Origin of the sequence: Psychrobacter immobilis (genome assembly GCF_904846185.1) — a bacterium.
GTDB classification, from domain to species: Bacteria; Pseudomonadota; Gammaproteobacteria; order Pseudomonadales; family Moraxellaceae; genus Psychrobacter; species Psychrobacter immobilis_B.
Genome location: NZ_CAJGZQ010000002.1, coordinates 1 through 115,343, shown reverse-complemented (window position 1 = coordinate 115,343; position 115,343 = coordinate 1). Strand labels below are relative to the sequence as shown.

The following is a 115,343-nucleotide window of genomic DNA, read 5'->3' as shown; positions in this document are numbered from 1 at the left end:
CAGCTCATTACCTACAGATCATTTATTAAACTGAAATAGTCTCAGCACCGCCCATAAACGGACGCAATACTTCTGGAATGGTGATACTACCATCAGCATTTTGATGGTTTTCCATGACTGCCAATAGTGTACGACCCACTGCCAAGCCTGAACCATTTAGCGTGTGTGCCAAACTGGTTTGCTTACCATCTTTGACACGTGTGCCCATACGGCGCGCTTGGAAGTCACCACAGTTAGAGCAGCTTGAGATTTCACGATAGGTGTCTTGGCTCGGTAACCAGACTTCGATGTCATAAGTCTTTTGCGCGGCAAAGCCCATATCGCCAGTACATAGTTGCACCGTGCGGTATGGTAGGTTCAATTGCTGCAAGATGTATTCGGCCTGCCCTGTCATTGCCTCTAGTAACTCATCAGACTGCTCAGCCGTGGCAATATTGACCATTTCAACTTTTTCAAACTGATGCTGACGGATTAGACCACGAGTATCACGACCATGAGAGCCCGCTTCACTACGGAAACAAGGCGTGTGCGCAGTAAACTTAAGTGGCAGCTCGCTAATATCTAAACGCTCGCCGCGTACCAAGTTGGTCATTGGCACTTCGGCCGTAGGAATGAGATAAAAGTCCATGTCTTCATTGTTTGTGTGATTTTTGAGCTTGAATAAATCATCTTCAAACTTAGGCAGCTGTCCTGTACCTTTGAGACTGTCTGAATTCACAATATAAGGCACGTACGTTTCAAGATAGCCGTACTTCATAGTATGGGTATTGAGCATAAATTGAATCAGTGCGCGATGCATTTGCGCCAACTGTCCTTTTAGTACATTAAAGCGGCTGCCAGTCAGCTTAGTCGCGGCTTCAAAGTCGAGCATACCAAGTGTCTCGCCAATATAAGTGTGATCTTGAATTTCAAAATCAAACGTACGAGGCGTGCCCCACTTGCGCACTTCTACGTTATCATCTTCTGACGTACCCACTGGCACATCGGCTGCTGGAATATTTGGAATTTGCATAGCAGCTTTGTTGATACGCTCTTGTAGAGTGCGCAGCTCGTCTTCGGCTGTTTTAATCTCACCACTGACATTCTGCATCTCAGCCAATAGCTCACTGGCATCTTCGCCTGATTTTTTCAAAGCACCCACTTGCTTAGCACCCGCATTACGGCTCGACTGCAACTCTTCGGTTTTGATCTGCAAAGATTTACGTTCTGACTCAACCGTTTGCCAAAAATCTATGTCAAGTGCATAACCACGAGTGGCCAGTTGCTGTTGTAAATCGCTTAAATCGCCGCGTAAGAGTTTTGGATCAATCATAATAGTTGCCTGTAACGCTAGAAGTGAGGAAGAGGTTCGAAAGTGTTATTTTTAAAGATACTGTTTTTAAAGGTGCTGATTTTATCAAAATAAGTGATAGCCGCTATAATACCAAGACACAGCAGATTTGACCATGTTTTGACCGCTGCTGATTGAATTTTCATTTATTACTTTCATTATCCGTAGCCAGTTATATTTGCTTTAAATGCATCTCTCAAAGTTCAGCTTACCTCAATAAGCCTCGCCCATCTTTATTAAAACCATTAATATCACCTCTATCAACGAACAGAGCGGCTTATATGTTTCATTTAGGGGTACTTTTCGGTAAGATAAGCGCATACCTTTTATTCGACTTCTAGCCAAGTACGACGTAGCTGCTACGTTTTGTCGATTTAAACCCAACACTTTCAATACAAGTATTTGAGAAACCTTTATGGCCTTGTACCCCTATACGCTACAACCTGTCGCCTTAAACCTAACTGAGGCAGAATTTCACCAAGCACAATACGAGCTATTTGCTAGTGCCAGCCCTTCTTTCGGTCTAAAAAGTATCAAAATGAAAGAATGGATCATTATGGCGGTAACCGTGGTACTAGCGATCGCAGGGTTGGTTTTTGTGACAGGCTACTCAACCATTATCTTTTGGCTGATGCTAGTTTCAGTCGTCATTTATTTACTGGTTCGTACCCTTGGCTTTAAATGGTATGTGAAAAGAGAGTTTGACAAGCAAGTGGCCGATCAAGAAATGCCGGATGAGATGCGTCAGATGAAATTGGGCGTACAAAAGCATGGCCTCGTCATGGCGATGCCAGTGAATCAGCCTGACACATTTAATAACAACCAAATGCGCGGCATGCAAATGCGAGCAGGCACGACCCAGCAAGCCGTCATTCCATGGTCAGCTGTCAAAAGCTGGGATGAGACGGACGACTATATCTTTATGATGTTTGAGATGAAAGGTCAACAAGGCAGCCAAATTGTGCCAAAGCGCTTAGAAGCACAGAAGTTTCCAATCGATACGGTACGTCAGCATTTGCAAGAAGTTATCCCCGTTAAAGGTTTAAACCCTGAAAACTTACAACCGCCAGCATAAAATAGTAGAAGACTTCTTTATCGCTTATTATATGAGCGATAAAGAAATAATCAATAAAAAATACTTTTTACAAAACCAATCATAATTATAAATTTATTGAAATTAACTTATTGATGGCGCTCTGCTATTATAATAGTCATCAGAAGAAAGGTGGTAATTGCTCTAAATTACATGAATGTATAGTTATGATTTTAGTTTAAGCTGACGCCATTCTATATGGCAGTTTTATCATACTATTTTCTAAGATTGTTACTTTTTAAAGCTGAAAAGCGTTAATATATTAAAGAGCATAGTAATGCAGCACACGAGTTGCTACACTTCTCATCTTCTTCATTTAATGTTTTATCTCAACACTCAAACTATAAGGATAATATTATGAGTAACGCTACTAATCAAATCGGTCTAGAAAAAGCTGACATGAGCGAAGTCATTGCAAAACTAAACAATTTATTATCAACTTATCACGTCTTTTATTTAAACGTCCGTGGCTATCACTGGAATGTAAAAGGCGAGCATTTTTTCACCTTGCATCCAAAATTTGAAGAACTGTATACCGCGCTACAATTACAAATTGATGAAATCGCTGAACGTATCTTAACGTTGGGCGGCACACCGCTGCATGCTTATAGCGATTTTACTCAACATACTAGCATTCAAGAAGATAAAAATATCAAAGATGGCAATGCTTGTGTGAAAGGTGTGGTAACTGGTTTACAAGCTTTGATTACAGAGCAGCGTAAAGTATCTGCTCTAGCAGCAGACAGCGAAGATCAAGGGACAGCTGACCTCGTAGATGCCTATGTACAAGAGCAAGAAAAGCTTATCTGGATGTATAACGCCTTTTTGGGTTAATCATTGCTAATGAAACAGTACATCACTAGGGCGTGTCCTCATTTTAAAAATGGTGATAAAAATGAGATAAATTGCAGTTAACCAAGGAAGATAGCGCTGTTAATATCGAGATATTGATAAGCTATTTGACGATGTTTAACAAAATTTAGCCATTTTTAGCCCATTTAGAGAGTAATTGATTGAATTGAGGGCACGCCCTAAAATCTAGATCATAAAAAAGCACCTACTTTAGGTGCTTTTTTTGTGCTTGCTGTTGCTAATGAAACCTTACTTTTGCATCCATTGACGCATTTTTTCGCGCTCAGCAGGCGTGGCTTGTAACCAAATTTGCATAAATTGATCTAAGGTATTAGCAGATGAATTAACGCTAGTGGTTTGCTTAGTAGTCGCTATCGTACCCGTATTCACACTTGGTTGATCTAATGCGGCAATCGCACGCTGATTCTGTAGCTCTGCATCACCTGCTCCGCCAAACACACCGCCGAACGCCTTGCCTAAACCTGACAACAAGCCACCTTGATTACCAGCGATACCTTGCTGACTTGCAACCACAGTATTGTTTTTCTCTACTGCCAGTATCGGACGTTTGGCATACTCTTTAGCTGCTGCATACTCTTCTGGCTGATTCGGCATGGTCAGACGATAGGTTTGATTGTCCGCCAATTCTGCCGTCACGCTCACATTACCCGAACGTAAATAGTCATGCTCATCACGGCGCAAGTCATATAAGCGATCATACTTCGCAGTAATCGCATGTTGACCCGGCTGAAGCGTGAACTTTTTAGTCAATGGTTGAAAAGCGCTCTGCTGCACTTCTTGCCCATTGATAGCCGTGACTTTGATATGGTCATCAACCAGTAGCGTTACTTCAGCATGCGACAGCATAGAGACAGAGCCTGCACCAATAAGCAACGTGCTGATGGTCAGTTTTTTTAGCAAAGAAGCATTGGATTTCATAAGTGATTCCATTAATAGTGAAAACGTTTTGGCAATAGTAAAAGCGCTTTGGATAAAAGACTTTAGTTGTTAATGCTAAAAATCAAGTGGCATCGTATGTTGATCTTGTTCCGCTGAATCGTTATCTACTTGTGTCTCTTGCGCAATATCAGCAAGCTCTGCTGCTAGTGTCTGCTCATCAATGGTACGCAATGCGTCAGTGATGACTGCTTTGGATATATTGCTACGCCCAAGGTTCGAAAACATCGGCTGAATATAATTGAGTACTTCCATCATCGCACCGATGCGATGTGGTCCTTCAGTAAGCAAATAATCAATAATTCGATCATCAAACTGCCAACCACGCCGACGCAAGATAGATTGTAATAACGCCTGACGATCAGCTAAGTCATGACCATTGGGTACTTTAAACGTAGGTGCTTGTGCCAAACGAGTCAGCAAATCCCTCAATTGAAAGGGCAAATCACCAGCAGGCTTATTGGCTGCAAACAACAATTGACGCTGACCTTCACGACTGCGATTAATCAAATGAAATAAGGCTTCTTGCCATTGACTGCTTTGCTCCAGCACCTCTAAATCATCGATCGCGATTAGATCGAAGTTTTCTAGAGAGGAGAGGACGTGCACATCGGTATGAATCAACTCATTGAGTGACAAACAAATCGCTGACTTGTCCATCTCAATAAATGACTCACAGATAGCAGATAATAAGTGCGACTTGCCCGTAGCAGGACTGCCAAATAGGTACAGCTGACCGATCAGGCCGACATGTAGTTGCCGCACTGCATCAATAATCGACATCCAACCAGGACCGGCAAAGTCACTTAGACTTGCATCATGCTTAATGTCCAGATTGAGACTTAGCTGTGCTTCTGCCATGAATCATCAACTCGTTTTGCGTAATGCAATAAATAAAAGGATAAATTATTAATAACTGTCTTTGAGATGCTCTTATACTACCTGATATAAACTTGCTGCGTTAGCATCTCGTTGTTTTAATCGAGAGTATATCTGAGAATTACCTAATCAAAAGTCATCTTGTTAACGACCAACTGGTTAACGGCTGATACTGTCAATACTGCGCCTATATATAACATATTTGCAAAATGACTGACAAGTCTTTTACCTATTAAGCCTTATCCATCGCTGTTTATCTCTCACACCATTTACTATTAATTCCCCATGACTCTATCAATTTAACGATAAAATACTTACCTCTTCTCAAACAAAGCCAATTGCTTACGACCTTTATAAAAATCTGTCGAACGATAGTAGATGTATAAATGGCGAAACAGTACATTAAGCACGGCAGACACTGGCAAAGCAATTAGCATACCAACAAAACCCAATAAGCTTGCGCCTGCCAATACGGCAAAAATCACCCAAAGCGGCGATAGACCTATCTTATCACCCAATAGTAACGGCTGTAGAATATAACCTTCTGCGGCTTGCCCAACTAAAAACGCTCCGACGATCAGCGACAAATACGTCCAATTTAGCCCAAACTGGAACAGGCAGGCGATAATGGCAGCGATAAAACCAATGCCAAAACCCAAATAAGGAACAAAGCTAGCAATACCGGCAACCATACCAATAATAAGCCCAAGCTCAAGCCCAATAAGCTGTAATTGCACTGCATAAATAGCACCCAATAAGACCATCACCAATAGCTGACCTTTGATAAATGCCATCAATGCAAGGTCACACTCTCGAGCAATCTGAATGACCTTTTGGCTATACGCAGCGGGAATCGCCAGCTTCCATGTTTGCAGACGCTGATCCCAATTGAACAAAAAATAAAAGGTTAAAATCGGTACTAGCACAATGAGTCCAGCATTATTGATGAAGTTCATGCTCGACACCAATATTTGGTTCATCATGGTACTGGCATCTTCAAACTTATAATTGGTCTGCATGTATTCAACCAATGTCTCAGAAAACCCTTTAGACTCCAACTCTGGCAGATTGATACGACTGTTGTTAACGAACCATTCACGTACGACTTCATTATACCAAGTTAAGACCTTAGGCAGATACTCCCACGCCGCTTGCAACTGATGCCACAAAGTCGGTATTAACCACCAAAGCAGTAGCACCATTCCTAAAGTGATGGTGGAATAGACAATGATAATCGCCACCCAGCGTTTGATATACTTCGATAAGCGTTTGACCAGCGGATTGAACAAATAAGCCAGTACGAAAGCAAAGACAAACGGTATAATGACTGGCATCATCAAATACAGTAACAATATACCCACCACCATCGCAACGACAATAAATAAGCGCCGAAAAAAAGGATCTATTGGTTGGTTCATCATGACAAGGAATCCTATGATAGGCTGATTTAAGATGGAGGTATAATTGAAAGAAATGATACGTCTTATCGTACAACAACGGCGTAATAGCGAACTGTTATCGACAATAAATTTAGCGTTCCATTATCGCAGAGTACAGCAAAAAATCCGTCATTTTTTGTTTCTTAACTTTTTATTTACTACTTAAAGTCAGTCTTCGTGAAATATCCGCCAAATATCCGCAAGTTGCTTTGCGAGTAAGGGTCATTTTTGGGTATAATGCGCGCACTATATTCAGAATTAACACGACCAACTCGATTTTCTACTGACAGACCTTCATTCCCTATAAAATTTGTGAGATGACCATGAGTAACAAGCCTTCTTTAAGCTACAAAGATGCTGGTGTTGATATTGATGCTGGCGATGCGTTGGTACAACGTATTAAATCAGTGGCAAAAGCCACCTCTCGTCCTGAAGTTGTGGGCGGACTTGGCGGCTTTGGAGCGCTTTGTCGTATACCAACTGGTTACACCTCACCGTTATTAGTTTCAGGTACTGATGGTGTGGGCACCAAACTTAAACTGGCGTTACAGCTAAACCGTCACGACACGATCGGTATCGACTTGGTCGCCATGTGCGTCAACGATTTATTGGTTTGCGGTGCAGAGCCATTATTTTTCTTAGATTACTATGCGACTGGCAAGCTTGATATTGATGTAGCAGCGACTGTGGTCACTGGTATTGGTGAAGGCTGTAAGTTATCAAACTGTGCCCTGATCGGCGGCGAAACCGCTGAGATGCCAGGTATGTATCAAGACGACGATTATGACTTGGCAGGCTTTTGTGTCGGTGTGGTCGAAGAAGCAGAAGTCATCACTGGCGAAAACGTCGCGGAAGGCGATGTATTGATCGCTCTTGCCTCAAGTGGTGCACACTCAAACGGTTATTCATTGGTGCGTAAAGTCATCGAAGTCAGCGGCATTGATGTGACTACTAGCGATGAGCAATTAGACGGTCAGCCTATCCAAGACGCGTTAATGGCCCCTACTCGCATCTATGTTAAAGCGATTAAAGCGCTACAAGATACTCTTGGTAGCTCAGCGCTGCATGCAATGTCACACATCACCGGTGGCGGCTTAACCGATAATTTACCACGTGTATTACCAGAGAATTTAGCTGCTAGTATTGATACGGCTAGCTGGCAGTTCTCAGAGCTATTCACTTGGTTACAAACCCAAGGAAATATTGAACAAAGCGAGATGTACCGCACCTTTAACTGCGGCGTTGGTTTTGTCATTGTCGTGCCTAAAGATAAAGCAGATGAGGCTATTCAAACTTTGAACGATGCTGGTGAAAAAGCTTGGCAATTAGGTGAAATGGTTAGTCGTGAAGCGGACGCAGTGGTGTACCGTTAATGTTAGACAGTCAAAAGAAAATTGATAATAACCCTTTACGGATTGCTGTACTGGTCTCTGGTAGTGGTAGCAACTTGCAAGTACTGATAGATGCGATGCAAGCTGGCGCACTGCCAATTGAGATTGTTGGCGTCATAAGCAACCGTGAAGATGCTTATGCCATCACCCGTGCAAAAGACGCTGACATTCCTGTGGCAGTATTGTCACATGTTGCTAGCGGCAAACGCATGGGCATCATGACCTTTGAGAGTCATGCCAGCAGCCAACTAGCATCATGGCAACCAGATGTCATTGTGTTAGCTGGTTTTATGCGTGTCTTGAGTGCAGATTTTATCGATAATGCACCAGCGCCGATGATTAATCTGCACCCCTCTTTACTACCTGTCTATAAAGGCCTTGATACCCATCAGCGTGCGATACAAGCAGGTGAGCGACATCATGGCTGTAGTATTCATGTCGTCACTGCCGAGCTTGACGCGGGGGCTGTTTTGACCCAAGCGCTGTTAGAGATACATCAAAGAGACACTGCCGATAGCTTGCAAGCACGCGTGCAAAAGCTTGAGCATCAATTGCTCCCTTGGACGATTTTATTATTGGCCAAAGGCGCACTTTCGCTAGACCATGCTCAAGCATCCAATCAACAAAGTATGTCTTTACCAACGCTACCGTTAAAACTATATTTGAACGACTGAGTAAATAGCGACAGTCACAAATTATCAGGCACCAACTATCAAACTTAAACTCTTCGCATAAAAAAGCCCAGTCACTCAATGAATGACTGGGCTTTCTAATAGCTACCTTTAAAATCTTCTAAAGCATATTAATCCCGAAGACGTCAGCTATTATTGACTTTTATGGACATGTAACCCTTTAATATTTACAAATTCTTTGATACCAAAACCGCCATGCTCGCGACCATGACCTGAGTTTTTCACTCCACCAAATGGCAACGCTGGATTTGCAAGACCGTAACCATTGATGTAAACCATGCCCGTATCAAACTCTTCACGCGCTAGGCGAATGGCTTTGTCTTCGTCTTTAGAGAAGATAGCACCGCCCAAACCGTAGCGACTGTCATTGGCAATGCGTAATGCATCATCTTGGTCTTTGGCTCGTATTAATGAGGCGACAGGACCAAATAATTCGTCATCATAGGCAGGTTGTCCTTTTTCGACATTCTCCAAGATAGTTGCTGGATAAAAACTGCCTTTACCTTCTGGCAATTGACCACCAACAGCAATCGTTGCGCCTTTTGCCACACTGTCTTCTACTTGCTCATGCAATTTTTCTTGTAAATCTTTGCGGGCTAATGGACCAAGATCAGAGGCATCATCCATCGGATCGCCAGATTTAGCGTCTGCAAACTTTTTGACAATGCGTTCACGGAAATCATCGTATAAGCTATCAACAACGATAAAGCGCTTAGCGGCGACACAAGTTTCACCATTATTAATGAGACGCGCTTGGGTACAAGTTTCTACCGCTAACTCTACATCAGCATCTTCTAAGACAATAAAGGCATCGTTTGAGCCTAATTCTAGCACCACCTTTTTAATGGCTTTTGCTGCTTGCTGACCCACAATGCTACCAGCGCCGTCGCTACCTGTCAGTGTGACACCGCGCACTTTGTCATGACCGATTAATGCTTCTGATTGGTCGTGATCGATTAAAATCGTACGGAACAAATCGTTTGGTAACTCTGATTCATGGAAGATTTTTTCGATTAACAAGCCTGAACCAGTCACGTTTGATGCGTGCTTGAGTAAAATACTATTACCTGCCATCAGATTTGCGATGGTATAACGGAATACTTGGTAAGCAGGAAAGTTCCATGGCTGCATGCCATAAATGACACCGATAGGCTGATAAGTCACAATACCTTTCTTCAAGCCTTCAATATCACGTTCATCGTCAGCAAGTGCAGCCACTCCTTTTTCTGCGGTATAGTCGCAAATCGCCTTACACAAATCTATTTCTTGCAAACTCTGACTATAGAGCTTACCACGCTCCTCAGTCATGAGTTCAGACAACTCTTCTTTGTACTTGAGCAATGTCTCACCGATAGAATTGATAACTTTTGCACGCGCCTCATGGCTGGTTTTACGCCACTCAGTAAATGCTTGGTGCGAGGATTCAACAATATTGTTCACCTCGTCATTACTCATATAATCGTATTCTTTGATCGCTTCACCCGTTGCTGGGTTTATAGTAGTAATATCTGCCATGATTATTATCCTTATTTATTAAACTATTTTATTGGTTTGAAAATTGATCGCTTCAACATCTGAAATCTTAGAAACACATAAACCTTAGAAATACATAAAGCAAGAGTGGTCATTTTTATAAACGTATCTGGTTAAATTGGACAACTTCATCAACGCTCTTATGAAATCCGATACTGTCGTATAACTTAACAATAGGCTATGTATTTGTGTTTTTTCTTAAGTGGGATTTATCATAGCAAAATGTACAACGAGTAGTTTTACAAGTTATAAAGAAGTGTTCGTAAGATGTTAAGAATGTGACTGACCGATTTATTAGGTCAAAATCTTGGACGAGATTTTTCAGTAAAATTACGCCAATAAAAAAACCAGCGCTTGGGCTGGTTTAATAAATAAGCAATTGATAACCAAAAATAAATGGCTTAAAACAAATGATTCATCACAGGAATTTCTTGGGGTGGATTCTCTTCTTCGTCAACAATTTGACGAGCCACATGCATGATAAGCTGACGCAACCATCGATGGGCGGGATGATGCTGCAGCAAAGGCGACCACGCCATCGTTAGCTCAAATTCAGGGATAAAAAATGGTGGCTCGACCATCATGATACTGTCGTTATTAGCTTGCATTTTTGCTACACGCGTAGGCAAAGTTGCAACCAAATCTTTATTGGCTGCGAGCATGGCTGGCATTTGATAGTGGCGGGTAAAAACACTGATTTGACGTTTTTGACCTAAACGTTGCAGTGCTTGATCAATTGAACCTAGGCCACCAGATTTTTCTGGATTGACACCAAATCCCACACCCATACCCGTTTTAGAGACCCAAACGTGCTGCGCCTTAAGATAATTTTTTAGATTAAAGCGATGCGCATAGGGACTGTCAGAGGACAATAGGCAGCTAAAGGTATCACGCCAGACCAAAACTTGGTGGAAACTTTGCGGAATTTCATTAAAGCGGTTGATCGCCAAATCCACTCGCCCCTGCTCCATATCACGATATGAGACGTCCGATGGCGTTAAGAAATCTAAGATGACATTTGGTGCCTCTGAGCGCAATGCTTTGACCAATTTTGGTACCAATGTCGCTTCAGCATAGTCTGAGGTCATGATACGAAAAACGCGCGAGGTACTATAAGGACGAAATTCTGTGCGTGGCTCTAATACTTGTGTCAAATCCGCCAGTATTTCACGGATACGAGGTTGCAACTCCAAAGCGCGTTCAGTCGGCGTCATGCCTTCGGATGAGCGTACCAGCAATGGATCATTAAATAGCTTACGTAGCCGGCGCAAAATATTACTCATCGCAGGTTGGGTAATGCCAAGCTGCTCAGCTGCACGAGTGACGTTTTTTTCTCGTAACAACACATCTAGATGTACCAATAAATTTAAATCTACCCGCTGCAAATTCATATATGTCTCTTTACCTTAAAATAAATACCACTACAAACGCGGCGTTTTTTGCCCTGTTATTTAGTATAAATCATCTATAACAGCATGAAATAAGGACAATTTTATATTAATTATTTTGATATACGCTTATTATAACTGAAATCATTCATCATAAGTCATTGTTTTATATGTACTATCATAAAATTAAATACCCAAGATAATAATCATAAACTAGATAAATCAAGGCAACCTAGCTATAGTGGCTAGCAAGCGCTTAATCAGTCCTTGTTTAATGTTAGGCAGTCGCCGTGCGTTTTGATGGATTGACTACCACAGGTATTTTATCGCATTTTCATGCGGAAATACGGACATAACCTTTATTACGCAAACTTAATTTTTTGCTCTCATTTGTTTTTAAGCTTGAATTAGTAGTTGGCACTTTTTAGGGCAATAAGCACTTTAACAGTCAAAAAAGGCTTATAAAAAAGCGCATTCAACCTAAAACGAAAGACCCAATAATAAAAGCTGACCAATTCGACAGGTTTTATTTGCTTTTATCATAATTTTCTTATAGTTTAGTAGAGATTGCTAACGCACAAGGTTTATATTTTAGATTTTTACTTCTGCCAGCATCTTTCTACATATATCAAAATTACCTCAATACTTGTAATTTTCTAAGTTACTAATTTTCACCACCCCAAGGAGACATAGATGTCAACTGCATATAAATCAGCGATCGACTTAGTACGTGAATTAAAGCAAAAGCACGGTAACTGGCAGAATATCAGCGAAACCGATGCGGCACGTATGATGTCACAAAACCGTTTTAAAACGGGCTTAGATATCGCCAAATATACTGCAAAAATCATGCGTCAAGACATGGAAGACTATGACAATGATACGTCTCAGTACACGCAGTCTTTAGGTGCATGGCATGGTTTTGTGGCACAACAAACTATGTACGCTAAGAAAAAATATTTTGGTACTACGTCTAAAACTTACATCTACCTATCAGGTTGGATGGTTGCAGCCCTTCGCTCTGAGTTTGGTCCTCTTCCTGACCAATCTATGCATGAAAAAACCTCTGTACCTAAGCTAATCGAAGAAATCTACACCTTCTTACGTCAAGCTGATGCTAAAGTATTGAACGACTACTTCCGTGAGCTAAACGCTGCAGAAGAAGCGGGTCAAGATACCTCAGCCATCCTAGAAAAAATCGAAAACTTTGATTCACATGTTGTGCCAATCATTGCTGACATCGATGCAGGTTTCGGTAACGAAGAAGCCACTTACTTGCTAACTAAGCAAATGATTGAAGCTGGTGCTTGTGCTATTCAGGTTGAAAACCAAGTATCTGACGCGAAGCAATGTGGTCACCAAGCGGGTAAAGTCACTGTACCGCATGAAGACTATATCGCAAAAATCAACGCTATTCGTTATGCATTCTTAGAGCTTGGTGTTGAAGACGGCGTTATCGTTGCTCGTACTGACTCTGAAGGCGCGTCACTAACGCAAAAAATTCCAGTATCAAATGAGCCAGGCGACCTTGCTTCTCAGTACATCGATTTTATCGAGATGGAAGAAGTCACGCTAGAAAACGCCAAAGAGAATGACAGCTTGCTTAAGCATAACGGCAAATTAGTACGTCCAGTTCGTCTTCAAAATGGTCTATATCAGTTCCGTGAAGAAACGAACATCGACCGTGTCGTACTTGACTGTGTAACGGCTCTAGAAAATGGCGCTGATCTACTATGGATCGAGACACCGACTCCAGACGTCGCACACATCAAAATGATGGTTGATCGTATTAAAGAGCAACAGCCAAAAGCCAAGCTTGTATACAACAACAGCCCATCATTCAACTGGACACTGAACTTCCGTAAGCAAATCATCGCTCAGTGGGAAGAAGAAGGCAAAGACCTATCTGCCTACAATAAAGATGACTTGATGAGTGCTGATTACGATGGTACTGAACTTGATACCGCAGCTGACGAAGCGGCTAGAAACTTCCAACGTGATGCGTCACGTGAAGCAGGTGTATTCCATCACTTAATCACGCTACCTACTTATCACACCACTGCGCTTAGCGTGCATGAGCTTGCTAAAGGCTACTTCGGTGAAGATGGTATGCTTGCTTATGCTGCTGGCGTACAACGTAAAGAAATCCGTGAAGGCATCGCTTGTGTTAAGCACCAAGCAATGGCTGGTTCTGACCTTGGTGATGATCACAAAGAGATTTTCTCTGGTGAAAATGCCCTTAAAGCTGGCGGCGGCAAGAACACGATGAACCAGTTCTAATCACCGACCACTTATAAGTACATCTCGTAAGTACCAGTTATAAAGAAAGCCGTCCTATCTTATAGGGCGGCTTTTTTATGTCTGCTTATTTGCACTATAGCATTATAAGATTTTAAGCATTGCGAGCTTGTTAATTTTCAATTTGAGTGGTTATTATCCTTACTGTCAGCCTCTTTCATATTGTTAATGTTATCCTCTACCTGACTGCTCTGTATACCGACTGAATCGTGACTTTTTGGATTTTCACCCATCAGCTCACGCTTCATATTTTTTATACAGGGATCATGTTTAAAAAATCTACGATAGATTGCTTTTATCATTCTATAAATTAGATAAAAAATACCGCCAAGTACAAGCAGCCACCACAGTTGTATCAATCCAAGCGCTACTGATCTAAGTATCTCCCAGCCATCTTTAAATGCTTGACTCACTTGACTACTAAAACTTGGCTGCTCAGCATCTAATAGCACATCCAGATTTTGTGTGGTTTCTTTATAACTGATATCTGGCTGCATAAAGGTCAGGTTAATGGTGCTATATTGAACTTTATCAGCAATAGCCAGTTGCTCAAGCTTGGCAAGCTCTTGCTGACGACGTGCCGCATAAGTCGCGGTAATAGCATCAACATTGCTACCTTGGTCTTTATCATTTTTACTACTCAGGCGTTCTTGGCTAAGCTCGCTTGCCATATCACTATTTAGCTGGCTCGCTAGCTGTTCACGATAAATATCTAATGTCACATCTTGAGCACTAAACTGCTGCCCATTTAAAAATGCGACTTGCTGTTGTAATTGCGCTAGGAACTTACTGACATTGGCGCGAGGGATACGAACCGTCATGTCAGCTTGACGAGTGTAGGTTGTAATAGTGATATTTTTATTGCCTTGTACAAAGGTTCGACTATCACGTGGATGATTGCTAATATTGCTAAGTGCCACATAACCAGCCTGTTGCCGTGTCAAACTCTCAATAGCATCACTAGTTTTGACGACATCTTCAACCTTAAAATCAGCACTGGCAGTTATCAATAGCGCTTTGCCCGCAATTTTAATGTCTGCTGCCTGACTACCAAGGGTCTGTTCACTAGTGCTCGATAGGTTTGCAACCTCTAAGCCATTGGATGCGTTATCGACTGCCGCATCGGACATGATGCCACCCATCTCACTATTAACAACCTCCTCCGTTGCAGACTGAACCGACTCCATATCAGCGCTACTCTCTGCATATTCAGAAGAGCTATCGCAGCCGCCTATCAATAACACAGACCCAAGCATTATTGGTAGACATAAAACTGATGGAAACAAGGCTTTAGGCAGTAATATTGAATGAGACTGCTGAGTGTCATACTTCTTTTGAGTGCATTGCGTCATTATTTTATAATCCGGCATTTTATGAGATATGGTAAACATATTGGATAAAAATATTTTAGCTTTTATTATAAAGCCAACCACCTTTATCCTACTTTTGTTTAATAATTAACGTTAATTATAATGATTACTTACTAAAAGTATATCTCTAATATTGGCTCAAATTATTTATAGAAAAAATTTTGCTTGTTATTCGCCGATAGCTTTCATACGATGGTAGTCATTCAAATTTATTAAAATAATCGGGAGCCATCATGCAAGAGATAGAGCTAAAGTTTTTGGTACCAGAGTCGCGACTGAAAGGTTTGATGCGCCAAGCACGAGTCAAGTCTTCTGAGATGACACAGCTGGCTGCCCATTATTATGATACCCCAGACCAACAGCTTGCAGAGGCAGGCATTGGCTTGCGTATCCGTAAAGAAGGCGATGCTTGGGTACAGACCATCAAAGCGGGCGGCGATGGCATTGCAGCACGCTTAGAGCATAATACGGTACTGGATAATGAACAAGTACAAGCGATGCTCGATAATAATACGCTCATGCCTGATTTAACTATTTATAAAAACACCTCTGTCGCCCCTGCCCTGGCTGAATTTAAGCTAAAAAAACTGGCTAAAAATCTCACACGGTTATATGTGACCGATGTAGAGCGTACCACACGATTGCTAGTGGATGATAATGGCGGTGATAGTGATGCAAATAACCATGTCGAGATGGCGTACGACTATGGAGAGATTATTCACGGTAACGATGATACTCAGCGCGATGCTATTCAAGAGATTGAGTTTGAGCTAATATCAGGAGATATCGATTTTTTATTTGCAACCGCCAAAACTTGGTGTAAGCGCTACAAGCTTTGTTTGTCTACGGTAACCAAGGCTGAGCGCGGTGGTTTACTCATCACAGAACAGCAGCATAGTCCAGCTGTCCACGCTGACCTTGATCAGCTAAATATCGATAAGAAAATCAGTATGCCTGCCTTTGTGCGCGCAGCGGTACATAACTGTCTGTTGCAAATACTGCCCAATAGCAGCGCCATCGTCGCTGGCAGCGAAGAGGACGACCATGCATTACAACTATACATTGGTATTGTCCGCTTGCAAGCTGCCCTACAAGCATTTGCCAGCTATTCTGATGAAATCAATCCAGACTGGCTGCCAATACTAAAACAAACAGCCACATTATTGGATGAATATCGAGAGCTTGCCCATCTTGCCTCACATATAGAGCCTAACTTACAGCAGCATGGTGCACCTACTGTCAATTGGGCAACAGATATGGATGCGCTGAAGATTACTCCGAAAGATGCCGTCAGTGCCAACGATTTTCAGCTGACCTTACTTGAGCTGATCGCCTTTACCATGAGCGACCCAAGCCTTGAACCGCAAGCTGATCAACTCGCCGTCGATAAACTGGCAAAAACCTTATCCAAACAGCAGGCAAAGCTTGGCAAGGCAGTACAAGAGCTACAGAGTAAAAAAGACGTTGGCTCAGATAACATTAATATAGAAAGCAATGATTTAAAAGATGATGATTTACAAAGTGTTGACTTAGACGATAATGACTTAGAAAACGTAGATTCAAAAAGTGATGATATAGAAAATATTGATCTAGACGATAATAATGCAGAGCATGAGGTGCATAAACAGTTAACCCCCTTACTTTATATCAGTGAGTTTGCTGCGCCATTATTAGATAAGAAAAAGTCAAAAAAGAAAAAAGCCAAGAAGGAAAGCAAACGCTGGCTAAAATACTTAGCAAAAGCACAAAAGACTTTGAATAAATATCATAATCATAAAATGTACCAACAGCGCTATCAATTAAAGTCGAAGACAGATAGCAGTGCATTGTATGGCGCTGGCTGGTTTGCAGCCATGCTAGTGAGAGACCTTAAGCGCACAGAAAAACGCTTGGCGAAAGTGACAGACAGCTCAGTATTTCGGTAAAAATGCTCTTATAGTCATTCGACTATAAAAGCATTACAGCGTTAGCCTCGCTTGAAGTATCACATATACATCTACGCTCGGTTGCCTTGTACTACTTTTAAATTGAATCGATTATAGCAGCATGAACCAAGCTTAAAATAAACTAAGCTTAAAATAAAAAAGACAACTCACTTTATATGGGCTGTCTTTTTTTAAGCGTTTTCTTTGAGGTGCTTTTTTTGATCGGATGCTTAAATTCAGCCATTTGAAAAACGTAATACTTCAACTGAGTTAAGCATATTTCAAAGATTACTATCCGCTTTCTACATCTAGCGTGTTTGTAAGCTTAAGTATTTTATAAGCTCAAGTGTTTTATAAACCTAGCACTTTCATACGCTCACTAACTGGCTGATACGTTTTCTCGCCAGCAGGCTCAACAATGTTGCCAAATGGCATTTGTGCCACCAATTTCCAACTATCTGGGATAGCAAAAGCCTTAGCTGCGTCTTCATCCACAAGCGGATTGTAGTGCTGTAGGTTGGCACCAACATTTAAAGTACGTAGCTCTGTCCACATCGCATACTGATGCATGGCTGAGGTTTGCTGAGCCCAAACTGGAAATCTATCTGCATATAGCGCAAACTGTTCTTGCAGTGACTCAGTCACGTTTTTATCTTCATAAAACAGCACCGTACCCGCCGCCGCACGGAAGCCATCTAGCTTTTGCTTAGTCCCAGAAAAGTCGCCATCGCCGACGGCTGCACGCAGCTTTTCTTCAGCGATGTCCCATAATTTCTGGTGTTCGGCACCAAACAGTACGACCAATCGCGAAGATTGTGAATTAAAAGCAGAAGGGGTATGCAATAAAACACGTTCTGCCATATTGACAATTGCTTGTGGCTCTACTGGCAGCTCATTACCCAATGCATATATTGAACGGCGCTCATCAAAAGCTTGTTGTAAAGTGACTAAACTTTCTTTAGACATCGATATTATCCTTATAATTATCATAAAACATAGGTTAAACGAGCCATGTTTGGCATGACAAGTCGATCATTCATAAGCAAGCTATTATATCAATATACTAAATAATATCTAGACTCTATAAAGTTTTATTTATCAATTACTCTATGAAGTTATTCTATTTTACTTAAGATGTAAGAAAATAATTTACCACGTAATTGTTAATAAATAGTCGTTAATTAGCAACAATCGTCACCGATATGCCCTCTGCAATTTGGTCGAACAATTCAATAATATCCTCATTACGCATACGTATACAGCCATGCGAGAGTGGCACACCCATCGGTTCACTGTCTGGCGTACCATGAATATAAATATAACGCTGATAAGTATCGCAGCCACCTTGACTATTCCTGCCTTTATTAAAGCCCTCTTCCACACCACTTAGCCAAAGAATACGGCTTAATATCCAATCGCGTTCAGGATGTCGTTCACCAAGCTCAGCACTATATCTCTCGCCCGTAGGGACGCGTCCGATGAACACGGCATTTATGGGTTCATTTGCGCCAATTTTTTTGGCGATAAAGTGTTTGCCAAGAGGTGTGCAGCCGCTATCTTGTTGACTGCCAATGCCATTTTTAGCAGTAGACACCGTATATTGAGTAATTTCTTTATCGTGTTGGTAGAGCGTTAATGTTTGCTTAGCAATATTGACCACCAACTGCACATCAGAACTTTCGTTAAATTGTTCGTTATAGCTTTCGTTATTTTTCATAGAATGTTTCCAACGGTCATTTACCCAATACATATCATTATTGACCGTGTGATAAGTAAGTGGATTGATTTTTTCTATTATTAAGGGATTGTATCAAGGCTTTTGGCACCGTAATATAGGGGCACACTTTTTGATGCTAGCAGATTATGACGACTATTTCACCGACACGTGTGTCGATGTATGATTTTCTCTATCAAGATACCAAGCCAATGGTATCTTTATTGGCAGATGCCGCCAAGCTTTCATTACCACAAGCTCGATTGGCAATGGATGCCAGCTTACAAGCCATTATCAGTGCCTTGCTTGCTTACCAGCAGCATAACGACGGACAAGCTGTAAGCAAAAAGCTATTTAGTCGCGGCGCTGTTAAAGAGCTACGCCAATATAATTCGATGAATTTTTCGACCATGAATGCGACGTTATATCATCGCCATGAAGCAGCAGATGCGATATTTTATGATAATGCTCGCGTGATTAAAGCGAGTGACTATATTGCTCAGCAGATTGACGCAACAACGCAGCAAGTACAGATACTCCTCACGTCCTTATGCGTGATTGTCTTACGTGAACTGGCTATTTTAGCCGACTATAGCCAACTTGATAATGACGAGATGGATAAGTGGTTCGCTTTACAGCCACAGTTTTTATCAGCTGCTCGCTTTGCCATCAATGAGCCAACGTCTGTCTCTGTTAAATTGAATGAGGTAAATGAAGATAACAGTCTAGTCGCAGCATCAGAGGTCAATTTAGACTCGACAGTAAGAACAAAGGCAGCAGCCGAATCCGAAAACAATCCTAATACAGAACGTGCCTTATTAAGTACAGAGCAGCTCGCTGACACCCCACCAGCGTTCAATCCTTACTGGCATGAATTGACGACATTCAAGCCTGAACGTCATGAGCCTGTGCAAGATATGCAACTGGCAACTGGTAATTATTTAAAAGCCATTGGGCGCTCACCTGATAACCTGCAGCAAGGTCGCCATAACGACATGCTAGTCTTTACAGAAATGCAAGCCATTGCCCTGCCACACCAACGCTGGCTATTACAGCTCGCAAAAATCTCAGATATCTATCTCAGTCGTAATCGCCTACGTATTACCTCTGAACCTGCCAGCGCACCCAAACCGCCTTTGGTAAGCTTAGGTTTAATTGGTGGTAATAACGACAATACGCCGACCACCACCAGCGAAAAGCCCATTGAATACGAGGCATCCATACCCCTTTGGAAAAATCCGGTTATCCTGATTATTATTGCTGTGATCGGGGTGCTTGGCGGGCTTGCAGCGCTCAAGTATCAAAGCCAAAAATCTGACGGTGTGTTACTGGCGACAGAAGAAGTCATAGAACAAGATATTATCGAAGAACGTCAACAGCAGGATGTGGCTATTGTCATGGTTGACGATGATGAGTCTGATGATAAAGAAACAAAAGCGGCTCAATGATAAATAAAAGCTCTGAAGACAGAACTTCTTAATTAGCAAAAAATTATCGTACAAACCTTCAAAAAATCCACAAAAAAAGGCGCTATTCATATAGCGCCTTTTTTTATTCATGTATCTTATTCATGCTTTATCTAGCACAGTCTATTAAGACCGGCTTACTTTGATAAATCACGACCACGGCTAGCTTCAATCGCCAGACGTAGACCATTTAGACGGATGAAACCTTCTGCGTCTTTTTGATCGTAAGCACCCGCATCATCTTCAAAAGTCGCGATTTTTTCGTCAAACAACGAATCATCTGACTTACGACCAACAACGCTCACAGCACCTTTGTATAACTTCACACGTACTGTGCCATTGACATATTCTTGTGACTTGTCAATCAATGCTTGTAGCATCATACGCTCAGGACTGAACCAATAACCGTTATAAATCGTTTTGGCGTAGCGTGGCATCAGCTCATCTTTTAAATGCGCCGCTTCACGATCGAGTGTCAATGACTCAATACCGCGATGCGCTTTTAGCATAATGGTGCCCGCTGGCGTCTCATAGCAACCGCGTGATTTCATGCCAACATAACGGTTTTCAACGATATCCAAACGTCCAATACCATGCTGACCACCAATCTCATTTAGCTTAATCATGACTTCATACGGCTTAAGTGCTTCACCATCGATGGCAACGATGTCACCTTTTTCGTACTCTAATTCTAAGTATTGTGCTTCATCAGGTGCTTCTTCTGGGCTTACTGACCAGCGCCACATATCATCTTCTGCTTCGGCGTATGGGTCTTCTAAAATACCGCCTTCATAAGAGATGTGTAGTAAGTTGGCGTCCATTGAGTACGGAGATTTTTTCTTATTGCCCGCATAATCAATCGCAATGTTATGCTCTTTGGCATATTCCATCAAGCTCTCACGGCTAGACAAGTCCCACTCACGCCAAGGGGCAATGGTGACTACGTCAGGCGATAAAGCAACCGCGCCAAGCTCAAAACGGACTTGGTCATTCCCTTTACCAGTCGCGCCATGACTGATCGCATCGGCATTGTGTTCTTTAGCAATCTCAACCAAGCGCTTGGCGATTAACGGACGCGCGATAGAAGTTCCTAGCAGATACTCGCCTTCATAGATAGCGTTAGCGCGGAACATCGGGAATACATAATCACGGGCGAACTCTTCACGTAAGTCTTCGATATGGATATGTTTGATGCCCATATCTTCAGCTTTAGCGCGGGCTGGCTCAACTTCTTCGCCTTGACCGATATCAGCAGTAAAGGTAATCACTTCTGCATCATAGGTTTCTTGCAGCCATTTAGCGATGATGGAGGTATCAAGACCACCTGAATAGGCCAAGACGATTTTATTAATATTTTTTGGATCAAGTTGAGCCATGAAGAACTCCTATTGTGAGCATTTAGTGTTAGGAAAAGCGCTAATATTCAATCAAAAGATAAATTACTTGCTCAGTGTACATCATATTTACTATAGGCAAAAGTGCAACTGCCCCATGGCATAAGCTTTTGATTTAAATTTTGGGTCGATAGATTTCAATTATTCACATATAGTTGACAGTTGACTGCCGCAAATTAAAAAACAACCCATGTATTATGTACAGATATTTAGCCGCATATTTAGTCAAGTAGGCAAATCTGTTATGATAGCAGTACAGTATCCCTTCCTTTTATTTCCGTATATGACGATATAGAGCGCGACGACATTATGACTGATTCGATTAGAGAATTGACCATCCTTCAGCCAGACGATTGGCATATCCATTTGCGTGATGGCAAAGCATTGAGCACGACTGTATCGCACGCAGCAAACAGCTTTAACCGTGTCATATGTATGCCAAACTTAGTGCCTCCTGTTAAGAACACTGACGATGCGCGTGCCTATCGCGACCGTATCATGGCGCACTTAGTAGCCAGTGAGCTGAGTGCTGAGCGCAAAACTGCATTCGATCCACGTATGACTTTATATCTCACTGACAAAACCACTGCCCAAGATATCGAGATGGCAGCACAATCAGGTATCGTCCAAGCGGTCAAGCTTTATCCTGCTGGCGCGACTACCAATTCGGCTGATGGCGTCACCAATATTAACGCCTGTGTCGATGTTTTTGAAGCATTAGAAAAGCACAACCTACCACTATTGATACATGGCGAAGTGACGCAAGATCATGTGGATATCTTTGACCGTGAAAAGCGCTTTTTAGACGAAGTGTTGGCACAAATCATTGTCAAATTCCCTACATTAAAGATTGTCGTCGAGCATATCACCACTAGCGATGCCGCTGATTTTGTCTTAGCACAAGGCAATCACATTGCCGCCACTATCACCCCGCAGCATTTAATGTTTAACCGCAATCATCTATTGGTTGGCGGTATCAAGCCACACTTTTATTGCTTGCCTATTTTGAAGCGTGAAAGCCATCAAAGAGTATTATTAGATGTGGCAACCAGTGGCAATCCTAAGTTTTTCTTAGGCACGGATTCAGCCCCGCATGCGACGGATAAAAAAGAAGCCGCTTGTGGCTGTGCTGGTTGCTATAGTGCCGCAACTGCCTTGCCATTGTATGCCACCGCTTTCGATAGCGTGGGAAAAATAGACAAGTTAGAAGGCTTTGCCAGTCGTTTTGGGGCTCAGTTCTATGGACTGCCAGTCAATGAAAGCACGATTACGCTTGTCAATACACCTATGCAAGTGCCAGCAGCCTACCCTTACTTTGATGGCTCATCATTGACCCCGCTTATGGCAGGCGAGACACTGCCTTGGTCTATCAAAGCATAAAACGCACTAAGCAAAACCATCTGTATTCTATTTTAACTTGAGAAGTTTAACCCTATGATAAGAATGACATCTGCTAACCAGCAGTGTGATTTGTATCATAGGTTATTTATTTTTCATATAATGTCTTAATTCAATATAACAGTACGACTGATAAAAGCGATTTAACCAGATATGACCATTCCAAACGATGCCGCCTTACCTAACGAAAACCCATCAAACACTGTAGAAAATAGCCTTAAGATCGCGTCAAATAGTCACACAGAAGATACCGCAGCAGACGAGCTAGCACCCATGCGTCTAAAAGACCGATTTCGTAAGTTTCTGCCTGTCGTCGTTGATGTGGAAACTGCCGGCTTTAATGCGCAAACCGATGCTTTACTAGAGATTGCCTGCATTCCTGTACTACTGAATGAGCAAGGTGTGTTTTATCCTGGGGAAGCATTCAATGCTCATATCGAACCCTTTGAAGGCGCGAATCTTGAGCCAAGTGCCCTTGCCTTCACTGGCATTGATCCCAACAATCCAATGCGTAAAGCCATTGCTGAAGACGAAAAAACAGCACTACGCCGTATCTTTAAGGGGTTAAAAGAAGTACGCCGTACTGAGGACTGCCGCCAGTGCGTCTTAATCGGGCACAACGCCCATTTTGACTTAGCGTTTTTGAATGCGGCAGTGCTGCGTACTAACAACAAAAGTCACAACCCGTTTCATAACTTTTCAGTTTTTGACACAGTGACATTATCTGCGCTGGCATTTGGTCAGACAGTACTAGCACGGGCTTGTAAGGCAGCAGGGCTTGATTTTGATGGCAATGATGCACATTCTGCCCTATACGATACACAAAAGACCGCTGAGCTGTTTTGCCATATCCTAAACCATTATCCTATGCTGGCTAATGCGATGCATACTGAAGAAAATAAAGAGGATTCGACTGAGAGTAGTCACAAATAATCCATTTATCACATATCCTATATTGCCAACTACCCATAATAGTGCTATTTGTAATACTTGATGACTTTGACATCTTGGTTTTACAATCAATAGGGATATGATTGATATCACAATAAATCAGCAACTTGTCTAACCGTTGAATATCATATTGTGTAAAACAATTCAAAAACCAGACAACTTGCTGTAATTACTCACATTAGAACGTCTCGTTATATCCTATAGATGGTTTAAGTTGCCCACATTGTCGCGATAGCCAGTACGATTCATGCTATCGAGGCGTAATAGGAGGGACTCTATTATGGATCCACAGCTTAAGTTATGGGGAACCATCCTCGGTTATATGCTGCTCGCATTGACTATTAGTGCTTGCACTTCTCTATGGATTCGCTATCATTTAAAGCGTAATGACTTACATCCTCGCCGTGCGATCAAAAAAAGATACTTAATTTTAAAAAGAAGAAGAAAAAGGCTTGACAGCAAGCGCAGACGCTATTAGAATACGCACCACTTCAGCATAAAGGTGAAAGCAGCTGAGGTGTTGTGTTACTAGTCCCCATCGTCTAGAGGCCTAGGACACCGCCCTTTCACGGCGGTAACGGGGGTTCGAATCCCCCTGGGGACGCCACTATTTGGCGTCACTTATTAGCAAATTTGCTGCAAAGCATCTGATAAGACTAATAAACGTACCACCAAAAACCCCAATCACATACTATTGTGATTGGGGTTTTTTTATGCCTGTTTTTTATATCATGAGGCTCTTAATACCTTAGCACTCAGTTCGTCATCGCCAATTTACTTGATAAATGAAGCATAATTAATTTTATAGATAAGATTCTGTATTAAGTTCGCTCAAGATATTAAGGTATATTTACTAAGCGTCGCTATCCATGGTTTCTATACCTAACTTGATATTTTGTTTATTTATTGAATTTTTTATCATAAATTTAAGCAAAAAAAATCCAGTATTGAATACTGGATTTTTAAATCAAACAATCTATTTTTACAAAAACTACCAAATCTTATCTGATAGCATTAGCCACAACAATGTCATCACAATCATGATACCGAGTACCGTTTGAATCAAGAAGAATGCTTGATGCTGACCAACAACCTTACTTAACGTCACCCCTAACGTGCTGTACTTGATAGGTGGCGTGTCAATATTGCCAGTTCTTGCTTGTTCCTCATAATACCCTTGTAAGATATCTAAAAATTCGCGCCATGCGTTAGAGCCCCAATCATAGGGTTTAAATGGCATGAGTTTTTTCAGCTCAGGCTCTTTGGTCATCCAACGTTCAAGTGTAATGGAGCGTAGAGACCAGTTCGAAAAACGGCGTTCAGTAATTTCTGAAAAATCTAAGATTTTTAATTCTTTATGTCGATCGTCTAATAATAAGCGATTCTTTAGATTGGTTAAATCTTGTTCTGACCCTTCTGCACATTGAAAAAAGTAGCCATTGCCATAGCAAAGAATACCCGTAACATTATCGGCTTGGTTACGCTCAATCGCGACCTCTGAGATGTCGTTAAGCGTGCTGGGGCTTGAAAGACCAGTCGAAGTAATTTGGCTTATATATATAAGCTGGCAGAGATCTGTCGTCACTGGATTTGTCGAATCGTTGATTGTTGACAATCAGCTTCTCCCTATTTTCAGGTAAATGTAGCTAAGACAACCATACTAAATTTAGAAAAAACATAGAAACAAGATCTTTGAAAATATCAAACAGGCTTGGTATATTATTGATTTTATAAATGTTTATATTAATTGTATTAAGTTGGTTACATCATAGGCTAGTTTAGTCATCAAAGCAATATATGTTTATCTTATATCATTAATTGAAAAAACCAAACAATAATTCGCAATTATTTATATCGAGAACTTGCACTGTGGTTTATGGGCAGCGATAGGATAAATAGGTAATATGGGAGAGGAAAGTTATTATAACAATCGTCACCAATGAGCAATAAGACCACCGGCTTATTAATGAGATTGATACAAACTGGTGTCTATTACGAGTGTTTAATTATTTTTAGTCTGCTCAGAACTGGGCATTAATAATCGCTGCGAGCAAGATAGCATCATCAGGATAGGTAAGCTTGATGTTCTGGCGACTGCCAGTCACGAGGCGAATGGGTAGGTCTAAACATTCAAATGCACTGGCTTCATCAGTAATGGTGAGCTCGTGTTCAGCGACATAAGTTAATACTTTTTGCAGCTGACCTAAGCGAAACACTTGCGGCGTTTGTGCTTGCCACATATGACGGCGATCGATAGTACGTTTAGCGTAAGAATATGGGCTGCTACTCACTGTCAGGTTAACTACAGGCGTCTCACCTACAAGCTCAGATTGAGCGGTAGACTGGGCATAAGACTCCTTTAAAGTATCAGCCACCGGTGTCGCTAAGATAGCACCATAGGGCTCTAGCATCGCCGCTTCGATGACTTGTTCAATATCATGACTGGGAACCGTAGGACGCGCAGCATCATGAATAACAACCAAATCTGAATCGTCGGCTCCCGCCTCAATAATCGCCTTTACCCCTGCTCTTACTGACTGCCAACGCTCATCGCCGCCAATCACATAATTGATGGGGAGCACAAAATTCAATGTCTTTGCCGTACTGTCATCTGCTGCGACGACCAATAAACATGTATCAATATAAGCACTGCTAGCAAGCCGTGCCACACTATGCTGTAGCAAGGTCTGCCCTTGCAGCATCGTATATTGCTTAGCAATAGAGGCACCAAAACGACTACCGCGACCCGCAGCAACTATCATGGCATGTACATTAGGTGTGATATTCATAAGGCAATATTCATAAAGTAGTATTCATGGTTAGAGCCCATGATAGTATTGCTAGGGATAGACGAGGAATAAGAGAAGTAACGAATTTCAGGTGAATAAGATTTCTATTATAGACAATAGAAGATCATAATTTTAGACAGTTAAGAGCAATTAATAACGGCTATGCGTCGTGGGCGCCGTAGATACTTGTACAAAGGTCTCGTTCGGCTTAATCAAACCCAAGTCTAAACGAGCGTGCTCTTCTACTGCCTCAAGACCAGTTTTTAAGTCATGCACATCAGTACGCAATAAGTTATTTGCTGCCACTTGGTTTTCGTTTAAGCGTTGTTGTTCTTCGATTTGAGTCAGCAATTTATTATGCTCAAAGCGACCATTTTCGCCCAGCCAATACTGATATTGCAATCCCAATAGGACGGCAACGGCTAGAGCAAGTAGCATAAATTGGCTAAAGTATTTCATAAGATAATAACGCCGAACAACATAGAGACAATAATAAAAATAAAAAACCAGCTAAGCTTGCTAAGCGATATATCACCATATTAATGATGACATATCGCCTGGCTGTAGCAAGAAATCCGGCTTGTTAACCACGTAGACCGATGAACTCTTCACGACCACGATAGCTTGCACGTACTTGTTGTTCGATACGTAGCAGCTGATTGTATTTCGCCACACGGTCTGAACGACATAGTGAGCCAGTTTTAATCTGACCAGCAGCTGTACCAACGGCTAAATCTGCAATGGTGCTGTCTTCAGTTTCACCTGAACGATGTGAGATAATGGTTGCATAGCCATTTTTCTTCGCTAGATAGATCGCATCTAGCGTTTCTGATAAAGTACCGATTTGGTTAAACTTAATCAAAATTGCATTGGCAATATGCTTATCAATACCCTCTTGCAAGATAGCAGGATTGGTCACAAATAAATCATCACCAACCAACTGAACTTTATCACCAATCTGCTCAGTCAAATACTTCCAGCCGTCCCAATCTGACTCGTCAAGCCCGTCTTCGATAGAGATAATAGGATATTGACGCGCCAAGCCGACTAGATAATCTGAGAATCCTTGGCTATCAAAGGCTTTGTTGCCTTCGCCTGCCAAGATATATTGACCATCTTTGTAAAATTCGCTAGCCGCACAGTCTAACGCCAAATGAATGTCTTCGCCCGCTTTATAGCCGACTTGCTCAATCGCTTGCATGATAACGGTGATGGCTTCTTCGTTGCTACGCAGGTTTGGCGCAAAACCACCTTCATCACCAACCGCAGTATTTAAGCCTTGTGATTTCAACACAGATTTCAAGCTGTGGAAAATTTCTGTACCAGCACGCAATGCTTCTGAGAAGCTGGTGAAACCAACAGGCTCAATCATGAACTCTTGAATATCAACCGTGTTATCCGCATGCTCACCACCGTTCAAGATGTTCATCATCGGTACAGGCATCGTCAGCGACGTCTGATTGCGCAAGTTTGCAATATATTGATGTAATGGCAGATTTTGTGACTTGGCAGCGGCTTTTGCAGTGGCAAGAGACACCGCTAGCATGGCATTAGCGCCAAGGCTATCTTTGTTTTCTGTGCCATCTAGCGCAATCATTGCATCATCAATGCCTTGCTGTTCGGTGACGTCTTTATCCATCAACGCGCTGCGAATTTGGCTATTGACGTTAGCAACGGCTTTTTTGACGCCTTTACCCATATAGCGACTTTGGTCACCATCACGTAGCTCAAGCGCTTCGCGTGAACCAGTTGATGCACCACTTGGGGCAGCAGCACGGCCGATAGTGCCATCAGCTAAGATTACATCAGCTTCGATGGTTGGGTTACCACGCGAGTCTAAAATCTCACGGGCGCGAATGTCTTTAATTGCGGTGACGTTGGTGGTTTCTTCAGCGTACATAATGTCTGTTAATTCCTTTGGTCATGCCAAGTTTGTGGGATAAATAACGGCAACTAGAATACAAAAAAGATAAAGCAAAATATCGTATAGTGCTATGCTCAAACCAGCTTTGTTTATCTATATAGTCAGCAAGTTTTGAGCAAGACTAAAGGGGTTTTTAATACTTTAATCGTCAGCTATAGTGCTTGGCATCATAGCATAAATTTTGCCAAACTTCCCTTATCTTGCACCGACTGGCGCTGATAAAATCACACTTAGATAAACAAATTACCAATTATGGATTTGTCTCAGCACCTATAATATTAAAAGCCATATGACTCTTATGCTTTTGTTAGACGTTCTGTTTTAGTGTGGGAGCCAGATACTGTGTTATCCAGCTCAACCTTTGTTTTAAATTGGGTCAAACGTAAGGCATTCATTAATACTGAAATAGAGCTAAGCGCCATCGCAGCGGCGGCAATCATAGGGTTTAAGAAACCAAAAGCAGCCAGCGGAATACCCAGACAGTTATAAATAAAAGCAAAAAACAGATTTTGCTTGATGTTGCGCACTGTTGCATTAGCGATTTTTTGCGCGGCATCAATATGCATCAGTGACTCACCCATCAAGCGTGCAGACGCACTATGCTGGGCGACATCTGTGCCTTCAAACATGGCAAAGCTTGCATCGGCAGTTGCCATCGCTGGCGCATCGTTGACACCATCACCTGCCATTGCAACTTTATGACCAGCCGTTTGCAACAAGGCAATTTGACTGGCCTTATCGCGTGGGCTCATTTTACCATAAGCCTGTTCAATACCCAGCTGCCCTGCCACATGATCGACGACGGACTGCTTATCACCACTCATCAAAATGACATTAATACCTGCATCTTGTAGCGCAGTAATAGCCTTCGGAGTATCTACTTTTAAGTCGTCAGCTAGAGCAAAAGCACCCAAAGCTTCCTCATTAATACTAACGGCAACGGTACTGGCAATTTGCCATACCTTTGGCATCAGCTTAGGCAGTGTTAAATTAGCAAACTCTGCGGTACCGACTTTTACCACACCCAAACCTTCAATATTTGCTTGTATACCAGCGCCTTTAATGACACTAATATCAGTCACATTCATCAACGGCAAATTTCGCTCAGTAGCCGCGTTAACCAATGCTGTTGCTAGCGGATGACTGGCATGCGCCTCAACGCTTGCGGCTATTTGTAACACATCATCGACTGCGATCGATTTATCCACCATCACATGGTCCACGATAGTCGGCTTACCAATGGTCAAAGTACCTGTTTTATCGAGCACTACCGTATCAATATTGCCTGCCGCTTCAAGGCTTTGTGCGTCTTTGAACCAGACACCATGACGAGCAGCAACGCCCATACCAGCCATGATAGCGGCTGGCGTTGCCAAACCTAAAGCACAAGGACAAGCAATGACCAATACCGATACTGCGTGCATCAAGGCAGTATCGATCATGCCTGTCAGCCACCACGTCACCCCAAAAGTGATAAGCGCAATGGCAACGACGACTGGTACGAATACTGCCGTCACTCTATCGGCGAGACGGGCTAAATTGGCTTTTGAGCCTTGGGCATCGCTGAGGGCTTGTACCATATCACCAAGCTTTGTATCACTACCTTTAGCACTGACGCGGTATAACAAGCTGCCATTTTCAACCAACGCCCCTGCCAATAATTTATCTCCCACTTCTTTTTTAAGCGGTACCGACTCACCCGTTAAATGACTCTCGACACACCAGCCAGCACCATCGATAACCACCCCATCGGTTGCAACTCGGCTGCCTTGTTTAGCACGCAAAATATCACCAACTTGCACGTCTTTCAGAGCAACATTATGAAAATCACCATTAGGCTGCTGCTGTTCGACTTCATCGGGCGTTAAGGATAATAATAAATCGATACTATTGAGGCTGTGTTTTTTGGTGCGCTCTTCTAGATACTTACCCGTACGCACAAAAGCAATGACCATGACGCCTGCTTCAAAATACACCGCAGGACTGCCATCCGCACCGTGACCACCAGCATGACCACTTTGCAGCAAACTGTTTAAAGTGCCATCACCATGGGTCAGCCACAGATACGTTGAATACGCCCAAATAGTCACGGTACCGATGACGACTAGCACGTCCATATTAGCAAGACCACCTTTAATCGACGCCCAAGCGCTTTTGTAAAATGGCAAGGCAAATCCAAACTGTACAATGGTCGCTAATATAAATTGAGTCCAAATTGGCGGCATCCACGCCATACCCTGCCCAACAAGCATACCTGCCATACCAACTAAAAATGGCACCAAACAAATCCATAACCCAATCAAGCGCCATGGGTACTGAGTCGCGGTATCTTCGTCTGTTTTTGCAAACAAACTATCGGCCGCCTGCAAATTGGCAACGAAGCCTGTTTTATTTACCCATTCTGTCACTTGTTCAGGCGTTGTCTGCGTTGGGTCATAATCAACATTCGCAGTTTCGCCAGCGAAATTTACACTCACCTCGTATACCGACGGCTTTTTGTTGAGCACCTTCTCAATTCTCGAGGCGCAGGCTTGACATGTCATTCCATCAATGGCCAGCTGCAAGTGTGCACGCTGCGGCGCGAGCGGCGTATTGGATTGAATATCAGTTTTTACATCGTAGGCGTCATGATTGTCAGTTTGGGTAGTATCATTCATAAATAAAACTCGGTATGGCGTTTATGCGTTATGGCGTTATGGCGTTATAAAGTCGTCTGAGCTAGGACAGCAACTCAGTGGATGGAATATCTAAGTCAAACAAATAGCACGCTTTAAAATTTAATATTGGTATGGTCGCACTGAATAATAAGTACGCTACTATCAATAATTTTTAACCATTAAAAAACCAGCCTTGATAGCCGGTTTTTTAATACAAATGAAGCAGGTTAAGCATTAGCAACAGTGGCATCAAAGCCAGCATCGTCGATAGCAGCAGCAATTGTCTCTACACTGGTTTTGCTATCATCAAAAGTAACCGTCGCTTGATTATCTGCCAGCTCAATACTGATATCGTCTAAGCCATCGATATCAGCAGTGGCGTTATGAACACTGGCTACACAGCCACCGCAAGTCATGCCATCAATTTTAATAATACGTGTTTGGTTTGCCATGAGAGGCTCCTTATTTTTGTAACTGAGTTTTTATAGGTAAATACTTTTATTAAAGAATTGCTTTTATAATTGTCTTTTTAAGACGGCTATCTTTTAAGACGTAATAAAAATAGCACTTAACCAGCTTAAGCCCTATCACGGTTAACAACAAGGCTCTTTGATTATCACTTTATTAATAGAACCGTAAATAATGGAACTGTAAATAATAGAACCGTGAATTTATGCCTAAGTGACAGACAATAGCGCTTATTTTAGAATAACGTCTAATCATCATGACGTGGGTTTTGCGGTGCATCAAGAGGAAATGGCTGAGTCACATAATCGACCGTACTAATTGCCGCCGTAAACGCATGAATACTGGTGTCTGTATCTTCATAACGTATGGTGGCAACATTATTATCAGGATCAAGCTCGATGGCCGTCACCCCTGTGATATTTTTCAGCGCTGTCATCACACTCTTTAATCCTTCATCATTATCGATATTTTCGATACTGACTGTTGCTGTTTGCATCGCCATAATCTCAGCCTCTTATTGTCTGTGAATACATTAATGGGTATCTAACACCTCAAAGCCCTTAACCAAGTCATCAACTTGCTTCAACTGACGCAAAAACGGCTCTAACTGGCTCATACGTAGCGCACACGGACCATCGCATTTTGCAGTTTCTGGATTTGGATGCGCCTCTAGAAACAACCCTGCCAGTCCTGTCGCCATCCCTGCTCGTGCCAATGTTGTGATTTGTTCACGGCGTCCACCCGCACTATCGCTACGGCCGCCTGGCTGCTGTAAGCTATGCGTCACATCAAAAAATACGGGGATATCCATCTGCTTCATGGTATCAAAACCAAGCATATCAACGACCAAATTATTGTAACCAAAGGCACTGCCGCGCTCACAAAGGATCAACTTATCGTTACCGCCTTCAAGGCATTTGTTCACGATATGGCGCATCTCATGCGGCGCTAAAAACTGCGCTTTTTTGATATTGATAATCGCATCCGTCTTCGCCATCGCGTGTACTAAATCTGTCTGACGTGATAAGAATGCAGGTAGTTGAATGATATCTGCGACTTCAGCGACGGGTGCCGCTTGATACGGCTCATGCACATCCGTGATAATAGGAACTTGGAATTTTTCTTTGATTTGCCCCAGCCAATCAATACCTTGCTCTAATCCAGGACCTCGATATGAGTGCAGGCTTGAACGGTTGGCTTTATCAAAACTGGCTTTGAAAACATAGCCAATGCCCAAACGCTGACATATTTCGATATATTGCTCTGCAATCTCGAAGGCCAATTCCTTTGATTCTAAGACATTCATACCACCGAACAACACGAATGGCTGGTCGTTGCCGATATTAAGAGTATTGCCATTTGGCGTAGTAAGTTTGATATGTGATTGCGCCGTTGATAAATGTTCCATGAAGTAGTCACCCTCTTTATTGTTATTAATATTTCTCTCCCATATTGTAACCGATAGAGTCAGTAAAAAAAGGGGTTAAGCGTAATTGCTGACCAACCATTAAAAAAATTGTCATGTTTATTGCTTAAAAACAATCTCATTCATAACCACAGTCATAAAATTAAACGCAAAAAAAAGACCGATCCGAAGATCAGTCTTTTTTATACATGTAAATTTTTATACATTAACGATTATTTGTTTTCGTTATAGTTCTTAGCCGCTTTTACAAAGCTGTTAAACAGTGGATGACCACCGCGCGGCGAGCTGGTAAATTCAGGATGGAACTGTACGGCGACAAACCAAGGATGATCAGCAATCTCGACCGATTCTACTAAGTGCTGTTTGGCAGAATAACCAGATATGGTCATGCCTGCTTGCTCTAATGGCTCGATATAGCGATTGTTCATCTCATAACGATGGCGATGACGCTCAGTGATATTTTTGGCGCCATAGATTTGGCTAAGCTTGCTACCAGCAACCAGTTCGGCTTGCTGCGCGCCTAGACGCATAGTGCCGCCAAGGTCAGAGTCATCGCTACGAATCTGTAATTCGCCGCGCTCATCTAACCACTCAGTGATGAGACCAATGATAGGCTCTGCCGTTTTGCGATCAAACTCAGAAGAATTGGCATCGATTTTGAGTACATTACGCGCGTATTCAATCACTGCTAACTGCATACCAAGGCAAATACCTAAATATGGCACGTTGTTTTCACGAGCATAAGTGATGGCTTTTATCTTACCATTGGTACCACGCTCACCAAAACCACCCGGTACTAGGATGGCATCAGCATTGTGTAGCTGCGCCAATAAGCTGTCATCATCTTCTAGACGCTCAGCATCAACATAGTCAATTTTGACATCGGCTTTATGAGTGATACCAGCATGCAGCAGTGCTTCGTTGATCGATTTATAAGCATCTGGCAATTCAACATATTTACCCACCATTGCGACCGTCACTGTTGCTTCAGGATTGAGCTGCGCTTCGACCACTTTATCCCAATCGCTTAAATCCGCTTCTGGTACATCAAGACCAAAGCGCTCACAGATTAAATCATCAAGATCTTGCTCATGCAAGGTACGCGGTATTTGATAAATACTTTGCGCATCTTCACACATGATCACCGCACGCTCTTCGACGTTGGTAAATAGTGCAATCTTACGGCGATTGTCTTGTGAGATATGGTGGTCAGAGCGGCAGATCAAGATATCTGGCTGCAGACCGATAGAACGTAGCTCTTTTACTGAATGCTGAGTAGGCTTGGTTTTGGTTTCGCCCGCACTGGCGATATAAGGCACCAGCGTTAAGTGCATCAGCATGGCGCGATTGCGACCTAGCTCTACTTGCATTTGGCGTACAGCTTCCATAAAAGGAAGTGACTCGATATCACCGACCGTACCGCCAATTTCGATAATGGCGATGTCGTAGCCTTGGCCACTGGCAAGGATTTTACTTTTGATTTCATCAGTGATATGCGGAATCACCTGTACCGTACCGCCCAAATATTCACCGCGGCGCTCTTTATTCAAAACGTTCTGATAGATACGGCCACTGGTAAAGTTGTTGCTCTTACTCATCTTAGAGTGGCGTAAGAAGCGCTCATAATAGCCCAAGTCCAAATCGGTCTCAGCGCCATCTTCGGTGACGAACACTTCGCCATGCTGGAACGGACTCATCGTACCTGGATCGACGTTGATATACGGATCCATTTTGGTCATCGTCACGCTCACGCCACGTGCTTCAAGGACTGCGGCAAGAGAGGCTGCGGTAATACCTTTTCCTAGTGAGGACACTACCCCACCGGTCACAAATATAAACTTGGTCATAGTACTCTGTCGGTAATTGGTAAAGAAGGATTTTACTAAAAATACGCCACAAAATATAGGGCAAAAGCACAAACTCTTTAAAACACTCCGTTTTTAGCGCTTAATCATCTTCAGTGCGTAATCATCGTAAATACGTAGCTATTATAACCCACTGCGGCTTTAAAAAGGTCACAACAAAAAAACTCACCCCGAAGGATGAGTTTTTTATAATACGTTTTCTAATGTTTAGATTAGAATTTGTATTCTAGACCAGCACCGACCACGAAGACGCTAGCATCACCACGCGCTCTGACAAGAATATCTTTATCACCGTCATCTTGACCAGCAATGAAAAGATCATTTTTTAAGTCTGCAGTGTTATTACCGACATAAGCATGTGCAATTATATTCTTTCTAAAGCTATATTTACCGCCTACGACGATTTGATCTGAATTATTTTCATTAATGCCTCTTAAGTTATCCGTTTTATTGTACTGTGCATATATTGAGGCTGGACGAGCGAGGTTACTTAGACCCATCTCAGCACTTAATATCAATCCTTTTTCAGTTTCATTAGTATCATCAAAATCAGCTTGTTGGTATAGAGCGCCCACTTTTACTGGATAAGCAACATAATTACTTAGATCGACAGTAGCCGTCCCACGGATCATATCGCCGCCCGTATTAGTACTACTGGGATTTTTAGTAGCCAGATCACTCTGATAAGCAACACCAGCCGTAAAGCCATTGCCTGGATTAAATAGTAATGAGGCACCATAGCCGCTGTCACGACTATTATCGTCAGATATAAAGTCTTCATCAGCACCATACTGCAACGCAAGCTCTAATGGTAACTCATTGTATTTAGGCGCTTTCCAGACGATAGAGTTATTAACTCGGTAACCATCAGCTAAGGTTAAAGCATTGGCTAGTGTATTTTTGCTTAAACTACTAGCACCCACATTGTCCCAGTAACCTTCATTGACCGTGACATTATCGATATAATCAACGACTGAGTAGTTACGACCAAAGCGGAATTCGCCAAGGTCTTTATTCTTTAGACCCAGATAAGTATCACGGCTTTTAAAACCGATGTTACTGCTGCCACTATCATCAACCTTGATTCCATACTCTAATTGGTAGATCACATCAGTATTGGCAGTCATGGCTTCAGAACCTTTGAAACCAATACGTGAAGATTTTGATGCGATTTCTACTGAACTGTTGTCTTCATTAATGCTTATACTACTATCGTCCATAGCTTCTCGTTCGAATGAAGCATTGACATAGTTGGCGGTAACAAATGCTTTGCCATAAACAGTCGGTGCCGCTTGAGCTGTAGATACTAATAGCATTGCGACTGATGAGGCTAAAAATAGTTTTTTCAAAAGACATCTCCACTTTACAATTTTTTTGATAAATTGGCTAAGATTGGCCGATATATATAATAGCAGGGTGACTACCCTATAGAACATTTATATATATGAGCTAGAAGCATTACTTAGACACAACTTTACCAACCAAATATTACAGTAAGGTGAAAAAACCAAAATTTACACAAATGTTATTATTAATTTTACGGATTCTGTTATTTAAGACACGCTGTTGTTCAAGACACAGTATTGATTACAAAACAAAAAAACCCACCCCGAAGGATGAGTTTTTTATTTAGATTCTAATGTTTAGATTAGAATAAGTATTCTAGACCGCCACCGATAGCGAGTACATCAATATCACCACGTAAGTCGATTTCATTAACTTTGCCGTCTTCGTCTCTCGAACCAAAACGACCATTGTTTAATTCCGCTGAATTTAGACCAGCATAGGCATGAGCGATCATATTATTTTTAAACGCATATTTGCCACCTACAACGACTTGATTTGAGTCATTATTCTCAAGACCACTGATATTGTCGGTTTTGTCATACTGAATATAAACAGAGGCTGGACGGGCAAAATTCGAAAGACCCATTTCAGCACTCACCACTAAACCGTCCTCTGTTGCAGTAGTAGTACCGGCATAGTCAGCTTCTTGATATAGAACGCCTAACTTTACAGGAGCTGCGATATATTTACCTAAATCGACGCTAGCACTGCCACGGATAATATCACCACTAACACTCATGTCTTGCTCATAAGCAATACCAGCGGTAATGCCTGTACCTGGATCAAACATCAATGAGGCACCATAGCCTGCGTCACGATCACTCTCAGATATAAAGTCTTCATCAGCACCATACATCAGCGCAAGCGCTAATGGTAGGTCATTGTATTTAGGCGCTTTCCAAACGATTGAATTATTGATACGGTTACCAACGGTCGGGGTCAAAATATTAGCAAAGCTGTCGTTGTTGTTCAGAGTACTAGAGCCAAGATTATCCCAATAACCTTCATTAACTGATACGTTATTGATATAGTCAATGACTGTGTAGTTACGACCAAAGCGGAATTCACCGAAGTCTTTATTTTTTAAACCTAAATAAGTATCACGACTTTTGAAGCCAATGTTATCGCTACCACTATCATCAACTTGAACGCCGTACTCTAATTGGTAAATTACGTCAGTGTTGGCCGTTATCGCTTCAGAGCCTCTGAAGCCTAAACGTGAAAGCTTAGAATTAACTTGTAATGAACCGTTGTCTTCATTAATTCTGTTATTATTATCCATATTCTGACCATCAATTTCAGCATTAACGTAATCAGTAGTAACGAATACTTTACCATAAACGGTAGGTGCTGCCTGTGCTGCAGATACAGATAGAGCAGCAACGGCTGTAGCTAAAAGTAGTTTTTTCATGGGGGTATCTCCACTTTACAATTTTAGTAATGAGCAAGCTATTATTAGCTGGCGCCCATATTGGTATCGTCACAAATCCTCAAAGATATAATGTGTAACTGGCTACCGAGATTAGTCAGAAACAAGTGTGGCGAAGTCTTATTACCGTAAGATGAAAAAAACGTTTACTTACATAATTTAGAATAACTACGTAACCACTATGTAAACCCAAGTCTTTAACGCCTTATTGCGTAACATCCGTTACCAAACTCATACTTCGAGTACAAGCATAACAACTTTGACATAATTTGCAACATTTTTTTTTGCTTTTTAAACCCAGTATTTGTTGAACACCATATCTACTATAGAATATGGGTCATTGTAAAAAAACCCCTATCTGCTCAAATAGATAAAGATATTATTGATTAATATAATTACCAAGAACTTGAAACTAGCGTAATGAATACCTTTTCATTAACAAAAATAAAGCCGTACTTGTTCATTAACAAGTACGGCTAATAAAAAATAATAAATGTGGTTTATGACATACTGACAGTCACAATTGAGATCGGAAAATTGCTACAAGAACAGTAAAAAAGGCGTTTTCACTGCTCTTGTTTCCAGACTATAACCTTAGTCAATGGCTATTACAGACTCCTTATTAAGTATAAAAGCCAACAACAAGCCTCATTTAGTCATGACAGTATCATAATAGAATGTCAAGTATGCCATATTCTAATATTAACCTGCGCAATATTAGCAGCCTGCTTTTAGATCAAGACGTGCCTGATGTAATAATGGCTCAGTATAACCACTCGGCTGCTCACGACCTTTAAACACTAAGTCACAGGCCGCTTTAAAGGCATAAGAGTGGTCAAAGCTATCTGCCATCGTCTGATAGTCGCTATCGCCTGCATTTTGCTCATCCACCACTTTTGCCATACGCTTCATCGTATCCATCACTTGCTGCTCGCTCACGACATCGTGATGCAACCAGTTGGCAATATGTTGACTTGAGATACGTAAAGTCGCACGGTCTTCCATCAGACCCACATCATTGATATCCGGCACTTTAGAACAACCAACGCCTTGGTTTACCCAACGCACAACATATCCTAAGATGCCCTGAGCATTATTGTCTAGCTCTTGCTGTTTCTCTTCATCAGTCCAATTGGTATTTTTTGCTAAAGGAATGGTCAAAATGTCGTCTAAGCTGGCACGCTCACGTGATTTTAGGCTGTCTTGAACATCAGAAACACTCACTTGATGATAGTGCATGCTGTGCAAGGTTGCCCCTGTTGGTGATGGTACCCATGCGGTACTGGCTCCAGACTTAGGATGTGCAGCTTTGGTGTCCATCATCTCTTTCATCTCGTCAGGCTTCGCCCACATGCCTTTACCAATCTGAGCAACACCTTGTAAACCAGTCTCTAAACCGATATCAACGTTCCACTGCTCGTAGGCTGGCTGCCATGCTTGTGACTTCATCTCACCCTTAGGTACAAATGGGCCTGCATTCATGCTGGTATGCATCTCATCACCAGTACGATCTAAGAACCCTGTGTTAATGAAAATGACACGCTCTTTCGCTTGGCGGATGGCTTCTTTCAAGTTGACCGTCATACGGCGCTCTTCATCCATGATACCGATTTTGATGGTATTACGCTCTAAGCCTAATAAGTCTTCTACAGCATTGAATAAATCGTTGGCCATTTTGACTTCTTCAGGACCATGCATTTTTGGTTTAACGATATACATTGAACCTTTACGTGAATTCGATAGCGCATTTTTACCTTTAAGGTCATTGAGCGTTAATAGTGGTGTAATCAAGCCATCCATTAAGCCTTCAAATATTTGTTCTTGACCATCACCCAAGTCGACCAATATTGCAGGGTTTTGCATGAGGTGACCGACGTTACGAATCAGCAATAACGAACGACCTGGCAGGATAAGCTTGCCACCATCTGGGGTGGTGTATTCACGATCTGGATTTTGCTGACGTGTGCGGGTTTTGCCACCTTTTTCAAAGGTTTCTTGCAAGTCACCATTCATGAGACCAAGCCAATTGCGATACACTTCCACTTTTTCTTCTGCATCAACAGCAGCGATTGAGTCTTCACAGTCTTGAATTGCCGTAATAGCTGACTCAAGCAGCACATCTTTGATATGTGCAGGGTCGTCTTTACCGACTGGATGGTTGGCATCTATTTGAATCTCTGCATGCAAACCGTTGTTTTTTAATAAAATACCCGTTGGGCTTTCTGCATCACCGACGAAACCAACGAATTTTTCGGCATCTTTTAGCTCAGTACTACTATCACCTTGGACAATTTCAAGCTTACCATCGACCACTTTAAAGCCGGTCGCATCGTTATATGAACCTGACGCCAATGCAAAGTTTTCATCTAGGAATTGTTTGGCATAAGCAACGACAGCAGCACCGCGAATTGGGTTGTAACCACCTTTTGCTTCTTGACCATTTTCGTCACTGATAACGTCAGTACCATATAAAGCATCATACAAGCTGCCCCAACGAGCGTTGGTTGCGTTCAATGCGTAGCGCGCATTACGTACTGGTACGACCAACTGCGGGCCTGCAATATGAGCAATCTCGTCATCGACATTTTCTGTGCTAACTTTAAAATCATCGCCTTCTGGCAACAGATAGCCAATCTCTTGTAAGAATGCTTTGTAAGCAGGATAATCAATGTTGCCGTCTTTGGCAGGATGTTGCAGATGCCACTGGTCAATCTGCGCTTGAATCTTGTCACGAGTTGCAAGCAATGCTTTATTGCGCGGCGTAAACTCTTTAATGACTTTTTCAAAACCTGACCAATAACTGTCTGAATCAACACCGACTTTCGGCAGCACTTCGTTTTCAATAAAGTCATACAATTGCTGGTCGATGGCAAGAATGCCTTTTTGAATACGATTGGCGTTAGAAGACTGGCTCATGTTGTTATCCTTATCTGTTCGTGAGGGGTGTGAATACGAAGTTGCTACCGCAATGATTACACATTGTCGGTCTTAGACATCTATTCCAAATTTAGATGAAATACTAAGCAAACCTACTGATATATCATACAAGCTTGTGGTGATTAGCGAATTAACTATTTATGCTATGCTATTAACCTATATTTTTGCCGCTTTAGCCATTAGCATGGTCAAAGCATTTACAACGGATGATGGTATCAACCTTGCTTAATGTACTCAGTGTACGATTTGAGCTCGGTTGCCTTGCACCTACTGTAAACGGTTTCAACTGCATAACATTGGCAAGCATCACCACTGCGACAACACAATATGGCGACACATCAATAGTAAGACAAAATAGTGCTTAAGCAAAATATCATCCTACTATCAAATAAAGAAATAAACAAGAAAACATCATTCACTAGATAAATACTGAGGTTGTATAATAATGATAACCTATATAACACAGGCGCTAAGAGGTTTTATTAGTACTCATTGATTAGTACCTGATATAGCATAGACAAACTGTCAGTAATCATTACCCCACGGATTTATGCTTAACTGTTATCTATTTAATATTAGTAAAAGATTTTTTAAACGTTCGATTATGGCAAAAACTATGAATAAAGAAGATATAAGAACCAAGAACAGTAACGACAAAGTTATGAACGACAGCAATATAGAAGAACCTCGTATAGTAAAAGACGACATAGAAGAGGACGATGTCGATATCGCAAAGCTACGCACCCCGATCAAGGTTGACCTATCTGCTGTTTATAATTTTTTGGGTGCGCGCACAACACAAGCTTGGGTTGATGCGGCGATTGCGAATGTACCGCTGATCATTCAAGATCATGCCAATTGCGAAAAAAAAGCCGCTGGCACTGCCATGAATCTCATATTCCGCTATGAGTTTTCTTATGATTTGCAGCGTAAATTGGCGCAATTGATACGTGAAGAAATGCTTCATTATGAGCAGGTCTTAGGTATTATGAATGACCGTGGTCAGGCGTGGAAATATCTGAGTGCTGGACGTTATGCCAAAGGCATGTTAAAACACAAACGTACTTATGAGCCAGCAGCGATGGTTGATGTATTGATAATTGGCGCATTTATCGAAGCACGCTCTTGTGAACGTTTTGCCGCCCTTGCTGAAGTCATCGACGACGAACGTTTGGCAAAGTATTATCGCTACTTACTTAAGTCAGAGAGTCGTCACTTTGAGGATTATTTAGCCTTGGCTCAATCACTGTCTGAGGATGATATTGATGAGCGTGTCGCATTTTTTAAAGAAGTAGAAGCAGAGCTGATTTCTAGCCCAGATCATGAGCTACGCTTTCATAGCGGCACACCTGCTTAAATACGTAAGATTAGGTATCACTTTATATTATATACCCTCTTATACAGTAAAATTTATACAGCAAAAAAGTGAAGTAACTAGCCAAGTTTCATGCTTTGATCTGTTACTTCATTTATTAGCCTTTTATTTGAACTTCGTTATAGCAAAATCAATGGTTATTTATCATCCTTCATTAATGAGCTGTCGTACTGTTTACTATCCTTCGCAACATGATGAGGATCGTGATCATCGGTTGCCCTTTCTGCCGCTGCTGGATTGACTTTTTGTAGCGCATCATCAGGTACGATACCATGGTTATCGTTCGCATCTCTTAACTCATGGACTTGGTTGACAGCCTTGTCATCTGGCGTATTCATCATTACTCCTTATTATTATCATCATAATCATTCTATAAAGATAAAAAATTTGTATTCATTCGATTTTTTATAAAAAGCTATTAATCCTTTTCGTCAGGATTTAACACTCGTGTTTGGGCATTATCAATATTTGCATAACGATTCATGTTGTTAATACCTTCGCTTTTGAATGTCTCGCTAACCATCGTATGCTCATTCACGCCATCATCAAAGGCGTTACCTTCTTGGTCTCGACGATCAGGCTGACGTGCGGGGTTGTCATTATCATTGACATGCTCTGAATTGACGACGCCTTCTTTGAAAGTATCCGTTCCTTTATTTTCAGTGATGTTCTTTTCAATGCCACTATCAGTATCACTATGCTCCTTGTCATTAGAAGTAGGACTACTAAAGAAGCTATTAGCAGAATCATGACTATCGATTAAGTCATCATTTTCACTGATGCGTGTCTTGGTGAGTGCTGGATCATTGGTTTGCATGGCTATATCCTTATTATTGTTATTCGTGTTTTGGCAATTGCTTAATGTGCTTAGGGTTTTTATGGCGGTTTAGCAAATGGTGAGCCTGATTTAATGCCCAACTCAACCTAGCCAGCAATTTATACTATTCATTGCCTTCTTGGCTTAGGTCATAGGCATTCAAATCTGCGACGTTCTTGCCGCCAGCGGGTAAATTCTCTTCTTTACGAGGGTCAACATATATCTCGTCGGTTTCTTGCGACTCTTGTTGTGGACCATCGATATTAGGTTCGTGCTTACGACCTTCATAACTGTCTTGTGCATTGTCTAGGTGTAAAGCGGCTGGATCACGAACTGGTACTGCTTCTTCGTGATTTGGATGAGTATTATTTGGCATTGCAATTCCCTCGCATCAATATGTCATTCATAGATAAAATAAGTTAATCCAAATGTTTATATCACAGCTTATTTATCATTTATCCGTACGCAAATCATCTTCAATAAAAGAGGTTTGCTCGTCTTTACTTAATGCTTCAGGCGCATCGACCTCTTTATTGTCTTTGAGATTTCGCGCAATTTGCTGACTGTCTGCTTGCTCAGCAGCTTTTTTGATATCTGATGTGTCATTATCGGTATTGCTCATAAGGTGTTTCCTATTTTTATAATTCGTTGATTTAGGCAGTCCCTGCTCTTTTTCGTAATACGATCAATGATAGTAATACGAGCAATTTTGCATGAATTACTAGAGTGCTAATGGTTTATTAAACCATCAAATCCGTTTAATAATAGCGTGAGGTCTGACCTTGATTATAAGGGTGAGATAACGGCCTGCACCAGTGTGCTGCCGTATCAATATGTGAATAAATGTGAGGTTACAAGACAGTTTGTAACTTAGACAAATCGGTTACCAAAAAAAACCAAGCATAGAGAATAATCTACACTTGGTTTTTTGCTTGGTATTTATTGATCGTAAAGACGTCTTTACTGCTTTGAATATGTCGTTGAAATATTAAGCTAGCTTGATGCGTCAACGCCATTAATCACTTTTAATAAATACTCTTGAGCAGTATGCGGCGTTTCATCTGCGGCTGGTTGCAGCTGCTGCCAAACACCATCACCGCTAAGTATCCACGCTTGGGTATTGTCTTTCAGATAGTTAAGTAGACCGTCTTGATATACTTGTTTAAACAGTTTTTTGTCTTCGATTGGAAATGCCACTTCGACGCGATGGAATAAATTACGATCCATCCAGTCTGCACTACCACAATATAAGCGCTCGTCGCCATTATTATAGAAATAATAGACACGCGTATGCTCTAAAAAACGCCCGATAACAGAGCGTACGGTAATGTTTTCTGATAGACCTTTTACTTGCGGACGCAAACAACACATGGAGCGTAAAATGAGCTCGATTTTGACGCCTGCTTGCGAGGCATCGTATAACTTGCTAATCAATCGACGTTCGGTTAAAGCATTAACCTTAACGATAATATGAGCGCGCTTGCCGGCTTTTGCATGAGCAATTTCATCATCGATAAAACTTATCAACTTATCATGCAAGGTAAAAGGCGCATGCAGCAGCTTTTTGAGATTGGCAGGTTTACCCATTCCCGTCAGCTCTTGAAATATATTATGTACATCCTCTGAGATATCAGGATCTGCGCTAAATAAACCATAATCGGTATAAACTTTGGCATTGGCGGCATGATAGTTACCCGTCCCTAAGTGCACATAGCGGTGGATTCGATCATCCTCACGGCGCACAATGAGCATCAGCTTGGCGTGAGTTTTGTATCCTACAATCCCGTACACCACCACCGCACCCGCTTCTTGCAAATAATTGGCGACAGCGATATTAGAGGCTTCATCGAAACGCGCCCGCAGCTCGATGACGGCCGTGACTTCTTTACCATTACGAGCAGCAGCAGCCAATGCTTTAACGATTTCTGAATTGGTGCCTGAGCGGTACAATGTCTGCTTAATCGCTAACACTTTTGGATCGCTCGCCGCTTGCCAAAGCAGATTGATAATCGGTGAAAATGCATGAAAAGGATGATGCACCAACACATCGCTTTTACGCATGGCGGCAAACATACTGGTTGCTTTGTCCAGCTTATCCATCTCACGGCGGAACTCTTTTGGCACTACATGGGTAAAGGGCTGATAGCGCAGCGCTGGAATATTGAAATCAAACAATAAGCGCGTTAAGTTGACAGGACCATTGACGCGGTACAGCTGATTGTCATGCAGCTCAAACTCATTGAGCAAATAATCACTGATAGGCGTTGGACAATCGGTGGTGACTTCTAGCCGCACTTTATCACCGAAGCGGCGGTTTTCTAGCTCGCCCTCCAGAGCCTTAGCAATATCTTCAACATCATCAGCCAAATCTAAATCGGCATTGCGCGTCAGTCTAAACTGATGGCAGCCCGTCACACTCATCCCAGGGAACAGCTCACCGATATGCTCATGAATAATAGCTGAAAGCATGACGTGATGTTCTTTGCCACCTGTCAGCTCATCAGGCAGGCGAATCACGCGCGGCAAACTGCGCGGTGCGGGCACAATCGCTAGATTGATATCACGACCAAAGGCATCTTTACCTTCTAAAGTAGCGATAAAGTTTAAGCTCTTATTGACCAATCGCGGAAACGGATGCGCCGGATCGATGCTAATCGGTGTCAACACTGGCGATACTTGCTCCGTGAAGTAGCGCTTCATCCATGCCGACTGCTCAGCATTTAGCTCGTCGCGTTTTAGATAACGAATATCCTCAAGCGCCAGTGCTGGTAAGATATCTTCATTGAGAATACGATACTGCTCAGCGATGGCATCGTGCATTACGGTGGATATCTCATTCAGCACTTCACTAGGACGCATGCCATGAACACTGGTCGAGACATCACCAATATTGAGCTTTTGCATAATGCCTGCGACACGAATCTCAAAAAACTCATCGATATTCGATGAGAAAATAATCAAGAAAAACAAGCGCTCAAGTAGCGGATGACGAGGACTTGCCGCCTGCGCTAAGACACGTAAATGAAACTGTAATAAAGACAAGTCGCGATTGATATAACTGCTGGGTGAATAGCTGCCGTCTTCTGAACGCTGCCATGCAACCTCAGTTAAATTGTCATTGCGACTCTCTATATGGCTTTTATTATCAACTGCTATCACTGTATTATTGCTATCAGTGTCCTGCTTATTATTCACATCCATCACGTCACTACTCCTTTGCGTTATCGATACGCCATCATCTTCAATATCAATTGTCTTTTATAATCGCTTTTCCACTAAGAAATTTATCAGGGTTCTTTTTTTATCCATTACTACTCGAAACTATCACTTGAAACTGCCATTCAAAACCGTCACTTAAAACTATCATTCAAAAACACAGCGCTATTTATTAAATGGTCATAGGTACAATCCATTAAGCTGATTGTGGTAACACCGCATTGCTCATGCGCTTTTTGATAATACGTTGTTTATTGCGTAAACGTCTATCACCCTGATTGTCTTCGTAGTATTTTGGATTGGTCAACATAGCGATAAGTAAGGCTGATTCATCACGGTTCAGCTTGGCAGCAGATTTATCAAAGTAGTGCTGAGATGCTGCTTCGATACCATAAATACCATTGCCAAACTCTGCCACATTGAGATAAGCGGTCAAGATACGCTGCTTATCCCATAATGTCTCAATCATGACAGTGATAATAGCTTCCTCAATTTTACGAACATACGAGCGATGCGAGGTCAAAAATAAGTTTTTTGCTAGCTGCTGGGTAATCGTTGAACCACCAGCGGACATCTTACCCGTCTCTTCATTTTTCTTACGTGCCGCCTCAATGCCTTTGAAATCAAAGCCATTGTGCTGACTAAATGTCGAATCCTCACTCACTATCGCGGCTTGTTTGGCAGATTTTGCGATGGCATCGTATTCAGCCCAAGTTTGGGTGACAGTACCGCCCGTCAAACGATGAGTCAGCATAAACATGCTGTTATTAATCGGCTGCGTTTTCCAAATTAATAGTAGCCCAGCGACTAATACATGAAATGCGACGACCAATAGCATGATTGCCATCAATAATCGTTTGAAAAATTTGCCAAAACTTGCCATGCGCGATATCCAAGTGATTGAAAAGGTAATAAGATAAGATGAGCTGAAGAGCCAGTAATTAAAAACAGCAGGTCATCTTACCTAATCTCACAATCGCTGTCATTATTTACCCCACTTCTTTATCATGCCATAGAGTCTGCGTAAAAAAGATCAGGCAGTATTTATGCTGGCAATCGAAGTCCTAAAAACCGAAACTTTGTGACAAGTATTAAGACAAGAGAATAAATATGTACGATGATGATAATGTAAAAGCCTTACGGGAACGTATGGTTGCTGCAAACCCCGATCTTGGTCAGGCTGAAAATAATGATAAATGGTGGCTACTTGGAACGTCTGGCTGTCATTTGTGCGACATCGCGAAGCAAGTGCTGATTCAATTTCAAGCCGTACAGTCGATTACCTATCAACAGGTCGATATCGCTCATTTCGATGAACCATTGATGATGGAATTTGCCACCACTATTCCGGTGATTTTGACACCATCAACACGATTAAATTATCCATTTTCAGTCATGGATTTGCAGCGTTTATTGTAACTCTGCCAACGCTGCTCGCTTATTCAACACAGCCGTGAACAAGCTTTATTCCTTCTAATTCAAAACATTACCCATCACTTTATTCGGTTTTAGCCAATATATTGATAGCTAATCTTTCCCTTTTTATTATAAGCTTAAGGTCGTCTGTATAATAATGCAGTGAGTGTCGACAATTTAGTGAGCAAAGGAATGCCACCATGAATCAGAGCTTAAGACCTGACAAAGCTACTCTAGTAGAGTTGTTTCGCGATTTTATTGAGCCTCAATACGTGATCAATGATGAGGAGACTCAAAAGCCTTTTGAGTGTGATGGTTTATCGGTGTATTGCGATATGCCGTTCATTACGGTGCTCCCAAAAACCGTTGAGCAGGTTTGCGAGGTAATGCGAATCTGTTATCGCTATCAAATCCCTGTAGTGGCACGTGGTGCCGGTACTGGTTTGTGTGCAGGCGCGATGCCCAATCCTGATGGCATCTTATTAGTGTTGTCGCGATTTAAACATATCCTTGATATTGATCCGCTTGCCCGTAGCGCGCGTTTGCAGCCAGGTGTCCGCAACCTTGCTATTAGTGAAGCGGCAAGTCAATACGGCTTGTACTATGGTCCAGACCCCTCCTCACAGATTGCGTGCTCCATCGGTGGCAACGTCGCCGAAAACTCAGGCGGCGTCCATTGTCTCAAATATGGTCTGACTACTCATAACTTATTAAAAGTTGAAATGGTCACAGTCGAAGGGGATCTCATTACTATTGGTAGTGAAGGTCTTGATAGCAATAGCTTTGATTTGATGGCTCTGATTACCGGCTCTGAGGGTCTACTTGGGGTGATTACTGAAGTGACGGTCAAGCTGCTACCTAACCCTGAAAAGGCTCAGGTCATTATGGCAGCTTTCGATAACGTTCAGACAGCAGGGGACGCGGTTGGCGGCGTGATTGCCAAAGGTATTATTCCAGCCGGACTTGAGATGATGGACAGCCCCGCCATTATAGCCGCCGAAGCATTTGCTCATGCAGGCTACCCAACTGATGCCCAAGCTTTGCTGCTGTGTGAGTTAGATGGTAGTGAGGCGGAAGTTCAAGAGCAGATTGCAGAGGTTGAGCAGCTGTTTATCGAGCTTGGCGCAACCACAACACGTGTCTCGCAAAGTGAGGCGGAACGCACCTTATTGTGGAAAGGTCGAAAATCGGCGTTCCCCGCTGTCGGACGAATATCCCCTGACTACTACTGCATGGATGGCACCATTCCGCGTAGCCAACTTGCCCACGTCCTAACAGAAATGCAAAAACTCTCAGATCAATACGGTCTGCGCGTTGCCAACGTATTTCATGCTGGGGACGGCAATTTGCACCCTCTTATCTTATTCGATGCCAATATCCCAGGAGAACTTGAGCGCACTGAAGAGTTTGGCAGCCGTATTTTAGAGCTTTGCGTCAAAGTGGGCGGCTGCATAACTGGTGAGCATGGGGTTGGGGTCGAAAAAATCCGCCAAATGACGATTCAGTTTAATGATCAAGAGCTGACACAATTTCATGCAATCAAGCACGCCTTTGACCCAATTGGTACGTTAAATCCGGGTAAAGGTATTCCCGTGCTCAAGCGTTGTCAAGAGTACCGTACCCTTAACAGACCGCAACACAGCCATGACTCTCAACCACAGCAAGGAGATCTGGCATGACAGACATCAGTCAAGAGCTGATTGCGCGAGTAAGACAAGCCAGCCACGACGGCACAGCACTACAGATCATGGGCGGGGGCAGCAAGCAGTTTATGGGACGTGAGCAAATAGGCAAACCCATTAGTCTTAGTGAGCACAAAGGCATTCTCAGTTATGAGCCGATCGAATTGGTGCTGACTGCCCGTGCTGGAACCCCAATTAATGAGATTAGCAACGCCTTGGCCGAACACAATCAGTGCTTAGCATTTGAGCCACCGACATTTAACGGGCAAGCAACCTTGGGTGGCACATTGGCTTGCCATTTATCAGGCCCAGCAAGACCTTGGAGCGGCTCAATAAGAGACCATGTTTTAGGCATTCGTCTCATTAATGGCCTCGCAGAAGAGCTGCGCTTTGGCGGTCAGGTGATGAAAAACGTCGCTGGTTATGATGTCTCACGGATGCAAGCAGGTGCTATGGGCACTTTGGGTATTATTACTGAAGTCAGTCTAAAAGTCATGCCTAAACCTGCCACCACTGTTACCATCAAGCAGGAGATGGAGGCTAAAACGGCAATTGAGACTATGAACCGTCTCTCAGGACAATCCAAACCCTTGACGGGGGCTTGCTGGTTTGACAATCATTTGTATTTGCGCTTGGCAGGCGCACGCAGTGCTGTAGAGAGTACCGTCAACCAGTGGCAAGGCACGGCGTTAGAGGATACAGATGTCTTTTGGTCAACACTTCGTGAGCAGCAATTGGATTATTTCTTAGACGCGTCCTCATTGTGGCGGTTTTCGGTAAAAAGCAGCGCCGCCCACATGCTACCAGATGAAGATTGGCTGATTGATTGGGGAGGTGCGCAGCGCTGGCTTCGTGGTGACTTTACCGCGGACAAATTAGAAGCGCTCGCTGAGGCTGCAGGCGGTCAGGTTAGCCTTTATCGCGGTGGTGACAGGCGTCAGGAAGTCTTTCATACTCAGTCTGAGGCGCTCCAAAAGCTCCATCAGCGCCTCAAACACGCCTTCGATCCGAATTGTGTTTTCAATCTCAATCGTTTATATAGCTGGATGTAAATTGGCTCGATGACAAGGAAGTCATAATGCGAACTCAAATCAATGTAAAATATTTGGATCATCCAGATATTCAAGAAGCCGACGATATTTTGCGCACTTGCGTTCACTGTGGATTTTGTAATGCCACGTGTCCCACGTATCAAGAGCTTGGCGATGAGCGTGACGGTCCTCGCGGTCGCATTTATTTACTAAAACAAATGCTTGAAACTGGTGATGTTAGCGAAAAATCCCAACTTCACTTAGACCGCTGTTTGACTTGTCGTAGCTGCGAGACCACTTGCCCCTCTGGGGTAAAATATGGCCGCTTGGCTGAGATCGGCCGCGATATTATGGAAGAACAGCTGTCGCGACCTGCCGACCAAAGACTTAAACGCTGGCTTATCAGAAAGGTGTTGCCCTATCCGCATCGATTTGGGTTTCTCTTAAGACTCGGACAACTGTTTCACTCCTTTTTGCCTCGCGACTTAAAAGCCCAAGTCCCTGTTAAGCAAATCACCCGTCCGCGACCCTCACAGCAACACTCGCGTCAAGTGCTGGTGCTAGAGGGCTGCGCCCAACCTTCTGCCACCCCCAATACCAACAATGCCGCCGCCCGAGTACTTGATAAGCTAGGCATCAGCTTGATTGCTGCGCCAGATGCCGGATGTTGCGGCGCTGTGAGCTATCACATGCCAGCCCATGAAGAAGGGCTTACGTTCATGCGGCGCAATATCGATTCGTGGTGGCCGTACATCGAAGCTGGGGCTGAAGCCATTGTCACCAGTGCCTCAGGCTGCGGCTCGATGATCAAGGAGTACGGTGAAAAACTCAAACATGACGACGCTTATGCGGCTAAAGCAAAACGTATCAGTGCGCTGACCCGAGACCTGAGCGAGATTTTAATCAAAGAGGACTTAGAAAATTTGGTAGTAAAACAGACGAGTCGCAAGACTGCTGTCCACTGCCCATGCTCGCTACAGCACGCTCAGCAGTTAGGCGGTCATGTTGAGCAGATATTGCAACGCGCTGGGATTGAGCTCTCTAAAACTCAAAACGGACATTTATGCTGCGGCTCTGCTGGTACTTACTCGCTCCTTCAGCCTACGCTTAGCCAGCAATTACTCACAAATAAAATCATCGACTTGACTATCGATAACCCAGAACAGATTGTGACAGCCAATATTGGATGCCAATTGCATTTAGACAGCCATGCGTCCGTCCCAGTCAAGCATTGGATTGAATTATTAGACCCATAACAAACACAAACATGATGAGTTGAATAGAGTATAAAGGACAATCATAATCAGCTCTTAATCACTGTAAAAAATACAAGGTCTCAGCTAATTTTTGAAATAAGTTCTTTATCGCCATTTGGATGAAGCCTGCACTATCAAGAAATACTGGCTTCTTTTGGCTTAACATCAGTAAAGAAATAAGAAGTATCATTCAGTTAATCAATGATATTTCAAAGATGACTTCAACTACATATACCAAGGACGGTTTATTATGTACACTTTTTTGGCCTTAGCGCCTATTCTGGTAGTACTCGTTTTGCTTGTAATGTTGCGGCTCCCTGCCAAGATTTCTATGGGCGTTGCCTATTTAGTAACCGCGCTATTAGCATTGTTCATTTGGCAAGCCAGTAGCGCCCAAGTCGCAGCCGCGACTGTAAACGGCATCATCGTCGCACTCACGCTTTTATTTATTGTATTTGCGGCTATTTTATTGCTGAATACTTTGAAGGAAGGGGGCGCTATTGTCGCTATTCGTAAAGGCTTTATGGATATCTCGCCCGATAGACGCGTTCAAGTTATCATTGTGGCATGGTTATTCGGCTCACTGATAGAAGGCTCATCAGGATTTGGTACGCCATCTGCTATCGGTGCACCGTTGTTGCTCGCTTTAGGTTTCCCAGCGATGGCATCAGTTATGGCTATGTTAATTATTCAGTCGACGCCCGTATCATTTGGTGCCGTTGGTACGCCAGTATTACTTGGCGTTTGGACTGGTATCAATGATAAGCCAGATATAACGCAAGCGATTGCGCCACTCTCAACTGAAAATTATCTATTACAAATCGCGGGTAATATCGGTCTGATACATGCGCTGGTAGGCTTTTTAATCCCGTTACTTTTGAGTGGATTTTTGACTCGGTTCTTTGGTAAAAATCGCTCCTTCGTTGAAGGGCTCAAAGTATGGCCTTTTGCTATATTTGCCGGTCTCTGCTTTACCGTTCCTTATTATTTAGTGGCTAGATACCTAGGTCCTGAGTTCCCATCATTGGTCGGTGGTTTTATCGGTCTTATGATTGTGCTTCCTGCAGCAAAGCGCGGCTTCTTGATGCCTAAAGAGATTTTTGATTTTGCGCCACGCGCTAAATGGGATAAAGACTGGCTCGGCTCGTTACCTGAAGAAAAGTTTGATGATTCCATTGCACCAAGATTTTCTTTGGTTCGGGCATTTTCTCCTTATCTCATCGTTATTGGTCTACTAATCATCACTCGAGTCATTGCACCGCTGAAGGCATTTTTGACTGGAGATTTGACCACTATACAATTTACTAATCTTTTTGGTACAACTATTTCTAGTAAAATCCAACTTGCCTATTCTCCAGGTATCATTCTAATTATTGTTGCCTTAATCTCTATCTTATTGTTCAAAATGAACGGACAAGCCGTCAAACGTAGTTGGAGTAGTTCTGCAAAAACCATGGTAGCCGCCGCACCAGCCTTGCTGTTTTCGGTACCGATGGTACAAGTATTCATCAACTCCGGTTCAGCTGCTGAAGTCGCAAATTCGCTACCCGCTATGCCCATCTTACTGGCTGAGAGTGCTGCTGGTGCCTTTCAAAATGCATGGCCACTGGTGTCTCCGTGGATTGGCGCGCTGGGTGCGTTCATTGCAGGCTCAAATACCGTCAGTAATATGATGTTCGCTTACTTTCAGTGGTCAACCGCTAGTCAAATTGGCTTAGATGTCAATCTTGCTGCACAAGTAGTAGCACTGCAAGCGGTCGGCGGTGCAGCTGGTAATATGATTGCGGTACATAACGTCGTTGCTGCGTGCGCGGTGGTTGGTCTAATGGATAAAGAAGGCTATGTTATTCGCAAAACCTTAGTCGCAATGACATACTATGTGATTCAGGCAGGATTGATCGGTATGGGTATTATTTTCGGTCAAATGTGGTGGTGGATATTGGCTATCATTTGGCCAATCGCATTTTTTAGCATCATGGCAATGACGAGTAAAACAACCGTTGCTTAACATGAGTTAGCTGTACTAGAAAATCTGTGAATCCACAATCAGCACTTGAACTGACGCTATTATACTAATAATGATAGCGTCAGTTTTATGTCCCAGTTAAGATAATATTAGGGGCTGTAGTAGATAAGCACTATGCTAGACTACTTTTATGAAGATAACCCGTTGTAAACTAAGTAAAAAATTACAGCGAAGGCTCTTAGAGTTTTTCACGGCTGAAGTGACTGCTAGAACAGCCGCAGACTTGCTCGACATTCAACCTAACACTGCGGCACTTTTTTATCATAAAATTAGACTTGTAATAGACGACCATCTCTCATTAGAAGCTGATGAGCTCTTTGATGGTGAAGTCGAATTAGATGAAAGTTACTTTGGCGGCGTACGCAAAGGCAAAAGAGGTCGCGGGGCTGCTGGTAAGACAGCTGTATTTGGTATTCTAAAACGAAATGGTAAGGTTTATACCATTGTCGTAGCAGACACCAAACAGACGACTCTAATGTCTGTTATTAAGCGTAAAATCAAGCCTGACAGCTTTGTTTATACTGATAGTTATCGAAGTTACAATGCGTTAGATGTGAGCGAGTTTAAACACCTCAGAGTCAATCACTCTAAAGAGTTTACTTGCGGTAAAAACAATCACATCAATGGCATTGAGAACTTTTGGAACCAGTCTAAACGAATACTCAGAAAATATAATGGGATCGATAAGAAGAACTTCCATTTATTTTTAAAAGAGTGTGAGTTTAGATTCAACTATGGATCACCGTCTACTCAGCTTAAAACTCTGAGAATATGGTGTGATGTTTAATCCTTATCTACTACAGCCCCTAATATTATCTAATAATTAACGACAAAAAATTAATGATCACAGCATCATAATTAATGAACGGTTACCAAATAAGCATCAGGGAAGACCTCATGAAAAATTTGAGCAAAATTACTGAAATTGAAGACCTGCGCCGCGTCGCCGAACGTAAAGTACCGCGTATGTTTTATGATTATGTCGATTCAGGCTCATGGACTGAGACGACTTATCGTAGCAATGAAACCGACTTTGACCGTGTCAAGTTACGCCAGCGGGTATTGGTAGATATGGACAATCGCAGTCTGGCAACCCAGATGATTGGTGAAGAAGTAAAAATGCCCGTCGCCATCGCGCCCACTGGCTTTACCGGTATGATGTGGGCGGATGGCGAGATTCATGCAGCGCGGGCAGCAGAAAAATTCGGCGTGCCGTTTTCACTATCGACCATGAGTATCTGCTCTATCGAAGATATCGCCACTCATACCAGCAAGCCCTTTTGGTTTCAGCTATATGTGATGCGCGATCATGACTATGTGGCCAATTTGATTCAGCGGGCGAAAGATGCCAATTGTTCGGCGTTGATTCTTACCGCGGATTTACAAGTGCTGGGACAGCGCCATAAGGACATCAAAAATGGCTTGTCTGCACCGCCTAGACCTACACTTGCCAATATCGTCAACTTGATGACCAAGCCGCAGTGGTGTATGAATATGCTGGGCACCAAACGTCATAGCTTTGGCAATATCGTCGGTCATGCAAAAGGAGTGGACGACTTATCTTCTCTCACCGCTTGGACGGAAGAGCAGTTTGATCCGCGCTTGAGCTGGGATGACGTGGCACGCATCAAAGATATGTGGGGCGGCAAATTAATTATTAAAGGTATCATGGAACCTGAAGATGCCATTATGGCTGCTCGTAGCGGTGCCGATGCACTGGTCGTCTCAAACCACGGTGGTCGTCAATTAGATGGCGCCCTCTCCTCCATTTCTGCCCTATCCGATATCGTACAAGCGGTGCAGGCTGAAAATAGCGGTATCGAGGTGTGGTTAGACAGCGGCATTCGCTCGGGTCAGGATGTGCTAAAAGCGCGCGCATTGGGTGCAAAAGGCACGATGATTGGTCGCGCTTTTCTTTACGGTTTGGGCGCTTATGGTGAAGATGGCGTGCGCCGTGCACTGGAAATCATCCATAAAGAATGCGATCTATCGATGGCGTTCTGTGGTCATACCGATATCAATAAGGTCACCACTGATATATTGGTAAAAGGCACTTATGAGAACCTCAAAGTTGCTAATCGTTAAATTTGTCGTTAAACATGTCATTAAAACGATCCACTATTAAGGGCACTAATCGTTTAAGAGTATTAGTCGTTTAAGATTACTAATCATCAAATCATAATGTCATGCAGATGTCTGACATTATTTGACCATACCCTTTATACTCTATTTATAACATTCTAATGATATCTCACCTTTATGACCATTCAACAATTATTAAAAACAACCCCTGTCACCACGCTGTTACTAGCCAGCTTTATTGGGTTATTCATCATGCAGGTACTGACAGGCGTCGATGCCAATAACCCATCGACTGAGGCGCTCTTAAAATGGGGTGCCAATGCATTGCCATTTACCATGGGCGATGAGCCGTGGCGCTTGGTCAGCAGTGCCTTTTTACACATCGGCTTGATGCATTTATTGTTTAATGGATTTGCTATGTATTTCTTTGGGCAGATTGCCGAGCCGATGTTTGGCTCAGCCAAGTTTTTGGCATTGTTTTTACTGGCGGCGATCGGGGGCAACTTACTGAATAACTATGTCACGTGGCATAGTATCGTAGAAGGAACTGGTCAACCGGGTCTATCGGCTGGGGCATCAGGTGGCATCATGGGTATCGGCGCAGCACTATTAATAGCCGCACTATTTAAAATATCGGTCAATGGCATGGTGCTCAATCTTAAGAGCTTGATATTTATCATGGGCATTAACCTTGTTTATGGTTTTGCCGTACCGGGTATCGACAATGCGGGGCATATCGGCGGCGCGGTGACTGGCTTAGTGATTGCACTGGCATTCGCAATCGCCTACCGTCAGCGTATGACAATAGCGTTACAGAATATGCCTAACCCAGCTACTTATGAAGACCGTTATCGAACGACTTATATCAATTTTCCAGCAAGCAGCGATACTGATTTTTCTGCTAATAATGAGCACTTTAATAATGTCTGTTTTGACAATAAAAGCAGTTTCCACCCCGACTCTGCTGTAAACTCACACTTAAATACTCATGCTAATCGCAGCCTCCTTAGTGAACAAGAAACACCGACCAAATCTATCCTTATTTGGCAATTACTACCATGGCTAATGATGCTACTGATTAGCATTGGCTTTATTTGGTGGTGGCAAGATATTCATAATCAAATACTACAAGTATTAAAAACCATTGAGTAAACCTTCATAGTTATTTATCATTGCTAAATAATTCATGATAACAGCTTACTGGTTAGGTTTTCCTTACTCGCTTCTTGCTACAGTCAGAGCACTTTTAAACCGCTACGGTGTTACCCGCTCTAGATGTACTCAGTTTACTATCTGCGGTCGGTCGCCTTGTAGCGATTCTAAAATTCCTTGACTATACACAATTGCCCCCAATTATTTCATCCATTCACGAGACTCTATTATGTTTAAACCTGTAGCGCTACCTCATATTTCTACGCGCGTCATGCTTAGCGCATTAACGGCTACCGCGTTATTTAGTGTCGCCAGTATGTCCAATGCTGCACTTTTTAAGGACAATTTACCTACTGACCAAGATGCTGTATTAAGCGTGGGCGTCAACGTCATAGCCGTCAACTCAGCCTACGATATGGAAGACAGCCTCGATGTACGTGTGTTGCCAGGCGCATTTTATGACAACAATAGATTCTATGTGCGCGGCGCCCAAGCGGGTGCTTATATCATTAATGATGGCAAAAACCAGCTGTCGGCTTATGCTCAGCTCGCTGGCAACGATTTCGATCCTGATGATGCTAGAGGCGCATTGCAAGGTCTTGATGAGCGTGAAGCGTCAGTCGCTGCTGGTCTGACTTATTTGCGCCGCACGCCCGTCGGTGGTTTCCGTGCTCAAATCGCAACTGATGTCTTAGACCGTAGTGGTGGTAACACAGCTCGTTTGACCTATCTTGCTAGAATTACGAAAGACAAGCTAACAGTCTATCCAAGCATTGGTTTTGAATACAACGATGCTGATTATAATGAATACTATTATGGCGTCAGTGAAAAAGAGTCAGCGGAAACAGGCGTCGCCGCTTATAAGTCCAATTCGAGCTTGAATCCTTACGTTAACATTAGTGCCAACTATGATTTCAATGAGCGCTGGGCATTGTTTGCCAATCAAAGCTTAAGCTATTTGCCGAATGAACAATACGATAGTCCTATGGTTGACTCACGTACTGAGTCAACCTCGACGCTTGGTTTGCTTTATAAATTCTAATCAAGCTTAGATTTTTGATATAGAAAAGCCGAGCATTTTGCTTGGCTTTTTCTTTGATATGAGACTAATATTAGGACGTTGCATTACACGCCTGTGAGCTATCTCTCAATTACTCTGAATTTATGTTTGCTTATTTTTGAGGCTGTTATTATTATGAAATTTAACTAATCTCTCAAAAATCATGGCTAATAGTCAGACTCTAAAAAATAAGACAACTTATGGAAGACGAACAAGAAAAAAATGGTTTAATATCTAAAAGAGAAAAACCTGTAGTACCAGAACCTTATTCTTTTTCAGAAGAAATAAAAAACAGGGAAAGCTGGGCAAAGATAGCAATAGCGATTATATTAACGGCTTTGGTGTCGTACAAGATAGCTACTATTGACGCTAACCTAGACTTCTCAAACTTTAATTTCAGTTTCACAGACCTACTCTCTTTAATACTTGCAATTTTTGCGATTTCTATGTCTGTAGCCCTTTATTTTAAGGCAACAGACACAAGCAATAGGTTTTACGATAACACCTTTAAATTCACAAAGGACATTTCAGAAATACTTGGACGCATAGAGGCTGGATTCGGAGCGAGGCTAAAAAATCTAGATGAAGGTTATTCAGGTCTTAGAGACAGCTTCCAAGGTAGCATAGGTAGTTCTGAAGAAATAGATGCTAGTAAAATTGAATTGGAAAAAGAGATTGCAGAAAAAAACCAGATTTTATCGGATCTTATTGACCAAACAAAATTGAGCGAAGACGAAAAAACAGAAGTGCTTCATAGCCTTCAAAGTAAAGAACGCGAAATCTTAAATTTAACTAAAGAACTTAAATTTCTTAAACACAAAATCCAGAACAACGAAAGATCAATAGAAAGTACCTTAATTAATAAAGTACCACCTTCTATGAGAAAAATTGTTTTTAACATTTTAGAGTCTAGCGATATTCCTATTCATCGCGTTGCCGATTTACCAATAGAACTTCTCAGAAACATACTGATTTTTGATAGAAGAATGTACTCTGCATCTACTCAAAAATTATTATTTAAATACGGGATAATCGATGATAGTGGGAGCTTTACAAACGAAGGTTTGCAATATATTAGAGCGCTAGCAAAAGATAGTTTACCATTCTGAACGAGCACAGCAATGAATATACTTCCAAATACAATCATGTATGAAAACTCATATTGACTCAATTTATATTAGTTAAACGCAGATAGTTTTAGAATAAATCCAAGACCAAAAAGAGACCTTGCCACATGACGTGACAAGGTCTTTTTTATTTCTAAATTCTCAGTGGAACAAATATGACGCTGCTACAAGAAAGACGAGTGCAAATGGTACTGCTCATACATTAAGCAAGTCTGACACCGTAGCAGTTCATCATTTGGTCTACTGCTTACTTAGGATTTACCATATCAGCAGGAATAACCCACTCATCAAACTGCGCTTCAGTTAGCAATTCTAGCTCAACTGCAACTTGCTTCAAGGTTTTGTTTTCTTTATAAGCCGTCTTGGCAATTTTCGCAGCATTCTCATAACCAACATGACGATTAAGCGCAGTCACTAGCATCAATGAGTTATGCAAAAAGTCATCAATTTTGTCTTTTACTGGCTGGATACCAACGGCACAGTTTTCGTTGAAGCTGTTGCAAGCATCGCCAAGCAACTTGATAGATTGCAACAAGTTAAAGGCAATTACTGGCTTATAAACGTTTAGCTCAAAGTTACCTGAAGCGCCTGCCATGCTGATAGTGACATCGTTACCCATCACTTGAGCGACAACCATGGTCATTGCTTCTGATTGGGTCGGGTTTACTTTACCCGGCATGATAGATGAGCCTGGCTCATTTTCAGGAATCGTCAATTCGCCTAGACCACAACGAGGACCTGACGCTAACCAACGTACGTCGTTAGCGATTTTATTCAAGCTACCCGCTAGGGTTTTTAGTGCGCCAGAAGCAAATACTTCAGCATCACGAGCCGCTAGTGCTTCAAACTTATTTGGTGAAGTAACAAACGGTAGACCAGTTAAGGTTGATAATTGCTCAGCTGATTTTACCGCGTAATCAGGATGGGCGTTTAGACCCGTACCAACCGCAGTACCACCTAATGGCAATTCATATAGACCTTGTAGTGCATTATCAATACGAGTCAATGAGTGGTCAAGTTGGCTAACATAGCCGCTGAATTCTTGACCTAACGTTAATGGAGTAGCATCTTGTAAATGCGTACGACCGATTTTTACGATGCTATCGAATTCTTTCGCTTTAGCCGCTAATGTGTCGCGTAGTGCTTTTACCGCAGGGATCAATAAGCTGTTAATTTCACGCGCAGCGGCAACACGAATTGCTGTTGGGAAGCTGTCGTTGGTAGATTGAGCATGATTGACATGGTCATTTGGATGAATTGGCGTGTAGCTGCCACGCTCATTGCCAGCAATTTCGTTGGCACGGTTGGCCAATACTTCGTTCATATTCATGTTTGACTGGGTACCAGAACCCGTCTGCCAAACGACTAGCGGAAACTGATCCGTTAGGCCACCGTTGATGACTTCATCAGCAGCTTGTACGATGAGATCACGCTTGTCGCCTTCGATACGCTCTAGGCTAGCATTGGTAATCGCAGCAGCTTTTTTGACCAGTGCCATTGCTTCAATCATTGGACGCGGCAACGTCTCGCCACCGATTTTAAAGTTCTCACGGCTACGCTGTGTTTGCGCACCCCAATAAGCGTCAGCTGGAACTTCCACGTTGCCCATGGTATCTTTTTCGGTACGAGTTGCCTGATTCTGTGTCGACATAACTACCCTCTTTGATGGTTTGTTGTATAGCTGCTTTGAAAAAAGTGCAACACACGCTGCACATAAAGGAAAATACGCTGTAAAGTGGCGTTATGATAGCATGACTAGACCGTGTTGAATATTCACAAATAGCCATTGCAGCTCTCTAAAAGCAACAGCCATCATCAATTTAATACATTATTGGATAGTCTATCTATGCATCCTGAGTTAAAACATTCTGAGTTTCAGACATCTACCGTTAGCAATCCGCCGAGACGGCAATTTACCCGCCAGCGTCGCCAATTAACGGCTGGCGAACGTAGACATTACGCGCGCATGGCAAGTTTGCATTTAGTTAAGTTGCAACAGCGCTTAGCACCGCGTGCGCGTATTGGCTTATATTACGATGGATTTGGCGAATTACCTACTCAGCCACTATTGGATTGGTGTCAACGCTTAGGCTATTTTCCTTACTTGCCAGTAGTTGGCTCGGTCGGTCGCGATGATAAGGGTAATATGGATAAACAGCTGCGCTTTGTACCTATTTATCAGTCGAAACTTTTAAATGTACCGACGCGCATTCATAGCTTAGGCATGAAACAAAACCATCATCGCCGATTACTTTGGGCACGAGAATTGGATGTCATTATCTGTCCGCTCGTGGCAGTAGACCTCAACGGCAATCGTATGGGCATGGGTGGCGGCTTTTATGATACGACCCTTGGCAAAAACTATCGGTCAGGGGCAAAAAAACCATTAAAGATCGGCTGGTGTTATGACTTCCAAGTAGTCGAACAATTACAGCGGCAACCGTGGGATGTGCCACTAGATGGCTTAATTACACCAAGCGGCATAAGGTGGTTTTGATGAAAAACGATAAACAATCTGAAAAAAACTCTAGCGCTGAAAATGTAGATGAGTATTTGCAAACGTTAGGTAACGAGGACGCTAGAGAGTTGCGTTACTACAGTCAAGAGCAACCTTTTAGCTCTGATGAGATGACACGGCTAGTCAATGAAGAACGCTTGAATGAGTTGCTCGCGCAAAGTGATGCGTTTTTGCGTGGTTTGAATGATGGGATAAAAGATTTTGAAAATGACAATAAATACCCATAGAGGATTTGCAAAGACAACAATGAGCTACTTTCGCTCAAAACCACTAAGGGTAGTTTTTGCTATCTTGTGGATCATTTTCGTCGGTCTTATTATCACTTTAGGTTTTAGCACAGACCCCTATTTACTTCACGTTCAGAATATTCCTCTTCCGCATCCCTATCCTATAGAATTAGTCGTTATATTAATAATAGGAATGCTGTTTCATTTAAGCTTACTGGTGACTATGGATGTATATATGGATAGTCGCTGGAAGTTTTTCACTATGCTGGGGACTAGCATTTTATTTTTATTTGGTTCCGGTATGATGGCGATGCATGCACCGCCGTCATTAGGTGGGATGATTTTTTGGACGTTTTTGTCCTCTTTACTATTTTTATTGCTTTGCTTTTGGCAGGTCTGTTTATTTGTTTTAAGGCGATTTTTTCGTATAGAATCAGTTTAATAACAAGGTAATTGATATTTTAAAGCTGGGTTAAAAACCCAGCCTACACCAATCTCTACTTAACTTTGATAGCCTACAACACCATCGCCGCAATCCAACCAAATATCAATAATGGAATGTTGTAATGCAAGAATGTCGGCACCACACTGTCCTTGATATGGTCATGCTGACCGTCGATGTTTAGACCAGAAGTAGGTCCAAGAGTCGAATCTGATGCTGGAGAACCTGCATCGCCCAACGCGCCAGCCGTACCGATAATCGCCACAGTAGCCAATGGCGAAAACCCTAAAGAGATACACAGCGGCACATAAATCGCGGCCAAGATAGGAATGGTCGAGAAAGACGAGCCAATACCCATCGTCACAATTAAACCAATTAATAGCATAATAAATGCGGCTATCGCTTTATTACCTGCGAATAATGACGCAGCACCATCAACCAAGGGCTGAATCTGCTCTGTCGCTTTCATAACTTCGGCAAAGCCCTGCGCCGTAATCATAATAAAGCCAATCATCGCCATCAGTTTGATACCGTCGTTAAAGACTGTATCGGCTTCACTCCATTTAACGACGCCCGTCGCCATAAAGACGCCAAAGCCAAACATTGAGCCAAGCAAAAGTGAGTCGGTATACATCTGCACCACAAATGCCGTCACAATCGCGGCAAGCGCCACCAACGTTTTCATCTTGCTTTGTGTTTGCGCACCAGCCGCGGTTTTGCTTAACGCGTCACCCTCTAACACCTCATCATGCGCAGCTTTATCAATTGCTAGCTGCTGATACTGGCGCGGTTTACGGTAGCTGATAAATACGGCGACGAGCAAGCCTACAAACATACCCAAAGCCGGAATTGCCATGGCTTTTGTGACCGAGATGTTACTGATATCAATGCCTGCTTCACCGACGTTTTTCAGCATGATTTGATTGAGATAAATATCGCCAAAGCCATACGGAATAAACATGTAAGTAGTCACAAGACCAAAAGTCAGTAGACAAGCAATTAAACGTCTATCGATGTGCATGCGATTGAAAGCGAGTAATAATGGCGGTACTAGCAATGGAATAAAGGCAATATGAATGGGAATTAAGTTTTGGCTAAAGCAGCTCATGGTGATTAAACCTGCAAACAGCATGTATTTGATCATGCCACTGGTGCCGCCCGCATCAATGCGTTTGATCACTGCCCCTGCTAGTGACTGTGGCAATCCTGAATGCGCAATCGCCACTGCAAAAGCCCCAAGCAGCGCATATGACAGCGCAATTTGTGCGCCATTTCGGATACCTTCTTGAAAAGCATTCAAAGTATCGGTCATACCCAAACCAGCGATGAGTCCGCCTGCCAGCGCACCGATTAATAAGCTGAGTACCACGTGTACACGCGCCAAAGACAGCCCTAGCATGATGATGACTGCCAGCAGTACCGCATTGATGGTCATATATTGCCTCTTATTCTGTCTGCTATAGCCTGATTAAGACCTATTAATATCTCATGGACGATAGATATCACCCTTGCCTCTAAACCGCTTGACGCTAAAACCACCGTTTAAGACGCGCGTCAGTTTACCTTATTTCGCACACAAATCCTACGCACAGAACCCAATAGGTGTTAGCTACGCACTTCTTACCCATGCTGGGTATACATTGAATGTCAGCTAATATTTAAAATTATGAATAACAATATGACTCGCAGTCTTTAGATAGATATAACTATTTTGCGCAGATAAGCGTGTGACTTTGCCTACAAGCCTTGCAATTTTATCGGTGAGCACCATTTATCTAAACATGAACCACGAACTTGACTTTACAAGTCTGGTGAACGAGGAAGAATATATGAGTGAACATAAAATTGCCCAAGACAATATCGACATCGATGTCGACGTTTCATCTACTGTTGCTGATGATCAAGAGCGAGACAGCGCGCCTGACGATACGACAGGTGATACAGCTGCAACAGCTGATCGCTTTGAAGATGGTGATAGCAAAAATAGTGATGATAAAGATAATGATGACAAGGACAACACTGTTGAAGACGATGACGCGAAAGACGATAGTATAAAAGGTGACGGTACAGAAAACTATTTACCACTACTGGCATTGCGCGATGTTGTCGTTTATCCGCACATGCAGATTGCCTTGTTCGTCGGTCGTGAGCCATCGGTAAAAGCCGTTGAATTGGCACAGGCTGAGTACGGCAATAAAGTCTTGGTCGTGGCACAAAAAGACTCACTGACTGAAGACATCGATCAAGATAACTTGTATCAATACGGTACGGTTTGCCGCATCGTCAGTACCATGCCGCATGACAGTGATGAGAATTGCATCAAAGTATTGATCGAAGGTCAATATCGTGCGCGCGTTGATAATATAGAAAATCACGACACATTATTAATGGCAAGCTTTGAGCGTGCTGACCTTGATGTCAGTATGGATGAGAGCCAGCAGAAAAATACGATTCAAGCATTAACCACATTGTTTGAAAGCTATGCGGATGCGCGTCTGCGTAATGCTCGCGAGCTGACTCGTGTGGCAAAACGTATCGATGACTTGCTTGAGCTGGTTTATTTCATCTCGACCCGTGTGTCGATGGATTTAGATATTAAGCAATCATTCTTAGAAAATGATGACCTTAAAACCCATATCAATACCTTAACCGAATATTTAGTTAAGCAGAGTGCTGAACAAAATATCGAGCAAGATATCCAAGAAGCTGTCCGTCAGCAAATGGAAGACAATCAGCGCGAATACTTCTTAAACGAGAAGATGAAAGCCATTAAAAATGAGCTGTCGGATATGAATGACGGTGCGTTTGATGGCGAAGATGATGTGGCTGAGCTAGAGCAGCGCCTAGAAGATGCTGACTTGCCAGAAGATGTGCGTAAAAAAGCGGATCAAGAGCTGAAAAAGCTCAAGATGATGCCACCAGCATCAAGTGAATCGTCAGTCGTACGCAACTATATTGAATGGATTTTGGACACACCGTGGAATGCCACAACCAAGGTTTCGATCAATTTAGAAAAAGCCAAAACCGTCTTAGATGAAGACCATTATGGCTTGCAAGATGTGAAAGATCGCATCTTAGAATACCTCGCCGTGCAATCAAGAGTGAAAAAACTGCGCGGTCCGATTCTTTGTTTGGTCGGTCCTCCAGGTGTTGGTAAAACCTCATTAGGCGAGTCGATTGCCCGTGCGACTGGTCGTAAATTTGTACGTATGGCGCTTGGCGGCGTGCGTGATGAAGCGGAAATCCGTGGTCATCGCCGTACTTATATCGGTGCGATGCCGGGTAAAATTGTTCAATCGCTGGCCAAAGTTGAAGTTAAAAACCCGCTGTTTTTGTTAGATGAAATCGATAAAATGGCGCAAGACTTCCGCGGTGATCCAGCATCAGCGTTGCTTGAAGTGTTAGATCCATCACAGAACGATTCTTTTAACGACCATTATTTAGATATGGACTTAGATTTATCGCAAGTGATGTTTATCTGTACTGCCAACAGCATGGATATTCCAGCGGCACTGCTTGATCGAATGGAAGTCATTCGTCTACCGGGTTATACCGAAGAAGAAAAGGTCAATATCGCGCAGAAGTATCTTGTGCCAAAAGCGATCAAGAATAACGGTCTCAAAGAAGGCGAGATTGAGATTGTAGAAGCGGCATTACATAGCATCGTGCGTAGCTATACGCGTGAAGCTGGTGTCCGTAACCTTGAGCGTGAAGTGAATAAAATCTGCCGTAAAGTGGTTCGCGGTTCGGTTGAAACGCATGGCGCACGTGCTCCGAAGAAAGCAGAACGTCAGCTGGTCGTGGTCGATGACAAAAACATCGATGACTATCTAGGCGTCCATCAGTACGACTACGGTCTAGCAGAAGAAGAGCCTGAGATTGGTCGTATTACGGGTCTTGCTTGGACGCAAGTCGGTGGCGAGCTATTAACCATCGAAGCAGTGGCGATGAAAGGTAAAGGCGAGCTAAGCTTTACCGGTTCACTCGGCGATGTGATGAAAGAGTCGATTCGTGCAGCAATGAGCGTGGTCCGTGCTCGCGGTGATAGCTTAGGGATTGATTACGAGACCTTTAAGACTACTGACGTACACGTGCATATGCCTGAAGGTGCCACGCCGAAAGATGGTCCATCGGCTGGTGGTGCGCTAACCACAGCGCTGGTTTCAGCATTAACGGGTATTGCCATTCGCCCAGATATCGCCATGACAGGCGAGATTACTCTGCGAGGTAAAATCCTGCGTATCGGTGGTCTCAAAGAGAAGCTACTAGCTGCTCATCGAGGTGGTATCAAGCATGTGTTGATTCCAGCGACCAACGAGCGTGACTTGGCCGATATCCCTGATAACGTGAAAGCTGGTCTGACCATTCAGCCAGTGGCAACGATTGATGAGATATTAAAAGTTGCTTTGGTCAGTATGCCAGTTCCGCTTAAGCCTGCGAAAGTAACAGTCGATAAAACCTCAAGCAAAGCATTGCATAATTAATCTGATTAGTTACTAATCCAGTCTTATAAATCAGAAAGCCGCTCATCATAACGATGGGCGGCTTTTTTTTGGCAAAAATAAAAAACAATCTGGTTAAAACCCTATGCTATATTTTAGACAAATGTTTATTTGGTAATAGCTATAATGTTAAACCACCTGATTTTAAACCGCTTAACTCTATCTTTATTGCTCGCTATCTCTTTTCCAGCAACGCTAATAGGTTGTCAGTCTAATATTGCAAAAGATAATTCTATACCTGCTAACTCAATGGTGACTGGCTCTAGCACTTCTGCTCCAATATCATATCAGCCCATCATAAAAACTGAAAAGCTGGAAGAAAAAATTGTAGTGGTAGCTGATGAAACAGCTAATGAAGTTACGACGCTGCAATGGGCAAGTAATTATTATTGGCAGTTAACTCAAGTTAAAGACAAAAAAAGTAACGCTATTAATATTAACACTGACGCGCCGATTACTTTAGAAATTGCGCCCAGTTCATTGAGCTTGTTTCAAGGCTGCCAACATTTTGCTATCAAATTCGTCTGGATGTCCGCACCGCCTTTTGAGTATGGTAGCGAGCTCAGAGAAAGACCCTCGACCTGCAAAAATGCTCCTGAAAATAAAGTAAGTAATACAAATATCAAAAAGTTATTTCCTAACGATAATAATATTATTAAGTTAGATGTTGAGCTATTACCAGTCGCAAAAAGCAAACTCGTTAATACTCAAATGGCATCGAAAAATTTGGTCATTAAAATCGAAAATGGCAATACATTAACATTTGATGGTACGCCTAGGACATTTAAAGAACCGACTGGACTGCCTATTGATAAGGCATTGTTAGAGCGCTATGACTGGCGACTGGTTAGCGCCGTTCGTAATACTATTAATGACAAAGGGCAGGTAATATCTCGAGAGTCTATTGGTCATTTTTATCATCCAGAGTTTCCAGTGTCGCTAAAATTTAGAGGGTATGACGATAGTCAATACGCATTTTTTAGTTCTAGCTGCAATGGTATCGGTGGTCCTTATATTTTGATGAAAGATTATACATTGCTAGTTGGCTCGGGACCACAAACGCTCATGGGCTGCGGTGTTACTGGTAATAGAATTGAGGGCGAACTTGCTAAGCTTATCAGTAATAGCCAGAGCACTCTTAGTTTGAGTTTGCAACCTTCACAATCAATATCGCCAACAGCAGACGATCAGACTGATATGTCTCGCTATAATTTACTGCAAACGATGGAGACTGGCGAAACTTTAGTATGGCAAAACGAAGTAAAGAAAATACCGTAAACAATTTAAAACCCATACGATACTTACATTTATTAACCGATTGTTGCGCATTTGATGAATAAATATATCTAATCCTTAGCTATACTGATAACGACATTAACGAATGTTTGTAGAAATCAAAAGGTATTTATCTATAAACCTTCAAGAGTTAGCTTTTTATCAAAAATAACTAAATATTAAAAATAATTGGAGATAATAATGAATAAGACAATGCTTGCAAGTGCCCTATTATGTGGTTCAGCGTTAGTAATGACGGGTTGCCAAACCGTCGAAGGACAAATGCAAACTGGCAATCCACTTAGCCAACCTGCCTTAAAATCTACTATCAATGCAGTCGCTGGCAATAAAAATGAAGTGGGTCAAGTATTCTTACGTCCAGTTGATGGCGGCGTACAAGTCTACGGTAAGCTGATGAATTTGCAGCCAGGCAAAACGGTATCACTACATATCCACGAAACAGGCAGCTGTGCTGATATGGGTAAAGCGGCAGGTGGTCACTTTAATCCTGACAATAAGCCTCACTCTAATCCTGATGATATGAATGGTCATGCTGGTGATTTGCCTAACCTGACTGCCAATGCAGATGGCGTGGCTACTATTAACTATGTGAATAAGAAAATTTCTGTCGCTGATGCTGGTAAATATAGCGTTAATCGTCTAGCCTTTATCGTGCATAGCGGTGCTGATGACTATACTAGCCAACCAGCTGGTAATGCAGGCGACCGCGTTGCTTGCGGTATCATCGAAAAGAACTAATAGCATATGAACCTAGCTGTTATTGATAGCACATATATGAATAGCACAAAAAAACCTCTTAGAATCTAAGAGGTTTTTTATTGTTCAAAATTTCATAGCTTAAAACAATATGAGTGATATAGAATCTCATATATTAACAATCAATCATCAAGATAAAAAGTAAAGGAGACTTACTCCTCTACCCATTTGCCATTACGCCAATACACACCCCAACGTGTGGCCTTGCCATTTTTCTCAGAGCCGATATATTGCTCCTTCTTCTTACGTGACCAGCGTAGAATGGTTGGATTACCATCTGGATCTTCATCTGGACCTTCAAACAAATACTGGAATTTATCTTCCATTTTATCTTTGATTTCGCGTAGCTCAGCCAGCTTGGGTGCGCGTGTCTCGCGTACTTTCGGGAATTTAGACGCTGCCAAGAACATCCCAGCTGCCCCTTCACGCAAGATAAAGTAATCATCGTGCTTGGTTGATTTCAGCTCTGGCAGATGAATAGGATCCATGCGCGGCGGTGCGGCTTCGCCTGTTTTTAGCACTTTACGCGTATTATCACATTGCTGACAAGCGAAGTAAGGACCAAAACGTCCCGTCTTTAGCTCCATTTGTCCATCGCACTTATTACAGTCAATGGTTGGAGAATCAGAGCCAGGCACTTCGAACTTGCCTTCTTCTAAGACATAACCATCACAATCAGGATTGTTACCACACACATGCAGTTTCAGACCGCCATCGACGATATAACCATTCATTGCTGTGCTACATTTCGGGCAACGCTTTTTCTCCATCAAATCGCGAACTTCTGCCGCTTCATCATCACCTTCTGCCTCATCAAGATTGGCAAAAGCTTCGACGGGCATTAAATTCTTAGTGCCTTTACAGCGCTCTTTTGGCGGTAAATTATAGCCAGTACAACCTAGGAATACACCCGTTGAGCCAGTACGTAATTGCATTGGACGATCGCAAAGATCGCAATGCACGTCCGGTACGTCAGTTGGATCATTTGGGCGCATACCGTCTTTTTCTTTGGCGCGATCAAGCGTTGTTTTGAAGTCGCCATAGAAATTATCGAGGACATCTTTCCAATCTGTATCACCTTCTGCGACATGGTCAAGCTTGTCCTCTAGCGCAGCGGTAAAGGTATAATCCATCAAATCTGGGAAGCTTGCGGTTAGTCTGTCGGTAACAATATCACCCATTTTTTCAGCAAACAGGCGCTTGTTCTCAAGCTTCACATAGCCGCGATCTTGAATGGTCGAGATGATAGACGCATAAGTTGATGGACGACCAATACCTTTTTTCTCAAGCTCTTTCACCAAACTTGCCTCGGTATAGCGCGGTGGTGGCTTGGTGAAATGCTGACTCGGATCGAGCTTATCTAGTATTAATTTATCGCCTTTTTTCACGTCCGGTAATAAGGTATCGTCAGTTTTTGCCGGTGGCATAACCTTGGTGTAACCATCAAATACTAACGTACGACCACGTGCTTTTAGCTCGACATCATTGGCAGCGACGAATAGATTCACTGACAAGTATTTTGCTGGCAGCATCTGACAAGCGACAAACTGACGCCAAATCAGCTCGTACAGGCGGATGGCATCACGCTCAACCCCTTTAAGCTGCGTTGACTTCATATTGACGTTAGAGGGACGAATCGCCTCATGCGCCTCTTGTGCGCCTTGTTTGTTGCCGTAGAAATTTGGCTTTTCTGGTACGTATTTTGCGCCATAGCTGTCTTCGATATAGCCACGTACCGCAGCAAGTGCATCACCAGATAAGAAAGTCGAATCGGTACGCATATAAGTAATATGACCCGCTTCATATAAGCGCTGTGCCAAAATCATGGTCTTTTTAACTGAAAAGCCCAATCGTGTGCTGGCTGCTTGCTGCAATGTCGAGGTGATAAATGGCGCACTCGGACGCGATTGCGTAGGCTTCTCTTCACGCTCTTTGACGATAAAGTTACTTGAGTTAAGAATTTCTAAGACTTTATCTGTCTGCTCTTTATTGACGAGCTTAAGCGTTTTGCCGCCTTGCTTGGTCGCCTCTAAGCGAATCGCAATTTGCTCAGCGTCCTCTTTGCTACTGGCAACGTGAGTATCGGCATGAATTTGCCAATACTCTTCTGGTATAAAGGCGCGAATTTCATGTTCTCTTTCTACGACTAGACGCATAGCAACGGACTGGACGCGACCTGCAGAGAGACCGCGAGCAACCTTTTGCCACAGCAGCGGCGATACCATAAAACCAACAACACGGTCTAAAAAGCGCCGCGCTTGCTGGGCATTGACACGATCGATATCAAGTTTGGAGGGCTGCTTAAAGGCATTTTGAATGGCGGATTTGGTAATCTCGTTAAAAACCACACGCTCATATTTACTGTCTGGACCGCCGATGACTTCTTTAAGATGCCACGCAATCGCTTCCCCTTCTCTATCCATATCCGTTGCCAGATAGATTTTGTCAGCGTCTTTAGCTAAAGCTTTCAGCTCTTTGATAACCTTAGTTTTATTTGGTAATACTTCATAAACTGCTGCCCAGTCATGTTCTGGATCGACGCCCATGCGCCGTACCAAGGCTTGCTGGGTTTTTTCTTCTTTGCTTAGACTGTCATCTTTTTTGGTCGTTGTTGGTTTTTTTGCACTTTTGCTTGCGCCAACTGGTAGATCACGGACATGACCAATACTGGAGCGCACGATAAAGTCATCGCCAAGGTATTTATTGATTGTTTTTGCCTTGGCAGGTGATTCTACAATCACCAAAGACTTGCCCTTTGGACTGCCTTTGGGATTACCAGCAGCGGGCGCTGGACTTTTTTTGGTTGCGGTTTTTGCCATATGTGACGACACCATTATTATATGAGTAAATTAAAAGTAAGAATAAATACAGCAGCATGGCAATTTATAATTGTGAGTTATAGTAGCGCGGTGAATCATTATAGTAATAGCTGCTTAAAAAAACGTTTATAAAACAAACAATAACCATAAGATAAAGAGTCAGTTATAAAGACGTTACACTGCTAAGCATTACACTGTCAACTGTAAATGACTGAGAGTTTGCCAAAAGTGCTTGCATATTGCTTATAAATGGAGATTAAAAAATGATTTTCTACCTTGTAGCCGTTTTATAGGCGCTTTTGCATCTCTGACGCCCATTGTTCAAGCTGTTTTTTGAGCACCAACAAATCTGCTTCAATCAATTTTTGCTGATAAGCGGGATTGGATGAAGGACGCACATAAGCGATATCTTCCCAATAAATCACGATACTATTGGCCTTAGTCAGTAAACCTTTAACAAACGGCTCAATACTGACTGGCAAGTCTAGCGGTGCTTTATCCAAGCTAAAATTGGTTTTCTTGATAATCGTATTATTAGTGCTGTTATTAGCACGAATCGCACTTGGAATCGTGAGCTTAACATCATCTTTGCTTGTATCGACAAAACTACTATCTGGTCGCCATTGCCCATCAATCACTTGATAGCGCGTGTGCGGCAGCTGCACATCATCTAACACTAAACAGTATTGACCTAACATTCCACGCCCATATTCGTTGTCTTTACCTTTGATCCAATCAGGACAGCTCACCAGCTTTGGATTCAATTGCAAACGGCGCGCGGTCATGCGCAGCTTATCCAAACGCTGATCGATACCGTTAGGTTTGAGCGCCATCATACTCCCTAATACAAATAGTACAATGATAACGCCAATGAATGTTCCCATGATGATCCGGCCTTTTGGATAAATAAAAATGTACTAAAAAATAAAACCACTACTATCTATACAACAGGCTACAACAAAGACAGTGATTGCCTAGCTAACTATAAAAAAGCAATCACTGATTGTTTGAGCAGTAACTTTTAACCAGTCATTTTCTAACCAGTAGCGTTCTAATGTGCGGCTGTTTAACAAATGATTGTCTGAATACTGGCTACTATATAGAAGCTTATAATGAGCACGAACCGTTAAAAATCAAGCATGATGAGTTGATAATCACCAACCACCTGCGTTTTCGAATCTCGATGCTTTGGCTATATGTGCTAATAGATCAAATACTTAGCTCGAATAAAAAACAGTATAATAACGAGATACAAAAAGTTGTCAGCATCAAAAAGTGCTATGATAAACCATAATTTTAAACGCGCGCAGGTTTATTATGAATTATCTTCTTAAGCGAAACTCATCGACCGCTTCACTAGCGAGCAAATGTGTCCATAAACTCATGAGTAAAACTGGGCTTACCCTCTCGCTAGTAAGCGCTGCCTTATTTACCCTATCAGGCTGTGCAACGACGCAAAATCTCACCCCGCAGCAATGTCAGGAAAGCAACTGGCAAGAAGTCGGCTATGCTGATGGCTTACAAGGGCGTTCAGGTGCTTATTTCGGTCATTATGCTGATAGCTGCGCAAAGGTAGGTGGTCCCCTGCCCAACCGTATACAATGGGAGCAAGGGCGACAGCAAGGTCTCAAAAGCTACTGCACCGAGCTCAATGCTTATAAACTTGGTCGCGAAGGCTACGACTGGCAGCCCGTTTGTCCGCTCGAAGGCATCGAAAAGCTAGAAGAAGCTTACGCGCAAGGACGTTACTACTATATCCGTCAACGTGATCTCGATTACCTACGTTCGCCTTATCCGTTTGGCTACGGGCCTGGGCGCTTCGGTTACGGCTATCATCCCTTTGGCTATGGCTGGTAAAAAGAAAACCCCAATGAGTACTTAATTTGAGGTTTAAGTACTCATTGAGGCTGGAGAAAAGTTTATTATTTTTGTTTTATTGTTATATTAGCTACCTTTTTGATGGTTGGCTATCTAGCAAACATCATATGATAATCACGTCTTTTATAGACTCGCCTTATTCATTGACAAAGGCTATCTTCGTAAGTCCTGCTTGACTGGCAGCGGCTAGCACTTGAGCGACCGTGTCATACTTACTGTCTTTGTCAGCACGCAATTGTACAGAAGGGTCTTTACCTCCAGCACTTTGCTGTTGTAACCGTGCCTCTAACTCCTCCATGCTAATCGCATCGCTGTCCCAAAATATCCCTGCGTCTTTATCGATGCTAATTTGAATAGCCTCTGGTGGCGCCTCATTTAACGCAGCACTGGTCTTCGGCAACTCTAGTGGCACTGTCGGATTCAGTACGGTCGCCGTCAATAGAAATATAATCATCAATACCAGCATGATGTCGATAAGCGGAATGAGGTTCATCTCACTCATACTTTGACTGTCATCATCACCCAATTGAAATGCCATAATTACTCTCAATACATTTGGTTATTCGCAATATAGCTCGCTTGACTATCGCCTAACGGACTGTCCCATCAATGGATAATCGTTAAGGCTGCGACGTGGCTGAATTATGATAATGAGTCACTTGCTGAGCATCTGCTGTGTTTGAGTGCACACCCTTTGCTAACGAATCTTGGGTAACAGTCGATTTGCTGTCCGTTAACGGCTGCTGGGTAACGATCATTTCGGCAGAACGTGCTAATAAGTCATGCGCTCTATCGTTGGCGTGATACATCACACGGCGATTGATACGCACTGCAAGGTTATAAAACACCACGGCTGGAATCGCCACGGCGATCCCCAAACCTGTCATGATAAGTGCCTCACCGACTGGCCCTGCTACTTGTCCCAAACCCGCTTGCCCACTCATGCCAATGTTATGTAGCGCATGAAAAATTCCCCATACCGTCCCAAACAAACCGATAAATGGCGCAATTGCGGCCGTCGTCCCAAGAATAGGTAAGCCGCGCTCACTGGCAAAACGGTAACGACCAATATGCTTGAGCAAGATCTGCTCAGTAACCAAACGTCGAGTAGTGGCATCTGCTGCTATCATCTCAGCCTGTTTTACTTGAATCTGCTGACTCAAATCATCTGCAACATTGGCGGCCAATTTGCGGCTTTGTAGCACACGAATGATGCCAGTCACCCAAGAAAGAATAGATAAAGCAAGCAACAAAAAGAACAACGTTTTTGTCACCATGTCGCTGATTTGCCAGTATTGCATAAAGTCCATGTCAGACTCCTTTGTATTTTATTACCATTGTTCGATTATTTGCGATTGCGCCGATGCTTGGTACTAATAACCATGTATTTATGGCACATTATAAGTAACAGGTAATGTGACATTACCGACGACTGGCACGCCATTTTTAGTAAAAGGTCTGAATTTTCCAGAGCTTACTTGACGCTGCGCCTCTTTATCTACTATTGAATTGCCTGAAGATTGAGCAACGCGAGCACTATCAATACCGCCCTGCTTATTCACTCTTAATATCAATACCACTTTGAATGTATCACCCGAAGATGCTCTACGAGCGGCTCGAGTAGGAAAGCTAAAGTTTGGCGCTGATGCCCAGTCTGCAGCACTAGCAGTAAAGCTCACGGGTTCATTACTTGCAGCGGCTGCTGCTTTTTGCGCGGCATCTTTAGCCGCTTTGTCTTCTGCTGCTTTTCTGGCATTCGCTTCGGCTTGAGCTTCTCGGGCAGCCTTGGCATCGGCTATTCTCTTAGCGTCTTGCACTGCTCTATCATGGGCTTCTTGAGCGGCCTTTTGTGATGCTACTGCTAGCATTTTACGTCGTTCTTCAGCTTCACGTTGACTATCAGCCATTGAGGTATCGACTTTCGATTCTACTATTGGCTTTTTCGACACCTCTTTTTTAATAATATCCGGCTTCTTTTTTTCTACTTTTACGACAGGTGCTATATCAGCCTTTTTGGCTTTTACCACCGGTTTTTCTGGTGTATTTTGCTTAGCCTTCACTACTGGAGCTACTTTAGGTTTTGACGGTGCTTGTTTTTTAGGTTCAGGTTTTGACTCTGTTTTAGGCGCTGCTTTTTTGGGCGTTACTTCCTGAACTTTTTCTACTTCAGGGACGGCTGTTTTGACAGGTAACGTCACCATCTCTATCTCGATAGGTGGTGTGTCTTTTTTTGGTTCAACTTTTATCTCAGGCGTCTTGATCGCCACCAATGCGACTGCCGTCAGCACGTGCAAACCCACCACTATAATAATAGCTGCGAGTATCAATTTAAGTGGTGGCGCGTCTAAATCCGTTGAACTCATAACACCCTAATATTCATTAACCGAGGTAGAATGGCGTAGATAATAATGCAAACGATAATTATTATCAATAATAAATTTATAATAATTTTGCTTATCAGGCAAATAATCGGCCTATCATTTAGCGTTATTAATAAGCAAAATTTTCTTAGTTATTCGACCACCCTTTCTCAAATATCGCTATGTATGCTTATTGTGCCAAGGCAGTCAAACCCCATGTAATAAAGTGACGTAATAAAAACCATTATCATTTGTATTGATAATGAGTCTCAATTAATTTATCATAGCCCCTAATCGACTGCGAATCTTTAAGATTACAAAATCTCAAGATATTAAGGCATGTTGAACATCTCAATAGCTAAGCGTAAAAACAACCCATAAAAAATCATAACGTCAAAAGTAATACCGTCGAGCATTGTATGGTGTGAAGCATTACATCGATGAAGTTCTTTTTACTTTTATATGACCGATTATTTGATACATCCTTTGTCCAACCAGCTGATATACCGAGTTATTTATGTCTATTATTTTATTGCCTAACCGCTCTACTCCTTTTTTCAAACGCCCTTTACTGACTGCCATGGTGACCGCTCTGGTTGCTACGATCAGTGTGACAGGTTGTAGCTCACCTGAATCTAACGACTCCGAGCCCGCTGACGCTAAGACTGAAAATCAAACAGCAGATCATGCCTCGAATGTCGCTAATAACGATGCGGTCTCTGTTGAAAAAATCACGGTCGACACGGTAAAAGGTAATATCGACTTGGCAATGAATCCATCGCCGTTGGTGGTCTATGATATGACGTTGATGCAGGATTTGGCCGCGCTTGATGTTGCTGTTGATGGCATGCCAAGCGGTCTAAAATTAGACAATTTACAATCTAAGACACAGCCTGAACCAAAAACTGTCGGCACTGTATTTGAGCCAGATCTTGAGGCGTTGAACGCGATGCAGCCGCAAGCTATCTTGGTCGGCTCGCGCATGGCAGAAAAATATGATGCGCTGTCTAGTATTGCGCCAACGCTCGACATGACAATTGATACTGCAAATATCTATGAATCGAGCAAGCAGCGTTTGCATGATTTGGGTGCATTGTTCGGTAAAAGTGCTCAAGCAGCGAAACTGCAAGGCAATATCGACGGGCTCATTGATGAGACCAAAACATTAACCAAAGATAAAGGTAAAGGCTTAGTGGTCATGGTCAATGGCAATAAGCTGTCTGCCTACGGCGACAAATCACGCTACGGTTTTATCCATACCGTGCTGGATATTCCAATGGCAGATGACCAAATCGCCGATGCGCGCCACGGCCAGCCAATCTCGTTTGAATACATACAAAAAACCAATCCAGACTGGTTATTCGTCGTCGATCGCAGTGCCGCCATTGGTGAAGATGGTGCTGGTGCCAAAGCCGTATTGGACAATCCATTGGTCGCGCAAACCAACGCATGGAGTAAAAATCAAGTGGTTTACCTTAGCCCAGACTCATACCTTGCCTTTGGCGGTTATTATCAATGGATGCAGGATTTGACGACCATCAAAGAGGCTTTTGCTAACGCTAAATAAATGATGCGTTAAATAAGCAATATGCTAAACAAGCGTCATTCGTTTTTAGGCAACTGTCATCACTGTCAGTTGCCAACCCTCACTTTAAGCCAGTAGCTGATATGCCGTTATTTTCCTCTCGTGCGAAGACCAGCGTCAAAGCCCGCCCTACTTTACCAGCCGAATCAACGAGTTGGCAAAAAAGCGCAAGCCATGGTCTAAGCTCTAAAAATCGCCGTGCTTCTATACCGCCGTGGGTCATCAACACGGGCAGCCTCATTATTATGGGGCTTTTGGTGTTATTAAGCTTATCAATTGGGGTGGCTGATTTTTCATGGTCAGGTATATTTCACAGCCTTATCAACCATAGCGCCAACTCCGATAGCTCACTGCTACTGGTCAGTCGCCTACCGCGTACCATCGCTATTATCTTGACCGGTGTTTCCATGGCAGTTGCTGGGATGATTATTCAAGTGGTGCTCAAAAACCGCTTCGTTGAGCCATCGATGGTCGGTGCAACTCAAAGCGCCGCACTGGGATTATTGGTGGTTAGCCTGCTATTTCCAGCCAGTACGCTCATTGTCAAAATGGGCGTGGCTACCATCGCCGCGGTATTTGGCATGATGCTGTTTATGCTGCTGATTCATCGTATTCCGCCGACGGATTTTTTGATGATCCCGCTGATTGGTATTGTCTTCGGTGGCATTATCGAGGCAGTGACGACCTTTATCGCCTATCAAACAGAATCGTTACAGATGCTCAGCGTTTGGCAATTTGGTGATTTCTCTGGCGTCTTAGCAGGTCGTTACGAGCTGCTATGGTTGACGGGCGGATTGTGCGTGCTGGCGTATATCATTGCTGACAAGCTGACCATCGTCGGTTTGGGTGACAATATCGCACTCAATTTAGGCATCAGCAAACGACAAGTGACGTGGGTTGGCGTTGGTATGGTGGCGATGATGAGTGCAGTTGTCGTTGTCACCGTTGGCATGATTCCTTTTATTGGTTTGGTCGTGCCTAATATCGTCAGCCGATTGATGGGGGATAAATTGCGCCGTAGCTTACCAGCGGTGGCATTATTGGGCGCTTCGGCAGTGCTATTGTGCGATATTATTGGACGCTCGATTCGCTATCCATTTGAAGTGCCTGTGGCAACGGTTTTTGGAGTGGTCGGTACGGTACTGTTTTTATGGCTATTATTACGTGCGCCTGCTGAACAATAAAATAACTCGCCATAAAGTTTTTTATTCATAACGACTGATCAAACCTCTTTGCCTCTTCTCTTTCTTTTATCGTTGTTTTGTCTGATTAGATAAGCCTAGCACTATAGGATTTACGCATGTTTTCACCGTCTAAGCCTAGCGCCGCAGCCAATAACACTCTAGATGACAGTGCTTCAGAAAATAACGACAAAACTACTTTTGGACAAAGTTGTCTTGCGCAACTTTGGGCATTGATAGCCCGTCATCCAAAATCAATTGCCGCTATCATATTGCTGATCTCAACCATCCTATTTTTGACAGTCAATGTCAACGGGCATTGGGACTTTGCGCTACCACTACGAGGTAAAAAGTTACTGGCGTTAATGGTTGTCGGGTATGCGATTGGCGTATCGACCTTATTGTTTCAGACTTTAACGCACAACCCTATCCTGACGCCGTCATTGCTGGGCTTTGACTCGCTATACGTTTTATTACAAAGCCTGTTGGTTTTCTTTTTGGGCGCAATAAGTTTTACCAGTATCAATCCTCTTGCCAAATTCACCCTTGAAATTGTTTTAATGTTTGGCGCGTCATTATTATTATTTAAGCTGCTATTTTCAAAAAGCAGTCAGGATCTGACGCGACTGATATTGGTCGGCGTTATCTTTGGCGTATTGTTTCGTAGCTTATCAGCGCTGATTGCACGGCTAATTAATCCTGATGATTTCGTCGTTGTGCAATCTGCCAGTTACGCGCAATTTAATACGGTCAATCCTCAGCTGCTTGGTATCAGCATTGTTATCTGTGCCATTAGCGCGCTATTTATCTGGCGCTGGCGTTATCAGTGTGATGTATTGATGCTTGGCAAATCACAAGCCATTAACCTCGGTATCAATTATCAACGCCTAGCGTTTGGACTATTAACGGTCATTGCGGTATTGGTCGCCACGGCAACCTCATTGGTCGGTCCAGTGACTTTCTTTGGGCTGTTGGTTTGTGCGCTAACCAATCGTATCGCTCGCCATATGTATCACAGCGAGCGTCTGATATTGGTCAGTTTGGTGGCGATGATTTGCTTGGTACTCGGTCAGACGATATTTGAGCAACTATTGGGCATGGCGGGTGTGCTATCGGTGGTGATTGAATTGGCTGGTGGCTTAGTATTCTTAATATTGATTTTTATGACTCAGCGTCGTTAATATCGCGCTTATTTAATAGTCACTGACCTAGTAGCCAATCATCTCAAAAACGTTGATATAGTAATGAAAAATCAGATCCTTTGTAAAAATAAGAACCATTATGATTAAACTCAATAATATCTCGCACCATATTGGCAAACAGCAAATTCTTCATAACATTACGTTGTCGTTACCAAGCGCCCAAGTGATTGCCTTGATTGGTCCCAATGGCGCGGGTAAATCTACTTTATTTTCGGTCATGGCGCGCTTGCAACCGCTACAGTCGGGACAAGTCAGTTTCGCTGTAGATAATGAGGAACGTGATATTGTTAGCTGTCATGCGCGAACTTTGTCTAAAACTGTGGCGATGCTTGGACAAGACAACCAAGTGCAAGGGCGACTGCGCGTGCATGAGCTGCTGATGTTTGGGCGCTATCCTTACCATCAAGGACAGCCAACCGCAGATGATCAGCAAAAAGTAAACGAGATTATCGAACGTTTTGAGCTTGCGCCATTAGCCGAGCGTTTTTTATCGACACTATCGGGTGGTCAGCGTCAGCGGGTGTTAATTGCGATGATTGTTTGTCAAGATACACCGTATTTATTGCTCGATGAGCCACTGAATAATTTGGATATGTACCATGCTGGTCGCCTGATGCGTGAGCTGCGCGAATTGAGTCATACTCAGCAAAAAACCGTGGTCATTGTGCTGCACGATATCAATCAAGCTGCGCAGTTCGCCGATACCGTGGTCACTATGAAAGAGGGTCAGGTAATGGCTGTCGGTCAACCTGCAGAGGTCATCACCCAAACAACCATGAAGGATCTGTATAACGTCGATGTTAGCGTGCTCAGTCATCAAGGTCGCCCAGTGATTGTCGATGCGGTTTAAGTACAGAACTTTGCAAACAATAAAAGGAATTGTTGATGCATAAAATCCTATTGAATCATCGATGGATAAATTACAGAAACTTATCTCTATTAATTTTAATCATTAGCTTTTGTCTATGCATTTATTACGCTGTGAATAAAGAGATAGCAGATACGCTGTTTTGGTTAGGCATGACTTTGTATGTTCTAAGATTGTTGGTTATTCCGATGGATTTTACTCAAAATATTGCTTCAGTAGATTATACAAAAAACTTTGACGAAAACAACAGATGGCATAGATGGGTAATGTTGGGTGAAAAATTTGCTTTTTTGATATTTACCGTTGGGATAGCCTACAGTATATTTTTGCAATTAAAGCTTTAGTTAGCGACCTTAATAAATACTATCAAAGATAGCTGTACTCTGTAATATTGACGTTACCACCTTGACCTCTGAAGGTTGCATCATCATTATTATGGATATGGTTTAAGTACAGCATATCTTATAGTTGCTCTTTAATGGCTGGTTTCGCGTAATCGCTTCAAAGAGTTGTCTTTAACCGTCAATTTTTGCCTTTGCTTTAATCGACTTTGACGCCCTTTGACCCATAAATACACACCTGTGCCAGATAAGACCGCCACGGCTAACCCCGTCAATGCTAAAAATATTTGATACAACAAATGACCTACGCCATTGCTGATATGACCCATGTGTAGCGTTGCCATCCATTGATCAGCTTGATTACCAAATGAGCTTTGATACCCAAAATTAACACGCTCGACATTGCCTGTTGCGGCGTCAACCGTGATAGATGACGCACCGCTTTTTTTACCGATATCTTTATTGGTTTTAAAGCGCATTTGCCATTGATTGTCCTCTTCTACCCAACGCACTCCCAATAGCTGCTGGACGTCGACGCCATTTTTTTGCGCGGCGATCTCTGCCTGCCTGCTTAAATAAGCGATGCTATTAGCCTTATCTACCCTATTACCGCTATTGGTCTTAGTGCTATTATTAATAGTAGTCGCCTCATCACTACTAGATTCAGTGTTTATTGCAGGCTTATTTTGTTTCTTTTCTTTGCCTTCATCTCTACCTTCAAACCCTACCAGCGCTTGCATTACAGGCTGATATACCGATTTTAAATTAAAACCAACACTCGACCACGCAATGACAAACAACATGAGCCAGAGCCATAAGCCAAACGCATGATGCAAATCATAATTAAGCTTAAAAGTATTGGTTTTTCGGCGGATTTTCCAAGCAGGTAGCCAGCGTTTAAAAAATGAAGCGCGGAGTTTGCCAGATGGTTTTCTCAATGCGGATTGTTGAGATTTATTGGCGCTAACTGCTCTTGGAAAGGTTAAATAAAAGCCGATGAAACAATTAATCGTCCAAATTAAAGACACGATACCCAGTATTAATTTGCCGATATCACCTAGCAATAAATCTCGGTGCAACCAAAATACCTTGTACATCGTATTGCGCCATGCCCATTCCTCTTTATCACGCGTACCGATGATTTCACTAGTAAAGGGATCGACATATACCTCTTGAAATGGGGCTTTAGGAGCATTATCTGCTGCCTGACCTCGCGTTCTATCTACCGAAAAAACCGCTGATTTGTTCAGCTCCACTGACGTTGGCATACTAGAAAATTGATACTGTGGATAGGCGCTGATAACAGCATCATGCAGTGTGGCGATCGGTAGTGGCGGCTTGTGTTGCGCCTCAATATTTGCCAGCTTGTGATTGAACACATCATCTAACTCATCATGAAACGCCAATAGCGTGCCCGTGATACCAGCCATGATCAAAAAAGCTGCCATCGCAAGCCCAGTATAACGATGAATCCATAAACAGCTCTGACGCAACGTAGGGGGCAATGAAGTCATTAGTATTGGTTTTTTATTCATCGTTTCTTTATTCATTGGTTATTTTTATTGGTATTTAAAAAAAGTTGTAATTGCTATCACATGCTTCGCCATTTACTGACCATAAAAAAGCCAGCTATCCTATACAGACAGCTGGCCCTTTCATCTATCATCAAGTGACAATAAGATTAGAACTGATACGTCAATGACGCTTTAATATTACGACCTTTCTCAAAGTCAGTAGCAACATCATCAATCGGATTTAGACGAGATGAGTGGCTCGCATAAGCTTCATCGAAAAGATTATAAACGCCAAGCGTGGCTTTTAATCCATCAACTTGTTTTGGCGAATAGTTCATAAAGATATCATGAACATTATAGCTTGGTTTTTCAATCTCATTTTCAGACGTATTCGGCATCACTGAAGCGACATACGTACTGCGCCAGCCGATATCTGTGGTCTCTGTTGGAGCATAAGCCAGATTGACCATATATTTGTCGCCTGATTCTGAGCTGCTTCCGGTCACTGAAGGAATGCTGTAGCCCGTTTTTTCACCTTCGCTGCGTGCGCGTGAATAGCTCAAACCCATACTAAAGTTATTCATTTTATAGTCGGCAGCGAGCTCAACCCCTTTAATTTTAAAATCTTCATCTTTATTGATGACACCTTGGCATTCACCACCTAATTGTCCAGTGACACAGTCTAAGCCAACGCGAGTTCCGCCGGAACGAACAAATTCGATGTAGTTTTCGATATCGGTTTCAAAGTACTTACCGCTTAGTTGTAGTGCATCACCAGCTACCGTTAGATCACGCAAGGTTGTGACTATACCCACTTCAGCGTTAGACCCTTCTTCTGCTTTTAAGTCATTATTAACGTACGTTTTGTCACCATTTGAATTAAAAATGGTTTGGCTTAAGTCAGGACCATTAAATAACTGCGTGTAGCTAGCAAATACTTGCGTCAATGGTGCAATCTCATAGCTTGCGGCAAGTGCACCAACGACATTATCATAGGTTTTGCCACCAGAGATAAACTCAGGAGATTTGTAGCGGTCATAACGCACACCAGGTGTTAAAGTGAGCTTACCATTTTTCCATTGGTCTTCTAGATATACTGATGTATTGGTTGCCTCGTCTGACCCTGCTTTGACGAAGTCGCGCTCCATCTCCGATTCTTTTTTGTAATGCTCAATACCAGAGATAAGCTTGTGTGTGCCAACATTCGTAGCAATGTCACTGGTGTTTTGGATTTTTGCGCCTGTGGTTTGAACTTCAGCGTTAAAATCAAAACCTGGATCATTGATATAATCAGAATCGCGCAAAATGCGGGTTTTGGTTTGATACACGTTGGTATCTACATCAATCAGTGGGTTGCTAGGATTAAAGCTATAATCAATACCATAAGTATCGCGCTTCACCTGTTGCGGAATTGGAGGCTCAGAGCGGCTAGGGAAGTCTGGACGGAATGGGAAAATACCTTTCTTTTCAGTTTGGCTGAAATTTGCGCCAATATGATGGTCATCGGCAATATAAGCACCCGCCTTTAATAAGATGCTTTCAGTTTTACTGTCTTCAAACAGCTCACGACCGTTACCATCTTCGCCAGAATCGCTATCGCGCTTGCCATAGTAAGCCAGTAAGTCAACATTGTCCGTTGGTGCGGCATATACAGTCGTTGACGTTAGTAGCTCGTCATTATTACTGGCATAGCCTGCGTGAACTTTCGCTCCTATTCTTTGACCCGGTTTCAGCAAATCCACTGCATCAACGGTTTTAAAAGCCACCGCCCCGCCAATGGCATCGTTACCGAGCGTGACAGAATTGTTGCCAACTGCCACATCTGCTTGCTTAAGCAAGTCAGGGTCAATAGTAATGTCACCCATATGATAAAAAAGTTTGCCTTCTTGACGCGCCCCATCGATAGTGACTTTTAGGTTGCTGTCTTCAAGACCACGAATACGAATACGCTGATTGACCGCTGAGGTACCACCTACCGTAACTCCAGGAACGACATTCAAAAAATCGCTTAAATGGCTGGCTTGCTGCGCTGGCGTATAGTCTTCTATGTAAACAGAATCGGTTTGCACTTTATCGCGTACTGAGCTATTGGCTGTCACCGTAATGGTCTGCAACGTGGTGCTTGGCATGTCTTCTGCAGGTGCTGCACTGACTGCTTGTGACCATAATACCGCTGCCACGCCCATGGACAATACCGTCATTTGACTAGATAGTTTTGATAACTTTACTTCACGCATAACACACTCACCTTATTGACTATCACAAATTAGAATTTTTAAGAGCTATTTACTGTTGAGCACAGCTTGTGGCAGTTGCACCGCTTATTGTTGAAAACCATTTTTTAGACGATTGGAATCTTGACAAAGCCAAAGTCTTTCATACGAATAACAATGTTAATGATAATTATTAGCATTTTAATAGTGAGAGGCATAATAACGAAGTACTAACAATTTGGCAATAATTAATGCGAGAAATTTAATATTAAAAAATAGCGCTAAATCTGGCTGACTTATTCCGTTTTGTTGCTTACTGTTTTTAGACGAGTAGAAATAGCGAGCAAACCAAATCCGCTGCGCTATGTTCGTCTAATAGACTGTTATTATTTAAGAAATAAAGCCATCAACATGAAAAAAAACATTGCAATAGCCAACCCTTTCACTATACCCTTAGATAGCTGACCAATTAGTCAGGTTTAAACCTACGACTATTAGTCATATTGATAAATAATAGCTAGCTGCTGATATTTATTAGCACAAGGATAAGTGCGACTCTTTGTGAGACAACTAAGCAATATGAAGATAAACGGTGTGTCGATATCCATCTCTAAACTCATCACACTGCTTAGCTCTCTCCACAGAGCTTGGACTAAAAGTCACTTTAGGAGGAAGCCAAGATGAGCGAACACATTCAAGGGAACCCCGATTTACTATACGGATTGCATGACCGCCCTACCCCTACAAAAGCCTTTTTGGGCGCAGTACAACACGTACTTGCCAGCTTTGTCGGTATCATCACCCCCTCATTAATCATAGGCGGCGTCTTGGGTTTGGGGGAACATATCCCTTATCTCATCAGCATGTCATTGATGGTATCAGGGGTCTCTACCTTTATTCAGACCCATAAAGTTGGACCAGTAGGTTCCGGTCTTATGGCGTTACAAGGAACCAGTTTTGGCTTCTTGGCTGCGGTATTGGCGGCAGGTTTTGTGGTAAAAAACAAAGGCGGGAGCCCGGAGGAGATTCTCTCTGTTATCTTTGGCGTCTCCTTTCTTGGTGCCTTCGTTGAGATTTTCTTAAGTCAATTCATCACCAGACTCAAATCTCTGATGAGCCCTATCGTGACGGGTTGTGTGATTGTGACCATCGGTCTGTCATTAACCAAGGTTGGTCTGACGGATTTGGCAGGCGGCGTGGGCGCTGAAGATTTCGGGAGTATACAGAATCTGCTGCTCGGTGGCGGAGTCTTGATCAGTGTGGTATTGATTAGTATTGTTAATAATAAAGTCATTCGCTCCAGTGCTATTTTTATAGGGTTGATGCTTGGTCTGATCGCAGCCATTCTTATGGGACGTATTGATTTCTCTTTGGTCTCTGATGCCCCTATCTTTACGCTACCTGTGCCATTCAAGTTTGGCTTTGGGTTTGATTGGCAGGCTTTTATTCCTATCGCCTTTATGTATGTCATTACCAGTATTGAAACCTCTGGTGATTTGACGGCGACTTCGATGATATCGGGCGAACCCATCAAAGGACCTTTATACGAGAAACGTATTAAAGGTGGCGTATTGGGAGACGGTGTCAACTCATTAATTGCGGCGGTGTTTAACACGTTCCCAGTGACGACTTTTAGCCAAAACAACGGCGTGATTCAGATGACCGGTATTGCCAGTCGCTATGTGGGCTTTTATGTTGGGGCTATCTTGTTCACTATGGGGCTATTTCCTATTTTGGGTGCTATCTTTACCCAATTGCCAAAACCAGTCGTTGGCGGTGTGACGTTATTGATGTTTGCAACGGTAGCGACCGCTGGTATTCGCATCCTATCAACGGTCAACTTTACCCATCGCAATATCTTAATCATTGCCACTTCGCTAGGTCTGTCTATGGGCGTGGCTTTTGTTCCTGATGTATTCGCACAGGCGCCGCAGCTTTTCCGTAATATCTTTGGTTCGGCGGTTACTATGTCAGGTATTGTGGCCATTACTCTCGATATGATTTTGCCCAAAAACTACGGTGTCGAATTTGATACGGTAGAACAACATCTGGATGACGGTCTAAAGCCTCTTAGACAAAAGGCTTCTTAAACGTACGTTAGAATAGTCAAACTCTTTACCAATCAGCATTGCTGTTCTAGTTCTGAAAATTGACTCTTTTAGCGCGCCTTAATACGAAAACATTCAGTATGCTTTCGTATTAATGGCATGTTATAGACGTAAAATAATAATAAATAAGCATTACTCAAGACCGCAGCCTCGCAAAATGAACGGCACCAAAAAGTCTGCCGCCCGCGCTTCATCCTGCTGATCGTACTCACTCTTTTCCATCAAACCAACGATTTCTGTCTCAAATTCTGCATATCGCTGCGTCGTTGCCCAAATCAAAATCAATAGCTGTAAAGGGTCAGCGATGCCAATTTTGCCTTGCTCATGCCAAGTTTTCATCACTTGTGCCTTGTCTAGCGCCCACGCCTTCATGGTCGCCGACATAAATTCATGCAGATGCGGGGCACCGCCGATGACTTCCAGCGCAAACAATTTATGGCGATTGGGATGAGCAAACGCTTGATGCAATTTAGTACGGACAAACTTTTCGATGACCGTTTTAGGGTCACTATCGACACTCATAGCGACCAAGCCATCGTTCCACTCTTGAATAATAGAATGCAGCACTGCTTGGTACAGATTTTTTTTATTCTTAAAGTAGTAATGCACGTTGGCTTTTGGCAGCTCGGCTCTATCGGCAATACCTTGCATCGTCGCACCGCGAAAACCTTGCAGCACGAACTCCTCTTCTGCCGCCGCCAAAATGACGGTTTGGTTGTGGGCGCGGATATCTTGCTGGTTGCGCTGTACAGGCGCGTCAGACGCAGCTTGTGGTTCTATATCGTTATGTTGAGCCATGATAAATGTTACCTGTCATTATTGTGATGAATAAAGAGCCATATCCCAGCCAATAACTGGATTCATATGCTAATTTTTATGAAATATCACCAGTCTAAATAAAATATTTGCATAAAGTAGTTGACCAAATGGTCAGGTTTAAGCAGAATAGCTCATAGTAAACCAATTATTATTCGATAAAGACTACTTTAGCATGAGATGTTATCGAGAGATGCTACTTCACTGCTTTTGTCAGCAAAGAAAAGGATGTCATAGTGAAATTATCTTTACAGCAGTTTAATGAGCTCTCAACAGCTGAGGCAATTTCACATCTATTGACCTGCTGTACCAGCACCCATTGGGCGCAGGCTTTAGAAAAAAAACGTCCTTTCGCTGATATATCTACATTACTTGCTCATAGTGATGATGCTTGGGCACAAGCACAGACAGCAGAAGCCCAGTTACTAGAGGCTTTTGATGGTCATCCACAAATCGGCAACGTCGACTCGTTAAAAGAAAAATACCGCAATACTCAAGACAGTGCTGCCCATGAGCAGTCGGGTGCCAATGATGCCAATGACGAGGTGATTGAAGCTTTGGCACAAGGCAATCAAGACTACCTTGATAAATTTGGCTTTATCTTTATCGTATTTGCTACCGGTAAAAGCGCACAGCAAATGCTCGATTTATTGTTAGCACGCTTGCCCAATGATCGCGCTACTGAACTGGTCAATGCGGCGGCTGAGCAAAATAAAATCACCCGCTTACGTTTACAGAAACTGCTGAGTGACGCTTAAAGCATTCAGCCCATCTGACTCATTTATATAAAAGGAATTATTATGTCAGGTACTCTCTCATCGCATATTTTAGATACCCATTTGGGCAAACCAGCCGCTGGTATTGCCGTGACGCTAGATCGCGTAAGCGCATCTGGCGAGGCATCTCTATTAGCCAATGGCGTCACCAACGCAGATGGACGCGTGGCACCAGATAGCTGGTCTTTTGACCCAACGATTGATATTGCTGAATATCACTTAGATGTTGGTCGTTATACCTTAACCTTTGATACGCAGTCTTATTTCGATGCACAAAATCTCACGGCTTTTTATCCACAAGTAGTCATCGATTTTATGATAAGTGATAACGGCCACTATCATGTACCACTACTGCTCAGCGCACATGGCTACAGCACATACCGCGGCTCTTAGTTATGTAGTTATATAGCATCACCATATAAAAGAACATCATAAAAGCACGTCGCCATAGCAAAACGCGTCGAAAGATTGAAAAAAGCTGAACAAAAGAAAATTGTAAAAAGGACATTTGCAACATGGGCGCTTATTATCTCGATTGGTTTAACTTATTTTTTCGCTGGTTCCACGTCATCGCTGGCGTGGCATGGATTGGTGCGTCTTTTTACTTTGTTTGGCTAGATCTTAGTTTACGTAAACCACCACAGTGGAAGGCTGACAAAGGCATTTCAGGCGACCTATGGGCGGTACATGGTGGCGGATTTTATGAAATTGCCAAATACAAGCTTGAGCCCGAAGAGATGCCAAAAACCCTGCACTGGTTTAAATGGGAAGCTTATACCACTTGGCTGACGGGTATGGCGATGCTCTCTATCGTCTACTATGCCAATGCGACTGCCTACTTGATTGATCCCAGCAAAGTCGATTTTGGTAGTAGTATCGGTGCCATCTCGACCAGTTTGTTATTTTTATTCGGCAGCTATTTCATTTATGAAGTGATTGTCCGCAGCCACTTGGGCAAAAACTCGTTCATTTTTAGCACCATTATTTTTATCCTATTAATCATCGCCTGCTGGGGTTCTTATCAGCTATTTAGTGACCGTGCTTCGTTCATTCATATCGGTGCTATCTTAGGTACGGTAATGGCAGGTAATGTGTTCTTTGGTATCATGCCCGCTCAACGAGCGCTGGTAGAATGCGTGAGGCGTGGCGAAAAACCAGGCAAAGAAGTAGCGGACTTGGCACTACAAGCAAAAAACCGCTCGCTGATGAACAACTATTTTACCTTACCGCTGATCTTTACCATGATTAGCAATCATTATCCGATGATGTACTCTCATGCTCACGGCTGGTTGGTATTGGTATTTGTGGGTATCATCACGGCTATTGTACGTCACTATTTTAACCAAAAGCATTTAGACAATCATAAGCCGCGTTATTTGGTCATCCCTGCTGTCTTAACTGTATTATTAATTATTTGGATGCGCCCAGAACCAATTGAGCCATTACCTATTGTCAATGCTGCAGTCGCTGCTGAAACGGCGACACCAAATAGTGTGCCACCAACAACTACTGATAGCGCAGTCGACGGTTCTAGTATAAGCAATGACGCTGTCTCAAATGAAAATATCACTGCCGATGTCGTGCCAGTAACTGCTTCTGCTGATGATGCCATTATGGATGTCGTGCACACGCGCTGTAGCACGTGCCATGCCGCTCAGCCTACTCAGCAAGGATTTGCCGCGCCGCCAGCTGGTATCATCTTGCAGACACCAACCGACATGAAAACTCATAAAGCAAAAATCGTCACTGCCGTACAAACGGGCTATATGCCACTGGGTAATCTCACAAAATTGACTGATGAAGAACGTCAGCAAATGGTGGCTTATGCATCGGGATTATAGATAAAGGCCGTAGATAAATATTATATAGATCCAAAGTTACGCCTTATTTTGCTTTAGTTGACTTAAGTTGCTTTAAAATATTTAGGATATATTGACAATGAGTAAAAAAATAATCAGCGATTTCAATCAAGACGCCTACCCTCGCGACTTAAAAGGCTATGCTGACACGCCGCCAAAAGCCAACTGGCCAGGCGGCGCTAAAATCGCTGTACAGTTCGTCCTCAATATCGAAGAAGGCGCAGAAAATAGCGTGATTCATGGTGACGGTCAATCAGAGCGGTTTTTATCGGATGTCTTGGGTACGCCAGAATTTAACAATCGTCATCAGTCGATTGAGTCGGCATTTGAATATGGTAGCCGTGTGGGTGTTTGGCGAGTATTGGATACTTTTAAAGAATACGGTTTGCCTATTACGACCTTCACTTGCGCCGCTGCTGCCGAAAAAACGCCGCATATTATCGAGCGAGTATTAGAAGATGGGCACGAAATCGCTAGTCACGGTCTGCGCTGGATTACTTATCAAAATATGTACCGCGAGACCGAGCGCGAGCATGTGCGCCGTGCCACTGAAATATTCGAGAGCATGATCGGCGGTCAGCCGCTTGGTTGGTACACGGGACGAGATAGCCCGAATACTCGTGAGTTGGTCGCCGAACAAGGTGGCTATATTTATGACTCAGACTCTTACGCGGATGAGCTCCCTTACTGGCTCAATGTCAAAGTAGAAGACGGTAATAAAATCGCTCGTAAGCCGCATTTGGTCATTCCCTATACCTTAGAGACCAATGACATGCGTTTTGCCTCAAGCCCAGGCTTTACCAACGCCGAGCCTTTTTATCAATATTTAAAAGACAGCTTCGATACCTTATACGAAGAAGGTGCGCACACGCCCAAGATGCTGACCATCGGTTTGCATTGCCGCATCATTGGTCGCGCCGGTCGCATCGTTGCCCTCAAAAAGTTTTTGCAATATATCACCAGCAAGCCCGATGTGTGGGTATGCCGCCGTGATGACATTGCCAAACACTGGTATAAAAACCATCCAGCCTCTGCCGATAACACTGCGAACTGGATGTAACCATACGTTTAGACACAAATTTATTGCGGCACAACACCACTAAGGAACATCAACAATGTCAACAAAGAGTACATATTACGCACCCACTGGCGGCTTGCCTCCACAAACACAACTGCTATCTGATCGCGCTATCTTCACCGAAGCTTATGCAATTATTCCAAAGCGCGTACTAACCGACATTGTAATTAGCTATTTGCCGTTTTGGACAGGTATGCGCATGTGGGTACTTGCACGTCCACTTTCAGGTTTCTCTGAAACTTTTTCACAGTATATCGTCGAAGTTGAGCCTAATGGCGGCTCAGAAAAGCCTGAACTAGATGCAAACGCTGAAGGGGTTATATTCATCGTAGAAGGTGAAATGGATATTACTATTGAAGGCGTGTCGCATCATCTTGAAGCGGGCGGTTATGCATTCTTACCACCTGGCTGCAAATGGACGCTAAAAAACAATAGCGACAAGCACGTTAAATTCCATTGGATTCGTAAAGCTTATCAACACTGTGAAGGTATTGAAGTGCCTGAAGCCTTTGTAACCAGCGATCACGATGTTGAAGCGATTGAGATGCCGGGTACTGATGGCGTATGGGCAACCACCAGATTTACCGAGCAGTCTGATATGCGTCACGACATGCATGTGAATATCGTGACTTTCCAACCAGGTGGCGTGATTCCATTTGATGAAACTCATGTGATGGAACATGGTTTGTATGTCCTAGAAGGTAAAGCCGTCTATCACTTAAACGGTGAATGGGTAGAAGTTGAAGCAGGTGACTTTATGTGGCTACGCGCATTCTGCCCACAATCTTGTTACGCTGGCGGACCCGGTCCATTTAGATACTTACTATACAAAGACGTGAATCGTCATATGCCGTTTATTCGCCCAGCACGATAAGCCCTGCGCAATAACAAGAATAATCAGAACAACAAAGCATTCAGAACGATGAGCAATATAGCGGCATAATCGTTCATTCGAATATGTCATTTATTCCCAGATGTTGATTTAATTCGCGTACGGGCTTATGGCAAAGTGGCTCATAGCAATTATAAACAGTGATCACCAAAAGTAAGGCAAAGTCATGAGTACTCTTATGAAGACTACGATCGTTGCAAGACCTTTAACCAAAGCTGAGTTTGCGCCCTACGGCACCGTAATAGAACCCTATGACAAGGAAACACAGACGCCTGAAAATAGCTACCATATCAATAAAGGCTATGCCTGCCGCCATCACGCCATCGCTGAAGCCAAACTTGACGGCGGCGATGTCGGCATGAGTATCTTCCGCGCTAAAAAACGTGAATTTCCTATTGCCTTATCGGTCATGGAATATCATCCGTTTGGCACGCAAGCGTTTTTTTCGATGAATGGTCAGGATTATATCGTCATCGTTGCACCTGCTGGTGCGCCGCCACAGTCTGCGGATGATTTGACCGTGTTTTATGTCCAATCTCATCAAGGTGTGCAATACGATGCCAATGTCTGGCATCATCCGCTACTTGCCCTCGGTCGCGACTCTGATTTTTTGGTGATAGATCGTATCAATGGCGAAGGCAAAAACTGTTATGAGCTAGATATAGAGGATTGGCAGGTGCAAATTGAACTTGCCAGTGAGCACTCTTCCGTTTAATTAGGGTCTGTAAACGAGCTGTTAACCATTCATAAACATAAAGCCAGCTAATCTTTATTAACTGGCTTTATGTTTATGAATGTAGTATCCATCCTATATAAATAATCATCTTCTAAAACACAGTGCCCATTTAACAGCAGTAGCAAAACATCTACATAGACTACTTGCCTTTTATGTACTATCGTACTAGAATACTGAAACGAAGTAAGCTTCCCTTTTCTTTTCCATTAAGATGAATGTTATGAGCACAGACCCTTATCACAGCTTATTAAGCCATTTAGCCAGTTGTCATGACAGCACCGCTATCGACCTGCTATTCAGTGCGCTATTGACGGAAAAGGAGCAGCAGGAAATTGCCAATCGTATCCGCATTTTTGACTTGCTTGAGCGCGGTGTCACCCAGCGCGAGATATCCGAGCAGCTAGGTGTCGGTATCGCTACCGTCTCGCGCGGCGCCAAAGCCATGCAAGTTCACGATGTGAGTGCCTTACTAATTACTCATAGACATGACTCATAGAAAACATTCATAAAAGACACAGCTGAAAAGCCCGCTTAATTAATTAGAAACTAGAACTTTAATTTGTCTTACTTTTTATTTGATCAATCATTGAACCAATTTGGATATTGTTATGACCTCTCCTAATTCAAAACCTAACCAACCTGCTGCTATTGATATTCCTAGTAAACCACAGCGCATTAAACTCACGCAGGATATTGATTTCTTTGCGTTGTTCAAACGTATTGAGCGCGCTTTTGAGACCTGTTATTTACTTGAATCATTGGGCGAAGATGGACATATGGCGCGTCATCATGCGATTGGTTTCGACCCCGTTATGACCATTGCTGCCATCGATCGTACAACCCTCGCGATTACTGATAATAAAACCGCTGAGACTAGCAGTTATCAAACGGATAATCCTTACGAGCTACTGCGTAAAATTACGCCGCAGCACGTCATTGCTCGCGACCAAAGCGGTGGTCTTGTCGGTTATTTGGGTTACGACAGTGTCAATTTCTTTGAACCCAGTCTCAATGCTAAAGCGAGCGATGACTTTGAACCGTTTAAATTTGGCGTATATTTGGATGGTTTGACGCTCGATAAGATGACCGGTGAGATTTTCTACTTTTATTATCCAACTGCGCAGCAAGAAAACCGCATCGAGCAAATCAAAGCCCTACTTGATGCACCAATCCCACATTATCAGCCGCCGACGGTTGAGTTTTTGGGTGACGGAATGAGCCAAGAAGCGCATGCCAAAGCCGTTATGCAAGTCAAAGAAGACATCATCTCAGGGCGTATCTTTCAGTGTGAGGTTGGCTTTAAATCCAAATACCGTATTGCCGGCGATAAAATGCCCATTTATGAAAAATTGCGGTCGGTCAATCCGTCGCCGCACATGTATTTTATGAAATTTGCTCAGCAGTGCATCATTGGTGCCTCACCAGAGCTGCTATTTCGCTTGCGCCAAGGTGAGATGGAAACCTATCCACTGGCAGGCACTGCCAAGCGCGGCGTCGATGTCATCGAAGACCGACAGCTTGCTCGCGCATTGCTCAACGATGCCAAAGAGATTGCCGAGCACAATATGCTAGTCGATTTGCATCGCAACGATATCGGTCGCGTGGCACAATTTGGCACCGTCAAAGTACGTAGCCTCATGGATATCAAACGCTTCTCTCATGTGCAACATATCTCGTCTGAAATCGTCGGAATCTTGCATCCTAATGAAGATATGTTTAGCGCCCTTGCCAGCAACTTCCCCGCCGGTACTTTGTCAGGCGCGCCAAAAGTTGAAGCGATTAAAGTCATCAATGAGCTAGAACCAGATGGTCGCGGTGCTTATGGTGGTGCGCTTGGATCATTTAACTTTAATGGTGACTGTATCTTTGCCATTCCTATTCGCAGCCTATTCATCAACGGCGAATCCGCTTATGCGCAGACCTGTGGCGGCAATGTCTATGACTCCAATCCTGCTGATGAATATCTAGAAATTCAGCGTAAATTGTCTGCCATGAAAGTGGTATTAGACAGTTTTATGAACCCGTAAATTGCTTATATTTTGCCAAAGAGTTGATAACCAATGAATGTTTTAATTATAGATAACTACGACTCGTTTACCTTTAATCTTTACCAATATATCGGCGAGATTTTGCAGACGATGGACGACGATAAAGCCGCAAACGTCATGGTTAAACGTAATAATGAGATAACGTTAGCAGATGTACAGGCAATGAATCTTGACCGCATTATCATTTCACCGGGCCCTGGCGCTCCTGACGATCCTGCCTACTTCGGTATTTGTGCCGAAGTCATCGAAGTCATGGGTAAGACGACGCCGCTATTGGGTGTCTGCTTAGGTATGCAAGGGATTGCGCATGTGTTCGGCGGCGATGTGGTACGGGCGAGCGTGCCGATGCATGGTAAGGTTTCATCGATTCGCCATGATGGCGCGGGTGTTTATCAAGGCTTGCCACAAGAGATTGAAATTATGCGCTACCACTCATTGATGGTAAAAGCAGACACCTTACCAGATTGCTTGGCTGTCACAGCTGTCGTCGCCAATGACGCTCATGCTGACTTAAGCTTGGCAGAATCAGCGCTAGCAGGTGAGGAGATTATGGGATTACAGCATAAAGACTATCCCATTCAAGGTGTGCAGTTTCACCCAGAGTCATTTGCGACGGAAGGTGCCAAACGCTTGCTGACGAATTTTTTACTACAGTTGTAAGTCATGATACTTAAGTTTGGGGGATATGACACCAAAGGGTGATAAGCTAAAGACAAGCGTACCTCTAACTCGAATAAATTGAATTTCATGTCTAACTGACTTGTGTTCGAACTTAATTAACGCTTTAATGATAGACTAAAAAAAATAAACAAAAGGCAGCCCTTACTCGGGTTGTCTTTTGTTATTTCAGCACAGTAATGAGTGATGAGCGACGAGTCAAAAAAACACCCTTAGCTAAAAAACTGACATAGCTTATTATTTGGATTTTCTAGAAAATAAAATAGAGAGCGATATGGCAAATACCGATGGCGTAATGTCAGCACAGCAGTCATGGATAGGCACCATTCAAATCATCACGGCGGCGGTCTGCTGGGGTACCTTGGGGATATTTTCGACCTACCTCAATCAAATCGGCTTTAGTGGTTGGCAGATTACGATCTTACGTATCGTGACCGCGGCTTTTCTTATTCTTGTCATGCTACCAAAACTATGGCCGCATCTTATCAAGCTTCGTCGAAAGCAGTGGCTTGGACTGGCATTGCAATCTTTGATTGGCGTACTTTGTATGTCGGTATGCTACTTTTTTGCTGTGATCTATGTCGGTGCTGGGCCTGCGGTTGCCTTGCTTTATACTGCGCCTGTATTTAGCTTATTGTTTTCGGCATTCTTGCTTGATGAATCTATCACTCGCCAGTCGGCATTACTGGCGCTCATGGCGCTCATGGCGGTATTTGGTGTTGGATTGACGATGCTTGGTGAGCAAGCGCAAGTCAACTGGGGCATCCTATTAGGACTGCTAGCAGGCGTCTGTTATTCCTTATACGGGGTACTGGGCAAGCGCGCGATGCACGATGCTCACCCTGCGCCTTTGGTGTTTTTTACCTCTATTATCATCAGTGCTGGTGTACTGCTATTATTACCTGAAACCTATCAAACCTATGGGCGGTTATTGAGCTTACCTTTACATACGTGGGGCTATGCTTTAGGGTTGTCTTTGATTGGAACCGTCATGCCCTTTGCCCTTTATATGAAAGCATTAGAGAAACTACCTGCCACTCGTGCATCAGTATTTACGATTTTTGAGCCATTGACTGCCATTGCCCTTGCCATACTATTACTGCATCAATCCTTATCTTGGATTCAATATGTGGGCGTGGTGTTAATCTTAATGGCAGCTTTATTTAATGCCATATTAAACGGCACTACCACTCGCGTACCACGCTGGCTAAAAAGACGACAAAGAATTTAGTCTGTACTTTTTAAGACCTTTGAATAGCCTTGGCACCATTGCTATTAGACGAAAAAATCCCCAACTATAATTAATAGCTGGAGATTTTTTTATTGGAACGTTACTTTAGAGCAAAGCATTGACACCATAGACAGTTGCTAAATAACTTGGACTGTCTTAATGATATTACTGTTCAATACGCTGCAAAAAGGCCTGCGTACGTGGATGAGTAGACACTTCAAACATCTGCTTAGCGCTACCTTCTTCGACCACATGACCATCCTCAATTAACACCACATGATCCGCCACATCACGAGCAAATTTAATCTCATGAGTCACAACGACCATCGTCCAGCCTTCAGATGCCAGTTGCTTCATCGTGCCCAGCACATCTTGTACCAATTCAGGATCGAGCGCAGACGTTGGCTCATCAAATAATAATAATGACGGCTCGATAGCCAGTGCACGAGCAATGCCGATACGCTGCTGCTGACCACCAGATAGCTGGAACGGATACAGATCTGCCTTATCCGATAAGCCTACTTTATCAAGTAATGCCAGTGCCTGCTCGCGGGCTTGCGCCTTAGTTTGCCCTTGCACTACCGTCGGCCCAAGCATTAGATTCTCAATCGCAGTCTTATGTGGAAACAAGTTGTAAGATTGAAATACCATGCCTGATTTACGCTGCAGCGCGAGCAATGTTTTTTTCTTAGGCTTGGTAGCAAAATCAACCGTTAAGCTACCATCATCAAAAGCAATGATGCCTTGATCAGGAATTTCCAGCGCATTCAAGCAGCGTAAAAAAGTGGTTTTACCAGACCCTGACGGTCCTAATATCACCACTACCTTGCCTTTTTCGATGGTCAAGTCGATGCCTTTAAGCACTTGATTGCCACCAAAGGCTTTGTGAATATTAGTGACTTGAATCATAAAGCTTCCTGTTGTACTGATATCTGTTTGCTAATAACACACGCTTATCGACGCGGTATTACCATCCTATAATACCCCTATTATCAAGGGTTTATTTCGCCACATAGCGATCAAGTCTGGTTTCAAGCTTACCTTGAATAAAGGTCAAGAACAGACAAATACCCCAATAAATAATCGCCGCTTCGGTATAGACCAACATAAATTCATAGTTACGTGCGGTGATGATTTGCGCCTGCTTAAATAGCTCAGTCACCAATACCAATGACGCCAAAGAGGTGTCTTTTACTAGGCTGATAAAGGTATTGGATAATGGGGGTACTGACACCCGAAGTGCTTGTGGCAAAATCACATGACGAAAGGTTTGTAGATACGTCAAGCCTACGGTCGAGCCTGCTTCCCACTGACCTTTTGGAATGGACAAAATAGAGGCACGCACCGTCTCCGATGCATAAGCGCCAATATTGAGCGAAAAGGCAATAATCGCTGAGGGAAAAGGATCAAGCTTTACTCCGATACTTGGCAAGCCGTAGAAAATAATAAATAGCTGAACCAGCATTGGTGTCCCGCGAATGGCGGACACATAAATACGCGCAAGTCTATATATGACTTCATGGAACCAGCCAGCACGCGGTATGATACGAATCAGCGCTACTGTCAGCGCAATAGCCATACCAATCGCAAATGAGATCAACGCCAGCGGTATTGAATAATAAATACCGCCTTTAAGCATTGGCCAAAATGAATTGATAACAATTTGCGCCCGCGCAGGATCCATAAATGGTAGTAGTGCCAGTAACTCAGCTAGCATTGACGTGATAGACGCTAGCATTATTTTTGTTGACTTATATCAGCACCAAAGAACTCTTCGCTAAGCTTGGTCAGCGTCCCATCGGCTGCTAATGCGGCCATTGCTTCATTCAATTTTACCACCACAGCGTCGTCCCCTTTGATGAGTACTAGACCTGAACCAGTCTGCTCACTCGCAGGCGCTGTCAGCTTGATCTCAAGTGCTGCATCTGGGAATTTTTTGAGATAATCCAATACTGCCAGATTGTCATTCATCGTGAAGTCAGCACGGTCTTGCTTAACCAGTTGAATCGCTTGCGCCATACCATCGACAGGGACGATTTCTGCGCCGTAGCGTTCTGCAAGTTCACCATAGTTGCTGCTCAGTGATTGCGCAGTACGCAGACCTTTTAAACCTTCCCACGAGCTATAACGATTGTCATCAGTCGGTGCTAGTACAACCGCGCCCGACCAGCTATATGGCATGGCTTTGTCATACTTAGCCAAACGCTCAGACGTGGTCAAGCTTACTTGATTGGCCACCATATCGAAGCGTTTTGAGTCAAGACCTGCCAGCATAGCATCCCACTGGGTCTCTTTAAATTCGACGTCTACGCCTAGTTTATCCGCAACTGCACGTGTCACTTCGACATCATAGCCAGTTAGCTTGCCACTCTCATCATGATAGGTAAATGGCGGATAAGTACCCTCTGTACCGACGTTGATGGTGCCACCATTATTGATACGTTGCAGCAAATCAGAGCCACCCGTCGCGGCACTGTCTGTCGCATTGGTTTCTGCTTCATTGGTAGTAGACTGACCACAAGCGGCAAGTAGCATAGTACTGGCGGCAAGTGCTAAAAGAGTACGACGTTTCATAAGACGTCCTTATAAGAGTGAATGAATAATGCAAAAAGGTATCGTGCCAATAAAACCATAGCAACAAATAAGGATAAGACCAGCACAGGCAAATACTATAATAAAGTATTTGCGCCGCATTATTTAGCTTTGGCTGCTCGATTTGAGGATGATCAACATATTTTTCAATACTGCTTCTATATTATCTTTGAATTTTTGGACATTTTTTAGGCAGATATTAACGTTATTATTGCCAATTAAATAGCCATTTATTCATATACTAGCGCACTTCAGAAAGAATAAACGTACAAAAACAGTGAGCATGCGTAAGACTATTATAATTCACCTGAGAATTGATAACGATCGCCTGCATGCCACATCTTCACAAAGGTCAATACTCGACCTGCTGAATAGGTCTGGCGACGCAATACCAATGTCGGCGACTGCGGTGCGATTTGCAGTAGCGCAGCTATCTCATCTGGTGCCGCCAGTGCACGAATGGTATAGCGACCGCGCTCTAGTGGACTTTTGGCAATGAGATAATCACTGGTGTTGACCACACTAAAATCCTGCTCAATAAATTCTGGCACCTTTTGCGCATCCACCCAGCGCTCTTCGAACTGTATGGGCTGACCATCCGCAAAGTGAATGATTTTTACCTCGTATAAAACAGCAACGTCGCTACTACTATCTGCGCCAGTACTGTCATCCATTACGGTTGTATCAGCGTTTGTGTTAGCGCTTGTATCAGAAGACACAGCTACTTTATTAATATCAAATTTACGCCGTAATTCATCATCCAACATCGCAGCCGTAAGTATGCGTTTACTCACCACTTGCGCCTGATAATCGCGGTTGGCAGATTTTAAATCCTGCGCGATATTGCGCACTTCTACAAAGGTATGATTGAACTGCTGCTGGGCGACAAACGTCCCCGACCCTTGCCGGCGCTCTAGCACTCGCTCTTCGCTCAGCTCTTTTAGGGCGCGATTGACCGTCATACGCGATACGCCAAATTCTTTTGCCAACGCCATTTCTGTAGAAATTGCATTGCCCGCTTGCCATTTACCCGAGTGTATATTGTCTAATATGGCGTTTTTAATCCGCTGATATGCCGGGATTGTCTTTGTCATGTCCGTGTTTAACCGTTAGTTTCACCAATAATAGTAGCGCCATAATATCACGAGATAACGTCATGAACCTTGTCAAAACACTGTGACATTTATCTATCTACCAAAACCCTCACAAAAATAATTGAGTCATTTAACAAAAACTGCTTGCATGAAAAAAATATCTTTGATAATTTGTATATACAACTTTATGACAGTGCTAAAAAATTTGCGTCATCTAATCGATGTTTCGCTAAATTTATAGACTGACTGTAAAACACTTACTTTGATTACTTTATCGTCTTAACAGATATCACAAGGATATGATAATGACTACTGACCATGGAACCAATAAAGAGACTAAGCTGACTCGCCGTGATGAGAGCCGCGAAATCGCCGCGCCCACTGGCAGTACTCTACATTGCAAAAGCTGGCTGACCGAAGCCCCTTATCGTATGCTGCAAAACAATTTGCATCCTGATGTGGCCGAAAATCCTAAAAGCCTCGTGGTCTATGGTGGTATCGGACGCGCAGCCCGCAATTGGGAAAGCTACGATCAAATCCTAGCGTCATTAAAAGAATTGGAAGACGATGAAACCTTATTGGTGCAATCTGGCAAACCAGTTGGCGTGTTTCAAACGCACGAAAATGCACCGCGTGTATTGATTGCAAACTCTAACCTTGTGCCGCGCTGGGCGACGTGGGAGCATTTTAACGAGCTCGATCGCAAAGACTTGATGATGTATGGTCAAATGACGGCTGGTAGCTGGATTTATATTGGCACCCAAGGCATCGTGCAAGGGACATATGAGACCTTTGTGGAAGCAGGTCGTCAGCATTATGATGGTAGCTGGGCAGGACGTTGGATTTTAACCGCGGGTCTGGGCGGTATGGGCGGCGCGCAGCCACTTGCGGCTACTTTTGCAGGGGCAACTTCACTGAACATTGAGTGCCAACAGTCTAGTATCGATTTCCGCTTGCGTACTGGTTATGTCGATAAGCAAGCCGATGATCTCGACCATGCTTATGAATTGATCAAACAGCATACCGACGCAGGTGAAGCGGTCTCTATTGCCCTACTTGGTAATGCCGCAGATATCCTACCTGAAATGGTCAAGCGTGCGCACGATGGTGGCATGAAGCCTGATTTGGTCACTGACCAAACCTCAGCACATGACTTGATCAATGGTTACTTGCCAGTTGGCTGGACAGTAGAAGAATGGAAAGCTGCGCAAGAGGATTCAGAGCAACATGGAGCATTAACCAAAGCTGCCGCTGAATCTTGTGCCGTACACGTACAGGCGATGCTAGATCTACAAGCGATGGACATTCCAACGACCGATTATGGTAATAATATCCGTCAGGTGGCTTTTGATGAAGGCGTTAAAGATGCCTTTAATTTCCCAGGTTTTGTCCCCGCTTATATTCGTCCGCTGTTTTGCCAAGGTAAAGGACCCTTCCGCTGGGTCGCATTATCAGGTGACCCAGAAGACATCTACAAAACAGATCAAAAAATTAAAGAGCTGTTCCCTGGAAACCAACATATCCATCGCTGGTTAGATATGGCAAAAGAGCGTATTCAATTCCAAGGCTTGCCTGCCCGTATCTGCTGGTTAGGATTGGGTGAGCGTGACAAAGCAGGTCTTGCTTTTAATGAAATGGTCAAAAACGGCGAGTTAAAAGGCCCTATCGTCATCGGCCGCGACCACTTGGACACAGGCTCAGTGGCTAGTCCAAATCGCGAAACGGAAAGCATGAAAGACGGCTCAGATGCGGTATCTGACTGGGCATTATTGAATGGTATGCTCAACGTAGCAGGCGGCGCGACTTGGGTATCACTACATCATGGCGGCGGCGTTGGCATGGGCTACTCGCAGCACTCAGGCATGGTCATCGTCGCAGACGGTACTGATGCTGCTGCCAAACGCTTGGCGCGGGTACTGGTCAATGATTGCGGCTCAGGGGTTATGCGTCACGCCGATGCAGGTTATGAGCTAGCGATCAAAACAGCGAAAGATTATGGTCTGAATCTGCCGATGATTAAGTAGCATACCCTTTATCCTTATAAGTGATTACTTGACATAAGGATATTATCGACATTTTATCAAGGAGGATAATGTGATTGAGCAAAATACGACACTAAATCTCAAGGATGCAGCAGCGACACCAACTGAAGCACTACTGTCTAAACCTATAGCGTTACTGCAGTTGATAGTCTTTAGTGCTATCGGTTTGGTCATGTTTTTTGTGCCATTTACCATTGGTGAGAAAAGCACGATTTTGTTCGATCATGGGGCAACTTATCTGGTCAATCAGCAGCATACATTGTCTGTGACGTTATTATTTTTATTGATGATCTTTGGGGTAAGCAAGCCATTTATAGACGGCTCATGGCGTAAAAACATTACCCACATGATTATGACTGCTTTTAAAATCATTGGTCTGATACTGGCAGTGATGTATGTTGCTGACGTAGCGCCTGCCTTTATGATGGAAAAGGACATGCTGCCGTTTTTGTTTGAAAAACTGGCATTACCAGTCGGTATGATTGTACCGCTTGGGGCATTAATTTTAGCATTTTTGGTGGGTTTTGGTTTGCTCGAGATGGTCGGTGTGCTCATGCAGCCAATCATGAAACCTATCTGGAAAACCCCAGGTTCATCAGCGATTGATGCCGTCGCATCCTTTGTTGGTAGCTACTCTATCGGGCTACTCATTACTAATCGCGTGTATTTGCAAAAGCAATATTCAGCGCGCGAAGCCATTATCATTGCGACTGGATTTTCGACCGTATCAGCGGCATTTATGGTCATTGTTGCCAAAACGCTTGGTCTGATGGAGTTTTGGAACCTATTTTTTTGGTCTACGCTAGTAATTACCTTTATCGTTACTGCGATTACTGCTCGTATTCCACCCATTAGCCTTGTTGATGATAGCGTTGAACGTCCCGTTTTAGACCATAGACGTGGTACACGTCTGGCGGCAGCATTTGATTTAGGTTTGTCCACTTCGCGCCGTGCCTCTGACCTAAAACAAATCTTATGGTCTAACTTTCGCGATGGGCTGACGATGGCAGCGGCGATTGTGCCTTCTATCATCGCGGTTGGCTTGACAGGATTACTATTAGCAAAGTATACGCCTGTATTCGATGCTTTAGGCTTGCTTCTTTATCCATTTACATGGCTTAGCGGCTTACCAGAGCCTCTGGTTGCCGCCAAAGGTATGTCAGCGGGATTGGCTGAAATGTTCTTGCCAGCACTACTCCTCAGTGAGGCTGATATACTGACTCGCTATGTTGCAGGGGTCATCTCTATTAGCAGCGTGTTGTTTTTCTCTGCCATGATTCCTTGTGTGCTTGCCACTGAAATACCATTATCTGTCGGAAAAATGGTCATTATCTGGTTCGAGCGCGTGGTACTCAGTATTTTATTGGCTGCGGCATTCGGACATCTAGCCATGTACTTCAACTGGATTGGCTAAAAAAACAAATTTAATAACAAGTATTATGTTAACTAAAAACATTTAAAAAACGTCATTTCAACAAAGACATGAATCAAAAATAATATAACCCATATGTCTTACAATACTAGGATCACCCTATGAACGATATCAAACAATTAACCCTACACCCTCGCCAGCTTAGCTTTAAGATGCTACGTGATATCTATGAGCACCCTGTCATATTGACATTGCCTGAGAGTGCGTATGCCGCAATAGATGCCTCACATGAAGATGTGCGTACGATTATTGCCCGAGACAAAAGCGCATATGGTATCAATACTGGTTTTGGCTTGTTAGCAAAGACCAGTATCAGTGATGATCAGCTTGAGCTACTTCAGCACAACTTGATCGTTTCTCACTCAGTGGGCACTGGTGACGCACTTCCTGCCGGCGTGGTACGACTGATTATGGTGATGAAAGTGGCCAGCCTAGCACAAGGCGTATCAGGCGTACGCCGCGAGGTAGTGGACAGCTTACTTGCCTTAATCAATAATCAAATCACGCCAAACATTCCGGCAAAAGGCTCAGTTGGTGCTTCTGGTGATTTAGCGCCTTTATCACACATGACGCTTGCAATGATGGGTGAAGGTGACGTGTTTGTCGCTGGCGAAAAAGTGCCTGCAGCAGAAGCGCTAGCTCAACATGGACTTGAGCCAATTACCCTAGCAGCCAAAGAAGGCCTCGCACTTATCAACGGCACGCAAGTCTCAACCGCATTGGCATTACGGGGTTATTTCTTAGCGCGTGATTTGCTTGAGACCGCCACCATTGTAGGCTCACTGTCGATTGATGCTGCCAAAGGCTCGGATTCACCATTTGATGCGCGTATTCACGAAGTACGTGGGCATCATGGTCAAATTGAAATCGCCAAAGCACACCGTCAACTCATTAAAGGCAGTGCGATTCGCGCCTCGCATGATGGTGAGCAGGATGACCGAGTACAAGACCCTTACTGCCTGCGTTGTCAGCCGCAAGTCATGGGTGCCTGTCTTGATATCATCAATCAAGCAGGTAAAACGCTACTAATCGAATCCAATGCGGTGACAGACAACCCACTTATTTTTAATAATGAAGATGGCCCAGTCGCTATTTCAGGTGGTAACTTCCATGCTGAGCCAGTCGCTTTTGCCGCTGATATTTTGGCCTTGGCAATCGCCGAGATTGGTTCTATGTCTGAGCGCCGTGTCGCTTTGCTAATCGATGCGACGCTGTCAGGTGGTCTACCGCCATTCTTGGTTGATAACGCTGGGGTGAACTCAGGCTTTATGATCGCCCATGTGACCGCAGCCGCGCTGGCATCAGAGAATAAATCTATCGCTCATCCCGGTAGCGTCGACAGTATCCCAACTTCTGCCAACCAAGAAGATCATGTATCGATGGCGACCTATTGCGCACGCCGCCTATATGAGATGGCACAGAATACTGCCACTATCATTGGTATTGAGCTATTGGCTGCTGGTCAAGGGATTGATTTTCATCGCGGATTAGAGACATCAGAGCCGTTGACTGTGGCGCATCAGAAACTGCGCGAGAAAGTGACTTTCTATGATAAAGACCGCTACCTAGCGCCTGATATCGAAGCGGCCAAGCAATTGGTATTAGACGGTACGCTTGCTGAGCACTGGCAGTCATTACGTAGCAACTGGTACGAGTCTAAATAAGCGTTAGATAATAGAAGGGAATGAGTAATGTCCATGACGAAAATTAGCACAACCGTGAGTCACACAGCGGCTGACATGATGCTGTGGACCGGCCGTGCAGAGCCATTTGAGACGGCACGTGCCCGCTACTGGTATCAGCTCGCAAAGCCTTACGAGGATCAAAATATTGGGCTAATCGGCTTTGCATGTGATCAAGGGGTTAGGCGCAATCAAGGCCGCGTGGGTGCACGAGCTGCCCCACCGCTGATTCGCCGAGCGTTTGCGACACTGCCGGTCATTGCGCCATTGCAAACATGCTATGATAATCAACTGGCGACATTGTTGGGTGATGCAGGCGATATCTATTGTCATGACGATGATGATTTTGCCACGAACATTCTTGAGCAAGCTCAGCTCAAATATGCGGATAAGGTGAGTGCTATTGTTAAAAAAGGTGGCTTGCCCATTGGTCTTGGTGGTGGTCATGCCATCGCCTATGGTAGTTTTTTGGGACTATGGCAGGCATTAAAAAATAAAAGCGAAGCAAATGCCCCGCCTACCATCGGCATCATTAATTTTGACGCCCATCTTGATATTCGTCAATCTGATGTGGCGACTTCTGGTACACCGTTTCGCCAAATTGCTGAGCATCTTGACGCACATGGTCAGCCCTTTCATTATTGCTGTATTGGCGTCAGTCGCTTCTCTAACACGGCGGCGCTCTTTGATCGCGCTGAGCAGTTAGGTGTACAAGTAATCAGTGACGAAGACTGTCAGCAGCAGCCTTGGGATACGCTTGCTGAGCAAGTCAAAAGCTTTGTAGATAAGGTTGATATCGTGTATTTAACCATCGATATGGATTGCTTGCCATCTAGCGTCGTTCCAGGAGTTAGCGCACCTGCCGCCTTTGGCATTGATCTTAGGTTTGTTGAACGCATGGTAAAAACCATTATGGCTACTGGTAAAGTAAAAATGGCCGACATTGCCGAGATTAATCCCACCTTTGATATTGATGCGCGTAGCTGCAAAGTTGCGGCAAGACTATTAGCGACTATTATAGAGCAGCATTTACTGGTCGTCTAAGTCTTACTAACAAAAGTCACTGCCTGCAAAATAATCAGGAGAACATTATGGATGATTCCAATAATACGACAGAGATCACGCTCGACGAGTCTACTATGACATCATTTGACCATGTCATTATTAACGCCAATATCGCCACTTTTTCAGAGCAGCATGGTTTTGGTATTGATACAGGTGTAGATACAAATAAGCACGCTGATAGCATTCCATACGGTCAACTATTTCACGCGGCTATCGGTATCAAAAGTGGCAAAATCGCTTGGGTTGGTACACAGGATCAAGTCACTGCTCATCTGCCTAACTATCAAGATCATCAAATCACAGATGTAAATGGCAAGTGGATTACCCCAGGACTTATCGACTGTCACACTCACATCGTTTATGGTGGCAATCGCAGTAATGAGTTTGAGGCACGTTTGACTGGCGCTAGTTATCAAGACATTGCCGCACAAGGTGGCGGTATCGTCTCAACCGTCACTGCTACCCGCGCTGCCAGTATCGAATCGCTATTTGCACAAAGTGAAAAACGGTTGCTTGCACTGATGAAAGAAGGCGTCACCAGTATCGAAATCAAATCGGGCTACGGTTTAGATTTAGACACGGAACGCAAAATGCTCACGGTTGCTCGCCAACTTGGTGACAAACACAATATCCATGTGAGCACCACTTATCTAGCGGCGCATGCCTTGCCACCTGAATACAAGTCTCACATGCAGGACCGCTCGGATGATTATATCGAGCAAGTGTGTACATGGTTACCAATTCTACATGCAGAAGGCTTAGTCGATGCGGTCGACGGCTTTTGTGAAAACATCGCCTTTAGCACTGAGCAAATCAGACGCGTTTTTGAGGTGGCACGCTCATTAAACCTACCAGTCAAACTGCACTCTGAGCAGTTGTCTGATATAGGTGGCAGCGCCTTGGTTGCTGAATACAAAGGGTTATCAAGCGACCATTTAGAGCATTTATCAGCAGACGACATCAAAAAAATGGCGGCCAGTGATACCGTTGCAGTTCTATTGCCCGGTGCATTTTATACCCTGCGGGATACCAAGTTGCCACCTATTGAGGCATTACGAAGACACCAAGTACCCATGGCTATTTCTACTGATTGTAATCCAGGTACATCACCGCTGACATCGCTACTGTTAGCAATGAATATGGGCTGTACGCTGTTTTACTTAACCACTGAAGAGGTACTGGCAGGGGCAACTGTTAACGCCGCACAAGCGCTAGGTCTATCTAATAAAGGTAAAATAGAAGTTGGCTGTGATGCAGATTTAGTCCTATGGGATATCGCCCGCCCTGCGGATTTGGCTTATCAGATGGGACTAAACCCTATTAACGGCATTATGATTCAAGGCAAGTGGCGTGAGACGGTATAGCGAACTTATCTAAATACTCACATTAAAAAAGCCCCAGTCATTGAATGATTGGGGCCTTTTTAATAATAAATGCACAGCTTTGCTATCCCATTTTCAAAAAACTGATTAGCAAGAAAAACGACTATTAGCGATACCTGTCTATCTATCTGTATGTCTAACTTACTTAGCTATTTCTTAAACTTATTGTTAAATACACTGCCAGTATTGGCATCAACATTTAGCCAAACGATACTATTACCTTTGAGAATATCAGTTTCATAATAGGATGCATGATCACTATAATCTCGGTCGTTTTTAAACTCAATCTCGATAACACGACCGCCCGATTGTTTTTCAGCAATTTTCATTGCCTGTTTAACATCAATCTTCGCTTGTTTAAGCGCCTTATAATCGACCAGATCATCACTGTCTAATCGTTCCACATCCGTACTGATCACTCTACCATTCATGGCGTCGACTTTGATTTCATAGTTTCGGCTACTGGTTACAAATTCCATCTCATACACACCGCCTTGCGCTTTATCATCATCGTGATCAAAGCTGGCGCTCATCAATAGACCAGATGACTTTTTCGCCGCAATATTTATTGCTTGTTGTAAGCTTATTCTGCTGGCTTTGGCGGCTTGGACCTCACTTGCTAGCGGTTGATGTGTAGATGCATAGATTGTCGTAGTTAACATAGCCGCACCCACTACTACTGCAGCACGAGTACCCAAAGTCGTTAGCGAAAATGGCTTGAAAATCTTGCTCATAACGGTCTCCACAAAATTAATCTTATTGAGTGTTCTAAAATTATTATCTTTTAAAAAACACACATTATCAATAGGTCAATCGTATCACTTCATAAAAACCACTTTGACTATTCACGGTAGGGTTAATCCATAAAAAACGCGCCTATCGTTAAAACAGACGCGTTATTCGTTAATAGGTGGCTATGATAAAAGTGCTTAGTTTAAAATACCGTAAGCAACCAATGCATCGGCAACTCGTTTAAAGCCAACGATATTTGCACCAGCCATATAGTTGATATAGCCATTATCCGTTTGACCATACTGTTCTGAGGCATCAGCTGCGCAGTCATGGATATTTCTCATGATATTTTTGAGGCGCAAGTCGATTTGCTCAAAGCTCTTATACTGACGGACTGAGTTTTGTGACATCTCAAGCGCAGAGACTGCTACACCGCCCGCGTTAGCGGCTTTACCTGGGGCATAATGCACACGGTGCAAACGAATATAGTCGATGGCTTCAGCAGTCAATGGCATGTTGGCACCTTCGACAACGTATGTGATGCCATTTTCAACCATGAGCTTGGCATCTTCTTCATTGACTTCGTTTTGCGTCGCTGATGGAATTGCGATATCGCCTTTGAATTGCCACGGCTTTTGCTGCGCAAACCACTCTCCACCATAAACATCGACGTACTCAGCCAACGGTTTGCTTTTTGCTTTTTGCGCCTTGAGCCAATCAATTTTTTCTTGATTCAGACCCGCTTCATCATACAAAGTCCCTTGTGAGTCTGACACAGTGACGACGATGCCGCCCAGCATATGGGCTTTTTCAGCAGCATGTAATGAGACGTTACCAGCACCTGAAACCAATACTCTCTTACCTTTGATATCGTCATTTTGCGCCGTAAGCATGTTTTCTAAGAAATACACCGCGCCATAACCTGTCGCCTCAGTACGCATCAAACTGCCACCGAAGCCAACGCCTTTACCGGTCAAAACGCCGCCGTATTCATGCGTTAAATTCTTATACATAGCAAACATATAGCTGACTTCACGCCCACCCACGCCAATGTCACCAGCGGGCACATCGATGTCTTTATTCACATAGTGATGTAGTTCACGCATAAAGGCATAGCAAAAACGGCGGATTTCACTGTCTGTTTTGCCTTTGGGATCAAAATCAGAGCCACCTTTACCGCCGCCCATTGGCAATCCAGTCAAAGCATTTTTGAATATTTGCTCAAAGCCTAAGAACTTCAACACAGATTGGTTGACAGTCGGATGAAATCTCACGCCACCTTTATAAGGACCTAAGGCATTGCTGAACTGGACACGCCAGCCGCGGTTAACCTGAACCTCACCTTGATCATTTTCCCAGTTAATACGAAAAGCAATAACGCGGTCAGGCTCAACGAGGCGCTCAAATATTTTAAAAGTATCATATTCTGGGTGGGCGTCGTATAACGGCGCAATCGTAATTGCAACTTCTTTTACCGCTTGAACGAATTCAGGTTGATGGGCGTAACGCGCTTCGACTTTTTCGATGGCCTGACTGATACTCATATCTTTTCCTTAGGGTAAAAATGGTGATAGTGCTTACTTACACCGATGTCACGTCGTATGACAACAAACGAGAGGATTGTAGACACTGGTGTAAAACTGAAATTGCCCCGACACGCTGGTTTGTGTAGAGACAAATGGGATTAAAAAAGCTGACTGAATTTATGCCTAGATGCCACATTCAGAGACAAGAACATTTTTTATCTCATAATATATATCATTTTTGAGGCGTATAAGTCTAGTAAATATCACCATCATGAAAAGTTATAAGCGATTTTTATTGGCACAGTCTAGCGTGCGCCTTTGCATAGCACCTTGAGGCGCCGACTGATGAGCTTACAGATCTCATTGATTGTGCTAAAAATAATCCTGTATTACTAAAAAACCTTCGTTTTCCTAATAGGTCAATAAATCAAATCTTAATGGAAATTTGTAGATTGATAACCGTTAAGTAAAGACGAAAGGTCAATAATCAGCACCAAACGGTATAAAAAAACTCAAAAACTTGGCTTTTTGCTTGAGCTGATGTATATCAATATTAACAGCAAGGGTTTATAATAGCCGACTTAGTCAACATTTATTCTCCACCATTACTAACTGTTATTTTATCAATTGAATAACCCGTCATAGAGAAAGCGATATGCGTACAGATTCATTCCAGCAAATCTTGGAAGACCTAAACAGCTCATCAGCCGATGTTGAAGCATCTGCCCTTATTTCTAACGATGGTCTGATGATTGCCTCAGCACTACCAACGGGCGTTGATGAAGACCGTGTTGGCGCTATGTCAGCGGCTTTATTGTCATTGGGTGACCGCGCAGGTCGTGAGTTGGCACGTGGTAGTATCGATCGTATTATGATTCAAGGCGAAAAAGGCTACGTGATTATGACCTCATCTGGAGATGAAGCGGTACTTACTATTATGGCAAAACCGAATGCAAAACTTGGTTTGATATTCTTAGATATCAAGCGTGCCTCAGAAGCCCTTGCAAAACTTATCTAATTGGTAAATTTGGATTTTTGTCGATAACACATTTTTGATTATTTAACGTCATATAGCACATAGCGCGACTGATAAATATGACTTTAAATCAAAATGAAGTGACTGTCTCATAAAAAATATTTAAGATGGCACACATTATTTGTGTGGAATAATAGCCTGATAAATATTGGGACGACGACTGAGCTGAAAGGCAACCTGATGTTATCGACAACTACCACACCAGATTGGCTTTTTAATCATTATAAATATAACGATAAATAAAGGAGATTACGATGGGTTCTCCAATCCCTGATGCACATAAGCCTGATATGCCCGCTGAGCAGATTACTCTGACTTATTATGATGGTACATCACGGACTGTCTATGATACTGGTATTGAACGCCCTTATCCTGATGGCAAGCTGATTGTATCTCGCACCGATTTGGATGGTGTGCTGACTCACGTCAACGATGCTTTTGTCGAAATCAGTGGCTACAGCGTTGATGAGCTTATTGGTCAGCCTCAATCCATTTTGCGCCACCCTGATATGCCAAAAGCCGCTTATAAAGATTTGTGGGATACCGCAGCGGCTGGGCAAAAATGGCATGGCTACGTTAAGAATTTATGCAAAGATGGTAGTCACTATTGGGTCTATGCGACCGTTGTGCCGAACATTCGTCGCGGCGAAACAGTGGGTTATACCTCGGTACGCCGTAAGCCATCACGTAGCAAAATCGAAGCGGCTATGGCTCAGTATGCCCAAATGAATCAAAATGAGGAAGGCTAAATCATGACGACACACAATATGTTAATCGCCCCTGATTTTTCTCCTGAGCGTTTTGCAGGCTGGCACATGTTTAATATTTTGATTCAGAAACGTGCCAACCTAAATATGCATCTGAACATACCTACCTCACATGCTGAACAAGAGCAAATCATTGAGGCAGGTGACATTCAAGTTATCTATGCCAACCCATTTGATGCAGCTACTTTGATCCGTGAACAAGGCTATCGCGCTGTTGCACGCCCTATCGGCAAATCGGATGAGATGGTCATTGCTGCTGCGGCAAACAGTGATATCAAGCGCTTAGAAGACATTAAAGCGGGTGCGACCGTAGCAATGGCAGACAACCGTGATGTTAAGCTGATTGGCTTACGCTTACTAGAAGCTGTGGATATAGAAGAGTCTGATCTTAACTGGGATATCACTGAAACTTATCAGGCAGCTGCCCGTAAAGTCATCAAAGGTGATGCTCAAGCGGCTTTCTTCTTGGCAGAGATTTTTCATAGCTTTTCACGCTTGACCAAAACTCAGCTGTCAGTGCTAATCGAAAGTGATTTGGCAGATATTAGCCATGTATTACTGATTAAAGATGGCTTTCCTGATACAGAAATATTCATGAATGCGATCCTGAACTTGCATAATGATGACGATGGTAGAGAAGCATTGGCTGAACTTGGCATGCCTCAAGGGTTTGAAGCCATGGACGAAGAAGATGCTGAATTTATGATAGATTTGATGCAAACTTTACTTGATTAATTATTACTTATTAATTGGCACGTTGCACCGTTTCGCTTAGTGAAGTCATAGGCTATTGTCGCTCAATAGTGGCTATATCATTTTGACCATACGATATTAGCCATAAGTTGTTAGTCATACAATAGACACTATGACTTAAAGGACACTATTATGTCTGATTTAGACCTTATCAAAGAAAATGAGATGGAAGCGCGCCGAGTATTTCGTTTATATTCGCGTAAAGTGTTTTTGGCACCCAATAACCGTCATTTTCATGAACAACGTATCAATGCCGCATTACTTTTGACCGAAAAAGAGCCGCTACAAGGTGCCGTCGCAGACTTTTTTTATGGCTGTTGGTATGACATCCCTTACGATGTAAATAACCTGTTTACGCGTATTAAAGATCGCTTGTACCCTCATGTCCAGCAAGGGTTTCGCGATTGTATTAGTAAGAAGCGATATATTCAACGCAATAGTATGCTGGCGACTCGCTGGAGTGTCCTGATATCGCCGTCTCTCAATGAGCAAAAACAGCGATTGCTTATCAGTAGCGATGATGCCAAAGAAATATCCAAAGACATCACCGCTGAGCTCATGCAGGCGCGTGAAGATAAGGATTGGGGCACGATTGAGCAGATCGAAAACGAATTCTTTGCTCACTGTATCACTCGCAATGATCTACTTGCCTTCTCGCTAGTATGGTTTCGCTTGGGTAAAAGCGACTGGCAATTCGATGAGCGCTGGAACAACTGTCAACAGCATCTTGATCAAACCATCAAGACCTAATTTATCGCCGATTTAACCCTTTCATCACAATGGTAGCCGCTATGTCCTCTTACTTAAATGCTGATAAAACGTATCTAACCCTCACTCCAGCCGGTATTTTTGAGGCATTTTCACAAAGTGAGCCCACTGATGAACAGCTGTCATTACAAGACTTAATGTCCTATGGGGAGACGTTGCTCGCCGCTGATTGGCTTGAGCGTTATCCTGACGAATGGCTACAGAGCTTTATAGAACACGGCTGGATTGAAAAGCTGTCTTTGTTGTTACCCGCACCCAATCTGCCGTTGGACCAGTTTTTACCGTATGTGGTTGCCAGCTTATCCGGTAAACGCCGTGCCGCTATTGGCTCTGATGAAGGGTTTTGCCTAGCACGAATCGGTTACAGCCAAGAAGAAGCGGACATGCTAAGTGTTGCAGCTGCTGACTTTTCAGGTTTTATGATCCGCCAAAAACAACGCGGCTGGGCGGTCGAAAGCCAAGCCATCTCGTTTTTTCAACAAGTTGACTTACTGATTCCTGAGACCAGCTTTGTGTTCTTATGGATTGATGGTTCAGGTTACGCCCTCATCATCGATGGCGAGCCTCTGACTAATAGCCGCGCCTTTGTTGAGATGGTATGGGCATTGAAAACGTCTGGCTTAAGATTTCTTAGCTAAATGTTAGAACAAATCTTATCCTGATACAGTATTGAAAGGATATTTTCTATGTATGCTTAGTTGGCTTATTTATCCTTATCATTTCCAAACTTTGAAATAAGTGCCATGATGACTTCTTGAGAATTAATTGGATAAGACTCATTACTTATAGATTGAAAATCTTTAGGGGCAAATATTCTTTGAGCAATTTCTGATTTTATTTTATGTTGCTCTTCTTCAGGTAACGAGGCTATATAGGGATTGATAGCTTTCAAATCTAGTGATGTTTGAAGGTGTGTATACTGTTGCTGACGATGCTTAGTAGACTCACGCGCTAAGTAAGCAGCTGGCACAGATAATAAGAATACTAATGCTAATCGTAAAAGAGCATTAGAAAGGTCGAAGCTTTGGTGTATAGACTCCCAAAAAGAATATCCAGCTATCACAATGATGACTGCCATGCAAAAAATTGATCCCCCTCTCAACCATTCGGCAGCTATTTTTTCTTGTTTTGCGCTATCTGCATACTCTGAGACAATCACTCTGCTTGCTGCATTACCTAGAAGCTGATCTAACTGAGCATTCTTATCATTAATAGCTTCTAGCTCTTCTTCGTATGCTACTGATATGCTCTTAATTTTACTATCGTATATATAGTCAGTCTTTTATAAATAAGATACAATACTTTTAAAATAAGCGACACGGCAGAAGAATACATGACCTATTCAGCAGACTTTCGAGCGCAAGTGATCAAAAGTGTCCAAAACAAAGACATGAGT

General features: G+C 43.2%; 98 protein-coding genes and 1 tRNA gene. 54 read left to right on the top strand and 45 right to left on the bottom strand.

The genetic code is table 11. The annotated features are described in order from the left end of the window. Positions 1-25 precede the first annotated feature (25 nt). Complete coding sequence (gene serS, locus JMW94_RS01425; protein WP_201600052.1) at positions 26-1,312, bottom strand: serine--tRNA ligase; 1,287 nt, start codon at positions 1,310-1,312, stop codon at positions 26-28. 433 nt (positions 1,313-1,745) lie between these two features. Between serS and JMW94_RS01420 the strand changes: the two genes are divergently transcribed. Together JMW94_RS01420 and JMW94_RS01415 are read left to right on the top strand one after the other, a co-directional pair. After that, a complete protein-coding gene (locus JMW94_RS01420; protein WP_055125130.1) occupies positions 1,746-2,405 on the top strand; it encodes a YcxB family protein in 660 nt (219 codons plus the stop codon). A 375-nt stretch (positions 2,406-2,780) separates the two neighbouring features. Continuing rightward, a complete protein-coding gene (locus JMW94_RS01415) occupies positions 2,781-3,257 on the top strand; it encodes a Dps family protein (RefSeq protein WP_201600050.1) in 477 nt (158 codons plus the stop codon). A 267-nt stretch (positions 3,258-3,524) separates the two neighbouring features. On the opposite strand, the gene JMW94_RS01410 is transcribed toward JMW94_RS01415, so the two are convergent. From JMW94_RS01410 to JMW94_RS01400, 3 genes are all read right to left on the bottom strand, one after another. Further along, on the bottom strand, positions 3,525-4,214 hold the full coding sequence (locus tag JMW94_RS01410; protein WP_201600048.1) for a DUF2057 family protein: 690 nt from the start codon (positions 4,212-4,214) through the stop codon (positions 3,525-3,527). Between the two features lie 75 nt (positions 4,215-4,289). Beyond that, entirely contained in the window at positions 4,290-5,093 is an 804-nt protein-coding gene (gene hda, locus JMW94_RS01405; RefSeq protein WP_060491634.1) for a DnaA regulatory inactivator Hda, read from the bottom strand. A gap of 332 nt (positions 5,094-5,425) precedes the next feature. Then, on the bottom strand, positions 5,426-6,532 hold the full coding sequence (locus JMW94_RS01400; protein WP_201600045.1) for an AI-2E family transporter: 1,107 nt from the start codon (positions 6,530-6,532) through the stop codon (positions 5,426-5,428). A 341-nt stretch (positions 6,533-6,873) separates the two neighbouring features. Between JMW94_RS01400 and purM the strand changes: the two genes are divergently transcribed. Continuing rightward, on the top strand, positions 6,874-7,923 hold the full coding sequence (gene purM, locus JMW94_RS01395; protein ID WP_201600042.1) for a phosphoribosylformylglycinamidine cyclo-ligase: 1,050 nt from the start codon (positions 6,874-6,876) through the stop codon (positions 7,921-7,923). After that, positions 7,923-8,615 (top strand): phosphoribosylglycinamide formyltransferase, encoded by a 693-nt coding sequence (purN, locus tag JMW94_RS01390; protein WP_201600039.1) that lies wholly within the window; start codon positions 7,923-7,925, stop codon positions 8,613-8,615. Before purM ends, purN begins: the two co-directional genes overlap by 1 nt. A gap of 150 nt (positions 8,616-8,765) precedes the next feature. Here purN and JMW94_RS01385 read toward each other — a convergent pair whose 3' ends face one another. Together JMW94_RS01385 and JMW94_RS01380 are read right to left on the bottom strand one after the other, a co-directional pair. Continuing rightward, positions 8,766-10,148: an NAD-dependent succinate-semialdehyde dehydrogenase gene (locus JMW94_RS01385; protein ID WP_201600037.1), complete on the bottom strand. Its 1,383-nt coding sequence runs from the start codon at positions 10,146-10,148 to the stop codon at positions 8,766-8,768. A 419-nt stretch (positions 10,149-10,567) separates the two neighbouring features. Further along, positions 10,568-11,557 (bottom strand): LysR family transcriptional regulator, encoded by a 990-nt coding sequence (locus JMW94_RS01380; protein WP_045444529.1) that lies wholly within the window; start codon positions 11,555-11,557, stop codon positions 10,568-10,570. Between the two features lie 690 nt (positions 11,558-12,247). On the opposite strand from JMW94_RS01380, the gene JMW94_RS01375 reads away from it, so the two are divergent. Continuing rightward, entirely contained in the window at positions 12,248-13,834 is a 1,587-nt protein-coding gene (locus tag JMW94_RS01375) for an isocitrate lyase (RefSeq protein WP_045444527.1), read from the top strand. 137 nt (positions 13,835-13,971) lie between these two features. On the opposite strand, the gene JMW94_RS01370 is transcribed toward JMW94_RS01375, so the two are convergent. Continuing rightward, positions 13,972-15,204, bottom strand: coding sequence for a DUF4349 domain-containing protein (locus tag JMW94_RS01370; RefSeq protein ID WP_201600036.1), 1,233 nt, complete (start codon positions 15,202-15,204; stop codon positions 13,972-13,974). Between the two features lie 251 nt (positions 15,205-15,455). On the opposite strand from JMW94_RS01370, the gene JMW94_RS01365 reads away from it, so the two are divergent. After that, positions 15,456-17,147 carry a CYTH and CHAD domain-containing protein gene (locus JMW94_RS01365; RefSeq protein WP_201600034.1) on the top strand — a complete coding sequence of 564 codons (1,692 nt, stop codon included), beginning with the start codon at positions 15,456-15,458 and terminating at the stop codon, positions 17,145-17,147. 351 nt (positions 17,148-17,498) lie between these two features. Here the strand turns inward: JMW94_RS01365 and JMW94_RS01360 are convergent, their stop codons facing one another. Together JMW94_RS01360 and JMW94_RS01355 are read right to left on the bottom strand one after the other, a co-directional pair. After that, the gene (locus tag JMW94_RS01360) at positions 17,499-18,113 is read right to left on the bottom strand and encodes a nitroreductase family protein (RefSeq protein ID WP_201600032.1); all 615 of its coding nucleotides are present in this window, start codon (positions 18,111-18,113) and stop codon (positions 17,499-17,501) included. A 211-nt stretch (positions 18,114-18,324) separates the two neighbouring features. Next, the gene (locus JMW94_RS01355; RefSeq protein WP_201600030.1) at positions 18,325-18,864 is read right to left on the bottom strand and encodes a L,D-transpeptidase; all 540 of its coding nucleotides are present in this window, start codon (positions 18,862-18,864) and stop codon (positions 18,325-18,327) included. Between the two features lie 146 nt (positions 18,865-19,010). Here JMW94_RS01355 and JMW94_RS01350 point away from each other — a divergent pair, with 146 nt between their 5' ends. Next, a complete protein-coding gene (locus JMW94_RS01350; RefSeq protein WP_201600028.1) occupies positions 19,011-20,309 on the top strand; it encodes a hypothetical protein in 1,299 nt (432 codons plus the stop codon). A 155-nt stretch (positions 20,310-20,464) separates the two neighbouring features. Here the strand turns inward: JMW94_RS01350 and JMW94_RS01345 are convergent, their stop codons facing one another. After that, the gene (locus JMW94_RS01345; protein ID WP_201600025.1) at positions 20,465-21,703 is read right to left on the bottom strand and encodes an argininosuccinate synthase; all 1,239 of its coding nucleotides are present in this window, start codon (positions 21,701-21,703) and stop codon (positions 20,465-20,467) included. Between the two features lie 327 nt (positions 21,704-22,030). On the opposite strand from JMW94_RS01345, the gene pyrC reads away from it, so the two are divergent. The 4 genes from pyrC to JMW94_RS01325 all read left to right on the top strand — a co-directional run bounded on the left by pyrC (position 22,031) and on the right by JMW94_RS01325 (position 24,677). Next, positions 22,031-23,101 (top strand): dihydroorotase, encoded by a 1,071-nt coding sequence (gene pyrC / locus JMW94_RS01340; protein ID WP_201600020.1) that lies wholly within the window; start codon positions 22,031-22,033, stop codon positions 23,099-23,101. 291 nt (positions 23,102-23,392) lie between these two features. Next, positions 23,393-24,052: a ribonuclease T gene (gene rnt, locus JMW94_RS01335; RefSeq protein WP_201600334.1), complete on the top strand. Its 660-nt coding sequence runs from the start codon at positions 23,393-23,395 to the stop codon at positions 24,050-24,052. A gap of 298 nt (positions 24,053-24,350) precedes the next feature. Then, complete coding sequence (locus JMW94_RS01330) at positions 24,351-24,548, top strand: hypothetical protein (protein WP_140412980.1); 198 nt, start codon at positions 24,351-24,353, stop codon at positions 24,546-24,548. A gap of 53 nt (positions 24,549-24,601) precedes the next feature. Next, positions 24,602-24,677, top strand: a tRNA-Glu gene (locus JMW94_RS01325). Between the two features lie 384 nt (positions 24,678-25,061). On the opposite strand, the gene JMW94_RS01320 is transcribed toward JMW94_RS01325, so the two are convergent. The 12 genes from JMW94_RS01320 to JMW94_RS01265 form a co-directional block, all read right to left on the bottom strand. Next, a complete protein-coding gene (locus tag JMW94_RS01320) occupies positions 25,062-25,685 on the bottom strand; it encodes a BLUF domain-containing protein (RefSeq protein ID WP_045444510.1) in 624 nt (207 codons plus the stop codon). 406 nt (positions 25,686-26,091) lie between these two features. Beyond that, positions 26,092-26,859: a 2-C-methyl-D-erythritol 4-phosphate cytidylyltransferase gene (ispD, locus tag JMW94_RS01315; RefSeq protein ID WP_201600017.1), complete on the bottom strand. Its 768-nt coding sequence runs from the start codon at positions 26,857-26,859 to the stop codon at positions 26,092-26,094. Positions 26,860-27,009: 150 nt separating this feature from the next. Further along, positions 27,010-27,318, bottom strand: coding sequence for an FtsB family cell division protein (locus JMW94_RS01310; protein ID WP_055125147.1), 309 nt, complete (start codon positions 27,316-27,318; stop codon positions 27,010-27,012). 124 nt (positions 27,319-27,442) lie between these two features. Next, the gene (gene eno / locus JMW94_RS01305; RefSeq protein WP_055125148.1) at positions 27,443-28,759 is read right to left on the bottom strand and encodes a phosphopyruvate hydratase; all 1,317 of its coding nucleotides are present in this window, start codon (positions 28,757-28,759) and stop codon (positions 27,443-27,445) included. 320 nt (positions 28,760-29,079) lie between these two features. After that, positions 29,080-31,440 (bottom strand): heavy metal translocating P-type ATPase, encoded by a 2,361-nt coding sequence (locus JMW94_RS01300; protein WP_201600014.1) that lies wholly within the window; start codon positions 31,438-31,440, stop codon positions 29,080-29,082. A gap of 227 nt (positions 31,441-31,667) precedes the next feature. After that, positions 31,668-31,892, bottom strand: coding sequence for a heavy-metal-associated domain-containing protein (locus JMW94_RS01295; RefSeq protein WP_011280902.1), 225 nt, complete (start codon positions 31,890-31,892; stop codon positions 31,668-31,670). 263 nt (positions 31,893-32,155) lie between these two features. Then, positions 32,156-32,410 carry a heavy-metal-associated domain-containing protein gene (locus tag JMW94_RS01290; RefSeq protein ID WP_201560351.1) on the bottom strand — a complete coding sequence of 85 codons (255 nt, stop codon included), beginning with the start codon at positions 32,408-32,410 and terminating at the stop codon, positions 32,156-32,158. A 30-nt stretch (positions 32,411-32,440) separates the two neighbouring features. Further along, entirely contained in the window at positions 32,441-33,316 is an 876-nt protein-coding gene (gene kdsA / locus JMW94_RS01285; protein ID WP_201600011.1) for a 3-deoxy-8-phosphooctulonate synthase, read from the bottom strand. Between the two features lie 230 nt (positions 33,317-33,546). Further along, positions 33,547-35,181, bottom strand: a complete 1,635-nt coding sequence (locus tag JMW94_RS01280; protein WP_201600008.1) for a CTP synthase — start codon at positions 35,179-35,181, stop codon at positions 33,547-33,549. Positions 35,182-35,411: 230 nt separating this feature from the next. Next, positions 35,412-36,548 carry a porin gene (locus tag JMW94_RS01275; protein ID WP_068036869.1) on the bottom strand — a complete coding sequence of 379 codons (1,137 nt, stop codon included), beginning with the start codon at positions 36,546-36,548 and terminating at the stop codon, positions 35,412-35,414. A gap of 299 nt (positions 36,549-36,847) precedes the next feature. After that, positions 36,848-37,957 carry a porin gene (locus tag JMW94_RS01270; RefSeq protein ID WP_201600005.1) on the bottom strand — a complete coding sequence of 370 codons (1,110 nt, stop codon included), beginning with the start codon at positions 37,955-37,957 and terminating at the stop codon, positions 36,848-36,850. Positions 37,958-38,692: 735 nt separating this feature from the next. Next, positions 38,693-40,891: a malate synthase G gene (locus JMW94_RS01265; RefSeq protein ID WP_201600002.1), complete on the bottom strand. Its 2,199-nt coding sequence runs from the start codon at positions 40,889-40,891 to the stop codon at positions 38,693-38,695. A gap of 682 nt (positions 40,892-41,573) precedes the next feature. Between JMW94_RS01265 and JMW94_RS01260 the strand changes: the two genes are divergently transcribed. Beyond that, a complete protein-coding gene (locus tag JMW94_RS01260) occupies positions 41,574-42,269 on the top strand; it encodes a tRNA-(ms[2]io[6]A)-hydroxylase (RefSeq protein WP_413786176.1) in 696 nt (231 codons plus the stop codon). A gap of 155 nt (positions 42,270-42,424) precedes the next feature. Here JMW94_RS01260 and JMW94_RS01255 read toward each other — a convergent pair whose 3' ends face one another. The 6 genes from JMW94_RS01255 to mtgA all read right to left on the bottom strand — a co-directional run bounded on the left by JMW94_RS01255 (position 42,425) and on the right by mtgA (position 47,203). Continuing rightward, positions 42,425-42,625 (bottom strand): hypothetical protein, encoded by a 201-nt coding sequence (locus tag JMW94_RS01255; RefSeq protein WP_193008751.1) that lies wholly within the window; start codon positions 42,623-42,625, stop codon positions 42,425-42,427. An 80-nt stretch (positions 42,626-42,705) separates the two neighbouring features. Beyond that, positions 42,706-43,104 carry a hypothetical protein gene (locus JMW94_RS01250; RefSeq protein WP_201599985.1) on the bottom strand — a complete coding sequence of 133 codons (399 nt, stop codon included), beginning with the start codon at positions 43,102-43,104 and terminating at the stop codon, positions 42,706-42,708. Between the two features lie 124 nt (positions 43,105-43,228). Continuing rightward, the gene (locus tag JMW94_RS01245; RefSeq protein ID WP_201599982.1) at positions 43,229-43,480 is read right to left on the bottom strand and encodes a hypothetical protein; all 252 of its coding nucleotides are present in this window, start codon (positions 43,478-43,480) and stop codon (positions 43,229-43,231) included. A gap of 75 nt (positions 43,481-43,555) precedes the next feature. Next, on the bottom strand, positions 43,556-43,726 hold the full coding sequence (locus JMW94_RS01240) for a hypothetical protein (protein WP_201599979.1): 171 nt from the start codon (positions 43,724-43,726) through the stop codon (positions 43,556-43,558). Positions 43,727-44,097: 371 nt separating this feature from the next. Further along, positions 44,098-46,305: a polyphosphate kinase 1 gene (gene ppk1 / locus JMW94_RS01235; protein WP_201600331.1), complete on the bottom strand. Its 2,208-nt coding sequence runs from the start codon at positions 46,303-46,305 to the stop codon at positions 44,098-44,100. A gap of 211 nt (positions 46,306-46,516) precedes the next feature. Next, positions 46,517-47,203, bottom strand: a complete 687-nt coding sequence (gene mtgA / locus JMW94_RS01230; protein WP_201599976.1) for a monofunctional biosynthetic peptidoglycan transglycosylase — start codon at positions 47,201-47,203, stop codon at positions 46,517-46,519. A 227-nt stretch (positions 47,204-47,430) separates the two neighbouring features. Between mtgA and JMW94_RS01225 the strand changes: the two genes are divergently transcribed. The 10 genes from JMW94_RS01225 to JMW94_RS01180 all read left to right on the top strand — a co-directional run bounded on the left by JMW94_RS01225 (position 47,431) and on the right by JMW94_RS01180 (position 59,134). Then, complete coding sequence (locus JMW94_RS01225; RefSeq protein WP_201599974.1) at positions 47,431-47,739, top strand: glutaredoxin family protein; 309 nt, start codon at positions 47,431-47,433, stop codon at positions 47,737-47,739. Positions 47,740-47,936: 197 nt separating this feature from the next. Further along, positions 47,937-49,415 (top strand): FAD-linked oxidase C-terminal domain-containing protein, encoded by a 1,479-nt coding sequence (locus JMW94_RS01220; RefSeq protein ID WP_201599971.1) that lies wholly within the window; start codon positions 47,937-47,939, stop codon positions 49,413-49,415. Beyond that, positions 49,412-50,470 carry a glycolate oxidase subunit GlcE gene (glcE, locus tag JMW94_RS01215; protein ID WP_201599968.1) on the top strand — a complete coding sequence of 353 codons (1,059 nt, stop codon included), beginning with the start codon at positions 49,412-49,414 and terminating at the stop codon, positions 50,468-50,470. Before JMW94_RS01220 ends, glcE begins: the two co-directional genes overlap by 4 nt. 26 nt (positions 50,471-50,496) lie before the next feature. Beyond that, on the top strand, positions 50,497-51,705 hold the full coding sequence (gene glcF / locus JMW94_RS01210; RefSeq protein WP_201599965.1) for a glycolate oxidase subunit GlcF: 1,209 nt from the start codon (positions 50,497-50,499) through the stop codon (positions 51,703-51,705). A 250-nt stretch (positions 51,706-51,955) separates the two neighbouring features. Continuing rightward, a complete protein-coding gene (locus tag JMW94_RS01205) occupies positions 51,956-53,713 on the top strand; it encodes an L-lactate permease (RefSeq protein WP_201599962.1) in 1,758 nt (585 codons plus the stop codon). A 148-nt stretch (positions 53,714-53,861) separates the two neighbouring features. Beyond that, complete coding sequence (locus JMW94_RS01200) at positions 53,862-54,518, top strand: IS1595 family transposase (protein WP_201599959.1); 657 nt, start codon at positions 53,862-53,864, stop codon at positions 54,516-54,518. Positions 54,519-54,628: 110 nt separating this feature from the next. Then, positions 54,629-55,816: an L-lactate dehydrogenase gene (locus JMW94_RS01195; protein WP_201599957.1), complete on the top strand. Its 1,188-nt coding sequence runs from the start codon at positions 54,629-54,631 to the stop codon at positions 55,814-55,816. A 174-nt stretch (positions 55,817-55,990) separates the two neighbouring features. Continuing rightward, the gene (locus JMW94_RS01190) at positions 55,991-56,965 is read left to right on the top strand and encodes a rhomboid family intramembrane serine protease (protein ID WP_201599955.1); all 975 of its coding nucleotides are present in this window, start codon (positions 55,991-55,993) and stop codon (positions 56,963-56,965) included. A gap of 229 nt (positions 56,966-57,194) precedes the next feature. Beyond that, entirely contained in the window at positions 57,195-58,007 is an 813-nt protein-coding gene (locus tag JMW94_RS01185) for a MipA/OmpV family protein (protein WP_060491661.1), read from the top strand. A 218-nt stretch (positions 58,008-58,225) separates the two neighbouring features. Then, positions 58,226-59,134 carry a hypothetical protein gene (locus JMW94_RS01180; RefSeq protein WP_201599953.1) on the top strand — a complete coding sequence of 303 codons (909 nt, stop codon included), beginning with the start codon at positions 58,226-58,228 and terminating at the stop codon, positions 59,132-59,134. 265 nt (positions 59,135-59,399) lie between these two features. Here JMW94_RS01180 and fumC read toward each other — a convergent pair whose 3' ends face one another. Further along, entirely contained in the window at positions 59,400-60,803 is a 1,404-nt protein-coding gene (gene fumC, locus JMW94_RS01175) for a class II fumarate hydratase (protein ID WP_201599951.1), read from the bottom strand. 195 nt (positions 60,804-60,998) lie between these two features. Between fumC and JMW94_RS01170 the strand changes: the two genes are divergently transcribed. From JMW94_RS01170 to JMW94_RS01160, 3 genes are read left to right on the top strand one after another with little or no spacing between them, the layout of a single operon-like run. Beyond that, positions 60,999-61,649, top strand: a complete 651-nt coding sequence (locus JMW94_RS01170) for a 5-formyltetrahydrofolate cyclo-ligase (protein ID WP_201599948.1) — start codon at positions 60,999-61,001, stop codon at positions 61,647-61,649. Next, positions 61,649-61,897: a hypothetical protein gene (locus JMW94_RS01165; protein ID WP_201599946.1), complete on the top strand. Its 249-nt coding sequence runs from the start codon at positions 61,649-61,651 to the stop codon at positions 61,895-61,897. Before JMW94_RS01170 ends, JMW94_RS01165 begins: the two co-directional genes overlap by 1 nt. Then, positions 61,878-62,339 carry a hypothetical protein gene (locus tag JMW94_RS01160; RefSeq protein WP_201599943.1) on the top strand — a complete coding sequence of 154 codons (462 nt, stop codon included), beginning with the start codon at positions 61,878-61,880 and terminating at the stop codon, positions 62,337-62,339. The genes JMW94_RS01165 and JMW94_RS01160 overlap by 20 nt, the downstream gene beginning before the upstream one ends. A gap of 73 nt (positions 62,340-62,412) precedes the next feature. Here the strand turns inward: JMW94_RS01160 and JMW94_RS01155 are convergent, their stop codons facing one another. Further along, on the bottom strand, positions 62,413-63,774 hold the full coding sequence (locus JMW94_RS01155) for a Na+/H+ antiporter family protein (protein WP_201599941.1): 1,362 nt from the start codon (positions 63,772-63,774) through the stop codon (positions 62,413-62,415). Positions 63,775-64,390: 616 nt separating this feature from the next. Here JMW94_RS01155 and lon point away from each other — a divergent pair. The 3 genes from lon to JMW94_RS01140 all read left to right on the top strand — a co-directional run bounded on the left by lon (position 64,391) and on the right by JMW94_RS01140 (position 68,875). After that, a complete protein-coding gene (gene lon, locus JMW94_RS01150) occupies positions 64,391-66,823 on the top strand; it encodes an endopeptidase La (RefSeq protein ID WP_201600313.1) in 2,433 nt (810 codons plus the stop codon). 144 nt (positions 66,824-66,967) lie between these two features. After that, entirely contained in the window at positions 66,968-68,119 is a 1,152-nt protein-coding gene (locus JMW94_RS01145; RefSeq protein ID WP_201599939.1) for a hypothetical protein, read from the top strand. A 198-nt stretch (positions 68,120-68,317) separates the two neighbouring features. Then, complete coding sequence (locus JMW94_RS01140; protein WP_045444459.1) at positions 68,318-68,875, top strand: superoxide dismutase family protein; 558 nt, start codon at positions 68,318-68,320, stop codon at positions 68,873-68,875. A gap of 170 nt (positions 68,876-69,045) precedes the next feature. Here the strand turns inward: JMW94_RS01140 and topA are convergent, their stop codons facing one another. Beyond that, positions 69,046-71,712 carry a type I DNA topoisomerase gene (gene topA / locus JMW94_RS01135; RefSeq protein WP_201599937.1) on the bottom strand — a complete coding sequence of 889 codons (2,667 nt, stop codon included), beginning with the start codon at positions 71,710-71,712 and terminating at the stop codon, positions 69,046-69,048. Between the two features lie 287 nt (positions 71,713-71,999). Then, positions 72,000-72,596: a hypothetical protein gene (locus JMW94_RS01130; RefSeq protein ID WP_201560366.1), complete on the bottom strand. Its 597-nt coding sequence runs from the start codon at positions 72,594-72,596 to the stop codon at positions 72,000-72,002. A gap of 499 nt (positions 72,597-73,095) precedes the next feature. On the opposite strand from JMW94_RS01130, the gene JMW94_RS01125 reads away from it, so the two are divergent. After that, positions 73,096-73,569, top strand: a complete 474-nt coding sequence (locus JMW94_RS01125) for a DUF2799 domain-containing protein (protein WP_201599935.1) — start codon at positions 73,096-73,098, stop codon at positions 73,567-73,569. Positions 73,570-73,726: 157 nt separating this feature from the next. Here JMW94_RS01125 and JMW94_RS01120 read toward each other — a convergent pair whose 3' ends face one another. From JMW94_RS01120 to JMW94_RS01110, 3 genes are all read right to left on the bottom strand, one after another. After that, positions 73,727-74,128 (bottom strand): ExbD/TolR family protein, encoded by a 402-nt coding sequence (locus JMW94_RS01120; RefSeq protein ID WP_045444454.1) that lies wholly within the window; start codon positions 74,126-74,128, stop codon positions 73,727-73,729. Between the two features lie 82 nt (positions 74,129-74,210). Continuing rightward, positions 74,211-74,900, bottom strand: coding sequence for a MotA/TolQ/ExbB proton channel family protein (locus JMW94_RS01115; protein ID WP_201599933.1), 690 nt, complete (start codon positions 74,898-74,900; stop codon positions 74,211-74,213). Positions 74,901-74,978: 78 nt separating this feature from the next. After that, positions 74,979-75,953 (bottom strand): energy transducer TonB, encoded by a 975-nt coding sequence (locus tag JMW94_RS01110; protein WP_201599932.1) that lies wholly within the window; start codon positions 75,951-75,953, stop codon positions 74,979-74,981. A 514-nt stretch (positions 75,954-76,467) separates the two neighbouring features. Here JMW94_RS01110 and JMW94_RS01105 point away from each other — a divergent pair. The 4 genes from JMW94_RS01105 to JMW94_RS01090 all read left to right on the top strand — a co-directional run bounded on the left by JMW94_RS01105 (position 76,468) and on the right by JMW94_RS01090 (position 80,768). Further along, on the top strand, positions 76,468-77,517 hold the full coding sequence (locus JMW94_RS01105; protein WP_201599929.1) for a siderophore ABC transporter substrate-binding protein: 1,050 nt from the start codon (positions 76,468-76,470) through the stop codon (positions 77,515-77,517). 101 nt (positions 77,518-77,618) lie between these two features. Next, entirely contained in the window at positions 77,619-78,719 is a 1,101-nt protein-coding gene (locus tag JMW94_RS01100) for an ABC transporter permease (RefSeq protein ID WP_265088294.1), read from the top strand. A 116-nt stretch (positions 78,720-78,835) separates the two neighbouring features. Further along, positions 78,836-79,897 (top strand): iron chelate uptake ABC transporter family permease subunit, encoded by a 1,062-nt coding sequence (locus JMW94_RS01095; RefSeq protein WP_201599926.1) that lies wholly within the window; start codon positions 78,836-78,838, stop codon positions 79,895-79,897. A gap of 100 nt (positions 79,898-79,997) precedes the next feature. Further along, positions 79,998-80,768 carry an ABC transporter ATP-binding protein gene (locus JMW94_RS01090; RefSeq protein ID WP_087814408.1) on the top strand — a complete coding sequence of 257 codons (771 nt, stop codon included), beginning with the start codon at positions 79,998-80,000 and terminating at the stop codon, positions 80,766-80,768. Between the two features lie 493 nt (positions 80,769-81,261). Here JMW94_RS01090 and JMW94_RS01085 read toward each other — a convergent pair whose 3' ends face one another. After that, entirely contained in the window at positions 81,262-82,641 is a 1,380-nt protein-coding gene (locus tag JMW94_RS01085; protein WP_201599923.1) for a PepSY-associated TM helix domain-containing protein, read from the bottom strand. A 167-nt stretch (positions 82,642-82,808) separates the two neighbouring features. Beyond that, entirely contained in the window at positions 82,809-84,878 is a 2,070-nt protein-coding gene (locus tag JMW94_RS01080; protein ID WP_201540219.1) for a TonB-dependent receptor domain-containing protein, read from the bottom strand. Between the two features lie 656 nt (positions 84,879-85,534). Here JMW94_RS01080 and JMW94_RS01075 point away from each other — a divergent pair. Next, entirely contained in the window at positions 85,535-86,944 is a 1,410-nt protein-coding gene (locus JMW94_RS01075) for a uracil-xanthine permease family protein (protein ID WP_201599920.1), read from the top strand. Positions 86,945-87,094: 150 nt separating this feature from the next. On the opposite strand, the gene JMW94_RS01070 is transcribed toward JMW94_RS01075, so the two are convergent. Continuing rightward, a complete protein-coding gene (locus tag JMW94_RS01070) occupies positions 87,095-87,760 on the bottom strand; it encodes a TetR/AcrR family transcriptional regulator (RefSeq protein ID WP_055124609.1) in 666 nt (221 codons plus the stop codon). A 254-nt stretch (positions 87,761-88,014) separates the two neighbouring features. Between JMW94_RS01070 and uraD the strand changes: the two genes are divergently transcribed. From uraD to JMW94_RS01020, 10 genes are all read left to right on the top strand, one after another. Then, the gene (gene uraD, locus JMW94_RS01065) at positions 88,015-88,536 is read left to right on the top strand and encodes a 2-oxo-4-hydroxy-4-carboxy-5-ureidoimidazoline decarboxylase (protein WP_045453217.1); all 522 of its coding nucleotides are present in this window, start codon (positions 88,015-88,017) and stop codon (positions 88,534-88,536) included. Positions 88,537-88,578: 42 nt separating this feature from the next. Beyond that, positions 88,579-88,947 (top strand): hydroxyisourate hydrolase, encoded by a 369-nt coding sequence (gene uraH / locus JMW94_RS01060; protein ID WP_201599916.1) that lies wholly within the window; start codon positions 88,579-88,581, stop codon positions 88,945-88,947. Positions 88,948-89,069: 122 nt separating this feature from the next. Next, complete coding sequence (locus JMW94_RS01055) at positions 89,070-90,395, top strand: urate hydroxylase PuuD (protein ID WP_201599907.1); 1,326 nt, start codon at positions 89,070-89,072, stop codon at positions 90,393-90,395. 97 nt (positions 90,396-90,492) lie between these two features. Next, complete coding sequence (gene puuE, locus JMW94_RS01050; RefSeq protein WP_201599894.1) at positions 90,493-91,473, top strand: allantoinase PuuE; 981 nt, start codon at positions 90,493-90,495, stop codon at positions 91,471-91,473. A gap of 55 nt (positions 91,474-91,528) precedes the next feature. Then, positions 91,529-92,365 (top strand): bifunctional allantoicase/(S)-ureidoglycine aminohydrolase, encoded by an 837-nt coding sequence (locus JMW94_RS01045; RefSeq protein WP_201581903.1) that lies wholly within the window; start codon positions 91,529-91,531, stop codon positions 92,363-92,365. Positions 92,366-92,549: 184 nt separating this feature from the next. Then, positions 92,550-93,098, top strand: a complete 549-nt coding sequence (locus JMW94_RS01040; protein WP_227685367.1) for an ureidoglycolate lyase — start codon at positions 92,550-92,552, stop codon at positions 93,096-93,098. A gap of 241 nt (positions 93,099-93,339) precedes the next feature. Then, positions 93,340-93,615 (top strand): Trp family transcriptional regulator, encoded by a 276-nt coding sequence (locus tag JMW94_RS01035; protein ID WP_201599882.1) that lies wholly within the window; start codon positions 93,340-93,342, stop codon positions 93,613-93,615. A gap of 112 nt (positions 93,616-93,727) precedes the next feature. Next, on the top strand, positions 93,728-95,146 hold the full coding sequence (locus JMW94_RS01030; protein WP_201599880.1) for an anthranilate synthase component I family protein: 1,419 nt from the start codon (positions 93,728-93,730) through the stop codon (positions 95,144-95,146). A 33-nt stretch (positions 95,147-95,179) separates the two neighbouring features. Further along, a complete protein-coding gene (locus JMW94_RS01025) occupies positions 95,180-95,827 on the top strand; it encodes an anthranilate synthase component II (protein WP_201599878.1) in 648 nt (215 codons plus the stop codon). A gap of 292 nt (positions 95,828-96,119) precedes the next feature. Next, positions 96,120-97,076, top strand: a complete 957-nt coding sequence (locus JMW94_RS01020) for a DMT family transporter (protein WP_201599876.1) — start codon at positions 96,120-96,122, stop codon at positions 97,074-97,076. A gap of 165 nt (positions 97,077-97,241) precedes the next feature. On the opposite strand, the gene JMW94_RS01015 is transcribed toward JMW94_RS01020, so the two are convergent. The 4 genes from JMW94_RS01015 to JMW94_RS01000 form a co-directional block, all read right to left on the bottom strand. Further along, positions 97,242-97,985 (bottom strand): amino acid ABC transporter ATP-binding protein, encoded by a 744-nt coding sequence (locus JMW94_RS01015; protein WP_060491687.1) that lies wholly within the window; start codon positions 97,983-97,985, stop codon positions 97,242-97,244. A 91-nt stretch (positions 97,986-98,076) separates the two neighbouring features. Continuing rightward, complete coding sequence (locus JMW94_RS01010; protein WP_201600304.1) at positions 98,077-98,760, bottom strand: amino acid ABC transporter permease; 684 nt, start codon at positions 98,758-98,760, stop codon at positions 98,077-98,079. A 53-nt stretch (positions 98,761-98,813) separates the two neighbouring features. Further along, complete coding sequence (locus JMW94_RS01005; RefSeq protein ID WP_201599874.1) at positions 98,814-99,650, bottom strand: amino acid ABC transporter substrate-binding protein; 837 nt, start codon at positions 99,648-99,650, stop codon at positions 98,814-98,816. Positions 99,651-99,964: 314 nt separating this feature from the next. Then, positions 99,965-100,762 carry a UTRA domain-containing protein gene (locus JMW94_RS01000; RefSeq protein ID WP_101212539.1) on the bottom strand — a complete coding sequence of 266 codons (798 nt, stop codon included), beginning with the start codon at positions 100,760-100,762 and terminating at the stop codon, positions 99,965-99,967. Positions 100,763-101,067: 305 nt separating this feature from the next. On the opposite strand from JMW94_RS01000, the gene hutU reads away from it, so the two are divergent. The 5 genes from hutU to hutI all read left to right on the top strand — a co-directional run bounded on the left by hutU (position 101,068) and on the right by hutI (position 108,347). After that, positions 101,068-102,786, top strand: a complete 1,719-nt coding sequence (gene hutU / locus JMW94_RS00995) for a urocanate hydratase (protein WP_201599871.1) — start codon at positions 101,068-101,070, stop codon at positions 102,784-102,786. A 70-nt stretch (positions 102,787-102,856) separates the two neighbouring features. Further along, positions 102,857-104,218 (top strand): YjiH family protein, encoded by a 1,362-nt coding sequence (locus JMW94_RS00990; RefSeq protein ID WP_201599868.1) that lies wholly within the window; start codon positions 102,857-102,859, stop codon positions 104,216-104,218. Positions 104,219-104,337: 119 nt separating this feature from the next. After that, a complete protein-coding gene (hutH, locus tag JMW94_RS00985; protein ID WP_201599865.1) occupies positions 104,338-105,900 on the top strand; it encodes a histidine ammonia-lyase in 1,563 nt (520 codons plus the stop codon). Between the two features lie 33 nt (positions 105,901-105,933). Further along, positions 105,934-106,962, top strand: a complete 1,029-nt coding sequence (hutG, locus tag JMW94_RS00980; RefSeq protein WP_413786175.1) for a formimidoylglutamase — start codon at positions 105,934-105,936, stop codon at positions 106,960-106,962. A 47-nt stretch (positions 106,963-107,009) separates the two neighbouring features. Next, positions 107,010-108,347, top strand: coding sequence for an imidazolonepropionase (hutI, locus tag JMW94_RS00975; RefSeq protein ID WP_201599859.1), 1,338 nt, complete (start codon positions 107,010-107,012; stop codon positions 108,345-108,347). 167 nt (positions 108,348-108,514) lie between these two features. Here hutI and JMW94_RS00970 read toward each other — a convergent pair whose 3' ends face one another. Both JMW94_RS00970 and gdhA read right to left on the bottom strand, forming a co-directional pair. Then, a complete protein-coding gene (locus JMW94_RS00970) occupies positions 108,515-109,099 on the bottom strand; it encodes a PepSY domain-containing protein (RefSeq protein WP_201599856.1) in 585 nt (194 codons plus the stop codon). A gap of 195 nt (positions 109,100-109,294) precedes the next feature. After that, entirely contained in the window at positions 109,295-110,641 is a 1,347-nt protein-coding gene (gene gdhA / locus JMW94_RS00965; protein ID WP_201502734.1) for an NADP-specific glutamate dehydrogenase, read from the bottom strand. A gap of 637 nt (positions 110,642-111,278) precedes the next feature. On the opposite strand from gdhA, the gene JMW94_RS00960 reads away from it, so the two are divergent. From JMW94_RS00960 to JMW94_RS00940, 5 genes are all read left to right on the top strand, one after another. After that, positions 111,279-111,641, top strand: a complete 363-nt coding sequence (locus tag JMW94_RS00960) for a roadblock/LC7 domain-containing protein (RefSeq protein WP_010201036.1) — start codon at positions 111,279-111,281, stop codon at positions 111,639-111,641. Between the two features lie 272 nt (positions 111,642-111,913). Further along, the gene (locus tag JMW94_RS00955; protein ID WP_055124629.1) at positions 111,914-112,408 is read left to right on the top strand and encodes a PAS domain-containing protein; all 495 of its coding nucleotides are present in this window, start codon (positions 111,914-111,916) and stop codon (positions 112,406-112,408) included. Between the two features lie 3 nt (positions 112,409-112,411). Next, positions 112,412-113,161 carry a PhnD/SsuA/transferrin family substrate-binding protein gene (locus JMW94_RS00950; RefSeq protein ID WP_045444391.1) on the top strand — a complete coding sequence of 250 codons (750 nt, stop codon included), beginning with the start codon at positions 112,412-112,414 and terminating at the stop codon, positions 113,159-113,161. Positions 113,162-113,311: 150 nt separating this feature from the next. Beyond that, a complete protein-coding gene (locus JMW94_RS00945; RefSeq protein WP_201581915.1) occupies positions 113,312-113,929 on the top strand; it encodes a hypothetical protein in 618 nt (205 codons plus the stop codon). 41 nt (positions 113,930-113,970) lie between these two features. Then, complete coding sequence (locus JMW94_RS00940; RefSeq protein ID WP_201554603.1) at positions 113,971-114,585, top strand: hypothetical protein; 615 nt, start codon at positions 113,971-113,973, stop codon at positions 114,583-114,585. 65 nt (positions 114,586-114,650) lie between these two features. Here the strand turns inward: JMW94_RS00940 and JMW94_RS00935 are convergent, their stop codons facing one another. Next, complete coding sequence (locus JMW94_RS00935) at positions 114,651-115,106, bottom strand: hypothetical protein (protein ID WP_201599844.1); 456 nt, start codon at positions 115,104-115,106, stop codon at positions 114,651-114,653. Positions 115,107-115,343: the final 237 nt, after the last annotated feature.

Bases quoted from the DNA above. Each gene is read 5' to 3' on its own strand.
- serS (WP_201600052.1), bottom strand. From the start codon at position 1,312: ATGATTGATCCAAAACTCTTACGCGGCGATTTAAGCGATTTACAACAG.
- JMW94_RS01420 (WP_055125130.1), top strand. From the start codon at position 1,746: ATGGCCTTGTACCCCTATACGCTACAACCTGTCGCCTTAAACCTAACT.
- JMW94_RS01415 (WP_201600050.1), top strand. From the start codon at position 2,781: ATGAGTAACGCTACTAATCAAATCGGTCTAGAAAAAGCTGACATGAGC.
- JMW94_RS01410 (WP_201600048.1), bottom strand. From the start codon at position 4,214: ATGAAATCCAATGCTTCTTTGCTAAAAAAACTGACCATCAGCACGTTG.
- hda (WP_060491634.1), bottom strand. From the start codon at position 5,093: ATGGCAGAAGCACAGCTAAGTCTCAATCTGGACATTAAGCATGATGCA.
- JMW94_RS01400 (WP_201600045.1), bottom strand. From the start codon at position 6,532: ATGATGAACCAACCAATAGATCCTTTTTTTCGGCGCTTATTTATTGTC.
- purM (WP_201600042.1), top strand. From the start codon at position 6,874: ATGAGTAACAAGCCTTCTTTAAGCTACAAAGATGCTGGTGTTGATATT.
- purN (WP_201600039.1), top strand. From the start codon at position 7,923: ATGTTAGACAGTCAAAAGAAAATTGATAATAACCCTTTACGGATTGCT.
- JMW94_RS01385 (WP_201600037.1), bottom strand. From the start codon at position 10,148: ATGGCAGATATTACTACTATAAACCCAGCAACGGGTGAAGCGATCAAA.
- JMW94_RS01380 (WP_045444529.1), bottom strand. From the start codon at position 11,557: ATGAATTTGCAGCGGGTAGATTTAAATTTATTGGTACATCTAGATGTG.
- JMW94_RS01375 (WP_045444527.1), top strand. From the start codon at position 12,248: ATGTCAACTGCATATAAATCAGCGATCGACTTAGTACGTGAATTAAAG.
- JMW94_RS01370 (WP_201600036.1), bottom strand. From the start codon at position 15,204: ATGACGCAATGCACTCAAAAGAAGTATGACACTCAGCAGTCTCATTCA.
- JMW94_RS01365 (WP_201600034.1), top strand. From the start codon at position 15,456: ATGCAAGAGATAGAGCTAAAGTTTTTGGTACCAGAGTCGCGACTGAAA.
- JMW94_RS01360 (WP_201600032.1), bottom strand. From the start codon at position 18,113: ATGTCTAAAGAAAGTTTAGTCACTTTACAACAAGCTTTTGATGAGCGC.
- JMW94_RS01355 (WP_201600030.1), bottom strand. From the start codon at position 18,864: ATGAAAAATAACGAAAGCTATAACGAACAATTTAACGAAAGTTCTGAT.
- JMW94_RS01350 (WP_201600028.1), top strand. From the start codon at position 19,011: ATGACGACTATTTCACCGACACGTGTGTCGATGTATGATTTTCTCTAT.
- JMW94_RS01345 (WP_201600025.1), bottom strand. From the start codon at position 21,703: ATGGCTCAACTTGATCCAAAAAATATTAATAAAATCGTCTTGGCCTAT.
- pyrC (WP_201600020.1), top strand. From the start codon at position 22,031: ATGACTGATTCGATTAGAGAATTGACCATCCTTCAGCCAGACGATTGG.
- rnt (WP_201600334.1), top strand. From the start codon at position 23,393: ATGCGTCTAAAAGACCGATTTCGTAAGTTTCTGCCTGTCGTCGTTGAT.
- JMW94_RS01330 (WP_140412980.1), top strand. From the start codon at position 24,351: ATGGATCCACAGCTTAAGTTATGGGGAACCATCCTCGGTTATATGCTG.
- ispD (WP_201600017.1), bottom strand. From the start codon at position 26,859: ATGAATATCACACCTAATGTACATGCCATGATAGTTGCTGCGGGTCGC.
- JMW94_RS01310 (WP_055125147.1), bottom strand. From the start codon at position 27,318: ATGAAATACTTTAGCCAATTTATGCTACTTGCTCTAGCCGTTGCCGTC.
- eno (WP_055125148.1), bottom strand. From the start codon at position 28,759: ATGTACGCTGAAGAAACCACCAACGTCACCGCAATTAAAGACATTCGC.
- JMW94_RS01300 (WP_201600014.1), bottom strand. From the start codon at position 31,440: ATGAATGATACTACCCAAACTGACAATCATGACGCCTACGATGTAAAA.
- JMW94_RS01295 (WP_011280902.1), bottom strand. From the start codon at position 31,892: ATGGCAAACCAAACACGTATTATTAAAATTGATGGCATGACTTGCGGT.
- JMW94_RS01290 (WP_201560351.1), bottom strand. From the start codon at position 32,410: ATGGCGATGCAAACAGCAACAGTCAGTATCGAAAATATCGATAATGAT.
- kdsA (WP_201600011.1), bottom strand. From the start codon at position 33,316: ATGGAACATTTATCAACGGCGCAATCACATATCAAACTTACTACGCCA.
- JMW94_RS01280 (WP_201600008.1), bottom strand. From the start codon at position 35,181: ATGACCAAGTTTATATTTGTGACCGGTGGGGTAGTGTCCTCACTAGGA.
- JMW94_RS01270 (WP_201600005.1), bottom strand. From the start codon at position 37,957: ATGAAAAAACTACTTTTAGCTACAGCCGTTGCTGCTCTATCTGTATCT.
- JMW94_RS01265 (WP_201600002.1), bottom strand. From the start codon at position 40,891: ATGAGCCAGTCTTCTAACGCCAATCGTATTCAAAAAGGCATTCTTGCC.
- JMW94_RS01260 (WP_413786176.1), top strand. From the start codon at position 41,574: ATGAACGACAGCAATATAGAAGAACCTCGTATAGTAAAAGACGACATA.
- JMW94_RS01255 (WP_193008751.1), bottom strand. From the start codon at position 42,625: ATGAATACGCCAGATGACAAGGCTGTCAACCAAGTCCATGAGTTAAGA.
- JMW94_RS01250 (WP_201599985.1), bottom strand. From the start codon at position 43,104: ATGCAAACCAATGATCCAGCACTCACCAAGACACGCATCAGTGAAAAT.
- JMW94_RS01245 (WP_201599982.1), bottom strand. From the start codon at position 43,480: ATGCCAAATAATACTCATCCAAATCACGAAGAAGCAGTACCAGTTCGT.
- JMW94_RS01240 (WP_201599979.1), bottom strand. From the start codon at position 43,726: ATGAGCAATACCGATAATGACACATCAGATATCAAAAAAGCTGCTGAG.
- ppk1 (WP_201600331.1), bottom strand. From the start codon at position 46,305: ATGGATGTGAATAATAAGCAGGACACTGATAGCAATAATACAGTGATA.
- mtgA (WP_201599976.1), bottom strand. From the start codon at position 47,203: ATGGCAAGTTTTGGCAAATTTTTCAAACGATTATTGATGGCAATCATG.
- JMW94_RS01225 (WP_201599974.1), top strand. From the start codon at position 47,431: ATGTACGATGATGATAATGTAAAAGCCTTACGGGAACGTATGGTTGCT.
- JMW94_RS01220 (WP_201599971.1), top strand. From the start codon at position 47,937: ATGAATCAGAGCTTAAGACCTGACAAAGCTACTCTAGTAGAGTTGTTT.
- glcE (WP_201599968.1), top strand. From the start codon at position 49,412: ATGACAGACATCAGTCAAGAGCTGATTGCGCGAGTAAGACAAGCCAGC.
- glcF (WP_201599965.1), top strand. From the start codon at position 50,497: ATGCGAACTCAAATCAATGTAAAATATTTGGATCATCCAGATATTCAA.
- JMW94_RS01205 (WP_201599962.1), top strand. From the start codon at position 51,956: ATGTACACTTTTTTGGCCTTAGCGCCTATTCTGGTAGTACTCGTTTTG.
- JMW94_RS01200 (WP_201599959.1), top strand. From the start codon at position 53,862: ATGAAGATAACCCGTTGTAAACTAAGTAAAAAATTACAGCGAAGGCTC.
- JMW94_RS01195 (WP_201599957.1), top strand. From the start codon at position 54,629: ATGAAAAATTTGAGCAAAATTACTGAAATTGAAGACCTGCGCCGCGTC.
- JMW94_RS01190 (WP_201599955.1), top strand. From the start codon at position 55,991: ATGACCATTCAACAATTATTAAAAACAACCCCTGTCACCACGCTGTTA.
- JMW94_RS01185 (WP_060491661.1), top strand. From the start codon at position 57,195: ATGTTTAAACCTGTAGCGCTACCTCATATTTCTACGCGCGTCATGCTT.
- JMW94_RS01180 (WP_201599953.1), top strand. From the start codon at position 58,226: ATGGAAGACGAACAAGAAAAAAATGGTTTAATATCTAAAAGAGAAAAA.
- fumC (WP_201599951.1), bottom strand. From the start codon at position 60,803: ATGTCGACACAGAATCAGGCAACTCGTACCGAAAAAGATACCATGGGC.
- JMW94_RS01170 (WP_201599948.1), top strand. From the start codon at position 60,999: ATGCATCCTGAGTTAAAACATTCTGAGTTTCAGACATCTACCGTTAGC.
- JMW94_RS01165 (WP_201599946.1), top strand. From the start codon at position 61,649: ATGAAAAACGATAAACAATCTGAAAAAAACTCTAGCGCTGAAAATGTA.
- JMW94_RS01160 (WP_201599943.1), top strand. From the start codon at position 61,878: ATGACAATAAATACCCATAGAGGATTTGCAAAGACAACAATGAGCTAC.
- JMW94_RS01155 (WP_201599941.1), bottom strand. From the start codon at position 63,774: ATGACCATCAATGCGGTACTGCTGGCAGTCATCATCATGCTAGGGCTG.
- JMW94_RS01145 (WP_201599939.1), top strand. From the start codon at position 66,968: ATGTTAAACCACCTGATTTTAAACCGCTTAACTCTATCTTTATTGCTC.
- JMW94_RS01140 (WP_045444459.1), top strand. From the start codon at position 68,318: ATGAATAAGACAATGCTTGCAAGTGCCCTATTATGTGGTTCAGCGTTA.
- topA (WP_201599937.1), bottom strand. From the start codon at position 71,712: ATGGCAAAAACCGCAACCAAAAAAAGTCCAGCGCCCGCTGCTGGTAAT.
- JMW94_RS01130 (WP_201560366.1), bottom strand. From the start codon at position 72,596: ATGGGAACATTCATTGGCGTTATCATTGTACTATTTGTATTAGGGAGT.
- JMW94_RS01125 (WP_201599935.1), top strand. From the start codon at position 73,096: ATGAGTAAAACTGGGCTTACCCTCTCGCTAGTAAGCGCTGCCTTATTT.
- JMW94_RS01120 (WP_045444454.1), bottom strand. From the start codon at position 74,128: ATGGCATTTCAATTGGGTGATGATGACAGTCAAAGTATGAGTGAGATG.
- JMW94_RS01115 (WP_201599933.1), bottom strand. From the start codon at position 74,900: ATGGACTTTATGCAATACTGGCAAATCAGCGACATGGTGACAAAAACG.
- JMW94_RS01110 (WP_201599932.1), bottom strand. From the start codon at position 75,953: ATGAGTTCAACGGATTTAGACGCGCCACCACTTAAATTGATACTCGCA.
- JMW94_RS01105 (WP_201599929.1), top strand. From the start codon at position 76,468: ATGTCTATTATTTTATTGCCTAACCGCTCTACTCCTTTTTTCAAACGC.
- JMW94_RS01100 (WP_265088294.1), top strand. From the start codon at position 77,619: ATGCCGTTATTTTCCTCTCGTGCGAAGACCAGCGTCAAAGCCCGCCCT.
- JMW94_RS01095 (WP_201599926.1), top strand. From the start codon at position 78,836: ATGTTTTCACCGTCTAAGCCTAGCGCCGCAGCCAATAACACTCTAGAT.
- JMW94_RS01090 (WP_087814408.1), top strand. From the start codon at position 79,998: ATGATTAAACTCAATAATATCTCGCACCATATTGGCAAACAGCAAATT.
- JMW94_RS01085 (WP_201599923.1), bottom strand. From the start codon at position 82,641: ATGACTTCATTGCCCCCTACGTTGCGTCAGAGCTGTTTATGGATTCAT.
- JMW94_RS01080 (WP_201540219.1), bottom strand. From the start codon at position 84,878: ATGCGTGAAGTAAAGTTATCAAAACTATCTAGTCAAATGACGGTATTG.
- JMW94_RS01075 (WP_201599920.1), top strand. From the start codon at position 85,535: ATGAGCGAACACATTCAAGGGAACCCCGATTTACTATACGGATTGCAT.
- JMW94_RS01070 (WP_055124609.1), bottom strand. From the start codon at position 87,760: ATGGCTCAACATAACGATATAGAACCACAAGCTGCGTCTGACGCGCCT.
- uraH (WP_201599916.1), top strand. From the start codon at position 88,579: ATGTCAGGTACTCTCTCATCGCATATTTTAGATACCCATTTGGGCAAA.
- JMW94_RS01055 (WP_201599907.1), top strand. From the start codon at position 89,070: ATGGGCGCTTATTATCTCGATTGGTTTAACTTATTTTTTCGCTGGTTC.
- puuE (WP_201599894.1), top strand. From the start codon at position 90,493: ATGAGTAAAAAAATAATCAGCGATTTCAATCAAGACGCCTACCCTCGC.
- JMW94_RS01045 (WP_201581903.1), top strand. From the start codon at position 91,529: ATGTCAACAAAGAGTACATATTACGCACCCACTGGCGGCTTGCCTCCA.
- JMW94_RS01040 (WP_227685367.1), top strand. From the start codon at position 92,550: ATGAGTACTCTTATGAAGACTACGATCGTTGCAAGACCTTTAACCAAA.
- JMW94_RS01035 (WP_201599882.1), top strand. From the start codon at position 93,340: ATGAGCACAGACCCTTATCACAGCTTATTAAGCCATTTAGCCAGTTGT.
- JMW94_RS01030 (WP_201599880.1), top strand. From the start codon at position 93,728: ATGACCTCTCCTAATTCAAAACCTAACCAACCTGCTGCTATTGATATT.
- JMW94_RS01025 (WP_201599878.1), top strand. From the start codon at position 95,180: ATGAATGTTTTAATTATAGATAACTACGACTCGTTTACCTTTAATCTT.
- JMW94_RS01020 (WP_201599876.1), top strand. From the start codon at position 96,120: ATGGCAAATACCGATGGCGTAATGTCAGCACAGCAGTCATGGATAGGC.
- JMW94_RS01015 (WP_060491687.1), bottom strand. From the start codon at position 97,985: ATGATTCAAGTCACTAATATTCACAAAGCCTTTGGTGGCAATCAAGTG.
- JMW94_RS01010 (WP_201600304.1), bottom strand. From the start codon at position 98,760: ATGGATCCTGCGCGGGCGCAAATTGTTATCAATTCATTTTGGCCAATG.
- JMW94_RS01005 (WP_201599874.1), bottom strand. From the start codon at position 99,650: ATGAAACGTCGTACTCTTTTAGCACTTGCCGCCAGTACTATGCTACTT.
- JMW94_RS01000 (WP_101212539.1), bottom strand. From the start codon at position 100,762: ATGACAAAGACAATCCCGGCATATCAGCGGATTAAAAACGCCATATTA.
- hutU (WP_201599871.1), top strand. From the start codon at position 101,068: ATGACTACTGACCATGGAACCAATAAAGAGACTAAGCTGACTCGCCGT.
- hutH (WP_201599865.1), top strand. From the start codon at position 104,338: ATGAACGATATCAAACAATTAACCCTACACCCTCGCCAGCTTAGCTTT.
- hutG (WP_413786175.1), top strand. From the start codon at position 105,934: ATGACGAAAATTAGCACAACCGTGAGTCACACAGCGGCTGACATGATG.
- hutI (WP_201599859.1), top strand. From the start codon at position 107,010: ATGGATGATTCCAATAATACGACAGAGATCACGCTCGACGAGTCTACT.
- JMW94_RS00970 (WP_201599856.1), bottom strand. From the start codon at position 109,099: ATGAGCAAGATTTTCAAGCCATTTTCGCTAACGACTTTGGGTACTCGT.
- gdhA (WP_201502734.1), bottom strand. From the start codon at position 110,641: ATGAGTATCAGTCAGGCCATCGAAAAAGTCGAAGCGCGTTACGCCCAT.
- JMW94_RS00960 (WP_010201036.1), top strand. From the start codon at position 111,279: ATGCGTACAGATTCATTCCAGCAAATCTTGGAAGACCTAAACAGCTCA.
- JMW94_RS00955 (WP_055124629.1), top strand. From the start codon at position 111,914: ATGGGTTCTCCAATCCCTGATGCACATAAGCCTGATATGCCCGCTGAG.
- JMW94_RS00950 (WP_045444391.1), top strand. From the start codon at position 112,412: ATGACGACACACAATATGTTAATCGCCCCTGATTTTTCTCCTGAGCGT.
- JMW94_RS00945 (WP_201581915.1), top strand. From the start codon at position 113,312: ATGTCTGATTTAGACCTTATCAAAGAAAATGAGATGGAAGCGCGCCGA.
- JMW94_RS00940 (WP_201554603.1), top strand. From the start codon at position 113,971: ATGTCCTCTTACTTAAATGCTGATAAAACGTATCTAACCCTCACTCCA.